The 104,902-nt window shown below is 31.6% G+C and carries 121 protein-coding genes and 1 riboswitch (1 of these 122 only partly in view); of the genes, 115 read left to right on the forward strand and 6 right to left on the reverse strand.

Annotation, left to right across the window (positions count from 1 at the left end):
• The 39 genes from ftsA to RSA29_RS10180 form a co-directional block, all read left to right on the forward strand.
• Positions 1-1,033, forward strand: partial view of a cell division protein FtsA gene (gene ftsA, locus RSA29_RS09990; protein ID WP_346943059.1) — the 3' portion only. 227 nt of this gene lie to the left of the window's left edge; only the last 1,033 of its 1,260 coding nucleotides appear in the window; the start codon falls outside the window, past its left edge; it ends in the stop codon at positions 1,031-1,033.
• Complete coding sequence (ftsZ, locus tag RSA29_RS09995; RefSeq protein ID WP_346931759.1) at positions 1,030-2,148, forward strand: cell division protein FtsZ; 1,119 nt, start codon at positions 1,030-1,032, stop codon at positions 2,146-2,148. Before ftsA ends, ftsZ begins: the two co-directional genes overlap by 4 nt.
• 317 nt (positions 2,149-2,465) lie before the next feature.
• Entirely contained in the window at positions 2,466-3,269 is an 804-nt protein-coding gene (gene spoIIGA, locus RSA29_RS10000) for a sigma-E processing peptidase SpoIIGA (RefSeq protein ID WP_346943058.1), read from the forward strand.
• An 11-nt stretch (positions 3,270-3,280) separates the two neighbouring features.
• Positions 3,281-4,021 (forward strand): RNA polymerase sporulation sigma factor SigE, encoded by a 741-nt coding sequence (sigE, locus tag RSA29_RS10005; RefSeq protein ID WP_346943057.1) that lies wholly within the window; start codon positions 3,281-3,283, stop codon positions 4,019-4,021.
• Between the two features lie 73 nt (positions 4,022-4,094).
• Positions 4,095-4,868 (forward strand): RNA polymerase sporulation sigma factor SigG, encoded by a 774-nt coding sequence (gene sigG / locus RSA29_RS10010; protein ID WP_346931762.1) that lies wholly within the window; start codon positions 4,095-4,097, stop codon positions 4,866-4,868.
• 233 nt (positions 4,869-5,101) lie between these two features.
• A complete protein-coding gene (locus tag RSA29_RS10015) occupies positions 5,102-5,359 on the forward strand; it encodes a YlmC/YmxH family sporulation protein (protein ID WP_346931763.1) in 258 nt (85 codons plus the stop codon).
• Between the two features lie 151 nt (positions 5,360-5,510).
• Positions 5,511-5,981 carry a transcriptional regulator NrdR gene (nrdR, locus tag RSA29_RS10020; RefSeq protein WP_346931764.1) on the forward strand — a complete coding sequence of 157 codons (471 nt, stop codon included), beginning with the start codon at positions 5,511-5,513 and terminating at the stop codon, positions 5,979-5,981.
• The gene (pgeF, locus tag RSA29_RS10025) at positions 5,968-6,705 is read left to right on the forward strand and encodes a peptidoglycan editing factor PgeF (RefSeq protein ID WP_346943056.1); all 738 of its coding nucleotides are present in this window, start codon (positions 5,968-5,970) and stop codon (positions 6,703-6,705) included. The genes nrdR and pgeF overlap by 14 nt, the downstream gene beginning before the upstream one ends.
• A 2-nt stretch (positions 6,706-6,707) precedes the next feature.
• The gene (locus RSA29_RS10030; protein ID WP_346931927.1) at positions 6,708-7,415 is read left to right on the forward strand and encodes a response regulator transcription factor; all 708 of its coding nucleotides are present in this window, start codon (positions 6,708-6,710) and stop codon (positions 7,413-7,415) included.
• Positions 7,405-9,138, forward strand: coding sequence for an ATP-binding protein (locus RSA29_RS10035; protein WP_346931766.1), 1,734 nt, complete (start codon positions 7,405-7,407; stop codon positions 9,136-9,138). The genes RSA29_RS10030 and RSA29_RS10035 overlap by 11 nt, the downstream gene beginning before the upstream one ends.
• A 254-nt stretch (positions 9,139-9,392) precedes the next feature.
• Positions 9,393-10,235 (forward strand): phosphate ABC transporter substrate-binding protein, encoded by an 843-nt coding sequence (locus RSA29_RS10040; protein ID WP_346943055.1) that lies wholly within the window; start codon positions 9,393-9,395, stop codon positions 10,233-10,235.
• A gap of 85 nt (positions 10,236-10,320) precedes the next feature.
• On the forward strand, positions 10,321-11,238 hold the full coding sequence (pstC, locus tag RSA29_RS10045; RefSeq protein WP_346943054.1) for a phosphate ABC transporter permease subunit PstC: 918 nt from the start codon (positions 10,321-10,323) through the stop codon (positions 11,236-11,238).
• 1 nt (position 11,239) lies between these two features.
• On the forward strand, positions 11,240-12,061 hold the full coding sequence (pstA, locus tag RSA29_RS10050) for a phosphate ABC transporter permease PstA (RefSeq protein ID WP_346943053.1): 822 nt from the start codon (positions 11,240-11,242) through the stop codon (positions 12,059-12,061).
• Positions 12,062-12,142: 81 nt separating this feature from the next.
• Positions 12,143-12,892 (forward strand): phosphate ABC transporter ATP-binding protein PstB, encoded by a 750-nt coding sequence (gene pstB / locus RSA29_RS10055; protein ID WP_346943052.1) that lies wholly within the window; start codon positions 12,143-12,145, stop codon positions 12,890-12,892.
• 63 nt (positions 12,893-12,955) lie between these two features.
• Positions 12,956-13,609 (forward strand): phosphate signaling complex protein PhoU, encoded by a 654-nt coding sequence (gene phoU, locus RSA29_RS10060; protein WP_346943051.1) that lies wholly within the window; start codon positions 12,956-12,958, stop codon positions 13,607-13,609.
• Between the two features lie 427 nt (positions 13,610-14,036).
• The gene (locus RSA29_RS10065) at positions 14,037-15,371 is read left to right on the forward strand and encodes a DUF512 domain-containing protein (RefSeq protein WP_346931772.1); all 1,335 of its coding nucleotides are present in this window, start codon (positions 14,037-14,039) and stop codon (positions 15,369-15,371) included.
• Between the two features lies 1 nt (position 15,372).
• Entirely contained in the window at positions 15,373-16,692 is a 1,320-nt protein-coding gene (gene der, locus RSA29_RS10070) for a ribosome biogenesis GTPase Der (protein WP_346931773.1), read from the forward strand.
• A gap of 85 nt (positions 16,693-16,777) precedes the next feature.
• The gene (locus tag RSA29_RS10075; protein WP_346943050.1) at positions 16,778-17,779 is read left to right on the forward strand and encodes an NAD(P)H-dependent glycerol-3-phosphate dehydrogenase; all 1,002 of its coding nucleotides are present in this window, start codon (positions 16,778-16,780) and stop codon (positions 17,777-17,779) included.
• A gap of 146 nt (positions 17,780-17,925) precedes the next feature.
• Positions 17,926-18,861 carry a M15 family metallopeptidase gene (locus RSA29_RS10080; protein WP_346943049.1) on the forward strand — a complete coding sequence of 312 codons (936 nt, stop codon included), beginning with the start codon at positions 17,926-17,928 and terminating at the stop codon, positions 18,859-18,861.
• 82 nt (positions 18,862-18,943) lie between these two features.
• Entirely contained in the window at positions 18,944-20,422 is a 1,479-nt protein-coding gene (gene spoIVA / locus RSA29_RS10085; RefSeq protein WP_346931776.1) for a stage IV sporulation protein A, read from the forward strand.
• 139 nt (positions 20,423-20,561) lie between these two features.
• Positions 20,562-21,545, forward strand: coding sequence for an asparaginase (locus RSA29_RS10090; protein ID WP_346943048.1), 984 nt, complete (start codon positions 20,562-20,564; stop codon positions 21,543-21,545).
• Between the two features lie 86 nt (positions 21,546-21,631).
• A riboswitch (purine riboswitch) is annotated at positions 21,632-21,731 on the forward strand.
• 81 nt (positions 21,732-21,812) lie between these two features.
• Positions 21,813-23,165, forward strand: a complete 1,353-nt coding sequence (locus tag RSA29_RS10095; RefSeq protein WP_346943047.1) for an NCS2 family permease — start codon at positions 21,813-21,815, stop codon at positions 23,163-23,165.
• Between the two features lie 242 nt (positions 23,166-23,407).
• Complete coding sequence (locus tag RSA29_RS10100; RefSeq protein ID WP_346943046.1) at positions 23,408-24,286, forward strand: YicC/YloC family endoribonuclease; 879 nt, start codon at positions 23,408-23,410, stop codon at positions 24,284-24,286.
• Positions 24,287-24,301: 15 nt separating this feature from the next.
• Positions 24,302-24,574 (forward strand): DUF370 domain-containing protein, encoded by a 273-nt coding sequence (locus RSA29_RS10105; RefSeq protein WP_346931780.1) that lies wholly within the window; start codon positions 24,302-24,304, stop codon positions 24,572-24,574.
• Positions 24,567-25,175, forward strand: a complete 609-nt coding sequence (gene gmk / locus RSA29_RS10110; protein WP_346931781.1) for a guanylate kinase — start codon at positions 24,567-24,569, stop codon at positions 25,173-25,175. The genes RSA29_RS10105 and gmk overlap by 8 nt, the downstream gene beginning before the upstream one ends.
• A gap of 4 nt (positions 25,176-25,179) precedes the next feature.
• A complete protein-coding gene (rpoZ, locus tag RSA29_RS10115) occupies positions 25,180-25,452 on the forward strand; it encodes a DNA-directed RNA polymerase subunit omega (RefSeq protein ID WP_346931782.1) in 273 nt (90 codons plus the stop codon).
• A gap of 1 nt (position 25,453) precedes the next feature.
• Positions 25,454-26,641 (forward strand): bifunctional phosphopantothenoylcysteine decarboxylase/phosphopantothenate--cysteine ligase CoaBC, encoded by a 1,188-nt coding sequence (coaBC, locus tag RSA29_RS10120; protein WP_346943045.1) that lies wholly within the window; start codon positions 25,454-25,456, stop codon positions 26,639-26,641.
• Positions 26,642-26,744: 103 nt separating this feature from the next.
• A complete protein-coding gene (gene priA / locus RSA29_RS10125; protein ID WP_346943044.1) occupies positions 26,745-28,940 on the forward strand; it encodes a primosomal protein N' in 2,196 nt (731 codons plus the stop codon).
• Between the two features lie 12 nt (positions 28,941-28,952).
• A complete protein-coding gene (def, locus tag RSA29_RS10130) occupies positions 28,953-29,393 on the forward strand; it encodes a peptide deformylase (protein WP_346943043.1) in 441 nt (146 codons plus the stop codon).
• Between the two features lie 13 nt (positions 29,394-29,406).
• Complete coding sequence (gene fmt / locus RSA29_RS10135; protein ID WP_346943042.1) at positions 29,407-30,348, forward strand: methionyl-tRNA formyltransferase; 942 nt, start codon at positions 29,407-29,409, stop codon at positions 30,346-30,348.
• 34 nt (positions 30,349-30,382) lie between these two features.
• Positions 30,383-31,078, forward strand: a complete 696-nt coding sequence (locus RSA29_RS10140) for a zinc metallopeptidase (protein WP_346943041.1) — start codon at positions 30,383-30,385, stop codon at positions 31,076-31,078.
• Positions 31,079-31,252: 174 nt separating this feature from the next.
• Entirely contained in the window at positions 31,253-32,584 is a 1,332-nt protein-coding gene (rsmB, locus tag RSA29_RS10145) for a 16S rRNA (cytosine(967)-C(5))-methyltransferase RsmB (RefSeq protein WP_346943040.1), read from the forward strand.
• Between the two features lie 8 nt (positions 32,585-32,592).
• Complete coding sequence (gene rlmN, locus RSA29_RS10150) at positions 32,593-33,627, forward strand: 23S rRNA (adenine(2503)-C(2))-methyltransferase RlmN (RefSeq protein WP_346943039.1); 1,035 nt, start codon at positions 32,593-32,595, stop codon at positions 33,625-33,627.
• A gap of 6 nt (positions 33,628-33,633) precedes the next feature.
• Complete coding sequence (locus RSA29_RS10155; protein ID WP_346943038.1) at positions 33,634-34,371, forward strand: Stp1/IreP family PP2C-type Ser/Thr phosphatase; 738 nt, start codon at positions 33,634-33,636, stop codon at positions 34,369-34,371.
• The gene (gene pknB / locus RSA29_RS10160; RefSeq protein ID WP_346943037.1) at positions 34,361-36,304 is read left to right on the forward strand and encodes a Stk1 family PASTA domain-containing Ser/Thr kinase; all 1,944 of its coding nucleotides are present in this window, start codon (positions 34,361-34,363) and stop codon (positions 36,302-36,304) included. Before RSA29_RS10155 ends, pknB begins: the two co-directional genes overlap by 11 nt.
• A gap of 78 nt (positions 36,305-36,382) precedes the next feature.
• Entirely contained in the window at positions 36,383-37,249 is an 867-nt protein-coding gene (gene rsgA, locus RSA29_RS10165; protein ID WP_346943036.1) for a ribosome small subunit-dependent GTPase A, read from the forward strand.
• On the forward strand, positions 37,246-37,896 hold the full coding sequence (rpe, locus tag RSA29_RS10170) for a ribulose-phosphate 3-epimerase (RefSeq protein WP_346943035.1): 651 nt from the start codon (positions 37,246-37,248) through the stop codon (positions 37,894-37,896). The genes rsgA and rpe overlap by 4 nt, the downstream gene beginning before the upstream one ends.
• Position 37,897: 1 nt before the next feature.
• Complete coding sequence (locus RSA29_RS10175) at positions 37,898-38,527, forward strand: thiamine diphosphokinase (RefSeq protein WP_346943034.1); 630 nt, start codon at positions 37,898-37,900, stop codon at positions 38,525-38,527.
• 201 nt (positions 38,528-38,728) lie between these two features.
• On the forward strand, positions 38,729-38,884 hold the full coding sequence (locus RSA29_RS10180; protein ID WP_346931795.1) for a hypothetical protein: 156 nt from the start codon (positions 38,729-38,731) through the stop codon (positions 38,882-38,884).
• A 155-nt stretch (positions 38,885-39,039) separates the two neighbouring features.
• On the opposite strand, the gene rpmB is transcribed toward RSA29_RS10180, so the two are convergent.
• A complete protein-coding gene (gene rpmB / locus RSA29_RS10185) occupies positions 39,040-39,231 on the reverse strand; it encodes a 50S ribosomal protein L28 (protein ID WP_346931796.1) in 192 nt (63 codons plus the stop codon).
• A 224-nt stretch (positions 39,232-39,455) separates the two neighbouring features.
• Here rpmB and RSA29_RS10190 point away from each other — a divergent pair, with 224 nt between their 5' ends.
• From RSA29_RS10190 to RSA29_RS10215, 6 genes are read left to right on the forward strand one after another with little or no spacing between them, the layout of a single operon-like run.
• Entirely contained in the window at positions 39,456-39,806 is a 351-nt protein-coding gene (locus RSA29_RS10190) for an Asp23/Gls24 family envelope stress response protein (RefSeq protein WP_346931797.1), read from the forward strand.
• A gap of 52 nt (positions 39,807-39,858) precedes the next feature.
• Positions 39,859-41,466: a DAK2 domain-containing protein gene (locus RSA29_RS10195; protein WP_346943141.1), complete on the forward strand. Its 1,608-nt coding sequence runs from the start codon at positions 39,859-39,861 to the stop codon at positions 41,464-41,466.
• Between the two features lie 46 nt (positions 41,467-41,512).
• A complete protein-coding gene (recG, locus tag RSA29_RS10200; RefSeq protein WP_346943033.1) occupies positions 41,513-43,546 on the forward strand; it encodes an ATP-dependent DNA helicase RecG in 2,034 nt (677 codons plus the stop codon).
• A 19-nt stretch (positions 43,547-43,565) separates the two neighbouring features.
• Positions 43,566-44,120: a 16S rRNA (guanine(966)-N(2))-methyltransferase RsmD gene (rsmD, locus tag RSA29_RS10205; protein WP_346943032.1), complete on the forward strand. Its 555-nt coding sequence runs from the start codon at positions 43,566-43,568 to the stop codon at positions 44,118-44,120.
• 3 nt (positions 44,121-44,123) lie between these two features.
• Entirely contained in the window at positions 44,124-44,621 is a 498-nt protein-coding gene (gene coaD, locus RSA29_RS10210; RefSeq protein WP_346943031.1) for a pantetheine-phosphate adenylyltransferase, read from the forward strand.
• Complete coding sequence (locus RSA29_RS10215) at positions 44,618-45,169, forward strand: HrpE/YscL family type III secretion apparatus protein (RefSeq protein WP_346943030.1); 552 nt, start codon at positions 44,618-44,620, stop codon at positions 45,167-45,169. The genes coaD and RSA29_RS10215 overlap by 4 nt, the downstream gene beginning before the upstream one ends.
• Here RSA29_RS10215 and ylbJ read toward each other — a convergent pair.
• Positions 45,155-46,348: a sporulation integral membrane protein YlbJ gene (ylbJ, locus tag RSA29_RS10220; RefSeq protein ID WP_346931802.1), complete on the reverse strand. Its 1,194-nt coding sequence runs from the start codon at positions 46,346-46,348 to the stop codon at positions 45,155-45,157. The two genes, RSA29_RS10215 and ylbJ, sit on opposite strands and share 15 nt — an antisense overlap.
• A 126-nt stretch (positions 46,349-46,474) precedes the next feature.
• Complete coding sequence (locus RSA29_RS10225; RefSeq protein ID WP_346943029.1) at positions 46,475-47,695, reverse strand: nucleotidyltransferase; 1,221 nt, start codon at positions 47,693-47,695, stop codon at positions 46,475-46,477.
• A 184-nt stretch (positions 47,696-47,879) separates the two neighbouring features.
• Here RSA29_RS10225 and pta point away from each other — a divergent pair, with 184 nt between their 5' ends.
• The 19 genes from pta (at position 47,880) to RSA29_RS10320 (ending at position 65,206) form a co-directional block, all read left to right on the forward strand.
• A complete protein-coding gene (gene pta, locus RSA29_RS10230) occupies positions 47,880-48,881 on the forward strand; it encodes a phosphate acetyltransferase (RefSeq protein ID WP_346943028.1) in 1,002 nt (333 codons plus the stop codon).
• An 88-nt stretch (positions 48,882-48,969) separates the two neighbouring features.
• On the forward strand, positions 48,970-50,166 hold the full coding sequence (locus RSA29_RS10235; protein ID WP_346943027.1) for an acetate kinase: 1,197 nt from the start codon (positions 48,970-48,972) through the stop codon (positions 50,164-50,166).
• 246 nt (positions 50,167-50,412) lie between these two features.
• Entirely contained in the window at positions 50,413-50,916 is a 504-nt protein-coding gene (locus RSA29_RS10240) for a DUF177 domain-containing protein (RefSeq protein WP_346943026.1), read from the forward strand.
• Between the two features lie 2 nt (positions 50,917-50,918).
• The gene (gene rpmF, locus RSA29_RS10245; protein ID WP_346931807.1) at positions 50,919-51,101 is read left to right on the forward strand and encodes a 50S ribosomal protein L32; all 183 of its coding nucleotides are present in this window, start codon (positions 50,919-50,921) and stop codon (positions 51,099-51,101) included.
• 240 nt (positions 51,102-51,341) lie between these two features.
• Positions 51,342-52,334, forward strand: a complete 993-nt coding sequence (gene plsX / locus RSA29_RS10250; protein WP_346931808.1) for a phosphate acyltransferase PlsX — start codon at positions 51,342-51,344, stop codon at positions 52,332-52,334.
• Between the two features lie 138 nt (positions 52,335-52,472).
• The gene (gene acpP, locus RSA29_RS10255) at positions 52,473-52,703 is read left to right on the forward strand and encodes an acyl carrier protein (protein ID WP_346931809.1); all 231 of its coding nucleotides are present in this window, start codon (positions 52,473-52,475) and stop codon (positions 52,701-52,703) included.
• A 181-nt stretch (positions 52,704-52,884) separates the two neighbouring features.
• Positions 52,885-53,583 carry a ribonuclease III gene (gene rnc / locus RSA29_RS10260; protein WP_346931810.1) on the forward strand — a complete coding sequence of 233 codons (699 nt, stop codon included), beginning with the start codon at positions 52,885-52,887 and terminating at the stop codon, positions 53,581-53,583.
• Positions 53,576-54,664, forward strand: a complete 1,089-nt coding sequence (locus tag RSA29_RS10265; protein ID WP_346943025.1) for a radical SAM protein — start codon at positions 53,576-53,578, stop codon at positions 54,662-54,664. The genes rnc and RSA29_RS10265 overlap by 8 nt, the downstream gene beginning before the upstream one ends.
• A 151-nt stretch (positions 54,665-54,815) precedes the next feature.
• A complete protein-coding gene (gene smc / locus RSA29_RS10270; protein ID WP_346943024.1) occupies positions 54,816-58,373 on the forward strand; it encodes a chromosome segregation protein SMC in 3,558 nt (1,185 codons plus the stop codon).
• A 12-nt stretch (positions 58,374-58,385) separates the two neighbouring features.
• On the forward strand, positions 58,386-59,297 hold the full coding sequence (ftsY, locus tag RSA29_RS10275; RefSeq protein WP_346931813.1) for a signal recognition particle-docking protein FtsY: 912 nt from the start codon (positions 58,386-58,388) through the stop codon (positions 59,295-59,297).
• An 85-nt stretch (positions 59,298-59,382) separates the two neighbouring features.
• A complete protein-coding gene (locus RSA29_RS10280) occupies positions 59,383-59,730 on the forward strand; it encodes a putative DNA-binding protein (RefSeq protein WP_346943023.1) in 348 nt (115 codons plus the stop codon).
• Positions 59,731-59,741: 11 nt separating this feature from the next.
• Positions 59,742-61,103: a signal recognition particle protein gene (gene ffh, locus RSA29_RS10285; RefSeq protein WP_346931815.1), complete on the forward strand. Its 1,362-nt coding sequence runs from the start codon at positions 59,742-59,744 to the stop codon at positions 61,101-61,103.
• Positions 61,104-61,141: 38 nt separating this feature from the next.
• The gene (gene rpsP, locus RSA29_RS10290; protein ID WP_346931816.1) at positions 61,142-61,384 is read left to right on the forward strand and encodes a 30S ribosomal protein S16; all 243 of its coding nucleotides are present in this window, start codon (positions 61,142-61,144) and stop codon (positions 61,382-61,384) included.
• Positions 61,385-61,413: 29 nt separating this feature from the next.
• Entirely contained in the window at positions 61,414-61,641 is a 228-nt protein-coding gene (locus tag RSA29_RS10295; protein ID WP_346931817.1) for a KH domain-containing protein, read from the forward strand.
• A gap of 102 nt (positions 61,642-61,743) precedes the next feature.
• Positions 61,744-62,241, forward strand: a complete 498-nt coding sequence (gene rimM, locus RSA29_RS10300; protein WP_346931818.1) for a ribosome maturation factor RimM — start codon at positions 61,744-61,746, stop codon at positions 62,239-62,241.
• Positions 62,241-62,966: a tRNA (guanosine(37)-N1)-methyltransferase TrmD gene (trmD, locus tag RSA29_RS10305; protein WP_346931819.1), complete on the forward strand. Its 726-nt coding sequence runs from the start codon at positions 62,241-62,243 to the stop codon at positions 62,964-62,966. The genes rimM and trmD overlap by 1 nt, the downstream gene beginning before the upstream one ends.
• A 111-nt stretch (positions 62,967-63,077) precedes the next feature.
• Entirely contained in the window at positions 63,078-63,422 is a 345-nt protein-coding gene (gene rplS, locus RSA29_RS10310; RefSeq protein WP_346943022.1) for a 50S ribosomal protein L19, read from the forward strand.
• Positions 63,423-63,525: 103 nt separating this feature from the next.
• Positions 63,526-64,392 carry a ribosome biogenesis GTPase YlqF gene (ylqF, locus tag RSA29_RS10315; RefSeq protein ID WP_346943021.1) on the forward strand — a complete coding sequence of 289 codons (867 nt, stop codon included), beginning with the start codon at positions 63,526-63,528 and terminating at the stop codon, positions 64,390-64,392.
• A gap of 64 nt (positions 64,393-64,456) precedes the next feature.
• On the forward strand, positions 64,457-65,206 hold the full coding sequence (locus RSA29_RS10320) for a ribonuclease HII (protein ID WP_346943140.1): 750 nt from the start codon (positions 64,457-64,459) through the stop codon (positions 65,204-65,206).
• A gap of 90 nt (positions 65,207-65,296) precedes the next feature.
• Here the strand turns inward: RSA29_RS10320 and RSA29_RS10325 are convergent, their stop codons facing one another.
• Positions 65,297-65,659: a YraN family protein gene (locus RSA29_RS10325; RefSeq protein ID WP_346943020.1), complete on the reverse strand. Its 363-nt coding sequence runs from the start codon at positions 65,657-65,659 to the stop codon at positions 65,297-65,299.
• 319 nt (positions 65,660-65,978) lie between these two features.
• On the opposite strand from RSA29_RS10325, the gene RSA29_RS10330 reads away from it, so the two are divergent.
• On the forward strand, positions 65,979-67,022 hold the full coding sequence (locus RSA29_RS10330) for a YifB family Mg chelatase-like AAA ATPase (RefSeq protein ID WP_346943019.1): 1,044 nt from the start codon (positions 65,979-65,981) through the stop codon (positions 67,020-67,022).
• On the opposite strand, the gene RSA29_RS10335 is transcribed toward RSA29_RS10330, so the two are convergent.
• Both RSA29_RS10335 and RSA29_RS10340 read right to left on the reverse strand, forming a co-directional pair.
• On the reverse strand, positions 66,933-68,555 hold the full coding sequence (locus tag RSA29_RS10335; RefSeq protein ID WP_346943018.1) for a recombinase family protein: 1,623 nt from the start codon (positions 68,553-68,555) through the stop codon (positions 66,933-66,935). The genes RSA29_RS10330 and RSA29_RS10335 overlap by 90 nt on opposite strands.
• A gap of 9 nt (positions 68,556-68,564) precedes the next feature.
• Positions 68,565-68,930 (reverse strand): helix-turn-helix transcriptional regulator, encoded by a 366-nt coding sequence (locus tag RSA29_RS10340; protein ID WP_346943017.1) that lies wholly within the window; start codon positions 68,928-68,930, stop codon positions 68,565-68,567.
• A 285-nt stretch (positions 68,931-69,215) separates the two neighbouring features.
• On the opposite strand from RSA29_RS10340, the gene RSA29_RS10345 reads away from it, so the two are divergent.
• The 50 genes from RSA29_RS10345 to RSA29_RS10590 form a co-directional block, all read left to right on the forward strand.
• The gene (locus RSA29_RS10345) at positions 69,216-69,431 is read left to right on the forward strand and encodes a helix-turn-helix transcriptional regulator (RefSeq protein WP_346943016.1); all 216 of its coding nucleotides are present in this window, start codon (positions 69,216-69,218) and stop codon (positions 69,429-69,431) included.
• Positions 69,418-69,546 carry a hypothetical protein gene (locus RSA29_RS10350; protein WP_346943015.1) on the forward strand — a complete coding sequence of 43 codons (129 nt, stop codon included), beginning with the start codon at positions 69,418-69,420 and terminating at the stop codon, positions 69,544-69,546. The genes RSA29_RS10345 and RSA29_RS10350 overlap by 14 nt, the downstream gene beginning before the upstream one ends.
• Before the next feature lie 78 nt (positions 69,547-69,624).
• Positions 69,625-69,825: a hypothetical protein gene (locus tag RSA29_RS10355; protein ID WP_346944410.1), complete on the forward strand. Its 201-nt coding sequence runs from the start codon at positions 69,625-69,627 to the stop codon at positions 69,823-69,825.
• A 2-nt stretch (positions 69,826-69,827) separates the two neighbouring features.
• Positions 69,828-70,394, forward strand: coding sequence for a sigma-70 family RNA polymerase sigma factor (locus tag RSA29_RS10360; RefSeq protein ID WP_346943013.1), 567 nt, complete (start codon positions 69,828-69,830; stop codon positions 70,392-70,394).
• Between the two features lie 10 nt (positions 70,395-70,404).
• The gene (locus tag RSA29_RS10365; RefSeq protein WP_346944378.1) at positions 70,405-70,758 is read left to right on the forward strand and encodes a hypothetical protein; all 354 of its coding nucleotides are present in this window, start codon (positions 70,405-70,407) and stop codon (positions 70,756-70,758) included.
• The gene (locus RSA29_RS10370) at positions 70,759-71,004 is read left to right on the forward strand and encodes a hypothetical protein (protein ID WP_346942816.1); all 246 of its coding nucleotides are present in this window, start codon (positions 70,759-70,761) and stop codon (positions 71,002-71,004) included.
• A 2-nt stretch (positions 71,005-71,006) separates the two neighbouring features.
• Positions 71,007-71,168, forward strand: coding sequence for a hypothetical protein (locus tag RSA29_RS10375; RefSeq protein ID WP_346942817.1), 162 nt, complete (start codon positions 71,007-71,009; stop codon positions 71,166-71,168).
• Positions 71,159-71,578, forward strand: coding sequence for a hypothetical protein (locus RSA29_RS10380; protein ID WP_346942818.1), 420 nt, complete (start codon positions 71,159-71,161; stop codon positions 71,576-71,578). Before RSA29_RS10375 ends, RSA29_RS10380 begins: the two co-directional genes overlap by 10 nt.
• On the forward strand, positions 71,578-72,723 hold the full coding sequence (locus RSA29_RS10385) for a DUF2800 domain-containing protein (protein WP_346943012.1): 1,146 nt from the start codon (positions 71,578-71,580) through the stop codon (positions 72,721-72,723). Before RSA29_RS10380 ends, RSA29_RS10385 begins: the two co-directional genes overlap by 1 nt.
• Positions 72,724-72,762: 39 nt before the next feature.
• Positions 72,763-73,320, forward strand: a complete 558-nt coding sequence (locus RSA29_RS10390; RefSeq protein WP_346943011.1) for a DUF2815 family protein — start codon at positions 72,763-72,765, stop codon at positions 73,318-73,320.
• A gap of 4 nt (positions 73,321-73,324) precedes the next feature.
• Entirely contained in the window at positions 73,325-75,274 is a 1,950-nt protein-coding gene (locus tag RSA29_RS10395; RefSeq protein WP_346944411.1) for a DNA polymerase, read from the forward strand.
• A 17-nt stretch (positions 75,275-75,291) separates the two neighbouring features.
• Complete coding sequence (locus RSA29_RS10400; RefSeq protein ID WP_346943009.1) at positions 75,292-75,561, forward strand: hypothetical protein; 270 nt, start codon at positions 75,292-75,294, stop codon at positions 75,559-75,561.
• Between the two features lie 3 nt (positions 75,562-75,564).
• Positions 75,565-75,753 carry a hypothetical protein gene (locus RSA29_RS10405; protein WP_346943008.1) on the forward strand — a complete coding sequence of 63 codons (189 nt, stop codon included), beginning with the start codon at positions 75,565-75,567 and terminating at the stop codon, positions 75,751-75,753.
• Positions 75,754-75,759: 6 nt separating this feature from the next.
• Positions 75,760-76,122, forward strand: coding sequence for a hypothetical protein (locus RSA29_RS10410; protein WP_346943007.1), 363 nt, complete (start codon positions 75,760-75,762; stop codon positions 76,120-76,122).
• Positions 76,123-76,200: 78 nt separating this feature from the next.
• Positions 76,201-76,449, forward strand: coding sequence for a hypothetical protein (locus RSA29_RS10415; RefSeq protein ID WP_346944412.1), 249 nt, complete (start codon positions 76,201-76,203; stop codon positions 76,447-76,449).
• 41 nt (positions 76,450-76,490) lie between these two features.
• Entirely contained in the window at positions 76,491-76,679 is a 189-nt protein-coding gene (locus tag RSA29_RS10420) for a hypothetical protein (RefSeq protein WP_346943005.1), read from the forward strand.
• A gap of 45 nt (positions 76,680-76,724) precedes the next feature.
• Entirely contained in the window at positions 76,725-79,163 is a 2,439-nt protein-coding gene (locus RSA29_RS10425) for a virulence-associated E family protein (protein WP_346944413.1), read from the forward strand.
• A gap of 264 nt (positions 79,164-79,427) precedes the next feature.
• Positions 79,428-79,706, forward strand: coding sequence for a VRR-NUC domain-containing protein (locus RSA29_RS10430; RefSeq protein ID WP_346943003.1), 279 nt, complete (start codon positions 79,428-79,430; stop codon positions 79,704-79,706).
• A complete protein-coding gene (locus tag RSA29_RS10435; protein WP_346944414.1) occupies positions 79,703-81,079 on the forward strand; it encodes a DEAD/DEAH box helicase in 1,377 nt (458 codons plus the stop codon). The genes RSA29_RS10430 and RSA29_RS10435 overlap by 4 nt, the downstream gene beginning before the upstream one ends.
• The gene (locus RSA29_RS10440) at positions 81,079-81,591 is read left to right on the forward strand and encodes a hypothetical protein (RefSeq protein ID WP_346944373.1); all 513 of its coding nucleotides are present in this window, start codon (positions 81,079-81,081) and stop codon (positions 81,589-81,591) included. The genes RSA29_RS10435 and RSA29_RS10440 overlap by 1 nt, the downstream gene beginning before the upstream one ends.
• A 174-nt stretch (positions 81,592-81,765) precedes the next feature.
• A complete protein-coding gene (locus tag RSA29_RS10445; RefSeq protein ID WP_346944372.1) occupies positions 81,766-82,335 on the forward strand; it encodes a hypothetical protein in 570 nt (189 codons plus the stop codon).
• A 98-nt stretch (positions 82,336-82,433) separates the two neighbouring features.
• On the forward strand, positions 82,434-82,991 hold the full coding sequence (locus tag RSA29_RS10450; RefSeq protein ID WP_346944371.1) for a terminase small subunit: 558 nt from the start codon (positions 82,434-82,436) through the stop codon (positions 82,989-82,991).
• Positions 82,969-84,243, forward strand: a complete 1,275-nt coding sequence (locus RSA29_RS10455; RefSeq protein WP_346944370.1) for a PBSX family phage terminase large subunit — start codon at positions 82,969-82,971, stop codon at positions 84,241-84,243. The genes RSA29_RS10450 and RSA29_RS10455 overlap by 23 nt, the downstream gene beginning before the upstream one ends.
• A gap of 10 nt (positions 84,244-84,253) precedes the next feature.
• On the forward strand, positions 84,254-85,681 hold the full coding sequence (locus RSA29_RS10460; protein WP_346944415.1) for a phage portal protein: 1,428 nt from the start codon (positions 84,254-84,256) through the stop codon (positions 85,679-85,681).
• Positions 85,662-87,275, forward strand: coding sequence for a minor capsid protein (locus tag RSA29_RS10465; protein ID WP_346944416.1), 1,614 nt, complete (start codon positions 85,662-85,664; stop codon positions 87,273-87,275). Before RSA29_RS10460 ends, RSA29_RS10465 begins: the two co-directional genes overlap by 20 nt.
• Entirely contained in the window at positions 87,268-87,432 is a 165-nt protein-coding gene (locus RSA29_RS10470; RefSeq protein WP_346944417.1) for a hypothetical protein, read from the forward strand. The genes RSA29_RS10465 and RSA29_RS10470 overlap by 8 nt, the downstream gene beginning before the upstream one ends.
• 88 nt (positions 87,433-87,520) lie before the next feature.
• Entirely contained in the window at positions 87,521-88,207 is a 687-nt protein-coding gene (locus RSA29_RS10475; protein ID WP_346944418.1) for a hypothetical protein, read from the forward strand.
• Between the two features lie 70 nt (positions 88,208-88,277).
• On the forward strand, positions 88,278-88,451 hold the full coding sequence (locus tag RSA29_RS10480; protein WP_346944419.1) for a hypothetical protein: 174 nt from the start codon (positions 88,278-88,280) through the stop codon (positions 88,449-88,451).
• Positions 88,452-88,565: 114 nt separating this feature from the next.
• Entirely contained in the window at positions 88,566-89,213 is a 648-nt protein-coding gene (locus RSA29_RS10485) for a DUF4355 domain-containing protein (protein ID WP_346944420.1), read from the forward strand.
• A gap of 21 nt (positions 89,214-89,234) precedes the next feature.
• Positions 89,235-90,149 (forward strand): hypothetical protein, encoded by a 915-nt coding sequence (locus tag RSA29_RS10490; RefSeq protein ID WP_346944421.1) that lies wholly within the window; start codon positions 89,235-89,237, stop codon positions 90,147-90,149.
• 11 nt (positions 90,150-90,160) lie between these two features.
• Entirely contained in the window at positions 90,161-90,376 is a 216-nt protein-coding gene (locus RSA29_RS10495) for a Rho termination factor N-terminal domain-containing protein (RefSeq protein WP_346944422.1), read from the forward strand.
• 24 nt (positions 90,377-90,400) lie between these two features.
• A complete protein-coding gene (locus RSA29_RS10500; RefSeq protein WP_346944423.1) occupies positions 90,401-90,709 on the forward strand; it encodes a phage head-tail connector protein in 309 nt (102 codons plus the stop codon).
• Positions 90,699-91,016 (forward strand): hypothetical protein, encoded by a 318-nt coding sequence (locus tag RSA29_RS10505; protein ID WP_346944361.1) that lies wholly within the window; start codon positions 90,699-90,701, stop codon positions 91,014-91,016. The genes RSA29_RS10500 and RSA29_RS10505 overlap by 11 nt, the downstream gene beginning before the upstream one ends.
• On the forward strand, positions 91,013-91,495 hold the full coding sequence (locus RSA29_RS10510) for an HK97-gp10 family putative phage morphogenesis protein (protein ID WP_346944360.1): 483 nt from the start codon (positions 91,013-91,015) through the stop codon (positions 91,493-91,495). Before RSA29_RS10505 ends, RSA29_RS10510 begins: the two co-directional genes overlap by 4 nt.
• Positions 91,492-91,848, forward strand: coding sequence for a hypothetical protein (locus tag RSA29_RS10515; protein WP_346944359.1), 357 nt, complete (start codon positions 91,492-91,494; stop codon positions 91,846-91,848). The genes RSA29_RS10510 and RSA29_RS10515 overlap by 4 nt, the downstream gene beginning before the upstream one ends.
• Before the next feature lie 26 nt (positions 91,849-91,874).
• Positions 91,875-92,291, forward strand: coding sequence for a phage tail tube protein (locus RSA29_RS10520; protein WP_346944358.1), 417 nt, complete (start codon positions 91,875-91,877; stop codon positions 92,289-92,291).
• Between the two features lie 61 nt (positions 92,292-92,352).
• Entirely contained in the window at positions 92,353-92,751 is a 399-nt protein-coding gene (locus RSA29_RS10525) for a DUF6096 family protein (protein WP_346944357.1), read from the forward strand.
• 77 nt (positions 92,752-92,828) lie between these two features.
• Positions 92,829-93,188, forward strand: coding sequence for a hypothetical protein (locus RSA29_RS10530; protein ID WP_346944356.1), 360 nt, complete (start codon positions 92,829-92,831; stop codon positions 93,186-93,188).
• On the forward strand, positions 93,185-97,087 hold the full coding sequence (locus RSA29_RS10535) for a hypothetical protein (RefSeq protein ID WP_346944424.1): 3,903 nt from the start codon (positions 93,185-93,187) through the stop codon (positions 97,085-97,087). The genes RSA29_RS10530 and RSA29_RS10535 overlap by 4 nt, the downstream gene beginning before the upstream one ends.
• A 14-nt stretch (positions 97,088-97,101) precedes the next feature.
• Complete coding sequence (locus RSA29_RS10540; protein ID WP_332661527.1) at positions 97,102-97,452, forward strand: DUF6711 family protein; 351 nt, start codon at positions 97,102-97,104, stop codon at positions 97,450-97,452.
• A gap of 9 nt (positions 97,453-97,461) precedes the next feature.
• Positions 97,462-99,033: a hypothetical protein gene (locus tag RSA29_RS10545; RefSeq protein WP_346944425.1), complete on the forward strand. Its 1,572-nt coding sequence runs from the start codon at positions 97,462-97,464 to the stop codon at positions 99,031-99,033.
• A complete protein-coding gene (locus RSA29_RS10550) occupies positions 99,023-99,421 on the forward strand; it encodes a hypothetical protein (protein ID WP_332661525.1) in 399 nt (132 codons plus the stop codon). The genes RSA29_RS10545 and RSA29_RS10550 overlap by 11 nt, the downstream gene beginning before the upstream one ends.
• A 15-nt stretch (positions 99,422-99,436) precedes the next feature.
• Positions 99,437-99,703 (forward strand): hypothetical protein, encoded by a 267-nt coding sequence (locus RSA29_RS10555; protein ID WP_332661524.1) that lies wholly within the window; start codon positions 99,437-99,439, stop codon positions 99,701-99,703.
• Complete coding sequence (locus RSA29_RS10560; protein WP_332661523.1) at positions 99,704-100,789, forward strand: hypothetical protein; 1,086 nt, start codon at positions 99,704-99,706, stop codon at positions 100,787-100,789.
• A gap of 21 nt (positions 100,790-100,810) precedes the next feature.
• Positions 100,811-101,071: a hypothetical protein gene (locus RSA29_RS10565; RefSeq protein WP_332661522.1), complete on the forward strand. Its 261-nt coding sequence runs from the start codon at positions 100,811-100,813 to the stop codon at positions 101,069-101,071.
• A gap of 4 nt (positions 101,072-101,075) precedes the next feature.
• Entirely contained in the window at positions 101,076-101,225 is a 150-nt protein-coding gene (locus RSA29_RS10570; RefSeq protein WP_332661521.1) for a hypothetical protein, read from the forward strand.
• 323 nt (positions 101,226-101,548) lie between these two features.
• Entirely contained in the window at positions 101,549-101,833 is a 285-nt protein-coding gene (locus RSA29_RS10575) for a hypothetical protein (RefSeq protein ID WP_346944426.1), read from the forward strand.
• Positions 101,834-101,838: 5 nt separating this feature from the next.
• Positions 101,839-102,150, forward strand: a complete 312-nt coding sequence (locus tag RSA29_RS10580; protein WP_332661519.1) for a hypothetical protein — start codon at positions 101,839-101,841, stop codon at positions 102,148-102,150.
• A gap of 48 nt (positions 102,151-102,198) precedes the next feature.
• Entirely contained in the window at positions 102,199-102,852 is a 654-nt protein-coding gene (locus RSA29_RS10585) for an N-acetylmuramoyl-L-alanine amidase (RefSeq protein ID WP_346944427.1), read from the forward strand.
• Positions 102,853-103,125: 273 nt separating this feature from the next.
• Positions 103,126-104,902: ATP-binding protein (locus RSA29_RS10590; protein WP_346944428.1), on the forward strand; the 1,777-nt coding region annotated here is incomplete at its 3' end.

Here is a 104,902-nt window from a genome sequence, read left to right on the forward strand (position 1 = left end):
ATCTGTACCAATTTCATTATGTGAAGTTGTGAAAACTAAGGGCGTTATATCATTTCCTACAATTAAAGAAATTACTAAAGAAGATATAGTAAATGTATGTGAAGTTGCAAAATTTGGCGTTAGTAAAAATCAAGAAATCGTCCAAGTTGATATTGAAGAGTACATAGTGGATGGAATGAAAAATATAAGTAATCCATTTGGAATGAAAAGTATGATTCTTGAGTCAGAGGGCAATGCATTTATATTAGAAAGTAAATATGTTAATGAATATAAAAAATGTTTAGAAGAAACTGGAATGAAGGTAAAGGGATGGGTTGTTAATTCTATAGGAATAGCTAAAGATGTTGTAAAAGAAGATGAACTTGATAAGGGCGTAGCTATAATAGATATAGGGAATTCTAATACGGAAGTTACAGTATTCAAAAACAATAAGTTTTTAGACTTTTTTTCAGTGCCTTTAGGTGGAGGAAATATTACTAATGATATTTCAATTTGTCTAAAATTATCACGAAAAGATAGTGAAAGATTAAAATTCAAGTGCAACAGTCTGCTAAAAGAAAATTCCATGGAGAATCATAGAATTAAGGTTAACACTAACGAAAATAATATTGTAGATGTTAATTCTGAAGTGGTGATTGATATAATTTATGAGAGGATAAAGGAACTTCTTGAAATAATTAGTAGCAATATAGAAAAAAAACATCTAAATAATGAAATTGAGAGTTTTGTAATTGTCGGTGGTGGAATATCGTTGTTTAGGGATATTACAGTAGTGTCATCTGAATTGTTAGGGAAGCCAACGAGAGTTGGAGTTCCAAACTATGTTGGGGCAGCGAATCCGATATATTCAACAGCAACAGGCATTATAAGGGATGTTTTAAAACAACAACAGAATTTTAATAGTGATGAAAGCTTATATGACAACATTAATGTAGAAGCAAATGGGAAAAAAATTGTTAAAAATACAAATAAGTTTATAGCAAAAATAAAAGGAATTCTTAAGGGTTTTTCTAATGAGGAGGTAATAAAGTGATTGATTTCGATGTACAAAATGAAGACCTATGCAAAATTAAAGTTGTAGGATGCGGTGGCGGTGGAAACAACGCTGTAAATAGAATGATTGAAGAGGGGCTAAAGAATGTTGAATTTATAGGTATTAATACAGATAAGCAAGCATTAGTTCTATCTAAGGCAGAATTTAAAATTCAATTAGGGGACAAGTTAACAAGAGGGCTAGGTGCAGGTGCAAATCCGGAAATAGGTAGAAAAGCAGCTGAAGAAAGTAAGGAAGAAATAATAGAGGCTTTAAAAGGGTCAGATATGGTGTTTATCACTTGTGGAATGGGTGGCGGAACTGGTACTGGTGCAGCTCCCGTTGTAGCAGAAATTGCAAAATCTATGGGAATTCTTACTGTAGGAGTTGTAACAAAACCATTCCCTTTTGAAGGTAGAAAAAGAATGATACATGCTGAAACGGGAATTAAGTCGTTAAAGGAATCAGTGGATACATTAGTAACAATTCCTAATGAAAGATTATTATCGGTAGTAGATAAAAAAACTACACTTGTGGAGTCATTTAGAAAAGCAGATGACGTTTTAAGACAAGGGGTACAAGGTATATCTGACCTTATAACGATACCAGGATTAATAAACCTTGACTTTGCTGATATTAGTACGATTATGGTAAATAAGGGGCTTGCTCATATGGGAGTAGGGATTGGTACAGGGGACAACAGAGCTCAAGAAGCAGCTAGACAGGCAATTGCTAGTCCACTTCTAGAAACTTCAATTATAGGTGCAACTGGAGTGCTTTTAAATGTTACTGGAGGATCTGATTTATCATTATTGGAAATCAATGAAGCTGCTCAAATAGTTCAAGAAGAAGCGGACCCAGATGCAAACATTATATTTGGAGCTGTAATTGATGAAAGCTTAAAGGATGAAATAAGAATAACAGTTATAGCAACTGGTTTTGAGAGTGAAAAAAATCAACTAGACAGTAATATAGGAGGATTTGATACCATTAAGAAACCAGGACAAGTTGCAAAATCGGAAGTAGCGGCAACTCAAATGACAGAATCAGCAAGTGGTAAAGATAATAGTGAGGATTTCACAGTTCCTACATGGCTTAGGAAAAATATGAGATAATTAGAATGTATAAATAAATTTAGGAGAGTATACCATTTTAAAGTGGGTACTCTTCTTTTTTTCTTTAGAATTATGATAGAAGTTTTATAATTCGTCAATAAACCCTTAGAAATTACGTGTTAGGAGAATTGCTGAAAGTAAAATAATTTTTCTAAAGTATGGGTGGTAGTAGGCTAGATGGTATTGTGTGAAGAATTTATAGGAGAAAACAATCGCAAAATGACATAAAATTCTAGTAATAATATAAAATTTAGTAATATGATTTTACAAATTTTACTGTTAGTAATCTATATAATAATTTTAAGGGGGTAAGGCAAATGATAGTATACTTAGATATACTTTTAGTGGAAAACTTTTTTGTAAATTTATTTTTACTTACATTAACTATGCAGACCATAAAAAAGAAAGTTACAGCGAAGAAACTAATATTAGGTGCATCAATTGGAAGTATATATGTTATATCAATCATCTGGCCACAGTTGCATGTGTTTACAGCAACTCCTTTTAAAATATTAGTTGCATTAATAATGGTAGGAATTACTTTTGATAAAAAAGATATTATGACAATATTAAAAGGAACAGGAATTTTTATTTTATACTCTGTAGTTCTTGCAGGAATGACTTTCTATTTAGCTATTCAAGAAAATTCAACACTATCTCCAAATGCCATGATATATAATTTTTCATGTAAAGGACTTGTATTATCGCTGATGATTATATATTTAGTATCACACCGGTTAGTTATTTACGTGAAAGAGAGGAAAGTGCTTGTAAGTTATGTATATAATACTGAGATTTATATAGCGGATGAGAAAATTTTAGTTAAAGCTTTTCTTGACACTGGCAATGAACTTACAGAACCAGCAACAAATTTGCCAGTTATGATAGTGGAAAATGAATTTTTTTCTGGGTTAAATTTAGAGAACTATATAATATATAATATTCCTTATTCAGGGGTTGGTGGATGTGGTGGCAAACTTATTGGGATAAAACCGGATAGTGTAAAGATAGATATTCAGGGGAATATGAAAGAAGAAAGTTTGATATTAGCATTTTGCGATATAAAACTTAGCAAAAATAATGATTACAATGGGCTTTTACCAAGGGGAATTATAGAATAGGGGGCGTTTTTATGGGCAAAGTATTAAAAATATTTTCAAATGTAAAGGATAGGTTTCAGGGGCTATTAAGCAAGATATTAAGTCGATTTAGCGTATTTTCAAAATCTATTTATTACATAGGGGGGAATGATGCTTTACCACCACCACTTACAAAGGAAGAGGAAGAAGCTTTAGTTGGTGATTTAGAAATGGGTAATGAAAGTATAAGATCTATTCTTATTGAAAGAAATCTAAGATTAGTTGTTTATATTGCAAGGAAGTTTGAAAATACGGGGGTAAATGTTGAGGATTTAATTTCAGTAGGAACTATAGGGTTAATAAAAGCTGTAAATACATTTGCGCCTGAAAGAAAAATAAAATTAGCTACCTATTCATCAAGGTGTATAGAAAATGAAATTCTTATGTATCTTAGAAGAAATAACAAAATAAAAACAGAAATATCATTTTATGAGCCATTGAATATAGATTGGGATGGGAATGAACTTTTATTATCAGACATATTAGGGACAGATAGCAATGTGGTATATAATTATATTGAGGAAGAGGTAGATAGACAACTTTTGGGGATAGCTATGAGCAAACTGAATAGTCGGGAAAAAGAAATTATTGAGTTTAGGTTCGGATTAAATGGGATTCAAGAGAAGACCCAGAAGGAAGTGGCTGATATGCTTGGTATATCGCAATCTTACATTTCAAGGTTAGAAAAGAGAATAATAAAAAGACTTAAAAAAGAAATTAATAAAATGTTGTAAGGTTGTCTTTAGTATAAAAAAAATACTTCAGGAGATAATTTTAATGTGATTATTCTGAAGGGGATGAGACCTTATGATGATTAATAAAGTGGAAATTTGTGGAGTTAATACTTCAAAACTACCTGTATTAAAAGAAAAACAAATGAGAGAGCTGCTAATCAAAATCAAGCAGGGCGATAAAAACTGCAGAGAGGACTTTATAAGAGGTAACCTGAGATTAGTATTAAGTGTAATTCAAAGATTCAACAACAGAGGGGAAAATGTAGATGACTTATTTCAAGTAGGCTGCATAGGACTTATGAAGGCTATAGATAATTTCGATTTAAGTCAAAATGTAAGGTTTTCCACTTACGCAGTGCCGATGATAATTGGAGAAATTAGGCGGTACCTTCGGGATAACAACTCTATTAGAGTGAGTAGATCATTAAGAGATATTGCATATAAAGCATTGCAAGTTAGAGACAGATTGGTTAATAAAGATAATAAGGAGCCAACGATATCTCAGATTGCAAAAGAATTAGAAATGCCTAAGGAAGAGGTTGTGTTTGCATTAGATGCCATACAAGATCCTATTTCACTATTTGAACCCATATATCATGATGGCGGAGATGCTATATTTGTAATGGATCAAATTAGTGATAGTAAAAACTTAGATGAAGGCTGGCTTGAAAATATTTCTATAAAAGAGGGGATGAAAAAGCTTACAGATAGAGAAAAATTAATTTTGAATTTAAGATTTTTTCAAGGGAGAACTCAAATGGAAGTAGCAGATGAGATTGGAATATCTCAGGCTCAGGTTTCGAGACTAGAAAAAACAGCATTAAAACATATGAGAAAACACGTATAAGATAAATGATCTTAGATAGAACAATTAGTTTTTTCAAAGGTATATGTTGTATTACTTTTATAATAATTAATATAGCATATTAATATCAGTTATAAGCTAGTTCAATTTGAGTTTCATATGGAAAAAATTTCATAGTTATTATGCTGAAAAAAGAGCCAAAGGCTCTTTTTTTTGTTCTATATTAATATGAGGTGAATATAGATTAATTGATATTAAATTAAGGGGGTAATTGTATGGAAACATCTATGTTTGCAGTAAATAGTTTGAAAACAATGGAGATTATAGATATTAATACAGGTACAAAATTAGGATATATAAAAGATTTTAAAGTTAACTGTGAGGTGTATAAGTTGGAGTCGATAATTATACCGACCCAGAAAGCTGGGTGGTTTTCTAAAAATGAGGATATAGAATTGCCTTGGGAAAGAATTAAAAAAGTTGGAATAGATGTAATATTAGTTGATGGAGAAGGTATTGTGGAAAATAGTTGATAAAAGAATTTATTATATACAAATGATAAGTACTTTGTGTATAATCAGAGTATGAAAAGGTATTGTAAGTATTAAATTTACAAAATAAAAATTAATAGTATGAATAAAATATATAGTATAAACTTAAAAAACTTAAAAGGATGTGAGGGTGATGAAGTGTCCTTATTGTAGTAGTGAAGAGAGTAAGGTCGTAGACTCAAGATCAACAGAAGATGAAGTTGCAATAAGGCGAAGACGGGAATGCTTTGGATGTAACAAAAGATATACTACTTATGAAAAAATAGAAGATATTCAAGTTTTTGTTATAAAAAGAGATTTAACGCGAGAAGTTTTTAACAGGGATAAGATTATAAATGGAGTAATTAGAGCTTGTGAAAAACGTCCGATATCAAGATTTAACATTGAAAATTTGGTGAACACTATAGAGAAAAAAATCAATAATAATATGACTAGTGAAATTAGTTCAGAATCGATAGGAGAATTAATATTAGAAAATCTTAAAGATATAGACGAGGTTGCATATATAAGATTTGCATCAGTATATAGAAAGTTTGATGATATTAATAGTTTTATAGAAGAGATAAAAAGATTAAGTGGTGATAAGTGCGATGAAACTATATAATATTCATGGATATGAATTTTTAATGTATTCATTAAAAAATAATATATCGGTTGGATTTTCTACGGGAAAAAATAATATTAGTTTTAATAAAAATATAGAAGAAGGTAAAAAAAATTTGCAAAACCTCAAAGAAATATTTGACATTAATGAGGTTGTTTACCTAAATCAAGTCCATGGAACATTAGTTCAAGAATATAGAAAAGATGCAAATATAATAAATGTAGATGGGGATGGGTTGATAACTGCTGAGCAAGATACAATTATAGGTGTTTTTACGGCGGATTGTGTACCTATAATTTTAGTAGACGAAGAGAAAAATGTTATATCAGCTATTCATAGTGGATGGAAGGGTACCTTAAATAATATAATTAAAAATGGAGTTAGAGCCATGGAAAATAATTATAGTTGCAATTTAAATAGTATCAAAGCTTTTATAGGACCACATAATAAAAGTTGTTGCTATGAGGTGAGTCAGGAACTTATCGATATATTTAAAAGTAGTGAATTATTTAAAGGGGAAGTAATTAACTATGAAAGAAATTTAGATTTGCAAAAATGTGTAGAGATTGAATTAATCGATTCTGGAATAAAGAAAGAAAATATAATATCTTTAAATTTATGCACATATTGTAGTCAAGCTATAAAACTATATTCTTATAGAAAGAAAGAAGAGTCTCATGGGAGATTATTTTCCTTTGTGTTTGCCCATGAGTTGGAGGTGTAATAATTATGGAAAAGACAGTGTTAGTGGTTGATGATGAGATACATATTCAGGAACTTATTAAGTTCAATTTGGAGAAAAATGGATTCAGTGTTTTAACAGCTGATAATGGAGATGATGCCTTGGAAATTGTAGAAAATGAGAAGGTGGATTTAATATTTTTAGATCTTATGCTGCCAGGTAAAGATGGACTGGAGGTGTGTAAATCAATTCGCAGAAATCCATCTATAGATAGTATACCGATAATAATGATTACAGCTAAAGGAGAGGAACTAGATAAAGTGCTAGGGTTGGAACTTGGAGCTGATGATTATATAACTAAACCATTTTCTATAAGAGAGTTAGTGGCAAGAGCAAAGGCGATTTTAAGAAGAATGGGGATTAAACAAGAGGATAATAGTTTTAAATTCGGAGATATAAGTATTGACTTCCAAAAACATGAGGTTTATCGGAAACGTGAAAAAATAGAACTAACGTTAAAGGAGTTTGAACTTCTTGAAATACTTATAAAAAATAAAGGACGAGTGATGACTAGGGACTTTTTATTAGAGAAAATATGGGGATATGAATATGTTGGGGAAACTAGAACTGTAGATGTTCATGTTAGGCACTTAAGACAGAAGATAGAAGAAAATGATAAGAGTCCAATATACATACAAACTATTAGAGGCATTGGATATAAATTTAATTATGGAGAAGGGTATGAGAGATAGACTAAATGGAACTATGAAAAGAAGACTAATGCTAAGTGTATTGGGAGTATTGGTTTTTATGTTAATATTTACTATATCGTTGTTTTATGCAATATCTACTCATGAAAGAGAATCTAATGCAAAAAAAGAATTAAGCACATATAGTCATTTGCTTAGTCAATATATGAAAGATGTAGATTATGGAAATGCAAAATCAGTAATAGATAAATATAGTGATTTAGGTATTAGAATATCTGTTATAGCTGAAGATGGAGAGGTTATATTTGACTCTGTTATGAATGAAGATTTATTGCCGAATCACATCAATAGAGAAGAGATAATAGGGGCAACCGAAAATGGTGAGTACTGTGTTACAAGATATAGCTCAACAGAAAAAAAAACTGTTATTTACTATGCGGTGGCTATGGATAATGGATTAATAATTAGGACTTCAAGAGATGTGCAAAATATAAATAAATTAGAGGATACATACCTAGTGTGGTATAGTATTGCAATAGTAATGATTATGACAATATCTTTTTGGATATCAAACAAGCTATCATATGTTATAGTTAAACCTATTCGTGATTTAGATTCTATAACGTCGATGATTGCAAATGGGGAATTAAGTAGACGTGTTAAGGTGACTACAAATGATGAACTAGGGCAGTTGGCATCAAATTTTAACCACATGGCATCTGAACTTGAAGGAAGCCTGAATGAGCTTAGTGAGAAGCAAAATAAACTTTCGGCTATACTACAGAGTATGGAAAGTGGAGTAATTGCAATAGATAACAATCGGAATATTATTACTATTAATAATTATGCTAAAAAGATATTTAATATTAAACATGATGTAGTAGGCAAGCCGGTTAAGCATATATGTAATGATATCGATTTTCAAGATATGTTTTCAATGAGAGATAGAGATATACAAGAGTTTATACTAAGATTTCCGGTGAGAAAAATACTACGAGTTAAAACTACGGATATTATAGTTAATAATCATCAACATATTGGTGCAGTTGCAGTAATTCAAGATATTACAGAGTTTAAAAAATTAGAAAATATGCGAACTGAATTTGTAGCGAATGTATCTCATGAACTTAAAACACCATTAACATCAATTAGAGGATTCGCTGAAACATTAAAGGATGTAGACGATGAAGAGACTAAGAATAAATTTTTAAATATTATAAATGAAGAAGCAGAAAGACTTACAAGACTTATATCGGATATTTTGCTTTTGTCCCAAATTGAACATAAGCAGGAGTTTAAACGAGAAGTATTTGATGTAAATAAAGTTATTGAAGATGTGTTTTATCTTATGAAAAATACAAGTGATAAGAAACAAATTAATATTGAGATTGTAGGGGATAATATACCTAACATATTAGGTGATAAAGATAAATTCAAACAAATGATTATTAATCTTGTTGATAATGCTATAAAATACAGTGATAATTTTGACGCTGTAATAATAACTAAGAAAGCAAATGATAGAGATTTCTCTATAATAATTGAGGATACAGGAATGGGTATAGATGAAAGTTTTATACCAAGACTATTTGAACGGTTTTATAGAGTTGATAAAGCTAGATCTAGAGCTAAAGGCGGAACGGGACTAGGGCTTGCAATAGTAAAACATATTCTTATTGGATTTAATGGTAGCATAAATGTAGAGAGCACTTTAGGTGTTGGAACTAAATTTATTATAAATGTACCATATAATGCCGATAAGTAAACAGAGAATAAAAACATATTTTAATGAAAGACTATAAGCTATAGGCAGCTTATAGTCTTTTATAATTTCTATAATTAAAGCAATGATATATATTTTATATATCATATATAACACCGAGGGATATAAATTACTTATGTTAAATTTCATTAACATAAGTAAATTATTCTTAATATGGTCATAATAGTAGCTTAACTGACAATGTGTAAAATAAGATTTGTAAGGAAAATTAAAAGAGAATATGGAGGGGACTTAATATGAAAAAGAAATCAATAAAAATGATAATTTTAGCATTAGTTGCAACGATGACTACAGGATTACTTGTAGGCTGTGGTGGTAAAGATAATGAGGGAAGTGATACTGGAAAGGATGTTACAATTAAAATTTCAGGATCAACATCAATCGGACCATTAATGGAAAAGGAAGCAGAAGCATATAAAGGTAAAAACTCAAATGTTAATATAGAAGTACAACAAATTGGTTCTTCAGCAGGAATTAAGAATGCAATAGAAGGTGTTAGTGAAATAGGTATGGCATCACGTGAACTTAAAGAACAAGAAAAAGCAGAAGTAATTGAAACGGTGATAGCATATGATGGAATAGCAATTGTAATTCACCCAGCAAATGCAGTAACCAACTTAACCATGGAACAAGTTAAGGGAATATATACAGGCAAAATTAAAAATTGGAAAGAAGTTGGAGGAAAGGATTCTCCAGTAGTTGTTGTGTCAAGAGATGAAAGCTCAGGTACTAGAGATGCATTTCAAGAACTAGTTGGATTTAAATCAGAAGAATTAGAGAAGACTGCAACAATATCAGATGGAAATGGAAATGTAAAAACTACAGTTGCAACGAATGAAAATGCAGTAGGATATATTTCTTTTGAGCAGGTAGATAGTTCTATAAAAGCTTTAAATGTTGAAAATGTAGAAGCGACTCCAGCTAATGTTATAAATAAAACATATAAAATATCAAGACCATTCTTAGTAGTGTACAAAGAAAAGGGAATAACAGAAGCGGGGAAAAAATTCATAGATTATATATTGAGTGATGAAGGGCAAGGGCTTGTTGAGAAGTCAGGTGGAATAAAAGTTAAATAGGTATGTAGTACCTTGTAATAGAGTATACATTTGAGGAATATGAAGTTCTCAAATGTATACTGGAATTAAGTTGGAGGTTAATTATATGGTAAATAAGTCAAATAAGACTGGGAATATAAATGGTAAAAAACCAATAATGGGAACTAAGTATTTTTTAGATGTTTTGTCTAAAAACATATTTAAAGGTTGTGCATTAGTAGCCGTTATAAGCTTGATAATAATAATAGGTTTTGTATTTTATAAAGGATTAACACCTTTTGTATCTAAGGGATATTCTTTTAGGGAATTTATATTTGGAACAGAGTGGGTACCAAGTGCTAATAAATTTGGTATTTTACCTATGATAATAGCATCTATTTATGGAACGCTAGGATCCCTTGTGGTAGGGGTTCCGATTGGTATATTAACAGCTGTGTTTATTGTAGAAATAGCACCTAAGCCAATATCCAAAATAATGTCTCAAGGAGTAGAGCTTCTAGCGGGGATTCCATCAGTATTATTTGGTATATTTGCGCTTGGAATAATTGTACCTACTATTCAACATAAACTTAATTTACCTAAAGGACAAGGATTACTTGCAATTATAATAGTGCTATCTGTAATGATGTTACCTACAATAATTTCAGTGGCTGAAACGGCAATAAAGTCAGTGCCAAAGCATTATAAAGAAGCATCACTTGCTCTTGGAGCATCTCAGATTGAAACTATATTTAAAGTGACTCTGCCAGCTGCTAAGTCTGGAATTTTAACAGCGGTTGTATTGGGAATGGGAAGAGCAATAGGTGAAACTATGGCGGTTATATTAGTAGCTGGAAATAGCCCAATTATACCAATGAGTATAACAGATGGAGTTAGACCACTTACTACTAATATTGCATTAGAAATGGGATATGCATTTGGAACACATCAAGAAATGTTATTTGCAACAGGGGTAGTTTTATTCTCATTCATATTGTTATTAAATCTTGTATTATCAAAAATATCGGAAAAGGCAGGTAATTAAAATGAGAAAATTAAAGGATAATATCTTTAAAATAATTCTATGGTTATCTGCATTATTGACAATGACTGTTATTTTAACTATTATTGGATATATATTCAAACAAGGATTTGGACTTATAGACTTAGAATTTATATTTGGAAACTATTCACCTACAACTGGTGGAGGAATATTACCAATGATAGTTACAACTATATTAACTGTATTAGTTTCCCTCGCAATATCCATACCAATAGGAATTGGAGGCGCAATTTATTTGCAAGAGTATGCAAAACAAGGTAGGGTTGTAAAGTTAATCAGATTTGCTACTGAGAGCCTTGCAGGGATACCATCCATTATATATGGACTATTTGGAACTGTATTCTTTGTATCTACATTAAAAATGCAGTTTTCAATACTTTCAGGATCATTAACCCTCGCAATTATTGTTTTGCCGGTAATTATAAGAACAACGGAAGAGGCATTAAAAACTGTGCCACCTAGTTATAAAGAGGGAGCTATAGCATTAGGATCAACTAAATTTGAAGTGCTACATAAAATTATAGTTCCAAGTGCAATGCCAGGAATATTATCAGGTGTAATTCTATCAATTGGAAGAATCATAGGAGAATCTGCGGCAATGCTTTTAACAGCAGGGACTGTAGCTGCTATGCCTAAAGGTATAATGTCTAGTGGTAGAACACTTACCGTTCATGCATATTTAGTAGCTAAAGAAACAGGTAATATACAGTTAGCATCAGCAATAGGTGTTGTGTTGATTTTTGTAATCTTAATGTTGAGCTTGTTAGCAAAAGGAATTACAAGAACTATAAATAAAGAAAGATAAATGACGCTCTAAATTCATGATTTAGTTGGTGGAATATAACCAGTATAAATATATAGTGAAGAGTAAGTAGGAGGAAAATGTATGTCAATAATTTCAACGAAAGACCTTAATTTATATTATGGAACTAGTCGTGCATTGAAAAATATAAATATAGATATAGATAAAAATAGTGTAACAGCACTAATTGGTCCATCGGGGTGTGGTAAATCTACATTTCTTAGAACTTTAAATAGAATGAATGATCTAATTGATGGAGTTAGAATTGAAGGTGACGTTATATTTGAGGATAAAAATGTTTATAAGGACTTAAATGAGATAGAATTAAGAAAAAGGGTGGGGATGGTATTTCAAAAACCAAATCCGTTTCCGATGTCGATTTATGATAATATAGCTTATGGTCCAAGAATACATGGGATTAAGGATAAAAAAAGATTAGATGAAATTGTGGAGAAATCTCTTAAAGGTGCAGCGCTTTGGGATGAAGTTAAGGATAGGCTTAAAAAAAGTGCCATGGGGCTCTCGGGTGGACAACAACAAAGGTTGTGTATTGCTAGAACTATAGCTGTTGAGCCAGAGGTCATCTTAATGGATGAGCCGACTTCAGCATTAGATCCGATTTCAACATTAAAGGTTGAAGAATTAATGGATGTTCTTAAAGAGAAATATACTATAGTTATAGTAACTCATAATATGCAACAAGCAGGGCGGATTTCAGATAAGACAGCATTCTTTTTGAATGGGGAAATTGTAGAATATGGCAAGACAGAAGAGATGTTTCATAAACCAAAGGATAAGAGAACAGAAGATTATATAACAGGTAGATTTGGATAGAAATATTAGAGGATTTATAGTATTATATTATAAACTTAGTATTAAAATAGTGGGGTGAAGTATATGACTAGGAATGGTTTTGATTTCAAATTAGAACAATTACATCAAGAACTTATAAAAATGGGGAATTCGGTAGAAAAACAAATAAAGGATAGTGTAGAAGCTTTAAGAAATAAAGATAAAGACTTAGCTGAATTTGTAATAGAAAATGATGATGTGATAGATAAATATGAAGTAGAAATAGAGGATAAATGTATTAAGCTTATGGCTACAGAGCAACCATTAGCAGTTGATTTAAGAAAAATATTTATAACAACAAAAATTATAACTGATTTAGAACGAATGGGAGATCATGCAGTTGATATAGCTAAAATTGCAGTTAAGTTGATCGATGAAGAGTATATTAAAGAATTAGTAGATATACCTAAAATGGCAGAATTAGTGCAGATTATGATCAGAGAAGCTTTAAATGTCTATGTAACTGGGAATGTAGATAGAGCATATGAAGTATGTAAGATGGATGATGAAGTTGATGATTTATTTAAAGTTATACTTAATGAACTATTAGTTATAATGAGAGAAAATTCTAATGTAATAAATCAAGCTAGTCAGTTCTTATTTGTATCAAAGTTTCTAGAAAGAATGGCGGATCATACTACCAATATATGTGAATGGACAGTGTATTTAGAAACAGGAGAAAAACTAAATTTAAATTAGAAAAATATTACTAACTAAAACTTTAGTTGACTGCACAATATTAAGTGGTCAACTTTTTCTAGTTTTAGGGGAAAAACTTCGATTATTATCTTTCTGAAGAATAAATATGAAGATGATTTAGATAAAAAGGATGTAATATTCAGTGGAAGAAAAATATCATATGGAGATAAGTTAATGTTTATGCTATAATCAATCCTTGATTAATGTATATATTTTATCTAAAGATATTTCATTAGAAAACATATTGACAGTTGAAGAAATATTAAAATGTAACATTGACTAGAGAATATAATTAAGATAATATTACATAATAGTGGGTATAATCATACTAAGTGAAAGTAATTTATTGATTGAGATTAAAAAATTATTAAATAGAGTTTTAACTGATAGTGAAAATACTTGTAAAGCTAATAAAGGAGATAAAAGTATGAAAAATGAAATAAGTAAAATTATTCCAGGATCTATAGCTGAAGAGGTAGAAATTCAAGTTGGAGATAGGTTACTTAGTATAAATGAAAATGAAGTTAAAGATATAATTGATTATAAATATTTGATAACAGATGAGGAGTTAGTGTTGGAGATAGAAAAAACTAACGGAGAAATCTGGGAAATTGAAATAGAAAAAGATTATGACGAGGATTTAGGGATAGTATTTAGAGAAGGTATATTAGATAAACCTATGAGTTGTCATAATGATTGTATTTTTTGTTTTATAGATCAACTTCCAAAAGGTATGAGAGAAACTCTTTACTTTAAGGATGATGATTCTAGATTGTCATTTCTTCAAGGTAATTTCTTGACCTTAACAAATATGAAGGAAGAGGATATTGAGAGAATAATAAAGTATAAAATAAGTCCAATTAATGTGTCTGTACATACAACAAATCCAGAATTAAGAGTTAGAATGCTTAATAATAGGTTTGCAGGTGGAATATATGATATACTAAAGAGGTTGGCTGATGCAGGAATAAGAATCAACACTCAAATAGTTTGTTGTCCAGGAATTAATGATGAGAAAGAATTAACTAGTACAGTAGAAGATTTATATAAGTTGTATCCAAATGTTAATAGTGTTGCAGTAGTGCCTTTAGGAGTTACAAAACATAGACAGGGACTAAGAGAACTTAAACTATTTACAAAGGAAACATCCTTAGAACAAATTAAGTTAATTCAAAAGCTTCAAGAAAAATATTATAATGAGGTAGGTACATCTTTTGTAAAATTATCTGATGAATTTTACATTGTATCTGGTGAGCCACTACCAGGTGGTGATCATTATGAAGGATTTGGTCAAATTGAAGATGGAATTGGAATGGTAACATTATTACACCAAACCATTGATGAAACAATTAAGAACCTAAAAACAAGTGGAAGTGGATCCTTTACAATGATAACAGGTGCACTAGTTTACCCTGAAATAGAAGAAATAAAAAGAAAAATACAAAGTGTAAACAAAGATGTAAATATTTTTGTGGAAAAGATATTAAATAAATTTTTTGGAGAAACTATTACGGTAACAGGGCTTTTAACTGGTACTGATATAATAAATACATTAAAGGATAGAGAAGTTGGAGAGTATGTGATATTACCTGATAATTTGATTAGAAAAGGATATGAGCTTTCAGATTCAGATGAATTGATATTATTAGATGATTATACTATAGAAGATTTAGCCAAAATACTAAATAGAAAAGTTATTGTTTGTGATTTTACAGGAGATGATTTAATCTCTATAATCAATGAACACTTAAGGGAGGATTAATATGGGAAAACCAGTAGTTGCAATTGTCGGAAGACCTAATGTAGGTAAATCTACACTTTTTAATAAGCTAGCAGGAAAGAGAATTGCCATAGTAGAAGATACACCAGGAGTTACAAGAGATAGAATTTATGCGGAGGCAGAGTGGCTTAGACATAATTTCACAATAATTGATACAGGTGGAATTGAGCCTGCAAATGAAGATATCATAATGGTTCAGATGAGAAGACAAGCAAACATTGCAATTGAAACAGCAGATGTTATTGTATTTATAGTTGATGGAAAAGCAGGATTGCATCCGGCAGACCACGAAGTAGCTCAAATGTTAAGAAAATCTGGAAAGCAGATAGTGTTAGTTGTAAACAAAATAGATAGAAGAGAACTTGAGGATAATTCTTATGAGTTTTATAATCTCGGAATAGGAACTCCGGTAACTATTTCTGCGACTCAAGGATTAGGTCTTGGAGATATGCTTGATGAAGTTGTATCTCACTTTGATGCAATTGCAAGTAATGAAGAAGATGAAGAGTACATAAAAATTGCAATGGTTGGAAAACCAAACGTAGGAAAATCATCTCTAATAAATAAACTTCTAGGGGAGACAAGGAATATAGTTAGTGATATTCCAGGTACAACAAGAGATGCTATAGATAGTAAGTTGGAAACAGCAGAAGGAAAATTCGTCTTAATAGATACAGCAGGACTGAGAAGAAAAAGTAAGATTAAAGAAGAGATTGAAAGATATAGTGTTATAAGAACATTGACAGCAATTGAAAGATCGGATGTAACAATACTGGTTCTTGATGCTACAGAAGAATTAAGTGATCAAGACGAAAAGATAATTGGATATGCACATGAACTTAACAAAGCTATAATAATTGTTGTGAACAAGTGGGATCTTATTGAAAAAGATGATAAGACTATGAAGGAATATAAAGATAGAATAGGAATGGGATTATCATTTATGCCATATGCTTCATATATATTTATCTCAGCATTAACAGGTCAAAGGGTAAATAAAGTTCTTACAATGGCTAAGGAATGCTACAATAACTACACTAAGAGGATTTCTACAGGAATACTAAACGATGTAGTTAGTAAAGCAGTTCTTATGAATGAACCACCAATAGTTGCGCTTAAAAGAATGAAAATATATTATGTGACACAGGTAGATATAAAACCGCCTACATTTATTTTCTTCGTAAATGATCCAAATCTCCTACATTTCTCTTACAAGAGATATCTTGAAAATAGATTAAGAGAAAGTTTTGAGTTTAAAGGAACAGGAATAAAAACAATATTTAGACAAAGAAAAGAAGATTAATAATTGTACTTTTAGGTGAGAATAAATAATATATTTATTCTCACCTTGTTAATAGGCTGAAATAAAAATGGGAAGAAGGGGTAATATGAGTAAGATTTCATTTGTTGGAGGCGGAAGTTTTGGAACTGCGCTAGCAGTGCTTCTCGCTAAAAAGGGGTTTGAATGTTCTATTTGGTCCCATAGAGAGAGTACTGTTAATGAGATTAATAATAAAAGAGAGAATGTAAAATATCTTAAAGGAATAACTATACCAAGCAATGTTACTGCTTATAGTAATTTAGACGAAGCGTTAGTAGGTAGTGAAGTGGTAGTTCTTGCGGTACCTTCAAAGGCTATAAGAGAGTTATCCCAAAAAGTAGCACCACTTCTTACAGGGGATGAAATAATCGTGACTGTTGCTAAGGGAATTGAAAAGCATACACTAAAGAGAATGTCTGAGATTATAGAAGATGAGATTAAGAATCATCCAATAGTAATTTTATCAGGACCTAGTCATGCTGAAGAGGTAGCAAGAGATATACCGACAACGGTAACGGCTGCATCTAAGGATGTGGAAGCAGCTAAATCCATACAAGATATTTTTAGTAATAATACATTTAGAGTATACACTAATAGTGATTTAATAGGTGTAGAGATTGGCGGTGCTTTTAAAAATATAATTGCATTAGCGGCAGGTATTTCAGATGGAATAGGATATGGAGACAATACCAAGGCTGCACTTATGACTCGTGGTATGAGTGAAATAATAAAAGTAGGTACTAAACTTTCAGGAAGAGCAGAAACATTCTATGGACTTACAGGCATGGGAGATTTAATAGTTACGTGTACTAGTATGCATAGTCGGAATAGAAGAGCAGGTATTTTGATTGGTAATGGTAAAAATGTAGCTGAAGCAGTAGAAGAGATAGGTATGGTGGTAGAGGGAATAGAAGCTGTTAAAGCTTTCTATGAATTAAAGCTGAAAATTGATGTAGATATGCCAATAACCACAGCGTTATATCAAGTATTGTTCGAAGGTAAAAGCCCTAATGCTGCCGTAGGTGAGCTTATGGGAAGGAAATACAGAGAAGAGGGTCATGAAGCATAAAAAAATATTCTAAAATGTCATTCTTAAAATATTTTGTTTTGAGGATGGCTTTATTTTTGATATAATATTAATGAAAAATAAACATTGGAACTTATGTAAATAGGATATGGATTCGATGTTGGACTATATAGGAGGATAGAATCTTAATGTTAAAAGGTAGAGAGAAAAATAATAGATATTTAAATAGAAAAACTCAATTTTATAAGACGAAAGATAAATTCTATAGAAATAGATTAAGTTTTAATAAAGGTGTAGTATTAATTATAGGATTACTATTTTTATTAGGAATAATGGGTGGATTTATGTTAAATGGAGATATAAATCCTTTGAAGTCTTTAGGGGCATTTAACTACAGTGGCGATAATGATGAAAGTGACAGTGAAATAAAAGACATTCATACTGAGGAAGGAAACAATACAAGTGAATTAGAAGAAGTGCCACAATTAGACGTATCTAAGCTAACAAGCAGTGAAATAGAAGATGCGATACAAATTGTTAATGCTGATAGAACTGGCTTGTTTAAGTTGGCTAATAAAAAAAACTTGTTGGATAAAGAATATATGCCTCTAAATATGGCGATTCCTAATATAAATTTAGTTGCGGAAAAAGGAAATGAAAGAAACTTAGTTAGAGCGGATATTGTAGATGATTTAGAACAAATGTTTCAAGATGCAAAAAAAGATGGGATAGATTTGTTTTTAAGTAATGGGTTTAGAGGGTTTGATGAGCAAGAATATCTTCATTCTGCAGATACTATAGAGAATGGAAATGAGCCAAGTGATTATGTGGCAAAACCTGGAGCGAGTGAACATCAATTAGGGCTTGCTGTAGATATAACTAGTAGAAACATGAAATTTGAACTTGATGAATCCTTTGAAAATACAAAAGAAGGTCAGTGGGTTTTGAAAAATGCCTATAAGTATGGATTTATTTTAAGATACATAAAAACAAAAGAAGATATAACGGGGTATAGCTATGAACCTTGGCATTATCGATATATAGGAGATAGAACAATTAGTAAGTTATGTCATGATAATAATTTAACTTTAGAAGAAATTATAGATTATGTTAATAATAACTAAAATTTTTAAATTGGATAGGTAATAATATGGAGTTAGTATCAATATATATATAGTGTTAATAAGTAGTTGCGGGAGGGTAGCCTTGGAAAATTTTGATATATATAAAGATATAGCAGAAAGAACTCAGGGGGATATATATGTAGGGGTAGTAGGGCCGGTAAGGACAGGGAAATCTACTTTTATTAAAAAGTTTATGGAACTTATGGTTATACCTAACATAGAGAATTCTCATAAAAAGGAAAGAGCGAAAGATGAACTTCCACAAAGTGGATCAGGAAAATCTATTCATACAACGGAACCAAAATTTGTTCCTAATGAAGCTGCGGAAATTCAGTTTGAAGATGGAATAAAATTTAAGGTTAGAATGGTTGACTGTGTGGGGTATATAGTGAAAAATGCACTTGGATATACTGAAGCAGAAGTGCCTAAAATGGTTTCTACACCATGGCATGATTATGAGATACCATTTGAACAGGCAGCGGAAATAGGAACTAAGAAAGTTATCACAGATCACTCTACAATAGGAGTTGTAGTAACTACGGATGGTAGTATTACTGGATTAAATAGAGGTGATTATGTAGAGGCTGAAGAAAGAGTTATAAATGAATTAAAGAGTATAAATAAACCATTTATAATGATTCTTAATACGGTAAATCCTAATTCAGATGAAGCCATGGAACTGAAAAAAGAGCTTGAGGAAAAATATGATGTACCAGTAAAAGTTATGGATGTAATGAATATTAGTGAAAAAGAAATTGCTCAAATATTTGATACAATACTTAAGGAATTTCCGGTAAAAGAAATAAATATAGATATGCCACAATGGATGGAAAGTTTGAATTCATCTCATTGGCTAAAAGTCAATATAATGACTATTTTAAAGGCTATGTGTAAAGATATCTATAAAATTAGAGATATGAAAAAATGTTTAGATGGATTTAAAGGGTTAGAGTTCCTTTCAGACATAAAAATTAAAGAAATGAATATGGGTGAAGGAACATCATGTGTGGATATAAATCCTAAGCACGAGTTATTTTATAAAATTCTTGGTGAAATTTGTAATACGGACATAAAGAATGAGAATGACTTGCTAAGTATTATGGAGAGCTTTTACAAGGCAAAAATTGAATATGATAAAATAGCTGATGCATTAAAAGAGGTTAATGAAACCGGATATGGACTTGTGGCTCCTCAACTTACAGAGATGAAATTGGAAGAACCTGAAATTGTTAAAAAAGGAAATCAATATGGTGTAAAACTAAAGGCTTCAGCACCATCATTGCATTTAATTAAAGCGGATATTCAGACAGAGGTTCAACCGATTATGGGTAGTGAAAAGCAAAGTGAAGAATTCTACAAATCAATTATTGAGCAATTTGAGAATGATCCATCTCAAATTTGGCAAAGTAATATGTTTGGTAAATCTTTAGAGGAATTAGTTAAAGAGGGACTTCAGAACAAGCTTTATAAAATGCCGGAGGATGTTCAAATTAAGTTGCAAAAGGCATTGCAGAAAATAGTTAATGAAGAAAATGGTGGGCTTATTTGTATAATTATCTAATATGAATAGGGAATCTATAGTAAAGATACAAAAATATAGTTTTGAGGTTATTATAATTTCAAAACTATATTTTTTTTATTACTATCGTCAGAGTTTATTGTATAATTAGATATATTAAGTTTTAGGAGGTACATAAGATATGAGTAAAGTTATTGTTATTTTTAATGGTGGAACAATTTCTATGAAGGTTGATGAAAAGATAAAAGCCGCAGTGCCTAATTTGACGGGAGAAGAAATAATGTCCATGGTAACAGGTATAGAAGCATATGCGGAGGTTGAATCATATACTTTTTCAAGTTTGCCAAGTCCTCATATAACACCAGATATAATGTTTGAACTTTCAAACTATGTTAAAAGTTTTTTGGATAGAGCAGATGTAGATGGTGTGGTTGTTACTCATGGTACGGATTCTCTGGAAGAGACAGCATATTTTCTTCAATTGACGATTAATAATGAAAAACCAGTAGTTGTGACAGGATCAATGAGGAATAGTTCGGAATTAGGCTATGATGGACCAGCTAATCTAGCGGCATCAATTTGCACGGCCACATCTAAAGCTGCAAGGAATAGAGGGGTAATGGTATGTTTAAATAATGAGCTTAATTGTGCAAGTGAAGTTACTAAGTCTCATTCTATGCATCTAAATACATTCCAAAGCCCAGAGTTTGGGCCAGTGGGAATTGTGGATAGCAACGAGGTTAGATTCTATAGAGAGAGTATAGCTAAAGAGTATATAGATACTGACAAAATAGATAATGGTGTTTATTTGATTAAGTCATGTGCAGGCATGGATGGGACTCTTATAGATTTTTGTGTAGAAAAGGGAGTAAAGGGAATCGTTGTAGAAGCTATGGGAAGAGGGAATATTCCACCACTAATGGCAAAATCGGTGCAAAGGGCTATTAGTAAAGGGGTAGTTATAGTTATAGTATCTAGATGTTATAAAGGTAGGGTTCTTGACAGTTATGGATATGAAGGTGGCGGAAAACAATTAAGGAATATGGGGGTTATATTCGGGGATAGTATGCCGGGTCAAAAGGCTAGAATAAAACTTATGTTAGCTCTAGGAAAAACTCAAGATTTAGAGGAAGTAAGAAGCATATTCGAAAATGGACATTACTAAAACACGAACAATTTGAAAATAAAAAGCTAAAATATACGTAAAAATCTTGACATATAAGTAGGGAGTTGATATTATATTCTTGTAAGAAGAATATAATCACTAATTTTCATATATATCTAATAAAATGGATTAGATGTTTCTACCGGATGCCGATAAAATCCGACTATGAGAATTCCTATGTTAAATATATATAACCACTGGGATTCTCAAACCAGTGGTTATTATTTTTTGCACTTATTTCTAATACTTATTGAGGGGGACAAACTTATGGAAAAATTCTTCAGGTTGAAGGAAAATGGTACAAATGTGAAAAAAGAGGTTGTTGGAGGATTAATAACTTTTTTAACTATGGCATATATAATTGCAGTTAATGCAAATATGTTAGGAGATCCTGGTGTTGGTATGAATCCAGGAGCGGTAGTTACAGCTACTTGTTTAGCAGCTGGTGTTACCACAATTTTAATGGGATTATATGCAAATCTACCGCTTGGGCTAGCTTCGGGAATGGGGCTTAATGCATTCTTTGCTTATACGGTGGTAATGGACATGGGGATTTCATGGCAAGTGGCACTTACAGCAGTATTTGTAGAAGGTATAATATTTATTATACTATCGCTAACAAAAGTAAGGGAGGCTATTGTTAACTGCATCCCAACTAATTTAAAATATGCGGTTACAGCGGGGATTGGATTATTCATAGCATTTATAGGGTTTAACAATGCTGGAATTGTAGTTGGAAGTGCAGCTACGAAGGTAACCATGGGTAATTTGATGAGTCCAACAGTAATGATTGCAACTTTAGGAATTATAATAATTGTAGTTTTATCGAAGAAGAATGTAAAAGGTGCAATTCTATGGGGTATGGGTGCAAGTGCAGTTGCAGCTTGGGCTTATGCAGCGGTATCACCAGAGGCGGCTGCGTCTTTAGGTATAAATTTACCACAAAAGATTTTCAAATTTGAATCTATAGCGCCTGTTGCAGGTGAATTAGATTTTTCAGTATTTTCTGATGCTGCATCAATAAAAGATTTCATTTCAGTAGTTTTTGTGTTTTTATTCATAGATTTCTTTGATACCGCAGGAACTCTAGTTGGAGTAGCGTCAAAGATTGGAATGATTGATAAAGATGGGAAAGTTAAAAATGCTGGGAAAGCGCTATTAGTTGATGCAATAGGAACAACTTTCGGAGCGCTTATAGGAACATCTACAGTAACTACTTATGTTGAGAGTTCAGCAGGGGTTGCAGCAGGTGCTAGAACAGGTCTTTCAGCAGTAGTTACAGGAATATTATTTTTACTTGCTATGTTCTTGTCTCCTCTATTTATAGCGATACCAGGTTGCGCAACTGCACCGGCTCTAATCATAGTAGGATTCTTTATGATTGATGTAGTTAGAAAAATTGATTTTGATGATTTTACTGAAGGAGTTCCAGCCTTTTTAACTATAGCTTTAATGCCAATGACTTATAGTATAGGTGATGGATTAATGCTAGGTATGTTATCCTATGCTGCATTAAATTTATTAAGCAATATTACAACTAAGAAGGAAGATAGAAAGAATGTTTCAAGTGTAATATATATACTTGCATTAGTTTTTTTAGTAAAAATTATTTTTGGATAGATAGTATAAAGTTTAATTTTAATTAGATGAAAAAAATGTGTAATAATAACAAAAGTCTGCGAGGTTAACTTCCGCAGACTTTTAATTTTGGCTATTATTTGTAATTAACATAGGTTTTCGGCGTTTTTCTAAGAAATATTTCGATTTTCTTTGAATTTCTTGTGTTTATGGGTTGAAATAAGTGATAAACTTTATGTATAATAAGTAAAGAATTTATCAAAGTCTAGAAGGGTGAGTTGTATATGGTAAAAAGCATGACTGGATTTGGTAGAGGTACATCGGGTGGAGAAATATCAAATTTTACAGTAGAAATAAAAACTGTTAATCATAGATACTTTGAACTTAATGTTAGAATGCCTAGAGCTTTAATTTCTCTTGAAGATAACATGAGAAAATATGTAAATGAAAGAATAAAGAGAGGCAAGGTTGATATCTATGTTACCCAGAGTCAGTTGGCTAGGGAAGATATGGAAGTAGTGGTAAATGAAACTTTGGCAAACAGTTATATGAAAGCACTACAAAATATTAAGGATAGATACAATTTGAAGGATGATATTTCCTCTACAACGTTAGCAAGATTTCCAGAGGTCCTTACACTAAGACAAAAGGAAGAGGATTTAAGCATAGTATGGAGGATGTTATTTCCGGCAGTTGAAGATGCAGTGAACAATCTTTTTGATATGAGACAGCAAGAGGGAGAAAAACTTTCGATTGATATTAGGGAAAGATGTGAATGTATTTCTAGAAATGTTGATATAATAAATAGTAGAGTGCCAGAGATTTCGGAAGAGTATAGAAAAAAACTTCTGAAGAAAGTAGAGGATATAATTACAGATAGAAATATAGATGAAAATCGTATTGCTATGGAAGTTGTTCTTCAAGCTGATAAAAATTGTATTGATGAAGAAATAGTTAGACTTAAGAGCCATGTAGATCAAGTTCTTAATGCGTTTAACTTAGATGAACCGGTAGGAAGAAAATTAGACTTTATTATTCAAGAGATGAATAGAGAGGCTAATACAATTGCTTCAAAGGTTGGTGACTTGAAGTTAACAAATATTTCTCTTAACATAAAAAGTGAAATAGAAAAAATAAGAGAGCAGGTTCAGAACATAGAATAAGCTAGGAGGTACAGCATGGGTATAAAACTTATTAATATTGGATTTGGAAATATCGTTTCAGCAAATAGATTAGTGGCTATTGTTAGTCCAGAATCAGCTCCAATAAAAAGAATAATTCAAGAAGCTAGAGATAGAGGTATGTTAATTGATGCTACATATGGAAGAAGAACAAGAGCAGTTATAATCACTGATAGTGATCATGTAATATTATCTGCAGTGCAACCAGAAACCGTAGCACATAGACTTGCGTCAAAAGAAGATGAGAACATTGAAGAGGTTGATGAATAAAATGAATAGTAAAGGACAACTATTAGTTGTGTCTGGACCATCTGGAGCGGGAAAAGGAACGGTATGTAAGGAATTAATTGAAAAGAACTCAATATGGATTTCAACATCATGTACAACGCGAAAGCCTCGGAATGGAGAAATTGAAGGTATAAATTATTTTTTTACAAATAGAGAAGATTTTTTAAAAAGAATTGATAATGATGAATTTTTAGAGTATGCTGAGGTGTACGGTAATTTTTACGGCACACCAAAGTCAGAAGTTTTAAGAATGTTAGATGAAGGTAAAGATGTAATACTTGAAATAGATATACAGGGAGCGCTGAAAATAAAGTCAGCCTATCCAGAGGGTGTTTTTATTTTCATTATGCCACCATCTATGGAGGAACTGAGGAATAGGATTACGAATAGAGGAAGTGAGACTCCAGAGTCATTAAAGACTAGGATGGAATCTGCTTATGATGAAATAAGTTTTGCATCTAAATATGACTATGCTGTTGTAAATGATGAGGTGGAGTACGCCGTAGAAAAAATTCAAAGTATAATAATTGCAGAAAAGTGTAGAGTATTTAAAATTAAAAATGAACTATTAGGGAGGTTCTAGTAATATGAATGATTCAATGATAAATCCATCTATTATAAAGTTATTAGAGACAGTAGATAACAGATATTCACTAGTTGTAGCAACTTCAAGGAGAGCAAGACAATTAATTGAGGGAGCCGAGCCACTAATACGTGTTGGTGAAGCAAAGGCTTTAACAATTGCTATACAGGAAGTTGATGAAAGAATTATAACTGTACAGGAAAGCGTAACAAATGAAGATTGTTTATTAAACGAAGAAGTTGAAGATATACAAGAGGTGGAAGAAGGATTAAACTAATATGAGTGAGAAGAATGTTGTAATAGGAGTAACAGGTGGAATTGCGGTCTATAAAGCTTTAGATGTAGTAAGTAGATTAAAAAAGGAAAATGTAAATGTTCATGTTATTATGACTAAATCAGCCTGTGAATTTGTTACTCCTTTAAGTTTTCAATCTTTGAGTCAGAACATGGTTATAAAGAATATGTTTGATGAACCAAAAGCTTTTGAAATTCAACACATATCTTTGGCTAAAAAAGCTGACTTATTAGTTGTGGTTCCGGCTACTGCAAATATTATTGGTAAGGTAGCGAATGGGATAGCAGATGATATGCTATCAACCACAATAATGGCAACAAAGTCAAAGGTTATTTTTGCACCTGCGATGAATACTAATATGTACAATAATCCTATGGTTAAAGAGAATATTAAAAAGTTACAAAGTTATGGATATGAATTTATTAATCCAAGCAGTGGTAGACTTGCTTGTGGTGACATTGGTGATGGAAAGCTTGCTGACACTGAAGATATCGTAGAGGTAATCATGTCACAATTACATGAACCAAAGGATTTAATAGGCAAAAATGTACTTGTAACGGCGGGTCCAACAAGAGCGAATCTAGATCCAGTAAGATTTATAACAAATAAATCTACAGGTAAGATGGGATATGCTATTGCAAAGGAAGCCAGAGATAGAGGCGCTAATGTAGTGCTAGTTAGTGGACCAACTAATATAAAACCACCTAGTGGAATAAAAGTAGTTAATGTTGAAACTAACGAAGAGATGCTAAATGCTGTAATGGATGAATTTGCAACTAGTGATATTGTAGTTAAATCTGCAGCAGTGGCAGATTATAAACCTAAAACCTATTCTAATCAAAAAATAAAAAAGGGCCCTGGAAATTTAAATCTAGAACTAACTAGAGATAATGATATACTTAAGACTTTGGGAACTTTAAAAAAACATCAAATCTTAGTTGGATTTGCAGCTGAGAGTACTAATGTAATAGAAAATGCTCATAAAAAATTACAAGGTAAAAATCTTGATTATATTGTGGCTAATGATATTACTGAAAGTAATGCAGGATTTGGGGCAGATACTAATAGGGTTACAATAATTAAAAGAGACGGAAAAGAAATATCTCTTGATAATATGAGTAAAAGATTAGTTGGCTATGAGCTTTTTAATATGATTTTAGGATATAAATAATAAAAAAAGCGACAGTGTCGCTTTTTTTATTATTTTTTAATTGATTTAATGGTGTATAGTAAAGCTTATAATAGTTGATTAATCATTGAAAGGTGAGAAACTTATGGATATGTATCTTGGAATTATTGTGAATAATGAAGCTGTAAAAGTAGATAGGGTATTTACATACAAGGTGCCTGATAAATTATGCGATAAGGTAAAAAAAGGCAGGATGGTAACGGTACCCTTTGGAAATGGGAATAAGAAAATATATGGATTTATAGTAGATATATTTTATGACATAGATGATAATACTAAATTAAAGGATATTTTAGATATAGATGATAAAGTTGAATTTCTTACAGATGAAAATATAAAACTTATCAAAATTATGAGGGAAAAGTATTTATGCACATATTTAGAGTGTATAAAAGTTATGATTCCAAGTGGAATTACTAAGGGGGCAACATTTAAAACTAAGAATGTTTTAATTATAGGAGAACCTTTGTCGGGAAAATATGATAAAGAAAATTATAAGAATGTTGTAGAGACTATAAAGATACATAGTGGTATTTACAATAAATCAGAACTCGTAAATGAGTTTAATATATCTTTGTCTACCATAAACACATTAATTAAACATGGGTTTTTAGCAGTAGAAAAATCTATAGTTAATAGATATAATGAAATAAGATATAAATCATATGAGGAAAAGGTACTGAATCAATTTCAGCAAAAGTGTGTAGATAAAATACTGATACATAGTATGAATAATAAATTTCTTATACATGGAATCACTGGTAGTGGGAAGACTGAAATATACATGAATTTAGTGAAAGATATGATGAAAAATAATAAAGGGTCTATTATACTAATTCCAGAAATAGCACTTACTCCTCAAATGGTAGAAAGATTCAAAGGGAGATTTGGGCGTGATGTAGCAATATTCCATAGTAGGCTCTCCAGTGGTGAAAGATTTGATGAATGGATGAGAGTTAAGATGGGTAATGTAAAAGTTGCTATTGGGGCAAGGTCTGCAATATTTTTACCATTTGAAAATCTAGGGCTTATTGTCATAGATGAAGAGCACGAAACCAGCTATAAATCAGATAGTGATCCTAAGTATAATGCTAGAGAGATTGCTTGTCTCAAGGCTGACATTGAAGGATGTAAAGTAGTATTAGGGTCAGCTACACCTTCAATTGAGACTTATTATAAGGCTATGCAAGGAGAGTATGATATCATAACTCTGGATAGAAGGGCTGATGGAGCAAAACTTCCAACTATAGAAGTTGTAGATATGAGAGAAGAGCTAAAACAAGGGAATAAATCCATGTTTAGTAGAAGACTACATGAAGAGATGTGTGGCACACTTGCAAAAAAAGAACAGGCAATAATGTTTTTAAATAGAAGAGGATTTTCAACCTTTGTTTCATGTAGAGAATGTGGATATGTCTTTAAGTGCAGTAATTGTGATATATCTTTGACATATCATAAGAATAACACTTTGACATGTCATTATTGTGGAATGCAGCAGGAGGCTGTGAGTACTTGTCCTAAATGCAAAAGTAAATATGTAAAGTATTTTGGGGTAGGAACAGAACAGTTAGAACATAGTGTAAGAAAAACTTTTTCTGATAGTAAACCACTAAGGATGGATTTTGATACAACAAGGGGAAAATATGCCTATGAACAAATCTATAATGATTTTGCAGCAAAAAGGTATAATGTTTTAATTGGAACACAAATGATTGCAAAGGGATTAGATTTTAAAGATGTAACCTTAGTTGGAATCATAGCTGCAGACTTATCTTTAAACCTTCCAGATTATAGAGCCGGTGAAAAAACTTTTCAGCTTGTTACTCAAGTAGCAGGAAGAGCAGGCAGAGGAAGTAAAGAAGGGAAAGTAATACTACAAACTTATACACCGGAAAATTATAGTATTATTTATGCTGCTGAAAACAACTATGTAGGTTTTTATGAAGAGGAAATTGCTATAAGAAAACTTAGAGATTATCCACCCTTTGCAAAGATATTATGTATTAATGTTAGTAGCGAAAATGAGGAAAATTTGATAAAAGGAATACAAACTTTAGCTGATAAATTAAGAACAAAGATTTTTGGAAACGATAAAGTTGAATTGTTGGGACCTTGTCCTTGTGGTGTTTCTAAAATAAAGAATTTATGCAGATGGCAAATAATAATTAAAGGTGACTTCGATGATGTATTTGCAATGGAAGTCAAAAATATAATTTATGATTATTTAAATTATAAAAATATAAGAATAGGGATTGATATAAATCCAAATAGTTTATTATAAAGGAGAATAATAATGGCAATAAGAAATATAAGAACAAATGAAGATCCATTACTAAGAAAAAAAAGTAAAGTTGTAATTAATATTGATGATAGAACACAGGTTTTAATAGATGATATGCTAGATACTATGTATAAGGCAAATGGCGTTGGACTTGCAGCACCTCAAGTTGGTATTTTAAAAAGGATAGCAGTGGTTGATATTGGCGGTGGTCCAATAATAATGGTTAATCCTGAAGTTATTAAAGCAACAGGAGAAATTAATGATAAAGAGGGATGTTTAAGTTTGCCGGGAAAAGATGGAAATGTTATAAGGCCTAAATATGTAAAAGTTAAGGCTCAAGATAGAAAAGGTCAGTTTATAGAAATAGAAGGCGAGGGATTACTTGCAAGGGCCCTATGTCATGAGATAGATCACTTAGATGGAATATTATATATAGATAAAATAGTGAAGTAAGGAGGAGATTAGAATGAATATAGTATTTATGGGAACACCAGATTTTGCAGTACCTTCATTAGAAGCTATAATTGAAAAATATGGAGTTAAAGCAGTATTAACACAGCCAGATAGACCTAAAGGTAGAGGAAAGTCCGTAACTATGTCACCAGTTAAGCAGATGGCAATTAAACATGATATAGAAGTATATCAACCAGAGAAATTAAGAAATGAAAGAGAGTTAATAGAGGAATTAAAATCTATGAATTTAGATTTTATAATAGTAGTGGCTTTTGGACAGATTTTATCTAAAGAGGTTTTAGATATACCTAAGTATGGATGTATCAATCTTCATGGGTCGTTATTACCTAAGTATAGGGGTGCAGCACCAATACATTATGCAATAATGAAAGGTGAAAAAGAAAGTGGAAATACAACAATGTTAATGGATGTTGGTCTTGACACAGGAGATATGCTTTTAAAAAGTAAGTTTGATATAACAGAAAATATGAATACTGGTGAACTTCATGATATATTAATGAATAATGGTTCAGAACTGTTGATTAAAACTATAGATGGAGTTTACAATGGAGATATAACACCTGTAAAGCAAGGTGATAGCGAAAGCTGCTATGCTAGTATGTTAAACAAAGATATGGCAAGAATTCAGTGGGATGATAGTGCTACAAATATCCACAACTTTGTTAGAGGGTTAAATCCGTTTCCAACAGCATACACTTACTACAATGAAGTTACAATGAAGGTTATTGAGACAAGAGTTACAATAGAGAAATCTTCAAAAGAACCGGGTACTATAGTGAGTGTTGATAAAGATGGAATTAAAGTATCCACAAAGGATAATAATATTATGATAACTAAGGTGCAATTTCCAAACAAAAAGCCTCTTAGAGTTGAAGAATATATAAGAGGGAATTCAATAGATGAAAATGTGATACTTAAAAGAGAGTATCAATAAATAATTCAAAGAATGAATTAAGGGAGGAATTTATATGGGATTTTATAGAATGTATTACGATCCAACAATGATTATCCTTATACCGGCATTAATAATTTCAATTTGGGCACAGGCAAAAATAAAAAGTAGTTATGCAAAGTACTCTAAAATATATAGTAGGAATAGATATACCGGTGGTCAAGTGGCAAGAATAATATTAGATGGATATGGACTTTTTGATATACCAGTATTAGTTACCGGTGGGCATCTGACTGATCATTACGACCCAAGTAATAGGGTTGTTAAACTATCTAGTGATGTATATAACAGTACATCACTAGCATCGATAGGAGTAGCTGCTCATGAAATAGGCCATGCTATTCAACATAAGGAAGGGTACACTCCAATTAAGATAAGAAGTGCACTAGTTCCAGTTGCAAATATTGGATCGAAGGCATCTTGGGTGTTGTTTTTTATTGGTATAGTATTCGCAATAACTCCGTTGGTGAATTTAGGGATTATATTTTTTTCAGCAGCAGTACTATTTCAGCTAGTTACATTACCAGTTGAATTTAATGCATCAAGTAGAGCTATAGATATATTAAAGGCTAAAAACATACTATATGAAGATGAAATAAGTGGAGCTAAAAATGTGTTGACAGCAGCAGCATTAACTTATGTGGCAGCAGCAGTTACAGCTATTGCACAGCTTTTAAGACTTTTGGCTATTAGAGACAGAAATGATGGGTAAATAGTAATGTGCAATTTGTAATGTTATTAATAATTATGGTATAGAGAGTTAAGGGGCAGGCCTTTAGCTTACATTGAATTGAAAACTAAAGAAAAATTATGATTAAATAAGTAAAAATAAATTATCTCAGTTTTTAATAGAATAAAACGAGATGGATAAGATAGGATGATATAAATGACAAGTGCTAGAGAAGTAGCTATAAATACAGTGATTCAGGTGTTTGAAAATAAAGCTTATTCAAACATCGCATTAAACAAAAATCTTAATGAATGTAATTTAATAGATAAAGATAAGGCATTAACTACAGAACTTGTATATGGAACAATTAAATATAAATATACTATTGATAAAATTTTGAAGACTTTCTTAGAAAAAAAATTTGATAACACAGATAAATATATATTAAATCTTTTAAGAGTATGTATATATCAACTTAGATATTTAGATAAAATTCCTGAATTTGCAGCGGTAAATGAAGGGGTAAATTTAGCTAAAGAAAATGTATCCGTAGGAGCATCCAAACTAGTTAATGGAGTTTTAAGAAATTATTTGAGAAATAAAGAAAAAAATTATTATGACGAAAAAAATGTTAACGAAAAATTAGCGTTTATATATTCTTATCCCCAGTGGATGGTGAAATTATTTATTGCTCAATATGGTGAAGTTCAGGGAGAAAATATTTTAGAAGGGTTAAATAAAAGGCCGTCAGTTACAGTTAGAGTTAATACTACTAAGGGAGACTTTGAAGAGGTTTCAAAATTGCTTGAAGACAATGGCTATAATATAGAGGAAGGGGTAATATGTCCTGAAGCTATAAGAATTATTAGAGGTAAGAGCATAGAAGATAATCCTATGTTTAAGCAAGGGCTTATTACAGTGCAAGATGAAAGTGCCATGCTTGTAGCTCCTAGCATGGATTTAGAAGAAGGTATGACTATTCTTGACCTTTGTAGTGCGCCGGGGGGCAAAACAACTCATATTGCAGAAATAATGAATAATACAGGTAAGGTTATAGGCTTTGATATATATGACCATAAATTAGAACTTATTGAGAGTAATAGTGAGAGATTAGGATTAAATAATATAAAGTTAGAATTATTGGATGCAACTAAGGAGAATAAAGAACTAATAGAAGCTGGGGACAGAGTGTTAATTGATGTACCGTGTTCTGGACTTGGAATCATAAGGAAGAAGCCAGAAATAAAATATACTAAAAGAGAAAAAGAATTGAAATCTTTAATTTCTGTTCAAAGAGATATAATGAAGAATGCAGCTATGTATGTTAAGCGAGGCGGAATCATAGTATATGCAACTTGTACTATAAATAAAGATGAGAATGAAGGAAATGTGAAGTGGTTTCTCAAGAACTTTAAGAATTTTAATGTTGAACCTTTGAATTTTGGTAGGGTGGATAATGTTATTTATGATAATAATGGATGTGTAACAGTTTTACCAAATGAGAATATGGATGGATTTTTTATAGCTAAAATTCGTAGAAATAAATAGGAGAAAAAATGAAAAATATATTAGATTTAGACTTAGAACAGTTAAAGATGTGGATGAAACAGAGTGGAGATAAGGAATTTAGAGCAAAGCAGGTATTTTCATGGATTTATAAAGAGGTTTGGAATTTTAATGACATGAAAAACATACCAAGGTCAACAATAGAAAAATTAGAAAAAAATTTTTATATTGGCATACCTAAGATTGTTGAAACATATAGTTCTAAAAATAGTGATACAAGAAAGCACTTATTTCTTTTGGAAGATGGAAATGTAGTTGAGGGAGTAGTGATGCAATATAGCCATGGAAACTCTATTTGTATATCAACACAAGTGGGATGTAATATGGGATGTAAATTTTGTGCATCAACAATAGGGGGTGCAGTTAGAAGTTTAACTAGTGGAGAAATGTTAGGTCAAATAATGGCATCTCAGGCACAGCTTAAAGAAAGAATTTCAAATATTGTATTAATGGGTAGTGGAGAACCTTTAGATAATTATGAAAATGTGATAAAATTTATCAAGGATGTAAATTCAGAAGACGGTCTTAATATAGGTCAAAGACACATAACGCTTTCAACCTGTGGTATTGTACCTAAAATTATTAGCCTTGCAGATTTAAATTTGCAAATAACTTTAGCCATATCACTACATGCACCAACTGATGAGTTACGAATCAAGACTATGCCTATAGCAAAGGTGTACTCAATAGAAGAACTTATTAGAAGTTGTAATTATTATATAAATAAGACTGGGAGAAGAATCACATTTGAATACGCATTAGTAAAAGGTGTTAATGATTCAAAAGAGGATGGGGAAAAATTGGCTAAGTTAATTAGAGGTATGCTATGTCATGTGAATTTAATACCTATTAATGAGATAAGTGAAAATGACCTTAAGAAATCCAACTTAGATGAAGTTAAAGCATTTAAGGATATCTTAATAAAATATGGAATTGAGACTACTGTAAGGAAAGAAATGGGACTTGATATAAATGCAGCTTGTGGACAATTAAGAAAAAGTTATATTAAAAAAGAGGGGTTGTAATTTTATATGGGGAGATTAGTGGGAATAGCAACGGATGTGGGTAACAAGCGAACATTCAATGAAGATGCTGTGGGGTACTATGAAAATGATGACTTTGGAATCTATATAGTGGCTGATGGTATGGGGGGACATAATGCAGGAGAGATTGCAAGTAATCTTGCTAAGGATATTATAATTGACTATGTAATTCAACATAAAGATGAAGAGTCGCAAGAAGACATACTGAATGATGCTATATTGAATGCTAATAGAAAAATATATAGAGAAGGCCTTATAAATGAAGAATGTAATGGAATGGGAACAACTATAACTGGAGCTTTTATAAAGGGGAATAGACTTGTGATTATGAATGTAGGGGATAGTAGAACTTACATTCTAAGGAACAGAGAACTTATAAAAGTGACTAAGGACCATTCTTTGGTTCAAGAACTTTTAGATAATGGAACAATAACTAAGGAAGAAGCTAAAGAGCATCCAAATAGAAATGTCATAACGAGAGCAGTGGGAACTAATCCTGTTGTAAAAGTTGATTATTATGTTTTAGACATACGAGATGTTTCTAAGGTGCTTATTTGCAGTGATGGGCTTACAAATGAGGTAAATGAAGAAGAAATACTTGAAGTTTTACGGGGAAATAGTAATGAGCAGTGTCTACAGCTAATAAATATGAGTAAAGAAAATGGTGGAAGAGATAATATTTCTGTCATCATTCTGAAAGGAAGTGGGAATATAGATGTTGGGTAGGATATTAGGAAATAGATATCAATTGGTAGAAAAGATAGGCGAAGGTGGGATGGCTGTAGTTTATAGAGCAAAGTGTAAAATTTTAAATAGGTTTGTAGCGATTAAAATACTTAAGCCTGAATATTCTAATAATGTTGACTTTATGGATAAGTTTAAAAGAGAGGCACTGGCTACAGCTAGTTTTTCGCATAATAATATAGTTGGAATATATGATGTAGGGAGCGAAGATAATATTAACTATATTGTTATGGAGTTAGTTAAAGGAAAAACTCTGAAAGAGTATATAAGGGAAAATGCGCCACTTGGTGCTGAGGAGACTATAAAAATTTCTGTGCAGATTGCTAAAGCTTTAGAATGTGCACATAAGAATGGAATTATTCATAGAGATATAAAACCACATAATATTCTAATTACTGATGATAAAGTTGTAAAGGTAACTGATTTTGGGATTGCAAAGGCTACTTCTTCAGATACAATTACTCATACTAATAAGATTATTGGGTCTGCACATTATTTTTCTCCAGAGCAAGCAAAGGGTAAAATTGTAGACAATAGAACAGATATATATTCCTTTGGAATAGTTATGTATGAAATGGTGACTGGAAAAGTTCCATTTGATGGGGATAGTGCAGTGGCGATAGCACTTAATCACATTCAAGATCCAATTATTCCACCTAAAAATGTAATTTCTACAATTCCAGATAATATTAATAATTTAATATTGAAGGCTACTCAAAAGGAAGTTATAAAGAGATATAATGATATTACGGAAATGTTAATCGATTTAATAAGAATAGAAAAAAATAATCTATATAGGGTTTCACCTATAAATACTGATAATGAATTTACAACAGTGTTAGATGCAACTCAAATACAGAATACAATGAATGAAAGAAACCATATTAAAAATTATGCAGATGAAGAAGATGCAGATGAAGAAGATGAAGAAGATGAAGAAGATGAGAGTAATAAGACAAGAACTAGTACGTGGAAAAAAATACTGATGATTGGTGGAGCAATATTATTAGTAATTTTGTTGGGGATAGCGGCAGGTAATCTTGTATATAGTAAAAATGATGGAAAACCGGGAAAAGAAGAACTGAAAGTTCCTAAAATTACTGGGCTTACTGTAGAAGAGGCAAAAGAAGCTGTAGAAAAATTGGAATTGATATTTGTAGTACTTGGTGAAGAGAAAAGTGATAAACCGGCAGGTACTGTTATTGCAGTATTCCCAACAGAAGAAACTGTAGTTAAGAGTAAAAGTGAAGTACGTGTAAGAGTCAGCTCTGGGCCAGAGGAATTAGTAGTTCCTGATGTGGTGAAGCTTGGGAGTCAAGTTGCACAAAATTATATAGTTAACTTAGGGCTTAAAGTTGGAACTATTAGTGATGAGAATTCAGAGGAAGTACAAGAAGGCGCAGTAATAAAAACAAATCCTGTGAGTGGTACAAAAGTTAAAAAGGGTGATGTTGTTGATATCGTAGTTAGTAAGGGATCTAAATTAAAGTATACTAAGGTTCCAGATTTAAGCAATATGACTGTAAAAGAAGCAGAGCAAGTATTGGAGGTTTCAAAACTTAAGTTAGGGACTACGAATGCGGTAATAACGGCTGACAAATCAAAAAATGGAAAAATATTTAACCAGAGCATTAATATTGGAACAAGAGTTCAAGAGAATGAATCTATAAATGTAAATTACTATGAATATAAAGATCCAGATGAAGGTAAAGTGACGGTTCCAAATTTTATAGGGAAGACCGTTAAAGAGGCGCTTGATGAAGCTAAAGCAGTTGGAATAAGTCTAAATATGGCTGGAGATAATGAAGGTAAGGTCATAAGTCAAGGAACCACTGCTGGAACAAAAGTAGAAAAAGGAACAGTAGTTAACGTGGAAGTGCAAGCAGTAAAACCAGTAGAACCAGAAAAACCATAAATACAATATCAAGTTAAATAAACTAATCCTTAGGTTCCTATTATCTAAGGATTAGTTAAAATTATTTAGGAGGAATTTATGCGAGGCATTATAGTTAAGGGAATTGGCGGATTATACTATGTAGATGTAGATGAAAAGGTTATTCAGTGTAAGGCAAGAGGGAAATTTAGACACAGAGGGCTTATACCGATGATTGGTGATGAGGTTATCATTCAGGAAGAAGAAAATGGAGATGGAGTTATAACTGATATACTTGATAGAAGAAATGAATTATTAAGACCCGCAGTTTCAAATGTAACACAAGCATTTGTAGTAGTTAGTAGTAAAAATCCAGATTTAAACCTTGGATTACTATATAAATTTTTACTTCTTTGTGAATATAACAAAGTTATACCTATAGTATGCTTTAATAAAATGGATTTAGAAAGTGAAAATAGTGAAAAAATTGGTAAAATGCTTAAAACTTCAGGATATGAAGTCTTATACATGGAAGGTAAGCATGGTATTGGAATAGAGGGATTGAAGGAGAAAATAACTGATAATATTACGGTGTTCTGTGGACCATCAGGAGTTGGTAAATCAACAATACTAAACAAAATGATTGGTAGAGAGGCCATGAAGACTGGTGAGATTAGTGATAGATTAAAAAGAGGAAAACATACAACAAGACATAGTGAACTTATTAGAGTTGAAAAAGGTTTTTTAGTAGATACACCAGGATTTTCATCATTGGAGTTAGATTTTATAGACAAATATGAATTACAGCATCTTTTTCCGGAATTCGAAAAATACAATAATCAATGTAAATTTAATAATTGTGCTCATTATAAGGAACCGGGTTGTATTGTAAAGGAAAAGGTTGAGTCGGGGGAAATAAATAAAGGTAGATATGAATTTTACATAAAAACAATAGAAGAAATTATAAGTAGGGGGAATAGAAAATGATTAAATTATCACCATCAATACTGTCAGCAGATTTTTCAAAGCTAGGGGATCATATACTTGAAATAGAGAAATATGGTGCAGATTGGATTCATATAGATGTTATGGATGGAAATTTTGTGCCAAATATATCCTTTGGTGTACCAATAATTAAATCTATAAGAGGTCTTACTTCATTAGTTTTTGATGTGCATCTAATGATTGAGGAACCATCAAGGTATGTAAAGGATTTTGTAGATGCTGGTGCAGATATTATAACAATTCATTATGAAGCTGATAGACATATTGATAGAACTATTAAGTATATTAAGAGTCTAGGTGTGAAAGCGGGTATAGCTCTAAATCCAGGAACACCTGTATCTTTAATTGAAGACTTAATTCCAGATTTAGATATGGTTCTTATTATGTCTGTAAATCCTGGCTTTGGTGGTCAAAAATACATAGGGTACTGTGGTGAAAAAATAGCAAAGGTTAAGGAGCTTAAAGATAAATACAACAAAGAATTATACATTCAGGTAGATGGTGGAATAGATGAAAATAATATTCATAAAGTTATAGAATGTGGAGCAAATTCTGTAGTAGCTGGTTCGGCGGTATTTAAAAATAATGAAATAGAAAAAAATATAAAATCATTGAAAAAATGGTTTTAATATGAGGGCTATTATAGTTGGTGGTGGAGAAGCGCCAAGTAAGCCACTTATAGAGAAATATATGGATCAGACATCAATAATTATTGCGGCAGATGGTGGAGCTAACATTTTATATTCTTATGATATAACTCCAACATATCTTATTGGTGACTTTGATTCTATTGAAGATGTGGTTTATAAAAAATTAAGTTATACTACTAATACTACAAGGTTCCCAAGGGAAAAGGACTATACGGACAGTCATATAGCATTTAATAGAGCGGTGGAACTTGGGGCTGATGAAATAGTATTCTTAGGATGTACGGGAAAACGCATTGATCACTTTATGGCTAATATTTCTATACTTTATGAAGGGTTAAAAAAATCTATATCTTGCTATATCGTGGATGAAATCAATGAAATATTTTTAATCGATAAGTCTACAGTTATAGAAGGTATATTAGGGCAGGTGTTTTCACTATTTAGTTACGGTGAGGATACTTTAAATTTGAAGATTGAAGGAGCAAAATATCCACTGGAAGGATATAATTTGTCTACTGTAGATAATTTAACCGTTTCAAATGAATTTATAGGTAAAAAGGTTAAGTTGGAGTTTACTAAAGGCTGTCTTTTAGTAATAAAGATAACTTAAGGTATTTCAAAGATATAATCATATAAACAAAAGTTTGAAGGGATTGCTAGTTGCAGTCCTTTTTCCTTTAATATATATGTGGTAATAATCTTAAATCTTAAATTTTTAATCTTTAATTTATAATTTTAAATTGATAACATGCACCAATTTTCATAGGCTGCATATAATGGTAACAAAAGCCTCACGGGGGGGATTTAGAATATGAGAGTTAGGACAACGCGGAAGGTAGGACTTGTTGTTAGTTCAATAGGAGTAGGAATAGTGTTATCAATGCTAATTCCATTTTGGGGATGGATGATAGTTGTAGGATGTTCTATTATAGCGCTAGGATGGTATATCATGGATAGGTTTTGTTAATTATTGATTAAAGGGGGATGAATTGTGACAATAAAAGTAATCAAGTTACCTAGATTCTTGTCAAGGATAGTTAAAGTATTTATGAAGAAAAAACATATGTAATAATTTAAGACATAAAAAAAATGCAACTTTTATAGTTGCATTTTTTGTGCTATCTAAACGGCACGTTGTACCTTACCAGAACGTAAGCATCTAGTACAAGCATGTACTGTCTTAGGTGACCCGTTAACGATAGCTTTAACTTTTTTCAAGTTTGGAGCCCATTTTCTTTTAGATTGACGGTGAGAGTGAGAGAATTGTACTCCTGAAACTACACCTTTATCACATATTTCACATCTTCTTGACATATATTACACCTCCTCGAAATTCCAACATACTGCTATGAATCAAACATAAGTTATTTTAACACAATTACTATGATTGTTGCAAGTATTAAGAAAAATAAACACATACCACTATTATTATACATACAATCCTTATAAAATTCAAGAATATATATTATTATATTAGTTGAATTAAATCGTAAGTTAATATAAAATATTTATAAGGTATAATTAAGGAGGAATTGATTATGAAAGCTAATATAACAACTGAGATAGGAAATGTATATTATTCTGAAGATGTAATAGCTAATATAGCAGGAGTATCAACAATGGAATGTTATGGAGTTGTTGGCATGGCTTTAAAAAATGCTAAGGATGGACTATGGGAATTATTAAAAGCTGAGAACTTAGCCAAGGGTGTTAAAATAATTCAAAAAGAAAACTCTGTTGCTATTGAATTATATATAATTGTAGAATATGGAACTAAAATTGCTGTAATAGCTAATAATATAATACAAACAGTTAGATATAACTTAGAAAACCTTACAGGGGTTAAAGTTTCACAGGTTACTGTTAATATTCAAGGAATTAGAGTTTAAGGGGGAACACGAAGTGGCGTATACAACAATTAATGGACGTAATTTTTCAAATATGATAAGAAGTGCTTCAAATGCACTAGAAAAACAAAAGGAATATGTAAACTCAATGAATGTGTTTCCAGTTCCAGATGGAGATACAGGAACTAATATGTCGTTAACATTCAAAGCAGCAGCTAAAGAGATTGAAGGACTTGAGGATAAATCCATTGGAGAAGTTTCTAAGAGGTTAGCTAAAGGTGCTTTAATGGGGGCTAGAGGGAATTCGGGAGTTATACTTTCGCAGATTCTTAGAGGTATGGCAAAAGCTCTTGAAAATAAAGAAGAAGCAAATATAGATAATATAAAGAATTCTTTTGTGGAAGGTGCTAATTTTGCCTACAAAGCAGTAATGAGACCTACAGAGGGAACAATCCTTACAATTATAAGGGCCGCTGGAGAAGGTGCTATGTGTAGTGAGGCTGAAGAAATGATTGACTTGCTTGTAGAAGTTTGTGAAGAAAGTAAGCGAGTGCTTGACAAAACACCAGATATGCTGCCACAATTAAAGCAAGCTAAAGTAGTGGATGCTGGTGGAATGGGACTTCTAATAATATTAAGAGGGATGGTAGAGGCATTAAAATCAGAAGCAGATATATCTCTTATTAAGGATGGAGAAGCTGTTGAAGAAGAAAATCAATATGATTCACCAGATTTTAATATTAATCCAGAAGATATTAAGTTTGGATACTGCACTGAGTTTATAATATTAAACGAGGTTAAAGATCCAGATGCATTTAAAATGTTCTTAGAAGGTCATGGCGATTCTTTAGTGCTTGTAGGCTTAGATGATATAACTAAGATTCATGTTCATACAAATGACCCAGGTGCAGTCTTATCTAAGGCTGTGACATATGGACCACTATCTAAGATTAAAATTGATAACATGAGAGAGCAGCATAGATCTCTAATGGAAATAGATAATAAAGAAGAAATGGTAACTGAGGATACTAAAGAAGATGCAAAACCTTATGGCTTTGTAACCGTTGCTAGAGGTAATGGGATAGCTTCAATATTTAAGGATCTTGGAGTTGATGAGGTTATTGAAGGCGGGCAAACAATGAATCCAAGTACTGAGGATATTGTTAATAGCATCAATAACATAAATGCAGAGGTTGTGTTTGTACTTCCAAACAATAAAAATATAATAATGGCAGCAAATCAAGCCGTAGATTTAGTTGATGATAAAAAAGTTGTGGTAGTACCAACAAAGACAGTTCCTCAAGGGATTACTGCCATAACAATGTTTAATCAAGACGGTTCTTCAGAAGAAAATGAAGAACTTATGAATGAATCTATTGAAAATGTTACATCAGGATCAGTAACATTCGCGGTAAAAGATACAGAAGATAATGGAAGAGCTATTAAAGAGGGAAATATTTTAGGTTTATTAGAAGGTAAAATTAACGAAATAGGTACAGATGTTTATGAGGTTTGTAAAACTTTGATTGGGAATATGGTAAATAAGGATAGTGAGCTTATTACTATTTTCTATGGTGAGGACTGTGAAGAAGAGAAGGTTAATCAGTTAGTAGCGGATTTAGAAGACGCATATCCAGACATGGATGTTCAATGTTTCAGTGGAGAACAGCCATTATACTATTTCATAACATCAGTAGAATAAAAGCCTTAGGGCTTTTTTTCTATATTTGAAAATTTGGAGTGATGAAGTGAATATTTATAGTAGTGTTACGATAATAAAGGGTGTTGGACCTAAAATGGCTGATAAGTTAAATAAGTGTGGTATATATAATATATTAGACTTATTATTATATTTCCCTAGGGACTATGAAAGTATTTTTATAGTTGATGATTTACAGGACCTAGATTCCAAAGGGAAAATAATATTGGAAGTAGGTGTTGACCGAATTTTACCTGATATTAGAACTAAAACAGGGAAGGTACTTACAACCATAAGATTTATTCATAAGGGAGTTTTAGTTAAGGGGTTATGGTTTAATCAACCATATATAAAAAGTGGGTTTAGAGTTGGCTGCAGATATGTTATAAATGGAACTGTAGAAAAACAAGGCAGGGAGTTTATAATAAAAAATGCAGTTATAATGAGAAATACAACTACTGAAAGTACGGATATTATGGCAAGATATCCATTGAGGGATGATATTTCAAATACATTTTTAAATAAGATAATAACAGAGGCTTTAAATCATGTTAAGATTCAAGAAAATTTACCAGTGTGGTTGATAGATGCTCACGGGTTCATGGCCTTGGATGATGCAGTAAGAAATATACATAATCCTAAAAGTATAAAATTATTAGAAGAAGCTAGGAAGAGACTTAAATTTCAAGAACTCTTTACATATTCTTTGAAGTTACTGGCACTTAAAAATAGAAATATGAATAATAGAGGTATATCCTTTGGGATAGCTAAAGAATTAGTTGAATTTAAAGAAAAACTACCATTTAAGTTAACTGATGCTCAAACTAGAACTGTAAGAGAAATATTGCGAGATGAAAAATCACAAGTACCTATGAATAGATTAGTACAGGGAGATGTAGGTAGTGGCAAAACTATAGTTGCTCTTATTGCGCTCTTTAATGTAGTGATGAATGGGTATCAAGGCGCACTGATGGCTCCTACAGAGATTCTAGCAAAGCAACATTACTATGAAGCAGAAAAGCTATATAAGGAGTTTAATATAAGGGTAGAGCTCTTAACAGGGAGTACCACAGAAAAAAATAAAAACATCCTAAAGGAAAAGCTTTCAAGTGGTGAAATTGATTTAATAATAGGAACACATGCACTTATAGAAGATAATGTGAAATTTAATAATCTGGGGTTAATAGTAACAGATGAGCAACATAGGTTTGGAGTTGGACAAAGAAGTAAGTTTGGAAATAAGAGTGAAAATATCGATGTATTGGTTATGAGTGCAACACCTATTCCTAGGACTTTGTGTCTATATCTTTATGGTGATCTAGATGTATCAATAATTGATACGTTACCACCAGGAAGGAAGCCTATTGATACATTTTACTTGGCAAATCAAGAAAAGGGCAGAGTGTACAATTTTGCTTTAGACGAAATTAGTAAGGGAAGGCAGATATATGTAGTTTGTCCTCTTGTGGAAGAAAATGAAGAGATGAAATTGAGTGCTGTTACAAGTTTATATGAAGAACTTAAAAAAACTTACTTTAAAAGTGTGGAAATCGCCATTCTTCATGGTAAAATGAGTAATAAAGACAAAAATCTAATTATGAACGAATTCAAGCAGGGTAGTATTAAAGTGCTAATATCAACTACGGTTATTGAAGTTGGGGTAAATGTACCTAATGCAACTATGATGATTATAGAGAATGCAGAGAGATTTGGGTTATCACAACTACATCAGTTAAGAGGTAGAGTAGGAAGAGGGGAACATAAATCATACTGCGTCCTTGTAGCTAATATAAAAAGTGAAACTACAAAAAAAAGAATGGAAATTATGAAGAATAGTAGTGATGGTTTTTATATTGCAGAGCAAGACCTGAAACTACGAGGTAGTGGAGAAATGTTTGGTGTAAGGCAATCGGGAGAAAATGGATTAATTTTAAGTGATTTAGGAGAAGACTTTCAATTGTTTAAAATTGCAAATGATGAAGCTAAAAGTTTTTTTGATAAGAGAGATGAAGAAAATCAAAGAATACTTGGAGAAATAATGATGAATCTGGAGAAAAGCACAAAGTATATTTGCTTTAACTAGGTAACAAAGGAGATTTGAAATGAGAATAATTTCAGGAAAAGCTAGAGGTAAAAAAATAATATCACCAGAAGGTATGGGAACAAGACCAACTTTAGATAGGGTTAAAGAATCAATTTTTAACATAATACAGAACAGGGTTAGAGGTAGCGTTGTTCTAGATCAATTTGCAGGAACAGGAAGTCTAGGATTAGAAGCAGCAAGTAGAGGCGCTAAGGAGTGCCATCTCATTGATATGGGGGATATTACGTACAAACATTTAAAGCAAAATATCATGGATCTAAAGTTTCAGGATAATTGTATAGCTCACAAAGGCAATTGCTATAAATATTTAGAAGAGTTTGGGAATACGGGAAAAGTTTTTGATCTTATATTTATAGACCCACCCTATGCTAAGGATATGATACCACCATCATTAGAACTTATTAAAAAATATAAACTATTGCAAATGGATGGTTTAATTGTAACGAAAATAGATTCAGGTGAAGAAATTTACCCGGGATATGAAGATATTGAACTAGTAGACCAAAGAAAATATGGAAATACAACAGTGTGTTTTTATGAGTTTAAGGAGTAAAAGATGATTAAGGCAGTTTATCCAGGAAGTTTTGATCCCATTACAAATGGACATTTAGATATAATAAAAAGATGTTCATTTGTTTTTGATGAAGTAATAGTAGCTGTATTAGTTAATCCAAACAAGCAAGGTTGGTTTAATCCTGAAGAACGGGTTGAACAAATTGAAAGGGTAATTAAGCCACTGAAAAATGTGAAAGTCAAAAGATTTACAGGACTTTTAGTAGATTTTATGGAAGAGGAAAATATTGAGGTGATTGTAAAAGGCTTAAGATCCATGTCTGATTTTGACTATGAATTTCAAATGGCATTAATGAATAAAAAGTTAAATAAAAAGAAAGAAACTATGTTTATGATGACTAATTCAAAATATTCATACCTTAGTTCTACGGCTATAAAGCAAGTAGCACTATTTAATGGGCACCTAGAAGGTTTAATACCAAGTGAATTAGAAGATGAAATAAGAGAGAAGGCCAAAGAATTTAGGGGGGGAAATAAGTGAAAGTATTAGAGTTATTAGATTACTTACAACAAACAATAGAGATGTCACCAAAAAATTTAGTGGGGAAGGTGTCAGTGAACAAAAAAGAAATCGTAAAGACTTTGAATGAAATGAGAAGACTTATACCTGATGAGTTGGAAGAAGCTAAAAATATAATAAAACGCAAAGAATCTATTTTAGGGGAAGCCAAGAGGGAAGAAGAAGCGATTATAGCGAATAGCAGAAAAAGAGCCCAGGATGAATATGATAATTGTGATATATTGCTAGAAGCGAGACGAGAAGCACAAGAAATATTAGATAATGCGAAGAGTGAGGCCAAGAAAGTTAAGTCAGAAGCGATGAAACAAGCAAAAGAGTTAAAGTTTGGTGTTATGAACTATGCAGATAATACATTAAGCAATTTGCAAAAGGATATAGATATTATAGGTGAAGAATCCCTTAAATCTATGCAAGATGAAATGGAAGAAATGCTTATAAAAATGTATAAACAAATTTCTACCACTACATCTAAGGTAAGGGAAAATATAAAGGATTTAGGAGAAATTTAATAATATTTTCTTGAATTTTTTTAGTATAACAGGCAAAGTGAAAAGTAACATTGGTATTACCAATAGAGCAGTTTTAGATGGTAATATACTATGGTTGTTTAAGAATGTTTCTTGAGTTATCTTTGCTAAGGGTAGACTTAATAATAAAAAGGTTATAGAGGCACAGATGATACCTTGAAGGAATTTAGTTGTTATATACTTTCTCATTGAGACTTTATATTTATATACAAAGGAGTACACCTGAGAAGTTATAGATAATCCGCTGAACCCTATTAGAAAGCTACATAAAGTAACTTTAGTATTTAAGCTAAGGGTGCTTATAGATAAGATACTGCAGCCGTTAGTGATTTCTAAAAAGCCAAGAAATAACCCATCTATAAGGTCATATGGAACTAGTCCTGATATACATAAGGTTGTAAGAGCAGTGTTGTACAAAGCACTGCTTTTTATTATATTTATTAATACAGAAAATATAACGACGAAGCTACCGATTGAAAGACAGGTTTTAGTTGCATCCTCAAGTGCATTTTTAAGGGCCACACCAAAATTAGGTGAGTTAGGTTTAATAGAGGTAACAGCTAAAGAAGCATTTAATGTGTCATATTTTTTTGAGTTTGACCGGCCAGGTAGTATTAGTCCCATGATAATACAGGATAGTAAATTTGAAAGGATAAGAATATATCCTAAAAAAGTACTATGAAGCATTGAAGTACCAACAGTACCTATTATAAATAGTGGACTTCCGTTGGTTGCTATATTTATAAGTCTTTGAAATGTTGTTTTATTGATTATTTTCAATTCATATAGTTCAGAAGCGTATCTAGCACCTAATGGATAACCACAGAATATGCTAGCGAGAAGAACTACACTACATTCCTTAGGAAGACCTAAAGGAGCACAAATGATTTTGCCAATAAATTTTGAGTAAATTTCTATGCCACCAAAGGCAAAAATTAAATTTATAATAACTAAAAATGGGAAAAGAGATGGAAATACAGAATTGAAAAACAACTTTGCTCCGCCTATGGTGAAAGAAATACAGTTTTGCGGATTAAGTATAATATAGAAAATTAATAAGGATAAGATAGCTGTAAATAACAGATTTTTTGAAGAATTACGAAATAAAAAATATATTAATATTACAATTAGGCCTAATACAATTAATAATAAAAGTTTCATTAAAACATTCCTTCTTAAGTGATATATTTAAATATATTTTCATCTTTAGGAAGATATGATAATAAAGAGAGGTTTAAATAAAATCTTCGAGGCTATGTTATAGTGTAAAATAGCCTCGAAGAATAATTAAAATATTATAGGACTTGTAAGGTAATCTTCATTGGGCCTAATGGATGGGTTGAGGATACTATAGCCCTTGGTACACTGCAAATCAAGTTTTAAAAATGGGTTCAAATCTTTAGGTATTTTAGAGTAGATGGGAATGTTAGAGTTGGTTTTCATTGATTTAAGGGCGGAAGAGCCATGCTTAGTAAATCCTAATATGCGACAATAAGGACTAGGTGAGTTTCGCATAGATAATGTATCATATTCCTGAAATCCTAAAAAATATTGGCATAGAATTCTACTAATTCTAGTGTATGTATAACGCTTGCTCTTTATCATTGATATACATTCTTCATAACTAGATGAGTTCTCAAGACTTTTAAGTATTTTATTATGAAGTCCTTCTGAAGCATCGGGTATAAGTTCAAAATTATTTTTAACACTGGTCAAGGCTTTATGTTTTATATATGGATACATCATATTGTCAAATGGAAAAGTATAATTATCATTTTTCAAAGTTGTAAACTCATCATATACAGTTTTTGGAATGTGATTTTTAAGGCTTGAAATAGAAGCTTCAGATTTTAGAGTTTTTCTTATTGAGGTAGCGCTAGAGAAAATATTATTAAGGATTGTGCTATTATAAGAACCACCCTCCCGTTTTAAAGTGTAAGGAGTTATATTGCTATTAAGTTTTTTTAGACTTTTAATATATTCAATACCAAGGATGTTGTTTGCTGAATTTAGTTGCTCAGTTAAGTATTCTTCGCTGTGTGGAGTTTTATCAGTTAAATACTGAATTAAAGCCATTGAACGTGCTTTAGGAAAAAGGTTACCCTTATCAAGTTCTGATTTTAAAATGTTTTGAAATGAAATTGGTTCATCTACAAGGAGGGTAGATATTTTATTAAGTAGATCAATATCTCCAATTTCACTTCCAAAGCATAAAGAATCAACAATGCCTAAACTATTAAGTAGGCTTACAGCTCCAAAGGAGAAAAATTCAGCAGAAGATAAACTATATACCGCTGGTAGTTCTAAAACAATATCAACTCCATTATTTAAGGCCATTTTAGTTTTAGTCCATTTATCGACTATAGAAGGGATACCTCGTTGATTAAAGTTACCACTCATAACACCGATAATTAAATCACTATTAGTAAGTTCTTTTGTTTTATTTATATGAAATAGATGTCCGTTGTGAAATGGATTATACTCTACTATAATGCCAGATATTTTCATTTAATTACCTCCACATATTAATGTAATTGATTTTATACTGAATAATATACATAGTATAGTGTATTATAGCCATTATTATATACTAAATAAAAAAAATTCACTATAAAGGTTGAAAAATATACACAAAAAGGGGTATATTAGTAAGGGATATTTAGGATTTTTTTACTGAAAGGAGTAAGATTAAATGAGTTTTACAGAGAAAATATGGGCATTATCACAGAGAAATGTGAAAACAATAGTACTTCCAGAAGGGGAAGAGGAAAGAAATTTAAAGGCTTCAGAAATTATTCATAGCAATAAAATTGCAAATGTTATATTAGTTGGAAATGAAGCTAAGGTAAGAGAAAACGCTAAAAGTTTTGGAGTGAATTTAGAAGGAATTAAAGTAATAGATCCAGAAACTTCATCAAAAACTCAGGAATATGCAAATGCATTCTATGAATTAAGAAAAAATAAAGGGGTTACAGAGGAAAAAGCATTAAAAACAGTTAAAGACCCTGTTTATTTTGGAACTATGATGGTTAAAATGGAAGATGCAGATGGTTTAGTTTCAGGAGCGGTACATAGCACTGGAGATTTATTACGTCCAGGTCTTCAAATAATAAAAACATCACCAGGAATAAAAGTTGTGTCAAGTTTCTTTGTTATGGAAGTACCAAGTTCACCATATGGCGATAATGGTACATTATTGTTTGGAGATTGTGCAGTTAACCCAAATCCTACGGCTGAGGAACTTTCATCTATAGCTATAAGTACAGCAGAAAATGCAAAGGTATTATGTGGAATTGACCCTAAAGTCGCAATGTTATCATTTTCAACTGCAGGCAGCGCTAAACATGAAAATGTAGATAAAGTTGTTGAGGCTACAAAAATTGCAAAAGCGGCAAGACCAGACCTTGCAATAGATGGAGAATTACAGCTTGATGCTGCAATAGTAGAGAGCGTTGCTAGACTTAAAGCTCCAACAAGCGATGTAGCAGGAAATGCAAATGTTCTAATATTCCCAGATTTACAAGCTGGAAACATTGGGTATAAGCTAGTTCAGAGATTTGCAGGAGCAAAAGCTATAGGTCCTGTATGTCAAGGATTTGCAAAACCAATAAATGACCTTTCAAGAGGATGTAGTGTAGAAGATATAGTTAATGTTGTAGCAATTACAGCAGTACAAGCACAAAATATCAAATAAATACCATTAAACAGGTTATTGATTTAATTATCAATATAGGGTAATCTAATAGAATAATATATTACAATACCGTCAGGAGGAAATGAGAATGAAAATATTAGTAATAAACTGTGGAAGTTCTTCATTAAAGTACCAATTAATCAATATGGAAACTGAAGAAAGTCTAGCACAAGGATTAGTAGAAAGAATTGGAATTGAGGGGTCAATATTAACTCAAAAGGCTCCAGGAAAAGATAAATATATAATAGAGCAGCCAATGGCAGATCATAAAGATGCAATTAAATTAGTTTTAGGTGCATTAGTTGATGGAACACATGGTGTTATAGCATCTATGGATGAGATATCATCAGTAGGACACAGAGTTGTTCACGGTGGAGAAAAATATTCAGAGTCAGTAGTAATAAATGATGAAGTTATGGCTAGTTTGGAAGAATGTGTAAAACTTGCACCACTTCATAACCCAGCAAACATAATCGGAATTAACGCTTGTAAGAGTTTAATGCCAAATACTCCAATGGTTGCAGTATTTGATACAGCTTTCCACCAAACTATGCCTAAAACAGCATATATGTATCCACTACCATATGAGTTATATGAAAAACATGGTATAAGAAAATATGGTTTCCACGGTACATCACACAAATTTGTGTCAGCTGAATGTGCTAAAATGTTAGGGAAAGATATTAAAGACGTTAAAATCATAACTTGTCACCTTGGGAATGGAGCTAGTTTAGCTGCAATAAAAGATGGACATTGTGTAGATACAAGTATGGGATTCACTCCACTTGAAGGAATAGCTATGGGAACAAGATGTGGAAATATTGATCCTGCTATAGCTACATTCTTAATTAATGAGTGTAACATGACAGCTAAAGAAGTTGACAATCTAATGAACAAAGAATCAGGAGTTCTTGGATTATCAGGAGTAAGTAGTGATTTCAGAGATATAGAAGATGCAGCTGGAGAAGGAAATGAAAGAGCTATACTTGCTTTAGACGTATATAATTACAGAGTAAGAGAGATGATAGGTGCTTATGCAGCGGCTATGGGCGGCGTAGATGCAGTAGTATTTACAGCTGGTCTTGGAGAAAATGCTATAGGAACTAGAGTAGACATATGCAAAGGCTTAGAGTTCTTAGGAATCGAAATCGATGAAGTTAAGAATAATGTAAGAGGAAAGTCTACAGAAATAAGTAAAGATGGAGCTAAAGTAAAAGTATTTGTTATACCTACTAATGAAGAATTAGTAATAGCAAGAGATACTAAAGAACTTACTTCAAAATAATTATAAATATATATAAAATCTAATGATTTCAACGCTTCTACATAAGGAAAAAATATACATGTATAAATTGCCTTGACTTTTAGCTGTATAATTTATATAATAACTTGTGTTTGAATGATACATTTAATTAACTTAAGGAGGGGCGTTGGAGCTTTGCTCAAGCTATGCAATTTGCATTATATATAACTAGTTTAATTATTGGTTATATGAGGGAAAACATAGATTGAATGTTTTTTTAGAGCCGTTATGATGATTATAGATATAAATGAATTAAATGACAAAAGCTATGAAAAAAAAGATATCAATATACAACTTGAAAGAGATAACTTTTTCGATGGTGGTGAGATAGTTGCGTACTCCGAACCTATTAAGTTTGACGGTTTTTTACGTCGTAAAAGAGGGGTACTAGAACTTATTGGCGATGTAGATACTGAGGTATTGTTAAACTGTTCTAGATGTATGAAGGTTTTTCCTTATAAGATTAATATTCATATTGAGGAAGAATTATCAAACACTGAAGATTGTGAGATTATCTCAATCCAAGCTGATAATATAGATATGTATGAAATTATTGAAAACAGTATTATGCTTGAATTGCCTGTAAAAAGGTTGTGTAAGGATAATTGCAAAGGCTTATGCCAGACATGTGGTAAAGATTTAAATCTTGGACAATGTTCTTGTGCTGATTTATATGTGGACCCTAGACTAGAAAAGCTAACAAAAATGTTTTCTGACTATAAGGAGGTGTAATAATGGGAAATCCAGCTAGAAAATTTTCAAAAGGCAGAAGAGATAGAAGAAGAGCTTCAACTTTTAAACTTGGTTTACCAGGAATAGTTGAATGCCCTCAGTGCCATGATATGAAACTTGCTCATAGAGTATGTAAGAACTGTGGTTACTACAAAAATAGAGAAGTTATTTCAACTGAAGAGTAAAAAAGAAAGTCATTAGACTTTCTTTTGTTTTTTTATGTGGAATTTTATTTAAAAAGAATATATAATAAACTTAAATATTTTATTCATAGACTAATCATTAACATCTAATAGTAATCTATGGTAGATGTATTGAGGCTAAGTTGTCTCTGGATAATTAGTTCTGTTTTCGAGGGGTAAATGCTCCTGTGAAAGATAAGAACTCTGTTATATTAAATATAGATGATAGTGAGAGGGTTTAATATGAAAGTTGTAGTAGATGGAATGGGCGGAGATAATTCACCAGCAGCTATAGTTGAAGGGTGTGTTTTAGCACAGAAGGAATATGATATAGATATAATAATAACTGGAAAAGAAGAACTTATAAGAGTAGAGTTACAAAAATATGAATATGATAAGGAAAAGATAACTATTTTAGATGCCAGAGAAGTCATTTCAACTAATGAAACTCCTGTTAAGGCATTGAAAACTAAAAAGGATTCTTCGCTTGTAAGAGCTTTAGAATTGGTAAAAGCAAATGAGGCAGATGCGATTGTGTCGGCAGGAAGTACAGGTGCGTTTTTAGCTGGATGTACACTAATTGTGAAAAGAATTAAGGGGATAAATAGACCGGCATTAGCTCCAGTGATGCCTGGGAAAAATGGTCCTTTTATGATAATAGATGTAGGGGCAAATGCAGATTGTAAACCACATTATTTAACTCAATTTGCGCAAATGGGTAAAGTTTATTTTGAGAATGTGTTAGGTGTTAATAACCCCACTGTAGGGCTTATTAATATAGGGGCAGAAGAAGAAAAAGGAAATGAACTTACGAAAGAGGCCCATAAACTTTTAAAAGAAGAGGATATTAATTTTGTTGGGAATGTAGAGCCGAGAGAGATACCAAAAGGTGAAGTTAATATTCTTGTTTGTGACGGGTTTGTTGGAAACACAGTTTTAAAAATGTACGAAGGTGTTGCTAGTACTATTTTAAATGAATTGAAAGAAGAGATAATGAGTTCTACAAGAACTAAAATAGGTGGACTTTTATTAAAACCAGTTTTTAGCAGGTTTAAAAAGCACTACGATTACAAAGAATATGGTGGAGCTGCATTTTTGGGAGTTAACGGTATATGTATAAAGGCTCATGGTAGCTCGGATGGGAAGGCTATTAAGAATGCAATTAGACTTTCAAAAACATATTATGATACTAAAGTTTTAGAAAAAGTTAAAATTGCTTTTCAAGATGAAAAATAAAGTTCATGAATTCATGAATAAAAGTATACAAAGTTAGTATATTATATTATAGTATTTATAAATAAATAGTTGATTATTATCTAATATGATATTATATTAATAATGATATTATATTCAAATTTTAGGAGGTAAGTAAAAATGTTTGAAAAGGTAAAAGCAAAAATAGCGGAGCAACTAAGCATAGATGAAGATGAGATAACAATGGAAGCAGGCTTTGTTGATGATTTAGGTGCAGATTCATTAGATATTGTAGAACTTATTATGGCTCTTGAAGAGGAATTTGATATAGAAATTCCAGATGAAGATGCAGAAAAAATAACTACAGTAGGCGATGTGGTTGACTATATTAAAACAAGAGTAGAGGATTAATGATCGGGTTCCGTAGTAATGCGGAACCTTATTTTTAGGTTTATTCTTGAATCTATTTGTATAGGATATACCTATATTTGACAGCATCATAAGTGGTTCCTGAATATGAAAATATAAGGGGTATCAAAGTGATGGTCATCGTGTAAATTGAAGAATAAACCTCTGAGAGAGAGGGATAAGGATGAAAATATTAAACAACACAATAGAATTAAAAGAGAGACTAGGGATTGAATTTAAGAAGTTATCGTTATTACAGACAGCAATAACACATAGTTCTTATGCTAATGAAAGAAATGCTACGTTTAACGAAAGATTAGAGTTTTTGGGAGATACGGTTCTTGAACTTATAATATCAGAGTATCTATTTATAAATCATACAGCTGAGACTGAGGGATATTTAACTAAAATAAGATCATTTATTGTATGTGAAAATTCATTGTTTGAAATAGCTAAATCATGGAATCTAGGCAAATATCTTTACATGAGCAAGGGTGAAGAGCTAACGGGTGGGCGAGCTAGAGTATCCATTTTAGCAGATGCGGTAGAGGCTATAATTGCTGCTATATATTTAGATCAAGGAATTGAAGCTGTAAAAATATTTGTATTAAGAAACTTTAATGCGACAATTGAGAAAGCGGTTGAAAATCAGATAATTTTAGATTATAAAACTAAACTTCAGGAAATACTCCAAAAGAATGGAGATGTAAATATTTCTTATGATCTAATTAAGTTTGAAGGTCCGCCACATAGAAGAGAATTTTTTGTGGAAGTTGTGATCAATGGAAAGTCGGAAGGTAGCGGTACAGGGTACAATAAGAAAGAAGCACAGCAGATGGCTGCTAAGAAGGTGTTGATAAGTAGAGGTGATATAAGTGAGTAATAAGCATTATATAATACCTATATTTGTACCACATATAGGATGTCCTCATACCTGTGTGTTTTGTAATCAAGATAGCATTACAGGAGATGCAGGGATTCAAGGAAGTACAGGGAATGTTGATGCAGTGTTTGTGAAGGAAACTATAGATGAGTACCTTGAAACTATTAATAATAGTGAAGCAATAATTGAAGTATCATTCTTTGGGGGTACATTCACAGGAATTAATATGTGTAAGCAAAGAGAACTATTGGGGGTTGCTCGGGAGTATAAAAATGCTGGAAAGATTAAATTTATTAGACTATCTACTAGGCCAGACTATATAAATGATGAAATATTAATACATCTTAAAAACTTTGGAGTAGATATCATTGAATTAGGAGTACAATCATTAGATGAAGAGGTGTTATATAAATCTGGAAGAGGACACACTGCTAAGCATGTAGAGGAGGCTTCAAGGCTTATAAATGAATATGGCTTCACATTAGGTCATCAGATAATGTTGGGACTGCCAGGTGACACTAAGGAGAGGGATATAGCTACTACAAAGAAAAGTATAGAGATGAAACCTTCTATATGTAGGATTTATCCATCGCTAGTAATAAAAGATACACCAATGGAGAAACTTTTGCTGGAAGGCAAATATAAACCTTATAGCTTAAAAGAATCAGTAGATATAAGTAAAGTTGTTTATGGTATGCTAGAAAGTAGTGGTATAAATGTTATAAGAATAGGTCTGCAGCCTACAGAAGAAATTAATGATGGTGGAGACATTGTAGATGGACCATTTCACCCGGCTTATAGAGAGTTAGTTGAAGGTAGTATATATTGTGATATTATTTATGAATATATAAAGGACAAGAACGAAGTACCTTCGAATATTTATATTAATCCAAAAGATATATCAAAGCTATATGCTAACAAAAAAGAATATTTTAATGAATTATTAAGAAGGATACAAGTTGAAAAATTAGTGGTTCTTCAAAGTTATGATTTAGAAAAAGGGACTCTAGGGTTTTATAATAATGGAAAATTAGATATAATAAATCAAAAGGATTATTTGAAAAGCGTTTATAATAGGTAATGCAAAATATGATTAACTAAGGAGTGATTTTATGAGAATGAATAAACAAAAAAGAGAAAAGTATACTAGAATTATCATGATGGGTGTGTGTTTAATGCTAGTTTTAATGTTTATTTTACCAATTGTTTTAGGGTATTAGGGGAGTGAATAAATGTTCTTAAAATCTATTGAAATAAGGGGATTTAAATCCTTTGCAGATAAGACAGATTTAACCTTTAAACAAGGGGTAACGGTGGTAGTTGGACCAAATGGTAGTGGGAAAAGTAATATTTCAGATGCAGTAAGATGGGTTTTGGGGGAACAGAGCATTAAAAACCTTAGAGGGGATAAAATGGAAGATGTTATCTTTGCAGGTACCCAATATCGAAAGGCTGTAGGGCTTGCTCAAGTAGCATTGACACTCGACAACAGTGATTCAGAATTAGATATAGCCTACTCGCAAGTAACTGTTGCTAGAAGGCTGTATAGATCCGGAGATAGTGAATATTTGATTAATAATACAGTGTGCAGATTAAAAGATGTACAAGCTTTGTTTATGGACACTGGTATTGGTAAAGAGGGATATTCAATTATAGGACAGGGGAAAATTGATGCTATCTTAAGCGCTAAATCTGAAGATAGAAGAAAGTTGTTAGAAGAAGCTGCTGGTATTGTGAAATATAAAAATAGAAAAGAAGAGGCTGAGAAGAGGCTTGAAAATACAGAGCAAAACCTTATTAGGATAAATGATATTATTTCAACCTATGAAGAACGATTGCCAGACTTGGAGTCAGATTGTGAAAAGGCTAAGGTGTTTTTAAAAGCATCTGAAGAAATAAAAGTAAAAGAAGTTAATATAATAATAGACTTTTTGGAAAAAACAAAGTTTAATATAGATAAAATTAATAATAGCAATGAAGGAATTAAAACATTTAGACAAAACCTTGAAAATGAAAAACAAGGTTTTAAATTTACTTTGGAAGAAAATAATAAAGAGCTAGAATCCTTTAATGAGATTGTAGAAGAAAAAAGAAAAAATTATTATGAAAATCAAAGTAAGCAGCAACATGTACTTGGAGAAGTGAAGCGATTTGAAGAAAAAATAGGCTATTTAGATGAAACTATAAATAGATTGAAGAAAGAAGTTTTAATAAAAACAGAAGCCATAAAAAAAGAAGAAGAAAATATATATAAGAGGATAAAAACAATTTCTTTAATGAAAACTGAAGAAGAAGAAATGAACAAAAAGATTGTCATTAAGGATGAGGAAGTATCCCAAATACTTAAAAGTGTTTTAGATTATAATATTAAGTTGAAGGAATTAGAGGAATTAAAATTTAAAAATCATAGTCAGATAAATTCAAAAACCAGTGAAATGAGTATTTTAAATAACAATATTGAGTTGAGTGATGAAAGTATAGAAAATTTAATTTTAGATGTTCAAACTTATAATAATTCAATAATTATAAATGGCAAAACAAAAGATGGTCTGTTAGAAGAAGAGAAAACTACCATAAAAAATATATTAACCTATGAAGAGGCTGTTAAAAGTAATAGGAAAAAATTCACTAAGAATAAACATGATGCTGAAGTTTTAGAAAGAAACCTAAAGGATATAGTAAGAATTCAAGGAAATAAGGAAGCTAGACTAAATGCTTTAGTAACTTTAGAAAAGTCCTATGAGGGGTACAATAAATCAGTAAAGTTACTTATGCAATATATATCTGATAGTAAGATTTATAAAATAAATTCAGATTGTTATGTGTTAGGAGATATAATTAAGGTTCCGGTGACTGTTGAAAAAGCAATAGAAATTGCTATGGGAGCCAGTATATCTAACATTGTAACTAAAGATGAAACTATCGCTAAGAATTTAATTAATTATTTAAAAACCAGTAAAATAGGAAGGGCAACCTTCATGCCTATTAATATTGTTAAGGGTAAGAATGTAGCTGTTGATAAATCTATAATAGAATCTAAGGGGTATATAGGTATAGCAAGTGAACTTATACAGTTCGATGGTAAATTTAAAGGTATTGTAGATCAGGTGCTTGGCAAAACTCTTATATGTGGAACTATGGACGATGGATTACACATATCCAAAATTAGTGGACATAAATATAGAATTGTTACCTTGGATGGTGAGGTTTTTAATCCAGGGGGATCATTAACTGGTGGTAGTTATTCTAAAAATGCTAATGTAATTGGGCGAAAAAGAGAAATACAGGAATTGACTGAAACTATTGAAAAAAGCCACCTAATTGTTGAAGAGAAAAACAAGGAAATAAATGATTTGAATCAGGTTATCAAGAGGTTAGATGATGAGGGATTGAATCTTAGAGATGAAATACATTCTCAAAATATTAACATAACAAAAATACGGGGAGAAATTTCAAAGGTTATAGAGGAAGAAGAGAGAAATAAAAAAGAAGTAGAAAGAGCCAGTGAATCATTAGCGAAAGAAAATGATAAGATCAAAATATTTAAATCGAAACTTATTAATATAAACACCGAAATTGAAAAGCTAAATGAAAATGTATTAATGGTTCTAAATGAGTTTGAGGAATTTAGTTCAAAGACTAAGGATAAAAATATTTATGTGGATAAGTTAAAAGAAGAATTAACTACTATAAGAATAAGCAAGGCTAAGATTATGGAGATGATCAGTAGCAATAGTACAGAGCTTGAAAGAGTTAAACGGGGTATAGTATTTGAAAAGAAAGTAATTAGTGATAACTTAGAGGCTATTGAAAAATCTATATTAGAAAAACAAGAATATGAATTGAAGATAAACAACAGTAGTGATGATGTTAAATCTATAATAGTATTGATTAACGAGTTAGAGGAGTACTTTAAGAAATCAGAAGTTGAAAGAATAAGAATAAAAGGTAAAATCCCAGTTATAACTTCAAAAATTGAGGATATTAATCTGCAATTGGATAAACTAGAAAAGGAAATCCATAGAAATGAAATATCTTTGGCTAAAATTGAATCTGAAGAAGAGAGTTTATTGAAGAAACTTAATGAAGAATATAATCTTACATTTGCAGAAGGATTAACTTTTAAAATTGAGGGATATGATATAAACATACTTAAAAATGAAGTGATAATTTTAAGAAAACAGATAAGTGATTTAGGATTAGTTAATCTAGGTGCTATAGAAGAATTTAAAGAGGTTAACGAAAAGTACATGTTTATGAATGAACAAAGAGAAGATTTAGTTCAATCAAAAGAAGAAATTGTTATATTTATAGGGGAAATAACAGATAAGATGAAAAGTGTATTTATGAGCAATTTTAAGCAACTTAGAATTTATTTTAATGAAACTTTTAAAGAGTTATTTAAAGGTGGAAGTGCAGATTTAACACTTCAAGGTGATGATGAATTAACCTGTAAAATAGAAATAGATGTAGAGCCACCAGGAAAGAAATTACAAAACATAAATCTTCTTTCGGGTGGAGAGAAGGTGCTATCTGCCATAGCATTATTATTTGCTATTTTAAAGATGAAGCCTACACCATTCTGTATATTAGATGAGATTGAAGCAGCCCTAGATGATGCCAATGTACTTAGGTATGGGGAATTTTTAAAGATGTTTTCTAAGCACATACAATTCATAGTAATAACTCATAGGAAGGGAACTATGGAAACTAGTGACATGATTTATGGAGTTACGATGGAAGAAAAAGGGGTATCTAAGGTAGTGTCATTAGAATTTACAAAATCATAAGGAGGGGTATAAATGTTTGGAGGATTTTTTGATAAGTTAAAACAGGGACTTGCAAAAACTAGAAATACTATAAATGATGCAGTGACACAGGTTTTAAAGCTTGCGGTTACAATAGACGATGATTTATATGAGGAATTAGAAGAAATTCTTATAACTAGCGATATTGGAGTGGAAACTTCAGTGGAAATTATTGAGAAATTAAAGAAAAAAGTTATATCGGAAAGAATTAATGACCCACAAGAAATATATCCAGCAATGAAGGTTATAATAATGGATATGCTTGGGGACTATGAGAGTTCAATAGTTCCGGAGAGTGTACCAGAGGTAAGGCTTATAATTGGAGTTAATGGGGTTGGTAAAACTACGTCTATTGGAAAGATGGCAGCAAGGATTAAAAGCAAAAATTACAAGGTGTTGCTTGCCGCTGGAGATACATTTAGGGCAGCGGCAATTGATCAATTAGAAATATGGAGTAAAAGAGCTAATGTAGATTTAATTAAACATCAAGAGGGATCGGATCCAGCGGCGGTTGTTTTTGATGCAGTTCAAGCAGCAAAGGCTAGAAAGACAGACGTGTTAATTTGTGATACGGCAGGAAGGCTTCATAATAAAAAAAATCTTATGGATGAACTTGGTAAGATAAATAGAATAATCGATAGAGAATATAGTGAGGCTAGAAAAGAGACATTATTAGTTCTAGATGCAACTACTGGCCAGAATGCAGTTATTCAAGCAAAGCAATTTATGGAGGTATGCCCTATTGACGGAATAATTCTGACGAAATTGGATGGTACGGCTAAGGGTGGAATAGTAATATCTATAAAGCATAGCTTAAATATACCAGTTAGATATATTGGAGTAGGTGAAGGGATAGATGATTTACAGGAATTTAATTCAAAAGAATTTGTTGAAGCATTATTTTAATAAAATGTTATTAAGGTGTTAAGTAAAAATACTTGACACCTAGCAATTAATTTGTTAATATAGTTTTTGTGAGTTAGGTGATTATATGGAAAAAAGAGTTGAAATATCGGTTTTATTAGATTATTACAATTTATTGCTTACTGATAAACAAAGAGATATTATGGATTTATATTATAATAAAGACTTATCTCTATCAGAGATATCTGAGATTAATAACACAAGTAGGCAAGCAATTCATGACTTAATTAAAAGATGCAACCACCTTTTAGAAGAGTATGAGAAAAAACTTAACTTAATGGAAAAAACCTTAACTATAGAAAACTCTAAGACAAAAATTATTAACAAATTACAACAATTACAAAGTATTGTTTCAGAAAAGAACGAGAAAGAAACAATAGAGTATATAATTGAAGATATAATAGAGAATGTATAGGAGGTTTTCATATGGCTTTTGAAGGACTATCTTCTAAATTGCAAGAAACCATTAAAAAGCTTAAAGGTAAAGGCAAACTTTCAGAGAAAGATATCAAAGAAGCTATGAGAGAGGTAAAACTTGCTCTTTTAGAAGCTGACGTAAATTATAAGGTTGTTAAGGATTTTGTGAAATCAGTTAGTGAAAAATGCCTTGGGGATGAAGTTATGGAAAGTTTAACCCCAGGACAACAAGTTGTTAAAATAGTTAATGATGAATTAACTTCACTGATGGGTACCACGGAGAAGAAACTTGACTTCGTAAATAACGGAATAACTATGATAATGCTAGTTGGACTGCAAGGGGCAGGTAAAACTACCATGGCAGGAAAACTTGCGCTTAATCTGAGAAAAAGCAATAAAAAACCACTTTTAGTAGCTTGTGATGTATATAGGCCAGCGGCTATAAAACAGTTGCAGGTAGTTGGAAAATCTATAGATGTTCCAGTATTTACAATGGGAGATAAGAGCAATCCAGTTGATATTGCAAAGGCTTCAGTTGAACATGCTAAAAGTATTGGTTCAAATGTGGTTATAGTGGATACAGCAGGTAGATTACACATAGATGAAACACTAATGGGTGAGCTTGAAGATATTAAAACTTCAATAAATCCATCAGAGATATTGTTGGTTGTAGATGCGATGACGGGTCAAGATGCAGTTAATGTAGCAGAGACCTTTAATAAAACATTAGATATTACAGGTGTTATAATTACTAAGTTAGACGGTGATACTAGGGGTGGAGCAGCTTTATCCATTAAAGCGATAACTGATAAGCCTATTAAATATGCTGGTATTGGTGAGAAAATGACTGACTTGGAAGTTTTTCATCCTGAAAGAATGGCATCAAGAATACTTGGTATGGGAGATGTACTTTCACTAATAGAAAAAGCACAATCAGCTATAGATGAAAAAAAAGCTACAGAGCTTGGTAACAGAATGATGAATCAAGAATTTAATCTTGAGGATTTTTTAGAAACTATGAACCAAATGAAAAACTTAGGACCTATGGGTAAGCTTGTAGAAATGATTCCTGGATTTAACTCTAAGGAGTTAAAGGGTGTAGATTTTTCACAAGGTGAGAAAACTATGGGGAAAATGGAAGCAATAATTAAATCCATGACTGCTAAAGAGAGAAAAAATCCGAATTTAGTTTCAAATTCTCCTTCTAGGAAGAAGCGGATAGCTGACGGTTCAGGAAGTACTATTCAAGCAGTAAACAAGGTTTTAAAAGATTTTGAAGCGATGAAAAAAATGATGAAGCAGATGAAAGGCATGGGTGGAAAAATGGGTAAACTTGGTAAGAAGGGTTTATTCGGAAAATTACCATTCTAGCTTTGATATATTTAATCCTTTGAAGGAGGTGAAATACAATGGCAGTTAAAATCAGATTAAGAAGAATGGGTGCTAAGAAAGCTCCTTTCTACAGAATAGTTGTTGCTGATTCAAGATCTCCAAGAGATGGAAGATTTGTTGAAGAAATTGGATACTACAACCCAACTACAGAGCCAATAACTGTAAAGATCGATGAAGAGAAGGCAGTTAAATGGATACAAAATGGAGCTCAACCAACAGAAACAGTTAAAAGACTTTTCACTAATGCAGGAATAAAATAGGAAAGTTTAATTGATTGGAGGCGCAATCCATGAAAGAATTACTTGTAATCATTGCAAAATCATTAGTTGACAGCCCAGAGGCTGTCACAGTAAATGAAATTGTTGGAGAGCAATCTATAATTTTAGAATTAAAAGTTGCTCAAGAAGATATGGGGAAAGTAATTGGAAAACAGGGAAGAATAGCTAAGTCTATTAGAACTGTTGTTAAAGCAGCAGCGATTAAAGAAAATAAAAGAGTTGTTGTTGAGATAATATAAGAGTTAGGTAATCCTAACTCTTATTTTCATACAAAAAATAACTAGTAAGTGTTATATAAATAAATTTGTGGTTAATAATAATTAGATAAAAGGAGAAATAGTATGAAGGAATTAATGAGTGTTGGTCAAATAACTAAACCTCACGGAGTTAGAGGCGAAGTTAAGGTAAGTTCATTAACGGATAGTTTAGAGAGATTTAAAACCTTAGACAAAGTGTACATAGATGGAGTGGAAATAAAAATTACATCTGTTAAACTTCAAAAGGACAGAGCAATTTTGAAAATAGAAGGAATAGATTCAATAGAGCAAGCAGAAGAGTATAGAAATAAATATTTGGAAGTTAAAAGAGAAAATGCTATAAAATTACCGAAAGATAGTTATTATATTGCAGATCTTATGGATTGTTATGTATATGATACTGATGGAGAAGCTTTGGGTAAGGTGTACGAAGTAATTGAAACTGGTAGCAATGATGTGTATTGGGTTAAAGAAGAAGGTAAGAAAGATGTATTAATACCAGCTTTAAAAGATATTGTAGAAGAAGTTGATATAGAAAATAATAAAATAGTAATAAAACCTGTGAAGGTATGGTCTGAGTAATGAATATAGACATTTTAACATTGTTTCCAGAAATGTTTAATATATTTAATCATAGTATTATAGGGAATGCTATTGAGAAGGGTATATTGTCAATAAAGGCAACAAATATAAGAGATTTTTCAACTAATAAACATAAAAAAGTGGATGATTACCCTTATGGCGGTGGCGCTGGAATGGTTATGACTCCGGAGCCAATAGTAAATGCTATAAAGCATATAAAGGAAACTAATTCAGGGAAAGTTATTTTCTTAGGACCTAGAGGAAAAACAATTAATCAGCAGATGTGTAAGGAGTTATCTAAGGAAAAAGAATTGGTATTTATATGTGGTCATTATGAAGGTATTGATGAGAGAGTATATAAGTATATTGATATGGAAATATCATTAGGAGATTTTGTGCTAACAGGTGGGGAAATGGCTTGTATACCGGTAGTAGATAGTATTTCAAGAATGATTCCTGGTGTATTATCCTGTGACGAAAGCTTTGAAGAAGAGTCATTTTATGATGGGCTTTTGGAATATCCTCATTATACCAGGCCGTTTTCATTTGAAGGTGATGAGGTACCACAGGTTTTGATTTCAGGTCATCATGAAAATGTTAGGAAATGGAGAAGAGTGAAATCTTTGGTGATTACAAAAGAGCGAAGAAAAGATATGTATAAAACCATAGAACTAACAAAGGAAGATAAAAAGTTATTAGAGAACTATTATAAAAGAGATAAATAATATTGCACAATTTGATTATGTGTGGTAGAATGAGATTCGTGCTAGTACAGGCGGTCCTCTGTCACTCATTGTGGTTAAGAACGTCGTAATAAAATTTAGGAGGGAATGCACATGTTAGATATAATAAGAGAAATAGAAGCTGAACAGTTAAGAACTGATTTAACTCCTTTCAATGTAGGGGATACAGTTAAGGTTCATATCAAAATCAAAGAAGGCGCTAAAGAGAGAGTTCAAATTTTCGAAGGAACAGTTCTTAAGAGACAAAATGGTGGATCTAGAGAAACTTTCACTGTAAGAAGATTTGCATCAGGCGTTGGAGTTGAAAAAACTTTCCCAATCAATACACCTGTTATAGAAAAAATAGAGGTAGTAAGAAAAGGAAAAGTTAGAAGAGCTAAATTATTCTACTTAAGAGACAGAGTAGGTAAAGCTGCTAAAGTTAAAGAGAGAATGTAAGAAAATGGGGCTGTTTAAGTCCCTTTTTTTGTTATAAAGAACATATTTAAATATATAAAGTATATTAGGATTTTATATGTAAATTAAAAGGAGTGAGAAATAAATGAGTATAAACTGGTTTCCAGGACATATGGCTAAAACTCGTAGAGAAATAAAAGAAAATTTAAAACTAGTAGATGCAGTAATAGAGATTAGAGATGCGAGAATAGCATATTCAAGCTCAAATCCGGATATTGTTGATATCTGTAGTGAAAAGCCAAGAATAATATTGTTCAATAAAAGTGATCTTAGTGATAGTAATGTAACTAAAAGATGGGTAAAAGAATTATCTAATGAAAGTACGAGAGTTCTATCAGTTAACTGTCTTACAGGAGTTGGTCTTAATAAAATAAAACCAACATTAGATGAATTGCTAAAAGTAAAGCATGATAGAATGAAAAGTAAGGGGCTTGTAAATATTATTACCAGAGTAATGGTAGTTGGAATACCTAACGTAGGAAAATCTACATTCATAAATAGAATGGCTAAGAATAATATAGCTAAAACTGGAGATAGACCTGGAGTTACTAAGAGTAAACAATGGATTAAGACAAAAATGGGAATAGAATTAATGGATACTCCAGGAGTTTTATGGCCTAAATTTGAGGATGAAGAAGTTGGACTTAACTTAGCATTTACAGGAGCTATAAAAGATGAAATCATGGATATTGAAGAGCTTGCATTAAAGCTTATAGAACGTCTTCAAATTAGTAATGGAAATAGGTTAAAGGAAAGATACAAACTTAATGAGTTAGATGAAAACCCTCTTGTGAATATGGATAATATTGCAAAGAAGAGGGGGGCTATAATCGCTGGTGGGAACATAGACTATAATAGGATAGCAGTGATGTTGTTAGATGAATTTAGGGGTGGAAAATTAGGGCCTATATCATTAGAGGCACCTAATACCAAAAAGGAGAATGAAGAGTAAAGTGTTTTTAGAAGAAATAAAGACTATGAGATTCAATGACATAAAGTCTTCAGTAAGGGGATTTATGTCATTGAATGAGGTAGCTTATAATGAAGATGAGTATGAGCAGATACAAAAGATTTTAAGTTATGATGAAAGAAAAAATGTTAGAGCTTTGGGGGAGACTGTCGGTAGAAAGGTTGAACACTATAGAAATGAAGTAGTGAGAGTACAAAAATTTTACGATTTTGATAAAAGCTATGGATATGAAGTTGTAGCTGGTGTTGATGAAGTTGGAAGAGGACCATTAGCTGGGCCTATAGTAGCTGCTGCGGTAGTTCTTGACAATGATTCTAATGATTTAATCTTGCATATAAATGATTCTAAAAAGATAGGGAAAGAGTTGAGAAAAGAACTTAGTGAGATAATAAAAGAAAAAGCAGTTAGTTATTCAATAGCCATAAAAAACAATAAAGAAATAGATGAAAAAGGTATTGGATTTTGCAACAATGAAATATTTAAAGAAGCTATAAAGGGATTAAGTATAGTTCCGGATTTGGTTTTATCAGATGGGTATAGAATTAAAGAGTTTAATCTTAGAAATGAAGCTGTAATTAAAGGGGATACGAAGAGTGCTGCAATTGCATGTGCTTCAATAATAGCAAAAGTATATAGAGATAATATTATGGAGGAGTACGGAAATCTTTATAGTAATTATCACTTTGATAAGAATGTAGGATACGGAACAAAAGAACATATGGATGCAATTGTTGAATATGGAAGTTGTGAAATACATAGAGAAAGCTTTTTGAAGAATATTAATGGAACTAGGTAAAATATTTTTATTTTTATAATGTAAAATGTATATGCCTGTAAGTATCAGTAAACTTTATAGTTTATGAATTACAGGCATTTTTAGCGTGCATTAAAAAGCATTTTTAATTAAATTAATTCTATGGGAAGAATCATTAGCATTTATAATTATTTCAATGGCATCAAATCTGAAAAAAGATTTATGTATATTATTTATTGATATATAATATTGGGCAGCTCTATAGAGCTTTTTTATTTTTTTGCTCGTTATACTTTCTAAGGGGTATCCGTAACGAGTAGCATATCTAGTCTTAACCTCTATAAAACATATATAATTGCTATCCTTTGCAATTAAATCGATTTCTCCTAATTTGCATGAAAAATTTTGTTCTATTGATATATATCCTAAGGTTTCTAGGTAAGTCTTGGCTAGGGTTTCGCCATAATTACCGATGGATTTATTTAAAGATTTCATAATTTTCACCTTTCTAAAGTATTATTATATCAATGGAAGGATTGACAATATGTAATTATTTTAAACAACAATTACAGTCATATCAAAATAAATAATAAGTCAAAGCTGAGATGAATATTTTCGGGTAAAGGAGAGAAATGTTTCTGCAGTATAGCTGAAAAAAGTAGAGGATGCTGAATTATTTATTTTTGAAATCTACAACTAAAGAATTTCGAAAAAGTTGATTATAGTAGAATGAATGGTCAATACTTAATCTATCAACATGAAGTATGGTTGTGCTATAAATTAGGTAAAGTTTTAAATATATAGAGGTGAAATTATGTCAATTCAAATAAAGAGTGCAGCTTTTTTAGGTGTTGAAGGTGTGCTGATAAATGTGGAAGTAGATATTTCTTACGGGCTTCCTAATTTTAACATTGTAGGTTTAGGGGATACTGCGGTAAAGGAATCAAAGGATAGGGTTCGGGCTGCCATAATTAATTCAAAATTAGAGTTTCCTATAAGTAGGATAACTGTAAATCTAGCTCCAGCGCATATAAGAAAAGAAGGTTCACATTATGATTTGCCAATTGCAGTAGGAATACTTACTGCAACAAATCAAATATTAATGTCTGATGTGAATGATTTTATTTTTGTAGGAGAACTTTCTTTAAATGGAGCTATAAATAAGATTAATGGTGCATTACCAATAGTAATTGAAGGAGTCAAACAAGGTATAAAAAATTTTGTAGTCCCATTTGGAAATAAAGATGAATGTTCGTGTATTGAAGGTGCAAATATTTATCCAATGGGTAATTTAAAAGAAGTTATTCATTTCTTTACATATAAAGATATGAAACCTTATATTTTAGATAGGGATATCAATGAAAGTGTGAGTACTACTTTAGATTTTTGTGATGTTATAGGGCAACAGGCAGCTAAAAGAGCTTTGGAAGTTGCGGTTGCGGGAAATCATAATGCTTTGATGTACGGAACGCCGGGGTCTGGTAAGACTATGTTAGCTGAGCGTATTGTTTCTGTAATGCCACCCCTGAATTATGAAGAATCTTTAGAGGTTACTAAAATATATAGTGTAAGTGGTGAGTTAAAAGATTTGGGGCTAATTGGTTCTAGACCATTTAGGAATCCCCATCATACAATTACTAATACTGCATTGGTAGGAGGTGGTCGAAATCCATCTGCTGGTGAAATATCGTTAGCACACAATGGCGTATTATTTTTAGATGAAATATTAGAGTTTGATAAAAAATCTTTACAGGTACTAAGACAACCACTAGAAGATAGAAAAATTAAATTGTCGAGAGTTAGTGGTACAGTTATATATCCCGCTAACTTTATGCTTGTAGCAGCATTGAATCCATGAGGGTTCAAATGCCAAGTCGGATAAATTCCATTCGATTCTATATTCACTGGATTTCGTCCCATTATCAATAATAGGAATTATATCTATGCATTTAACAAGTAATCTTATAACTTCGGTTTTTTCACTATTATTTAATGTGTCTACTCTATTTTTATAGAATTCTAGGTTGTTTTTGAATTTATTAATTACATTGTGTTTATCATTAAAAATTGACATCTTGTTTTTTACAGCTTTGATGATGTCATCATGTTTAGTTAAGTCTTTTTTTATATCAGCCAATTGCTCCTCTAATTCGGCATCAGTTATTATATTTTTCCTAAATAATTTCAGTATGTTTGATTTTTCATTATTTAATTCTATAATTTGTTTATTTAGAAATTCCAACTCCATATTTAGTTCAGATTCTTCATTTGTTTTATCATCATCTAATACATAGCCATCAAAATCAACCAATATTTCTCTGCATATATTCCAAACAAATTTTTCAAGTGTATCAGCGACAACGTTCAAATTATGGCAATTTGTATTGTAAAGTTTTTTATTTAAAGATTTTTTACCACTGCAACTATAAACAGATGGTGAATTCCTATAAAATACTCCATAATAAGTTCTTTTACATTCACCGCACTTAATTAATGTTCTTAAAAGGAAATCTCTATTAGGACTATTCCGTTTAGAATTTTTCGAATTTAAAAGTCTTAGTTCTTTCGCAGATTCAAAAACCTCAATAGGGACTATAGCGGGTACACTTCTTACAATAAGCTCTGTACGTCTAGTAGACCTCTTACCATATTCATGCCTCCCCATATAAGTAGTATTTGCAAGAATACGTTGTATTGTACTTACAGACCAAAGACTTTGCTTTTCATTTTTATTTCTTTTCCCAGTACCTCGAGCAGCATAATTAGTAGGGATTCCTGTGCTATTTAAATAGATAGTTATATCTAGACTATTTTTCTTATCTTCAACATACATATCGAATATTTTCCTTACGATTACAGCCTCATCTTCATTAATCTCTAGATATTTATCTTTATTAACAAAATATCCAAACGGAACAATGCCACCCAACCATCGACCTTGTTTAGCTGCCCTTGAAGCACCCAAAAACATTCTATCAAGGATATTATTCCGTTCTAATTCAGCCATATTTAAATAAGTTATAAACTGAAATCGTCCAGTTGGTGTATTGAGATCAAAAGGCTCAGTAAGACTTATTATTTCAATATTATAAGTTCTTAACACTTCAACGGCGCTTAATCCGCTTAAAGTATCTCTTCCAAATCTATCGATTTTATAAACCAATATAGCATCAAATTCACCTTCACTAGCTTTATCAATTAATAACTTACCAGTAGGTCGTTTTTCAAATTCTACAGTGCCGCTTACACCATCATCTAAATATTCACAAGCTAATTCTAAGTCTTCCTTCATTTCTATGTAAGTTTTCAATATATCAACTTGATTCTCTATAGTTTCTCTTTCTTTCTGATCGTCAGAAGATACTCTACAATATATAGCAACTCTTTTCATAATTAAAACCTACTTTCGATTATTAATAATTGTGTTAATAGCCATCTTAACTGCAAACTCAAATTGATGTTTTTCATCCATAGTCATAATTTTGCCATCTATAAGTAATTCATCATCTTGCATTATAAAATCTATAGCCTCAGATAGTTCTGATATTTCATATGAACCTTCATCTATACTCAATAAATCATTTGTTGTAACGCCTAAAGCTTTTGCTATCTTTTCTAATGTTTCACTCCTTAAACTTTGTCTATTACCAGTTTCTATCTGCGATATTGTAGATTGGCCAACTTTAGCGAGTTGGCTAAGTTTATTTACTGTTAATCCTTTATTTTCTCTAATTTCTTTGATGTTTTTTCCAAGTATTGATTTCACTTTTAATAACCTCTTTCTTTTTAATTATAATTTTAATCTTTGACTATTGTAATTATAATGCTTCACAAAACGAAAGTAAATAGAAATGTTTCGACAACGAAACAATAAACGCTATTAAAAGTGAAAATGATGTAGTAATTTGAATTAATTTAGAGCAAGAATGAGCAATTGAAAGCTATTTGTTTCGCAACCGAAAAAATGGATGAATTTGAAGGTTGTGTATATTTCGGATTCGGAATACAATTAACTCATAAGTTTCGAAAGCGGAACAAAGGTGGTGATTAAATGACATTGAAAGAGTATCTAAAAGAAAAACAATTAACAAATAGCGAAGTTTGTAAAGCTGCAAGCATTGGGGAAGCAACTTTAAGTCAATTTCTGAATGGGAAGAGAAAAATAACACTAGAGACTGCATGTAGAATCTCTGATGCATTAAATATTTCGCTAGATAAATTTAGGGAATTAACTGAGGGGGGGGGTGTAGAAATTGAAAACTTATAGTGTAACTATAATGAATGGTAAGAAAAAGATTGTAATAACAAATGTAGTTAATGGGAATGACAAAAGGAAAGAGGCAGCAGATATAGTTTGTTGTAATAAAAGGGTTACAGCATAGATAATTAATGTTCAGTCTTAATATATTCAAACGGCTCCAGTGTGAGGGTAAACATATTCAAGGTGGTGGAATTCAAAAATGTCATTCAAGTTTTTAAGAGATTTGAAAGCAAGTATAACAGAACAAGAGTTTAAAGAAGTGCTAACAATTGCTACGCAAGACATTATGTTCAATAATGTTGGGTTTAATAGGTTAACTAAAGAACAAGATTTAATTAGTGTCTGTGAGAAAAGTTTGATTTTAATACGAGGTAGACAAGCATGTGGAAAGGGGATGTAAGAATGATGAAACCTATCAAGATTAAAGGGGTAATACATGAAATGGATTTTGAGCAGTGCTACTGCCAATTCGCACCGCTCAGAAATAAAATAGCATATGAATATAGACATATGCCAATGGAACGTGAGGACTTAATGCAAGAAATAGACCTCAGTTTCTTTAAAGCTTATCAAGCTTATGATAACACAGAGTTTGAATTTATGACAATAGTTTATCAGATTATTAAAAATGACTTATGGAAAAAAATTAGAGGATATCATGCAGTCAAGAGACAGTCTAATGTAAATAATGTCTATTTTAATGCATTATCTCAGTCGGCAGATAAGTCAAATGAATTACTAGATTTAATAGTGAAAGAGGATAACTTTGAGGAAGATTTAAACTGTAAATTGAGTTTCGAGAGAGCACTTAGTAAGGTAAGAAGAAAGGATAAAGTTAAAGCTATAAATCTCTTAAGTATTGGGTATAAACAGCTTGAAGTTGCTGAAATAATAGGGTGTAGTCAAACTCAGATATCAAGATTCAAAATGGAATTTAGAGAGATGTTATTGGATGAAATCTGTTGTTAAGGGGGATATAATGCCTATGGTTATAAATGCTACTAGCTTTAAAAAAGAATCTTACACCATTTTCGGTATTAGGGACTTAGAAGATTTAGTTATTAATACAATGGGTGAGGATGTATGGAATGCAATTATGTATTTCACGGAAGAGAAGATTGAATTAAATCAAGAGGAGAACAAATATACAGAAGATGATATAAGGTCCTATGATGTAGACCTAACTTCATTAAGAAGCGGTGTAAGTTATGAAGTACAAGAACTAAGTAGACTAGTTAGCTATGTTAATGATTCCACTAGATTAAATAGAGCAATTATTATTGAAAAGATATGTGGTGTTAAAAGACGGCTAACAGAAAATGAGGGATATTGAATGAATAAGAAAGTGGCATTAGTTAAGTTTAAAGGCTATCAAGATCATATGGAATATTCATACTTAACAGATATAGACAATTTAGTTGACGGGGATGTTCTAGTAGTTCCAACTAATAATTCATACAGTATAGGATACTTTGCCAGGTACAGTGATAATAAGCAGCATGTTAGAAATGCAACTAAATGGATAGTTCAGAAAGTTGATATTGAAGCATACGAAATTAAGATGTTTCTAGGTGAGTAGCTATGAATAAATTAAGCAAATCTGAATTCATGAGTAAAGCAATTAATGACTTATACGAGTTTAAAAGACTAGAGAAGGAAAAGGCAATGGGTGCTGAGATTCATGAAATACAGAATTTTCATAAAATAAATCAATATAAGAGGAGGAAGAAAAGATGGAAATAACAGCAAAGTTTAATAATGGTGAGGAAATGATGGCATTTGCTAAAATGCTATTAGGAAATAATACAAAAGAAGAGGTGGAATTCACTGCAAAAATGTCTAAATCTGTAGAGGTTATAAATGAAGAGGTTAAAGAAGTAAAAGAAGAAACACCTAAAGTTGAAGCAGAAGTAATTGGTGTAAACCAAGAACAAGGTGAAACTAAAGATGCTGAAATTGTAGTTGATGATAAACAAGAGGACAAGCCAGTAGTGACTAAGGAAATGGTAAGGGCTATATTCACTAAGCTGATTAAAGAAGGTAAGCAGGCTAAAGCTAAAGAGCTTACAAGTAAGTACGGAGCTGCTAAGCTAGGGGAAGTAAAAGAAGAAGACTATGCAGCAATATTAAAGGATGCGGGGGAACTATTATAATGGCAGCGCATGCAATATTAAGTGCTTCTGGTGCTAGTAGATGGATGGCCTGCCCACCTTCTGCTAGATTAGAACAGAACTACACTAACCAATCTAGTGAGTTTGCTAGGGAGGGTACGTTGGCACATGAACTTGGAGAATTAGGATTAAGAAAAGAACTGGGGGTAATATCAACAAGAAAATACAATATTGAAGTTAAGAAGATACAAGCTCATGAACTTTATACTGCTGATATGCCTGACTATGTAGAGGTATATGTAGATACTTGTATTGAAAAGGTAGCAGAGGCTAAAGCAAAGACTCCTGATGCGGTATTTAGCATAGAACAAAAACTTAACTTTAGTGAATGGGTACCAGAAGGGTTCGGTACAGGTGACTTTGTAATAATTGCGGATGGGGTTATGGAAATATGTGATCTAAAGTATGGTAAAGGAGTTCCAGTAAGTGCAATAGATAATAAGCAAATGCGATTATATGCACTGGGAGCAATACATGAATTTGGATTCTTATATGATATAGAAAAAGTAAGAATGACGATTATACAACCTAGACTTGATAGTATTTCAACAGATGAAGTTGATGCAGATGATTTGCTTAAATGGGCAGAGGAAGAATTAAAGCCAATAGCAGAGTTAGCATTCAAGGGTGAAGGTGAGTTTCGTGCAGATAATCATTGTGGATTTTGTAGGGCTAAAGCAGTTTGTAAGGCTAGAGCTGATAAAAATATGGAACTAGCGCAGTATGACTTCCAAGATCCAAAGACTTTAGATAATAATGATGTAGCTTTTATATTAGGAAGAGTTGATGAACTTGTAAAGTGGGCAACAGATATTAAAGAGTTTGCATTAGAGCAAGCACTACAGGGTGAAGAGTTTGATGGTTGGAAGATAGTAGAGGGTAGAAGTAATAGAAAATGGGTTGATGAAGATAAGATAGGTAAAATTCTTATAGAAGAAGGCTTCCTTGAAAAGATTATCTACACTAAAAAACTTGCTGGAATAACTAATATGGAAAGTGCTATAGGTAAGAAGGAAGTTACTAGATTACTAGGTGAACTAATTATAAAGCCACCAGGTAAACCTACATTAGCTCAAGAATCAGATAAAAGACCAGTTTTTAATCCAGCGAAAGCTGATTTTCAATAAATCTTAAATAAATATATAAAAAGAAAGAAGGAATTAATAATGGTAAATATTAAAGCAAAAAGAACAGGAACAAAAGTAACTACAGGAAAGGTGAGATTTTCATATGCTCACTTGTTTGAACCAAAGGCAATGGAAGGTCAAGAACCTAAGTACAGTGTATCTGTAATAATACCTAAGACAGATACAGAAACTCTTAAAGCAATTAAAGAGGCGGTAGACCAGGTTAAAAAAGAAGGTGCTGCTAAGTGGGGCGGTAAAGTTCCACCTAACTTAAAAACTCCGTTACGAGATGGAGATGCAGAAAGACCAGATGATGAATCATATACTAATTGTTATTTCTTAAATGCTAATAGCAAAAACAAGCCTGGTGTAGTTGACCAATATGTTCAACCAGTGCTAGATGCTACAGAGGTATACAGTGGTTGTTATGGTAGATTAACTCTTAACTTCTACCCTTATAGTTCAAATGGTAACAAAGGAATAGCTTGTGGACTCGGAAATGTACAGAAGTTAGAGGATGGAGAACCACTTGGAGGATTTACTAGAGCAGAAGATGATTTTGACAGTGTAGCTGCAGAAGATGACTTCTTAGGTTAATAGAATGAAGACGTTAGCTATAGACGTTGAAACATATAGCAGTATAGATATTAAAACTTCGGGGGCTTACAGATATTGTGAAGCCCCTGATTTTGAAGTAATGCTATTTGCTTATGCTTTTGATGATGAAGAAGTACAAATTATAGATTTTAGGGCTGAAGAAGATTTACCTGATGAAGTAATAAAAGCTTTAGAAAATCCTAATGTAATTAAGACAGCATTTAATGCAAACTTTGAAAGAAATGCCATTAGCAATGATTTTGCATTAATAGAGTGCCCACCAGAACAATGGCAATGTACCATGATAAAAGCATTAACAATTGGGTTACCTGGAAGCCTTGATATGGTAGGTAAAGTATTAAAGCTTGAAAGTGATAAGCAGAAGATGAAAGAAGGTAAGGCATTAATACAGTATTTCTGTAAACCTACTAAAACCAATGGTGGTCGAACACGTAACCTTCCAGAACATGATCCGGAGAAATGGGAAATATTCAAAGAGTATTGTAAACAGGACGTAGAAGTTGAAAGAACTATAAGAAATAAGTTAAGTAAATATATAACTACAGAGAATGAACAGAGATTATGGGAACTAGACCAAAGGATAAATGATAGAGGTGTTGGTACTGATTTATTGCTAATTAATAAAGCCATAGAGTGCGATTTAGTATTCGCTGAAAGGCTACAAAATGAAGCAAGAGAATTAACAGGGTTAAGTAATCCTAATAGTCCGACTCAGCTTAAAAAGTGGCTAGGTGAGCGTGTGGGTTATGAGATTACAAGTCTTACAAAAGATACTATACCAGAACTCATATTTAACTCTAATGGAAATCAAGAAGTAATTAGAGTTTTAGAACTAAGACAACTTATGGCCAAGACATCAATTAAGAAATATGAAGCTATGTTAAAAGGCAGATGTAAAGATAGTAGAGTAAGAGGATTATTACAGTTTTATGGGGCTAATAGAACTGGTAGATGGGCTGGAAGATTGGTGCAGGTGCAGAACCTTCCACAGAACCATTTACCGGATTTAGATGATGCTAGAAACTGTGTAAGAGAAGGTAGATTCGATGATATAGAGTTTCTATATGATAGTATTCCAGATACATTGTCACAACTTATTAGAACAGCATTTATACCTAGAGATGGGAATAGGTTCATGGTAGCTGACTTCTCCGCGATAGAAGCAAGAGTAATTGCCTGGTATGCATCAGAGCAATGGAGACTTGATGTATTTGCAACCCATGGAAAGATATATGAAGCTTCAGCAAGTCAAATGTTTAAGGTACCTATAGAAGATGTAAAAAAAGGTAGCGATTTAAGACAGAAAGGTAAGATCGCGGAACTTGCTCTTGGGTATGGTGGAAGTGTTGGAGCTATAGCTAGTATGGATAAAGCTAAAAGTATTCCAGAGGAAGAACTTCCGGGACTAGTTAAGAGTTGGAGAAATGCGAATCCGAAGATAACAAAATTTTGGTGGGATTGTGATAAGGCAGCTAAAAAAGCTATTGAAGAAAGAACTACAGTATGTATGCAGTTTGGGCTTAAGTTTATATATAATCCGGGAATATTATTTATACAATTACCTTCAGGTAGAAGATTATCGTATATAAGGCCAAAAATAGAGATTGGGAAATTTGATAAACCAATTATTACTTATGAAGGTATGGAACAGACTTCTAAGCAATGGACTACATTAGAAACTTACGGACCTAAACTTGTAGAAAATATTGTACAGGCTACGGCAAGAGATTGTTTAGGAGAAGCAATGTTTAATGTTGAAAAAGTAGGTTATGACACAGTTATGCATGTGCATGATGAACTTATCATGGATGTACCTAAAGATTTTGGTAGTTTAGATGAGGTTAGTGAGATATTCGCTAAACCTATTTCATGGGCACCAGGGCTTCCACTTAAAGCTGATGGCTATGAGTGTAACTATTATATGAAAGATTAAATATGGAGGTGTTATTTGTGGCTTGTAATTGCATTGCCGAAATAAAAGAGCGTTTAAAAGATAAATTAAGAAAAGATGATGAATATCAAGGCAAGGATATTAGTCTTAATATTAACAATTTAGCTTGGTTATTTAAAGGGGGTCAAAGAATGTATTCAGTGGTTGAAATATCTTACCCTTGGGTAACTAAAACTGGCAAAGATAGGGTAAATAAATCTAGTGTTAATATAGTATATTCATATTGTCCTTTCTGTGGGAATAAAATTGAACCAGCAAGGGAGGCGTAGTAAATGTTTAAAAAGAAATTGAAGAACTTATTCTTTGGATTTCATGGAACAGCAATACATTGTCCTTACTGTAAAGGTATGAATGTTAAATTTGGAAAATCTATGATTAAAGGAAATATAGAAAAGTATAAGGTTAGTTGTAGAGATTGTGGATCAAATGGACATATTAAAGAAGTTTGGAGTAAGGAGTAAATTGGTATGCAAGGTAAAAGAGATGTACTAAGTTATATGAACTCACACGGTAGAAAGCAATACACAAAATATCAGTTAAGTTCAATTAGTAATTCAATTAGATTAGAGACTTTAGATAGAGCAGAAGAAGGCCTAGAAATAAAGACCAGAAGTAAAAAAGGTAGAGAAATATTAAATCAAAGAATCGCGGATATTGCTAATAAAAAGTTAGCTAAAGATAAGGTTACTGCATATGATGTTTGGGTATTTAAAAAGTGTAATGCTGAAGAATATCAAGATAGGACCGGTAAGTGCGCTTGGGGTTTTAAGGACGTTCGTAGAAAACTAGGATTTGATGAAAATACAGGTTTAGAACTGGAAGGTGATTAAATGCTAATGTTTATTATAGCTTTTAATCTTGGATTTCTATTTTGTGCATGGTGGGTTGGAGGAAGAGGTGATACTTAAATGATAGAACTTAAAAATATAGATTTAAGCAGCGTAACAAATGAAGAACAATCAGATAAGGTTATTGAAGAACTTAATGAACTTATGACAGCTATAAAAACGGGTACTGATGATGAAGTTGTAGAAGAAACTTTAGATACATTTCAGTCACTTTTAGGGTTAATACTCAAAAGAAGAAATATTACAGCTTATGAGGTTATGGAGAGTTATCCAAAGCATCTAAAGAAAATTAAAAACAGACCAAGATAATTTTAAAAAGTGTAGAAATTGTAAAGGAATGAGAATTTAAAATGAGAGAAGAAAATATAAGTATTGAATATGAAACAATAGGAGTTATGGAGCAAAGAAATTTAATTGAAATGAGTAGAAATCTAGGTAGAGCAATGACTAGGGAAGAATATAATTCTGTAATGTTTGCTTATAAGAATGTTATAGATAGGCTTGTTATCGAAGCAGAAAAGCAAGGTATAGAAATATAGACTAGTGCATAATTCAATGAAATTGACAAGAAAAGGAGGGAAGTCATGGATGCAAAAACAGATGATAGTGTAAAAGTGAATATTAAGTATGATGGATCCATAGCAATTGCTACTGGGAAAAGTAAAAAAGAAACTCACTGGAAGAATAAAACCATGCTTTGGTCGGAATTAATAGACAAGCTTACAAATACGACTAGGACTCCAGAAACATATACAGAGTATAAGAAGATGCCTAAAACTGATAGGGATAGAATTAAGGATGTTGGAGGATTTGTTGGTGGAAGTCTTAAAAGTGGTAGACGTAAAGCAGAGAACGTAGCAAATAGAACTTTACTTACATTAGACTTAGATTATGTAATAGGAGATGTGTGGTCCAGTATAGAGCTTTTATATGACTTCTCAATTGCTATGTATTCCACACATACACACGCACATGATAACCAAAGATTAAGATTAGTAATACCGTTAAGTAGACCAGTGCTTCCGGATGAATATCAAGCAATATCTCGAATGATAGCAAATGATTTAGGAATAGATCAATTCGATGATACTACTTATGAACCTAGTAGATTAATGTATTGGCCATCAACTAGTAATGATGGAGATTATATATTCAAGGTTCAGGATTTAGCCTGGTTAAACCCAGAAGATGTTCTTAGTAGATACTTAGATTGGACAGATGTTAGTTACTGGCCAGAGAGTAGTAGAGCAAGGGCTAAGGTAACAAGTGCTATTAAAAAGCAAGAGGACCCACTAGAAAAGAAGGGTATTATAGGAGCCTTTTGTAGGACTTATAGTATCACAGAAGCAATAGCAGAGTTTTTAAATGATGTATATGTACCTGGTGCAGATGAAACTAGGTACACATATGCAGAAGGAAGTACAACAGGCGGGGTTGTAGTATATGATGATAAATTTACATTCTCACATCATGGTACTGATCCTACGAGTGGAGTTTTATGTAATGCATTTGATTTAGTTAGGATTAACAAATTTGGTGAACTTGATGATAACGCAAAAGAAGATACTCCAATAAATAGATTACCTTCTTTTACTAAAATGAGTGAGTTTGCTGCAAGTGATAAAAAAATTATGGTTACTTTAGGTAAAGAACGTATGGAGAAGGCACAAGAGGACTTTGATGCAATAGAAGTTTATGATAAAGATAATACTGAATGGCTATCCAAACTAAAATATACAGAGCAGGGAAAGCTTAAAAGTACAATAACTAACTTTGCATTAATAATAGAGAATGAACCATTACTTAAAAAGAAAATTGCATACAACCAATTTGCAAACAGAGCTATGGTTACAGATAAGTTACCTTGGAGGTTGGATAGTAAAGAGAGTGATTGGAATGATACAGATGATTCTGGAATAAGGGATTTTATAGAGAATTATTATGGTATAAGTTCCACCGCAAAATGCGCAGATGCATTAGCTTTAGTATTTGAAAAGAATTCATATCATCCTATTAAAGATTATCTTAATGGACTTTTATGGGATGGTGTAAATAGAGTAGACACATTACTTATAGATTATCTAGGAGCCGAGGATAATAATTATACTAGAACTGTAATAAGGAAAGTAATGGCTGCAGCAGTAGCAAGAGTTTTTATACCAGGAGTTAAATTTGACAATATGCTTGTGCTTAGTGGACTTCAGGGAATTGGTAAAAGTACTCTTATTAAAAAATTGGGTAAAAATTGGTACTCAGATTCATTGACAACTGTTAATGGGAAGGAAGCATTTGAACAGCTTCAGGGTGTGTGGGTTCTAGAAATGGGTGAAATGATGGCCACAAAGAAAGCTGACATTGAAGCAGTAAAACACTTCCTATCTAAGACAGAAGATATTTATAGAGTTGCATACGGAAGAAGGACAAGTAGATTTCCTCGTCAGTGTGTAATAATAGGTACTACCAATGATAGAGAATTTCTAAGAGATAAGACAGGAAATAGAAGATTTTGGCCTGTAGATGTAGGGGTACAGAAGAATCAAAAAAGTGTATTTGATTTAACTACCAATGATATAGACCAAATATGGGCTGAGTCTGTAGAGCTATTCAAGAATGGTGAGAGATTATACTTATCTGGTGAGGAAGAGAAAGAAGCACAGAAGCAGCAAGAGGATCATAGTGAAGAAAGTGCAAAAGCTGGGTTAATTCAAGAATACTTAGATAAGCCTATTACAGATAATTGGTATAACTTAAGTATTATAGATAAGAGAAATTATATTCAAGGTGGGGACTTTGGGGATGAATCAGAGGGTGATTTAAGAAGAGATAAAACTTGTGTAATGGAGATATGGGTAGAACTTTTTAATGGTGATCCTAAGCAACTAACACCTATGATGGCTAGAGAGATTAATGATATTTTAAGTGGACTCAAAGGATGGGAAAAAGCTAAAAGTTCATTGAGGTTCGGAAAAACTTATGGTAAACAAAGGGCTTATATAAGGGTGGACTTAGTGGGTACAAAATGAAATTGACATAATTATGTAGTGGGTACAGTGGGTACAATATTTTTAACCTTGTTCCGTATGTTGTACCCACTTTAAAGTTAGTAAAATCAAGAGGTTAAAGGTTAGTGGGTACGGTGGGTACAAAATATATTATAAAAGTATTATTTATATGATTAGGCATATACACATACTTACATATATATACATATACCCCTAATACGTATATATATATATATATGGAAAATTTGTGCCCACTGTTCCACTTTAAAAATAGTAGGTGATAAAGTGCAAGAAAGTAAAATAGAAAGATATCTTAAAAGACAAATTGAATTGTTAGGTGGTAAAGCTTTAAAGTTCATTAGTCCTGGAGTGTCAGGAGTGCCAGATAGGATTATACTATTACCGCAAGGAAAAATGATATTTGTAGAACTTAAAGCACCAGGTAAAAAGTTAAGAGCATTACAAGAATATAGAGTTAAAGAATTAAGAGCTTTAGGATTCAGAGTTGAGATTATAGATACAATAGAAAAAGTAGATATGCTTATAAAAGAGGTGATTCTATGAAATTTAAACCTCACCCTTATCAAGAATATGCAATTAACCATGTTATAGATTTTGAAGCTTCAGGATTATTCCTAGATATGGGTATGGGTAAAACAGTGTCAACACTTACAGCAATTGATAATCTAATATTTCTTAGTGAAGTTTTAAAGGTTTTAGTAATAGCACCTCTAAGGGTAGCAGAAGATACATGGAGCACTGAAGTTGATAAATGGGATCACTTAAAACACTTAAGAATATCTAAGGTTTTAGGAACTCCAAAGCAAAGGTCAAAAGCCATTGAAGAAGATGCTGATATTTATGTTACTAACAGAGAAAATGTAGAATGGTTGGTTAAACAATATTGGAGTAGCTGGAAATGGGATATGTGTGTTATAGATGAGTTGAGTTCTTTTAAAAGTTCTAAGTCAATTAGATTTAGGGAACTTAAAAAAGTAAGGCCATATTTTAAAAGAATAGTAGGACTTACTGGTACACCAGCACCTAATAGCTTAATAGATCTATGGCCACAAATATACCTATTAGATGGTGGGAAAAGATTAGGTAAAACAATTACTAGCTATAGACAACAGTATTTTACACCAGGGCAAATGAATGGGCATATAGTTTATAATTATAGACTTAAAGATGGTGCAGAAGATAAAATTCATAATAAGATAAATGATATTTGTATATCTATGATGGCCAAGGATTATCTAGATATACCTGAAAGAATAGATAATATAATAAATGTAAATCTATCTCAAGTTACCAAGAAGAGATATAAGCAATTTGAAAAGGAATTAATTATAGAACTTGATGAAAATGATATTACTGCAGCTAATGCAGCAGTGCTTACAGGTAAGCTTTTGCAAATGGCCAATGGTGCAATTTATTCAGAGACTAAAGAAGTTATAGAAGTACATGATGAAAAACTTAAAGCATTGTTAGAAATCATTGAAGCAGCCAATGGAAAACCTGTATTAATATTTTATAGTTTTAAACATGATTATGATAGAATAGTAAAATTCTTAGAATCAAAGAATTATAAACCTAGGAAACTAAATGGTAGTGATGATATTAAGTCTTGGAATGAAGGCAAGACTAATATATTACTTCTACATCCAGCAAGTGCAGGACATGGTTTAAACCTTCAGTATGGTGGTAATGTAATAGTGTGGTTTGGATTAACTTGGAGCTTAGAGTTATACCAACAGGCTAATGCAAGACTACACAGACAAGGTCAAAAGGAAACAGTTATCATACACCATCTTATAAGTAAAGGTACTGTTGATGAAGATGTTATGAAATCATTAGGTAATAAAGAAATAAATCAAAATGTATTACTGGAAGCAGTTAAAGCCAGATTAAAAGAAGTTAAAAATGAGGTGATATAGTGAAAGAGAGATATAACGTAGATGAAGCAATAAAAAAAGCTACTAAAGAGGCTATAAGGGAATATGATAAGGAGAAGAAGCAGGAGCAGAAAAGGAATGTATTTCATAACACTAAGTTATTGTTAAAACATTATAATGATTTAAAAACGCATGTAAATAATGCCATAGATGATGTTAACAGCCTTGAATGTGACTTAGGAGAATTTGGAGACATTACAGATAGAGATGAATTATACATTTCTAGTATTAGAAGAAGTAAGAGTAAAACCTTAATAATGATAGCACATATAGAAATGGCTATGGAGCAGTTGAGAAAGAAACAATATAGATTATGTTCTAGTGAAAAATACAAAGCGTTAGAAAAATACTATTTCTATGAAAAAACTTATGAACAAATAGCGGAAGAACTTAACTGTGGTGTAATTACAGTTAGAAGGTGGGTTAATGAAATGATTAATGAACTAAGTATATTATTATTTGGAATAGATGGGTTAAAATTGGATATGATATAAAAATGATAGAAAGATGATATTTTAATAATAATTTAAACGTGAGATAATGATATTATGGAAAAATTAGATTCCCCCCTAAACCCCAATATAAAAAGGCACTTGTAGAGATATAGGTGTCTTTTTTTAGAAGGATTTTTTATATTTATATAGAAATGTAAAATAAGAGGTGATGAGATGAAGAAGCGTACATATAAGCATGAAAATAAGCACATACATAAGTATAAACGTCGTATATGTGAACAGTTTAATATTTCAAAAGAAAAGGTAATTATTACAGATTATGAAAGTTTAATTTATGAGTTAGAGAAAAATTATAAAAGGTTAATATCTTCAAAAAATAGGCTATTAGTTGAAATGGCAAAGGTAGATGATGAAATTATACATAGTAAACCATTTAACATTGAAGGTATATTTATACCGGGGTTTACATTGATAATTACAATAATGTTAGCGTTTGCAAATGATTTTAGGATACCATTTGAAGTAGCATATGATATACTACTTAAGATTGCTTCGGGGTTAATGGTAGTTTCAATCTTTATTAAATTAGTAGCGCAGGAAAAGTTAATGTATTCCAATGGCTACAGTAATATGTGTTTAAGGGTATTAAAGAAGATTGAAAATGAGATTGAAAATGAGATTGAAGTGAAAAATATTTTAATGCAAGCGCCTGGACATGAGGTTAAGCTTGATGAGATACATAAAGAATTGAAGGATATTAAAAAATTTATAGGAATAAAATAGTAAAAGAACTCTAAAAATGGAGTTCTTTTTATGTTATACACAACATATTGTGTATAATGTGGACAAGTAACACTATATATAGAAAGCGAGGTGGCATTATGGCCAAGTTAACATCAAAACAGAAAATATTTTGTGATGAGTATTTAATCGACTTAAATGCCACACAAGCAGCAATTAGAGCAGGGTATAAAACAAAATATCCTGATAAAATAGGTTCTGAATTACTAGGTAAAACTAGAGTTAAAGAGTATATTCAAAAGCGAATGAAAGATAGAGAACAAAGAACCGAAATAACACAAGATTTTGTTCTAAATGAACTTTATGCAATAGCAGCAGCTAAAGGTCCAGATTACATGAAAATTGTAGAAAAGCCAGTGTTAGTGAACGGAATACCAGTAGTAGATAATGATGGCAATTCTAGAATGTATAAAGACGTTGAACTAGAATTAACTAATAATCTTACAGAGAATAGCAAGAAAGCAATAGCGGGTATAAAGTATGGTACTAATGGCATAGAGGTAAAATTAAATGATAAGGTTAAAGCCTTAGAGCTACTTGGTAAGCATTTAGGAATGTTTAAGGATAAAGTTGAACACAGTGGAGCTATAGCTAACGAAATTAACATAACAATAGATGGTGAAGACTATGGGGATTAATATAAGTATTGATTCAAAAGTATTTAATTCAATATACATTAAGCATCAATTAAAGAATAATAATAGGTATCAGATTTACTTTGGAGGAAGCTCCAGTGGTAAGTCTTTTTCTTTGGCCCAAAGAACTGTATTAGATGTATTAAGCGGTAATAGAAATTATCTTATTGTTAGGAATGTGCAAAGTACTATCAAGAGGTCATGCCTTAATGAAATAACAAAAGCAATAAGTAATCTTAGGATGAGTGAGTACTTTGAAGTTAATAAAACAGATATGATAATAACTTGTAAGCTAAATAAAAAGCAAATATTATTTTGTGGACTTGATGATGTTGAAAAGATTAAGTCAATAACTCCCATAGATGGCGTAATAACTGATATATGGGTTGAAGAAGCCACAGAAACAGATTATAAAGCAGTGAAACAACTAGATAAGAGACTTAGGGGAAGAAGTAAAGTAACAAAGAGATTAACTCTAAGCTTCAATCCTATATTAAAGGATCATTGGCTATACTCTTCTTATTTTGATATATGGGAAGATGATAAGAAGTATGTAGAGAAGAATAATGTAAGTATACTTAAAACTACATATAAGGATAATAAGTTTCTAACTAAAGATGATATAGCAGCATTAGAGAATGAAACTGACAAGTATTACTATGAAGTTTATACATTAGGTAACTGGGGTGTGCTTGGAGCGGTTATATTTAGAAATTGGAAAGTGCAAGACTTCACTGATATTGAAGGTGCATTTGATAAATATAGGCATGGTGTCGATTGGGGATTTGCTGATGATCCATTTGCGTATATAAAATCACATTTAGATAAAACACGTAAAAAGCTTTATATTTGTGATGAAATTGAAGCAGTAGGATTACTTAATGATGAATCAGCACCTAAGGTAAAAGAAAAAGCTGGTGAGAGTAGAGTTACATGTGATAGTGCTGAACCTAAGTCCATAGCTGAATATAAAAAACTAAGAGTAAATGCAAAGGCAGCTAAAAAGGGACCAGGTAGTATCGAGTATGGTATTAAGTTCCTACAAGGATTAGAAATAATAATACATCCTAGGTGTCAAAACTTTAAGACAGAGATTAGTAAATATAAATATAAAGAAGATAAGAATGGGAATGTTTTACCTATACCAGTGGATAAGGACAATCACTTGATTGATGCACTTAGGTATAGTTTAGAAGATGATATGACAAATTCTAAAATTGGGGTAGGTAGTAAATCAAAACTTGGAATAAGGTAGGAGGGTTAGAATGGCAATTTATAAAGATAGAGAACTGCTTAATGAAGATGGGAGTATACCAATAGAACTGTTAATTAAATGTATTGATAATCATAAAGCTATGATTGAAAGGTATGAGCATCTAAATAATTATTACGATGGCGAACATAAGATATTAAATAGAAGATTTGATAACCCTAATATACCTAACAATAAATTAGTATGCAATCATGCAGAATATATAACTGATATAGCTGTTGGATATGTATTTGGAGCTCCAGTATCTTATGCGGGTGTGGGTTCAGATGAACTCAATGGGATATTTACTGAAATAGATGAAGATAGTCACAATAATGAACTTGCTATAGACATATCTATCATGGGTGTAGGATATGAATTACTATACATGAATGATGATGAATTACCCTATTCAGAGTTAGCGGTATCTAGTCCTTTAAATACTTTTTTAGTATCAGATACTACAGTAAAACATAAGCCAATGTTTGCAGTAACATATATTGAGAAGTTAGATATTAATGATACAAGTAAAGGCTATGATGTGAATGTATATACTGATAATGAGGTTATACATTATTTTTTTAGTGATTTAGGAACTAAAACTCCAGAAGAAAAAGACAGAGATGTACATTATTTTGGAGATGTACCTATAGTTGAATATCAAAATAATAAAAAACTTAGAGGAGATTTTGAAGGTGTAATAAGTTTAATAGATGCTTATAACAAGCTTCAATCGGATAGAGTAAACGATAAAGAGCAGTTAGTTGATGCATTCTTAGTAATTGTTGGACAATCGCTAGGGGATACTAAGGATGAAGTAAATGAAACAGTTAAATACCTTAGGGAAAATAAAATAATAGAGCTTGATGAAAATGGGGATGCCAAGTGGTTAGTTAAACAATTAGACGAAGAGCAAACAGAAGTATTAAAAAGAGCTATTAAAGAAGATATACATGAATTTAGTAAAGTACCTTGCCTTACAGATGAAAATTTTGTAGGTAATTCTTCAGGAATAGCTATGAAGTATAAGCTTCTAGGGTTTGAAGGGCTCGGAAAGACCAAGGAGAGATACTTCAAGAAGGGTTTAAGACAACGGTTAAGGTTAATGTCTAATATATCAAATATAAAAGCTAAGGTCGTTAATTCGGGTGATATAGATATTACTATGAAGAGAACTCTTCCAGTGGATGAGGAATTAATGGCAAAGATAGCACAAGAAACAGATGGATTTATATCATGGGAAACTAGAGTTAAAAGGTTTGATGGTGAAATAGATATTGAAGAGGAAAAGAAAAGACTAGATAAAGAAAAAGAAAAGAATCTTGAGGATCAGCAGAAAGCATTTGGGTCATATGACTTTAAGTTTGGACAACAAAACAATAGCAAATATAATAAATCTACTGAAGAAGATGGTGAGGTAGATGAAGAGGAAGAAGAGTAATTCCTATTGGAGTGATAGAGCTAATGAGAGAATGGAGTCTTATCATAAGAATAGTGATAAAACTGTTTATAGGATAAATAATGCTCATGATAAAGCTATAGAAGATATTAATAGTGATATTAAAAAGATATTCTTTAAGTTTCAATTTGATAGTGGGTTAAGTATAAAAGAAACTAAGGAAATACTTAATAGTAAAATACCTAAAAAGGAACTTGAAAGCATTAGAAGTAAAATTAATGGTATTGAGGATGTAGAGTTAAAAAGAACTTTGATGGCTCAAATAAATGCTAATGCGTATAAAGCACGGATTACAAGATTAGAGGCACTTAAAGAAAGCATTAGGATAAATACTGCAAAGGTAGCTACTGTGCAGTTAAAACAAGGGGAATTGAGCTATATTAATAATATTAATGATGCTTACTATAAGAACATCTACGACATACAGAAAGGTACAGGACTTGGATTTGACTTTTCACCTATGCCTATAGATAGAATAGAAGAAGTACTGAAGAATAATTGGAGCGGAAAAAACTATTCAGAAAGAGTATGGGGTAATACAGAGGTATTAGCCAAAAAGCTAGAGGAAGCTATAACATCAGGACTAATGAATGGTAAGAGCTCCAAAAGAATGGCTTTAGAATTAGCTGAATTAAGTCAATATGGCAAGATGGCCAGTGAAAGGCTTATAAGAACAGAAACAACTTATATTACTAATGATGCAGAATTAGAAAGTTATAAGGAATGTGACATTGAGAAATATGTATTTGTAGCTACACTAGATTTAAGAACTTCAACAAACTGTAGGGAAATGGATGGAGAGTGTGTTGATGTAAGCAAAGGTGTCGCAGGTGAAAACTTACCACCATTACATCCATGGTGCAGAAGTACAACTATAGCCTATATGGGTGATGAATGGTATAACAACTTAAAAAGAAGAGCAAGAGATCCAGAGACCGGTAAATCTTACACAGTACCAGGTAATATGAAATATGATGAATGGTATAAGCAGAATGTAGTAGGTAAGTATGGAGAGCAGCAAGCTGAAACATTCCAGAATATGATTAAGAATAAAGCTTCTGATAGAATTCAATATAAAAAATATAAAGAAATACTTGGGAAAGATGTCCCTAAGTCGTTTACAGATTTTAGAGAATTGAAGTATAATAATATTGAAGAGTGGAAACTTACTAAATATAATTATAAACTTAAGAATGGGGTAAAAAACAATCCTAAAAACATACTCGAAAATACTGATAAATTTAGTGTAGATGAGAGAAAATATACGAACTATTTATTCGGTGGTTCTAATGATCAAGGACTATCTAAAGGAAAAGCTTTTGAAAGCAGACTAGGATATACTATAGATAATTTTAAAGAATTAGATATATTAATAAAAGATAATATAGATAAATACCCAGCTATATTAAAAGGTGATACACTTCATGGTAAAAAATATGAAGTAAATATGGTTCTAAGAGGATTAAAAAATAAACAAGCAAAGGTTAAGGTTGGGATTATGGCAGATGATAATGGAACCAGATTAACTACTGTATTTATTGATAAATTAAAGGAGAGTGATTTAAAGTATGATTAATATTAAAGAATGTGATATTGTAAAATTAAAGGATGGTAGAACAGGAACGGTGTTAGGCATATGGTCAGACGAAAAAGCTTATGAAATTGAAATAAACCCACCAGAAGTAGATACTATTGAAAAAGAAGACATATTAGAAATAATATATAGGCCCTAAGGCACTTACTTAGATAAAGAGTAGGTGCTTTTATTATTCCTATTTTTGTTATATTATTATACTCATAAGGGATATAGGGGGTAAAATTATGATTATAGATAAGAAACAGTATAAAGAGCTTATAAAAGTTGATGGTGGTTCATTGGGACATGATTGTAATATTTCAGTTAATATTAAAGAAGCACCAGATTTAAAAAAAGAAATATCTGCTGTTCTTAAGATATATCCAAAGAGATTATATTTTGATATACCACTTGGTGATAAGATGTGCTTCTTAATTGAAGATTTAAAGGATGTAAGATTTGAAGATGGAATTATAGAAATATACATGAAAAATGAGGAAATAATAAAAATAAAAATAGCAAAAGAAAAGGAAATTATTAAAGTTTACAATGCCTTAGGAAAACATCTAGAGTTAGGATTAGAAAATTTAAACGGGGAAGTCAGTCAAGTGAAAATAGAAAATGAATATAAAAGAGAAGAAAAAAGAATAGAAAGAGCCATAAAAGAAGAGGAAAAAGAAAGAAAAAGAAAAGGTTATGAAAGAATAATGGATTCAAACCAAGATGGTGGTACTAAAGATGATAGTGTAGTTCGATGCCCTAAATGTGGAAGCATATCAATTACAGCTAATAAAAAAGGATTTAGTTTAGCAAAAGGTGCATTAGGTGTAGCAACTGTGGGAGCATATGGAGTTTTAGCAGCAGGCCATGGAAAGAATAAAGTTCTGGTAACTTGTTTAAAATGTGGTCATCAATGGAAACCGGGTAAATAAAATATAAAAGTTATTAAGCGCTTACTTATGTAGGTGCTTTTATTATACTTAAAATTAAGGAGAGGATGAGATGGCGGGTTATAAGGTTAAAAATCAAATAAGTATATCTATAGAAATAGTGCTTATTATAGCGTTGATTATGAATATTTCAGTTAACATAATGAGGACTATAGAGAATAGAATAATGTTAAATGAAACAAAGGTTCTTTTAGAAGAAGTTAAAGAGCTTAAATTTTATGATTAATTAAGTCTTAGGAAACTAAGGCTTTTTATTATGCCCTTAGCAAGGCTTTAAAAGGCTAGAATAAAATATTTGAACGATATGGGGCAATAGCAATGTATCGGGCGGGAGGTAATTATGAATACGAAACTATTAATAAACTTAGGACTATGTAGGTATCGACCTATGTTAGCACCAGATACTGGAACTAATGGGGGAACTGCTACAACTGGAGAAACTGGAACCAACAATACTAATACAGAGGGCGATACTGAAGGTAAGGAAGGACAAGAAGGTGGGGATAAGAGCTTTGATGATGTATTAAAGGATAAGAGGTATCAATCCGAATTTGATAAAAGATTATCCAAAGCTCAAGAAACAGCAAAGGCAAAATGGGAAGCTGAGTATAATAGTAAGCTAGAAACGGCGAAGACAGAAGCCGAGAAGTTGGCAAAGATGAATGCTGATGAAAAGGCAAAGTATGCAGAAGAAAAGAGAGTAGAAGAACTTACTAAGAGGGAAAAAGATATTACTACTAGAGAACTAAAAGCACAGGCTTATGAAACTCTAGCAGAAAAAGGTATGCCTAAAGAGCTAGTGGATATTCTTAATTATGAAAATGCTGATATGTGCAATAAAAGCATTGAAGCAGTGGAGAAGGCGTTCCAAGGAGCAGTAGAGAAAGCTGTAAATGATAAGTTAAGAGGTGGAAATCCTCCTAAGGGTGGACAAAGTAATAATTCATTGCAAGAACAAATAGCTAAAGCAATGAGAGGTCAAATTTAAAAAGAAAGAGGATGATAAACAATGGCAAATACAATTCAATTCGCAACTTTAATTCAAAGTGAATTAGATAAAATGGCAGTTCAAGAAGCATGTACAGGATGGATGGATGCTAATGCAGGGCAAGTTAAATATGCTGGAGGTAATGAAGTAAAAATACCTACTTTATCAATGGAAGGACTTGCAGATTATAAAAGAGCAAATAATGAAGGGTTTGTAGGTGGAAAGATAGATTACAAATATAATACCTACACTATGACACAAGATAGAGGTAGAGCATTTGGAATAGATAAGAATGATGTTGATGAAACTGGGTTTGTTTTAACTGCATCAACAATTATGGGAGAATTTCAAAGAGAGCATGTAATACCAGAGATAGATGCTTATCGTATTTCTAAGGTTGCCACTACTGCTATTACTGCTGGAACAATGGTAAAGGACGGATATACCGCTACTAATGCAACTATAATAACTGAGATTAAAACTGGTATTAAGAATATAAGAAAGCAAGGATATAATGGATCATTGGTTATTATGATTTCTTATGATGCACAAATGGAGATAGAGTTAGCAATGACAGGAAAGTTATCAGCTCAAACATTTGCAGCAGGTGGATTTAATACTACAGTAAATTCAATTGATGGAGTACCAATGATTCCGGTCCCAGATAATAGAATGTATAGTGCTATAGAAATATATGATGGAGAAACAACTGGACAAACCGTAGGTGGATATGTAAAAGGATCTACTGCAAAAGATATTAACTTTGTAATCTGTCCTTTAACCACTCCAATTGCAGTATCCAAACAAGATGATTTAAGAATATTTGATCCATCTGTAAATCAAAGATTTAGTGGTTGGTCTATGGATTATAGAAGATATCATGAACTATGGATTAAGAAAAATCAAGAAAAATCAATCTACCTTAATACTAAATAGGAGGCAAAATTATGGAATATAGATTAAAGAAGGATAATATTGAAAAAGTAGTGGTTGATGAAGATTATAAGAAAAGATTAGTTAAAGATGGGTGGGAAGATATAGCTACTGAATTAAGCATACTAAATATTGAACAATTAAAAGAGTTAGCAATTGAAAAAGGAATTGAGATACCTTCAAAAGCTAAAAAAGATGAGATTATTACAATGATAGAGGATGCTAAATAGTATCCTTTTTTAGGTGGTGTTAATGTGACTCAGTTAGAAAAGTTAAAAATAAGGCTGCCAGATTGTGAGGATACTTTACTAAATCAATTCCTTGAAGATGCAGAAGGGGAAATATTAGATTATACCAATAGAGATACACTTATAGCTAAAGCAGAAGGCATACAAAGAGAATTAGCTATTATTTACTATAATCGTATGGGTAGTGAGGGAGAATCATCTAGAAGTGAAGGTGGGGTATCTGTAAGTTATTCTACAGAGATACCAGAAAATATTAAGAATAGACTTAATACTTTTAGAAGATTAAAGGCGGTAGGTATAGCTAATGAGAATTAAGAATAAGAAACTTTATTATATTAAAAAGAAAGTAATCATAAGGGATAATGAGGGTGGTAAGTATCCAGGATATTCAACGTCTATAGAAATAAAGGCTAATATATCTCCAGCAAGTGGAAAGTTGCAGGCTGAAATATATGGAGAAAGACTTAATTATATTTTAAATATGCTTTACGATGGACAGATGGAATTAATAGAGGGTGATGGAGTTTGTGTTTATGTATCTAAAGATAGTGAACCGGACTATAAAATTATATCTATTAAAAGATACTCACATAGGGTAATAGAGCTGGAGAAGATAGTATGAATAGCGGAAATATAAAAGGTATGGATAAGCTACTAAAGAAACTAGATAGCTTGAATATTAATAGTAAGCAAGAGCTTAAGAAATCTATGGAAAAAAATATAAAGATGGTTCAAGGGGAAGCAAAATTATTATGTCCAGTAGATAATGGTGATTTGAGAAATAGCATTACAACTGATGTGAAAGAAGTAAATAGTGGCATAGTTGCAACAGTAACAACTAATTATGAAATAGCGCCATATGTTGAGTTTGGGACTGGTAAAAAAGGAGAAACTACCTCAGTAACAGATAAATATCCTGGACAATTAAGCTATAAGCAAGATAAATGGAAGGTTAATATTCCAGATGTAGGAGTTAGGTGGATTGAAGGGCAACCAGCTCAACCTTACTTGTATCCAGCATTAAAGAATAATGAAGAACTTGTGAAAAAGAATATAGCAAGTGACTTAGAAAAGAAAATAAGGGAGGTGGCAGGTAGATGATTAATGTTAAGGACCAAGTATATGCAGCAATTAAAGATATATCTTCTAATGTAAGTGATAGCTATCCAGCAGATTGGGCAACATTCCCCGCTATTCAATATACAGAAGAGGATAATAAAGTCGCTGAATGGGTAGATGGGGAAGAATCAAAGTCATATCTAAGATATAGAGTTGATATATGGCATAACAAAAGCACTTCATTTACGACATTAGAAGTGGATAAGAAATTATCAAAGTTAGGACTACAACGTACATTTTGTCAAGATGTTTCAGACACTAGTGGATTAAAACATAAAGTTATGAGGTATGAAGGTGTTATAGATACTGAGACTGAGTTTGTATATAAAGAATAATTTTAAATTAGAAAGGATGATGTTAAATGTTAGCAAATGGAATTACATTAAGTTATAAATCCACAGGGAGTACTTTTATAAAGCTAGTGGGGTTAAAAGAAGTGCCTGAGATGGGTAATGATCCAGAGAAGGTAGAAAATACAACGTTAGAGGATACAACTAAACAATATGAGTTCGGTATTGGAGATTATGGAGATTTGGCTTATAAGTTTAAGTATAAGAATGATAGTGCTACTAGCCCATATAGAATTCTAAGAAAGTTTGCAGATGATAAGACTGTAGTAGACTTCGAACAAGCTTATCCAGATGGAACAAAGTTTGTATTTAGAGCACAATGTAGTGTGAAACTTGGTGGTGGCGGAGTTAATGGGGCTATTGATTTTACACTATCACTAGCTTTACAATCAGACATTGCAGTAACAGATCCAACCGCGCAAGCTTAATCCATAGGACGTACTTAAGTGTATGTCCTTTATTAATTTAAATAGATAAGGAGAGATTTATATGATGTATAAAGTTTTAACAGTAGGAGAAAAAGAGTATAAATTAAAGCTAACAACTAGTTCAACTATTTTGATAGAAGAAAAGTTAGGTGGCAATATACTTGATGAAATACTAGGTATGGGGAATGCTACTTCAAACTCTGTTGATGGCAAAGGTAAAGTCAATATGAAAAAAATAAGTAAAATGCCGATACCTTCTTTGAAATACCAGGTATCAATACTATGGGGGGCACTTCAAAAATACCATCATGGAATGACTTTTGACAAGACCTGTGATTTAGTGGATGAGTATATTGAGAGTGGTAAAACACAACTTAATTTATTTGAAGAAGTGATGGATTTACTTAATAAAAGTGGAATATTAGGTACTCCAGAAGAGAAAGGAGAAAATTTAAAGTAGGGGAAGATAGCGAAAATGCTACTTCCCCATTTTTAAATAAAGCACCAGAAACATATACAGAATTTATTGAAGAATATTTGCTTGATGATGCGTTAGATTGCGGAATAAGCGTAAGTGATTTTTATGATATGACAATTAAAGAAATAACCAAAGTAAGAGATTCTTTTCTGAGAAAAAGGGAAATAAGAAGAAAAGATACAGCAGATATGGTTTATAGACTCTCTACATTAATTACTAATGGTACAGCATGCATAATAAGTAAGGATAATCAACCGATTCAATTCTTAGATATATTTGCTGATATATTTGAGGAAGAAAGTAAGGATAATGAAGAAAACAAAATAAATGCACAGATAGAAATAAATAAGCAGCATATGAAAGAGTTTGCACAAAGAATAAATTCACAGAAGTACCAGATTGGGGGTGAGAATAAGTGACACTAGAAGAATTGCAAGTAGTTATTAGTGCTAATACTAAACAGTTTAATAATCAAGTAGCACAAGTGCAAACTAAAGTGGATAGTATGGCAAGTAGGGTTAATACTAGTGTAGATGGCATGAGTGGTACATTTGACAAACTCGGTAAAATGTTGGCTGGTGTTTTTGCAATTGCAACGATAGCTAAATTTACTAAGTCATGTTTGGATTTAGGATCAAATCTTACAGAAGTACAAAATGTTGTTGATGTTACTTTTGGATCTATGAGTGCTAAGGTAGATGAATTTGCTAAAAATGCTATTAATACCGCAGGACTATCTGAAACTATGGCTAAAAAGTATATGGGTAACTTTGGAGCTATGTCTAAGTCTATGGGGTTTGCAGTGGGTCAAGCTGAAGAGATGTCAGAAACACTTACTAATTTATCAGGAGATGTAGCATCATTTTATAACATTAAACAGGATGAAGCTTATACAAAATTAAAAAGTGTATTTACTGGTGAGACAGAAGCACTTAAAGAGTTAGGTGTTGTAATGACACAAGAGAATCTTGATGCATATGCTTTAGCCAATGGTTTTGGTAAAACTACAGAGGCTATGAATCAGCAGGAGAAGGTATCTTTAAGACTTGCATATGTAACACAAACACTAAGTGCCGCTAATGGAGACTTTGCTAGGACCAGCGGTGGATGGGCTAACCAAGTAAGATTATTGAGCCTACAATTTCAATCGCTTAAAGCTAGCATAGGTCAAGGATTAATAGCAGTATTGACTCCAGTAATTAATGTTATCAATACTATTATGGGGAAGTTAGTAGCAATGGCCAATACATTTAATTCGGTACTTAGTTCATTAGGATTTAGTATAAGTGGTAGTGGTTCTGATGGGGGAGGCGGAATGGCTTTTGCGGGAGTTGGTGGAGAAATAGAGGATGCTGCTGGAGCCATGAATAACCTAGGGGGTGCAACTGATGGTGTTGGTGAAAAAGCTGATAAGGCAAAGAAAAAGCTTGGAGCTTTAGTAGGCTTTGATGAAATAAACACCTTAAAATCTAGTGATGATGACTCAGCAGGAGGAGGAGCAGGTTCAGGCGGAGTTGGGGGAATTGGTACAATAAGTAGTCCAGTTATAGATACAAGTCAAACAGAAAAATCTCTTATTGAATTAAATAATAAAGTTCAAGGAATATTATCTGAATTATTAAGTCCGCTTAAAACAGCATGGGATAATTATGGAGAATGGTTTCTTTCAAAATGGGATTATTTCAAAAATTCATTTGGGTATAGTTGTGACTCTTTAAAAGTTTTTCTATTATCTGTATGGGATAATGGTGGTAAGGCCTTTGTACAACGCTTAGGAGAAGTAGGAATTGCAATTGGCGGGGTAGCTCTTCAAATAGGTGGAGATATACTTGTAGCATTAGGCAACTTTTGGAATTATCTTAATCCAGATAATAATCCATATACAAGAAAGTTTATAGATTCCATGAATAGCTTAGCGATATCAGCAAGGGACTTTATTGTAAGTGCTGGCAATTGGTTCGGTAAGTTCTTAGATTTAGGAGGACAGGCATTTATTAATGTTATAGGTGACATAGTTATGTTGGTTGGAACTATATTAGCAGAGATAATAAGGGATGCAATTAAGTTTGTTACAGATTTCATGAATAGTTGGGCAGGTAGCGTAATTATAGGAGCAGTAGCAGTAACTTTAAATATTGTAGCTGGAGCAATTAAAGCTGTAGCTATAGTTATAGAAAAATGTCATAAGGTTTTAGAAGTTTTTTTGGTATTATGGGGCGCATGGAAATTTAAACAATTGATAGAAGGCGTTATGCTTGGTACAAATACTTTGGGTAAATTCGTAGAAAAAATAATGTTACTAAGTAGAAATATAATTATTAATATAGCTGATTTTGGTATATGGGCTAAAACTTTATTAACTAATTGTATAGGATCAATAAAGAGTCTAGGTAGTACAATAGCAACTAATGCTATTGCTCAAATAATTACACTTAGTAGTAAAATAAGAACAAGTACAAACGAATTTATAGCATGGGGGAAAAATATAATATTACATCCTATTAAATCAATGGGAGCATTAAAAGATTCAATTGTTAAAAGCGCTTTAGCATTAAAAGAACAAACTGTAGAACTAATTAAAAGTACTACAAAGTGGGCTATAGATACAGCCAGTAAAATTGGGGGTACAATAGCAACAAAAGCTCATACTTTAGCTACAGGTGGTGCAACAGTAGCACAAATGGCTTTAAATCTAGCTATGGATGCATGTCCAATCATTTTACTAATAAGTGGGATAGTCGCCTTAGTAGTAGCAGTAAAGAATATAGGAGATAAATTTGGGTGGTGGACTAGCATATCCAATGCTTTAGGATCAGTTTTAGGGTGGATAGGTGATAAGGTTGGCTGGCTATGGGACAAAATCAAGGGATTCTTTGGGTGGAATGATAATGCTGCATGTGAGGAGACTATTGAAGGTATAGGAGATGCATCAGCAGCGGCAGGATTACAAGCAGAGAATGCAGCGCAAACTACAGATACTGCATTTGGAACTGCTACATCTAATGTAAACATTTATCTTGATAGTATTCATTTTAACGCTACAAGACTAGCTGAGGAAGTAGATTTAGCAACACAATCATCTACAGAAAAGTTTGGAATGTTATCTCAATCAGCACAAGAATATATGAATGCCATAGCAACACATAATACTGAGAAATTAGCTGAAATGAGCGTAAATCAGTCCATGTATAATGAAGAGGTCAAAATTATGTATGCTGATTTAACAGAGGCTGAGAAGAATGAATTTATGAAGCAGTATGGTATTATACAAGGTATTAACGATGATATGCTTAACTACGAGGGCTTAAAGTATGATGAAAGAGTTGCTAGGCATAGTGCTTATTTATCTACAATAGAAAAAGATGATAGTATATCTTATCAAGAGAAAAAATCAAAAATTGATAAGGCTAATGCTGATTTTAAAGCATCTATTGATGACGAAGTTAAGAAATATGAAGAGAGTATTGGGGCTAAACAAAGATCTCTTGATGAATTATTAAGAACTCATGGGAATACTACTAACCAAGGTAGGGTTTATGAGCAGGAGTTAAGGGATGCAATAGATGATGATAGATCACATATAGAGAATATAACTAAGACATCTTATGATAACCAAGTTACTACAGTAGAAGGTGCTACAGATGCAATGGCGAGAGCTAATAAGGAAAGTACTGATGCACAAGGACAAGCGTATAAAGATGTTGCGAGTACATCTAATGAAGCTCTAAAGGAAGTTAATAAAAATCTAAATGAAACTAGAAAGAATATAGAAGACTTTATAAATAATACAAGTAATATGACAGATAAATTTAAGAAAAGTTTTAAAGGTGTATCTGAGGATATAACTGATGAAATAGATAAAATTTATAAAAAGGCAAAGAATACTATAGAAAATATTGAAAGGCTATTTAATAATTTCGATGCGACATTAAAAGTTAAACTTCCTCATTTTTATATGACTGGTGAATTTAATGCAGAAACCAAGGAAGTACCTAAGGTTGGAGTTAATTACTTTGCAAAAGGTGGAGTTGTGGACAGAGCAACTTTAGGTGTATTTGGGGAAGCTGGTAAAGAGGCTATCGTACCACTTGAAAATAATACAGAGTGGATGGATAAAATGCAAAGCATAATAGCTAATGGGTTTTTATCAGCAATGCAATTTACAAGTCAATTAACCAGTGGTAATAGTAGTAATAATTCTAAAAGTGGAGATATTATTCTTCAGATAGATGGCACGACATTAGCTAGAATTATTAATCCATATGCAGCTAAGGAAAAACAAAGACTAGGTAATAACATGATAATTAAAACTATATAAAAGGGGTGGTTAGAATGGAGCTTATAAAAATAAATGGGGTGGAAATTCCCACTCCTTCTACTTATCAAATTGGAATACAGGATATTTCTAATGCTGAAAGAAATGCAAATGGAACTATGATAATAGAGCGTATTGCTACTAAGAGAAAAATAGAGTTAAGTTGGAACTTATTAGATAGAACGAAGGCAAGTATATTATTAAATGCTGTGAGTCAAATATTTTTCGAGGTGCAATATGTAGATCCAGAAGATAATGGAATCAAAACTGGTACTTTTTATTGTGGCGATAGAACAATACCTATGATTACATTTGTAAAAGGTGTACCTAAATATAAGGGAATTACATTTAATATTATTGAAAGGTAGGTGTTACTAATGAAAAGTGTAAGTGATAAATTTAGGGATGCTATAGTAGCGCCTAGTAGAATGTGCAAGTTACGTGTAACCTTCGATATATCTGATACTACAGCAAATGGTGATATAAAAAATGTGATTACATCTACCGAGTTTAATTTAAGTGATAAGCAACAAATGTTTAATAAGGAAAGAGAAAGCTCCTATAAGTTAGCTACCTGGGAAAAGAGTAGGTGGAAACTTGATGGGAGCTTTGTTATTCCTTCTCAGGTCCCTGCCACAAATGGAGAAATGGGGTGGTGGAGTAATAGCTTGTGTGGAGAAGGTAGTATGTTTACTACTCCAGAGAATATAGAAATTATCTTTAATAATACTCATTCTAGTATGGGACTTACAATAACATTTGATACCTTGTGTGGTGAATATGCTGTAGATTTTGATATAGTGGCTTATGGTACAGATAACAACATTATAAGTACTATAAATATAACTAATAATACACAAGTTAGATTTGTAATAGAAACCCCTTTATATCTTTACAAAAAGATATTAATTAAGATTAAAAAATGGTGTAAGTCATACAGAAGGGCAAAGGTATTAGGAATAGATTTTGGAGTAGTGCGTGTTTATGATGACAACAATTTAATTAATGCTAATTTGATTCAGGAATTAGATTTAACAAGCTCTAATATAATTCCAGATGAATTTAAGTTTGTGGTATACAACAATAATAGAGAGTTTAATATCTTAAATCCACAAGGGTTTTATAGGTTTTTGCAACAAAGGCAGCAAGTTCTGTGCGAGATAGGTACTGAACTTAATGGTTCTTTTGAATATTGTAAAATGGGGACTTACTGGCTAAAAGAATGGCAGAGTGACGAAGGGGCTATGACAGCTACATTTACAGCAAGAAATATTATAGATTCCTTGGATGGTGAGGAATATGAAAACTTAATATCAAGTACTACTAATTTAAAGGCTGTAGCCATAGCAATTTTATCTAAGGCAGGAATAATTGATTATGAATTAGATGTTGCACTGGAGAGCATAAGTACTACTGGTCTTATTAAGAAAGTAAGTTGCAGGACTGCACTACAGATGGTTGCAATAGCAGCAAAATGTAATGTTTATGTTGTAGATAATAAGTTATATGTTAAGTTGATAAACATTAATTTAGGGGTATCTAGTGGAATTATAGACATGGATAATATGTTTAAAGAACCTCAAATTTCATTAGAACCTTTAATAAAAAATGTTGAGGTTAAATACTATAGTGATTTAGAAAATAGTGTAGATGTTATTTGTAATAATTCAAGTGTGGAAATCGGAGATACTTTAAAGATAGATAATACTTTAATATCTAACTCTACTGTAGCTACAAGTGTAGGAAGTTGGATAATAGGCATAAAGAATTTAAGAGCACTCTACATTGCAAACTGGAGACAAAATCCTTCCATGGATGCATTAGATATTGTGGATATAGAGAACAGTTATGAGACTAAAAAAGCTGTAATTACTAAACAAGAATATGAGTACCAAGGCTATTTAAAAGGCAAGTCTACATTGATTGGAGGGATTAATATTGTTGACTAAAATATGGACAAGTGAAGGAATATATAACCCAGAAGATCTCAACAGAGTAGAATCTAATATTATTGAAACATTGGATGAATTAAAATATCTTTGTAAAACTGCAGGTATAGGCAAAACTAAAGTAGATAGAACTTATGCAGATGTAGAATTTGCTGATAGTTTAAATAGAATTGAGAGTAATATAGAGAGTTTGAAAAATCAGTTTCATGAGGTACCTGGATGGATTCCTACTAAAAATACATGGAGGCCATTAGAACCATTTAGTTTTATTGATGCAAATAGATTAGAAATAAATATTAAACTTTTATATGAACTAATAAGAAATGCAAAGGCAAGTATACAGTTTTGTGGGGTTATAGATTGCGGTGATGATACAAGGTTATTTTAGAAAGGAGCGAATTAAATGGCTTATACAAAAACAGTATGGAAAGATAGAATAGTTGAAAAGCCTAGAACTTATGATGTAACTAATAATCTAGATGGAAGTATAACACTTACACCAAAATCAGGGCTTATTACAGAAGAAGGAACTCCAATAAGTGCTAGTAATATGAATAACATAGAAGATGGCATTACTAAGGCGAGTGTTATTGAAGACACAGTTACTAAAGAAAAATATAGATGGGGAATCGAAAATGGTTCAGTATTTTTAGAAAAGGTGGTGGAATAAATGGATAGAATATATTTAGGTGCAATAATTGATATAAATAAAGAACAATACTTACCTATAATGACAACTCAAACTAAAGTGATAAACTTTTTACAATCACCGTTTAGATATTTTAATCAATTAATAGAACTCAAGAATAATACAATTATTATGTGTTTTTCAGATACAAGTTTTACTGGTCAGATAAAAATACTAAAAGGTAATACTTTAGAAACTGTAAATACTAAGATTATTACTAATAAACTGGCAGCACCCTATATATGTGGAACTGTAAGTATTAATGAACAATTTTTTTATACAATAACAGTTATTAATACTAATTATTATTTAACAAAAATTAATCTTATAACTATGGAAGAAAGTAATTCATTATTAAATATTGGGATTACATCAAGTACTGAGTTAAATACTATAAGTAGTATGTTTATTGATAATACTTATATATATATTGTTAATCAAAGGGGTATAATATTAAAATTAAATATCGAATCTAATACTATAACAGCAGCCTCTTCTGCTTTTGCTTTTCTAAATTATATATATAGACAAGATAGTATTGCATTTGATAATAATTATTTATATATTCCTTATAATAGTACAGAAGGGGCTATTATTGAAAAAATAGATAAAAATACCTTATTACGAGTAGCATCATCTTCAAAATTATTTACAAATGTGAATGCAGCTATATCTCAAATAGTATATAATAATGGATTTTTGTATATAAAATCAAATTCTACTAGTGAATATACAATATTAAAATTAAATCCACAAACTATGTCTATAGTTGTATCTAATAAACAAAATTATGTAGATTGTATATATCTAACTATCGATGGTAGAATATTTGCAACTAAATATAATAGTTCAGACTGTGGGTTTTATGAATTAGATAAAAATACATTATCTATATTATATACATCAGTATCTAGTACTTCACATGGATATAGTACTGGAGTATATCATAATGTATCTAGTGGTAGAACATTAATTATGGCAAAAACATCAATAATAACACAATTTCCACAATTTGAAAGAGTATATACAATAGAAAGTTATAAAAAAATAAGTGAGAATATTATTTAAAAATAAAAAGGAGCGATATAAGTGATATATTTATTTGAAAATCAAAATAACGATACTAGCATAGTATTTGATGAAGAAACCTTGACAGAAAAAGATAAAGTCAAAGGTATTGCAATAGAATCATTACCATTAAAAGAGAATAGAGAAGGCAAGATTGCAATTCTTAAATGTAGAAAATCTACAAATGAAGTTTGGTATGAATATATAGATATAGTACCAAGTACAATGGAAACTAGAATGGTGAACATAGAAATAGCCATAGCTAATATGATGGGGGTGTAGATGTATGCCAAGTTGGAAAAAGAGTATATTTGTAAATGCAATAAGGTCTAGGATGATACAAGAAAATAGGACAAGTGAGGATATTATATTAGAGTATACAAAACTTACTGAAAGTGAAAAAAACGAAATATTGGTAGAAGTTAATAAACTTTAGACAGATAAAGCGAACTAAATAGAAATTTAAGACTAGATTAATCTAGTCTTTTTTTGTTAAATAGGCTTGTCCTACTATGTAAAGGTAATATTTTCAAAGTATAAAGCATTCAAAAATGGAGAAAATAAATCTGATATATAAGACCATCAATCTTATATATAGTATGTGAGTTATTTTAATATATTATGCAAAGTTATTTTAATATTTTATAAGTTTTTTTATTTAATTAATTCTTTTAGTATTGTGTCACTTTTCAAAAAAAATATACTCATGTATTTTATTGATTTATTTTTATGTTTAAAAATAAAAAGGATGGTGTGAAAATGGAAACTGTGAGCATTGGAGTAATATGTACAGTTATTGGAGCTGTAATAGGTATTAGCACATTCAAAAGAAATCAAAGCAAAGATATTAAGCAAGAAGGTCGAGATGATGCTGTGGTATCTACTAAGCTGGATTATATAAGTAGAGGTGTGGACGATATAAGGCTAGATATTAAAGCGCAGGATAGAAAAATTGAGGATATTAACGGAAGATTAATTAGAGTTGAAGAGAGTACTAAATCAGCACATAAGCGTATTGATAGCGTAGAAGATAAGGAGGAATAGTATATATGGAATTTAGTAATTATCTTAATGTAGATACAATAGTAACCTTTGCTGTAGCTATATTATTAATAGAACTGTGGGTTAATTTCACAAAGGAATTACCTATCATAAAAAAAATACCAACTAAAGTTTATACTTGGATGATAGCAGTATTACATCTATGTATAATAAACACTAGTTTGATATTATTTCCACTAAACTTAATTGGAGTTTATACGCTGATATGTAATGCACTAATAATTGCAGTTGTTCTGTGCGGTGGATATGATGTTGTGACTGGAAAGATAACTATAAATCAAATTAGTAAGCAAGAGTAAGGGAAACTTTGCTCTTTTATTATATTAAAATTTAAGGAGGAATTGATTATGGCAAAGATAGTGGTAGATGAAGGACATTACAATTGTGAAAGTGGAGCAGTAGGATTTGGAACACAAGAGTGTGATATTACACATTCAATGGCCAATAGATTAAAGATAGATTTGGAAAGACAAGGTCACCAGGTATTAATAACAAATGGATCACTATCAAAGAGGGTTCAAGATGCTAATAATTTCAAGGCAGATATATTTATCAGCCTACACTGCAACGCATTTAATAGTAAGGCTTACGGTATAGAAACGTATTGTTACAAATTAGCATATAGGAAGTTAGCGGATGTTATACATGGCGAACTATTAAAAAATACTAATTTATATAGGAACAATAGAGGAGTAAAAGAAGGAAACTTCCAAGTTATAAGAGAAACCAATATGGATGCTTGTTTAATAGAACTAGCTTTCATTGATAATAAAGAAGATAATCTGTTACTTAGAACTTATCAAGATGAATATTCAGTAGCTATAACCAAAGGCGTACAAAGTTATTTTGGACTAGATTATGTAGAAGCCAAGCCTATTAATATATATGAAATGAAAGTTAATGGTGAGTATTACGGGCAAACTACCCATGAAGATATAGCTGCAGCAGTAGAAAAGGAATTAAAAAATGGAGTTAAGGAAATAGTACTTATTAAGAAATAGATTTAAAGGCTAGTATGGATAAATTGATATGCTCCCTTTATTTTTTATGCTATAATTTCAAGAAGATCCAAATCAAATAATTATTATATGAATATAACAATTATGAATTGTGATGGTGTATAGACAAAGTTATTGAATTTATTGTAAAATTAAATAAAACCACTATAACGGCTAAATCAACAGTGGTTTCAAATGATAAATTGTATTTCTTTAATATACCTCTATTATACTTGGTTTATTTTTGAAGTGCAAGAATAAGTGGGGGGTATAAATATGAAGCATACGGCTCAATTAACGAATAGGAGTATTGATAAGTTAATATCTAACAAAGATTATAAAGATGGAATAAGTGAATATATATGGAATGGATTTGATGCGGGGGCAACTAAAATAGATATATCATTCACTTATAATGAACTAGATACAGTTGATTCAGTTATAATTAAGGATAATGGTAAAGGAATTAACTTTGAGGAATTGGAAAACACATTTAAATGTGTTTTAGATTCTAAAAAAACAACTATAAAAAAGTGTAGTAATGTTCATGGGTCAAAAGGTAAAGGTAGATTTTCGTTTATATCTTTTGGAAATCAAGCTGTTTGGGAAACTATTTGTAATAATGGGGACACTAATGAAAGGTTTAAAATTGAAATATTTAGATCAACTTCAACTGAATTTGATGTAAGTGATAAAGAGTTAACAGATAATAATACTGGTACTGAAGTAACTATTTATGGTATAAATTCTATAAATACAGAAGATGTTAAATCAAATAAGTTTACAAAATATTTCAATGATAAATTTGCATGGTTTTTATATCTTAATAAAGATAATAATTATGAAATAACTATAAATGGGAATAAATTGGATTATATGGAATTTATAGATGAATCATTAAGTAAAGATGTAACATTTGAGATAGAGGGAGCCTCATTTAGAGTAAACTTTATTAAATGGGTAGGTAAAATAAAGCAAAAATATTATTCGTATTTTATTAATGAAAATTATATGCAAATTTATAAGAAACCGACATCATTTAATAATAAAACTCTAGAATTTCCACATAGTATATATGTACGGTCGAATTATTTCAATGATTTTTATCCTATTGATGATATTAAAAATATAGATGCTAATCAGATTAGTGCTTTCAATGATAAAAATCAAAAGGATAAAACATTTAAAATTCTAGAAAAATACTTAAGGGAATTGGTAATATCCCAAATTAAACATTTCACTAAGAGTCAAGCTCCTTTAATAGTTGACGAACTTGAAAAGGAAGGCGCTTTTCCTAAATTTAAAGATAGCAGATATGATTTAATGAGAAAAGATGACTTAAAGGAAGTTTTAACAGAGATATGCGCAGTTCAACCTAAAATATTTGTTGGTTCCATTGAAAATAAAAAATCTATTGTAGGTTTTCTTAATTTGTTGCTAGATACTGATGAAAGGGAGGGTATTATAAATATTATGGATAGTATAACAAGTTTAACTCCAGAGGAAAGATTGGAATTAAATGATGTACTAAAGAAAACTACTTTATCAAAAATTCTTAGAACAGTATCATCTATTCAAAATAGGCTTAAAGTAATAGAAGCACTTAAGAAATTAATTTATGATGAAACTATGTTTACCAATGAGAGAGATCATATACAGAAAATAATAGAAAATAATTATTGGATATTTGGTGAACAATATCATTTAGTATCTGCAGACGTAAATTTCGAGAAATCATTAGAAAAATATACTTATTTATTAGATGGATATGAAAGTACGGAGAATTATACAATAAATAATCCTGAAAAAAAGAGACGTCCAGATATTTTTATGTATAGATCCAGAAGTACTTACTCTGAAAATTCAACTGAACTTGAAGAAAATATAATTGTAGAGTTAAAAGCACCAAGAGTAGTTCTTACCAAAAAAATATATAGGCAAATAGAAGATTATATGTTGCTCATTTCTAAGGAGCCACAATTTAACAGCAGATTAAGAAAATGGAAATTTATAATGGTTAGTTCAGAAGTTAATGATGATATTGAGGCTATGT

This window comes from Clostridium sp. (genome assembly GCF_036660475.1).
In the GTDB taxonomy this organism is placed as follows: Bacteria; Bacillota; Clostridia; order Clostridiales; family Clostridiaceae; genus Clostridium_J.

What these genes read in the sequence shown, in the direction of transcription:
- spoIIGA (WP_346943058.1), top strand. Translation starts at nt 2,466, where the DNA reads ATGATAGTATACTTAGATATACTTTTAGTGGAAAACTTTTTTGTAAAT.
- sigE (WP_346943057.1), top strand. Translation starts at nt 3,281, where the DNA reads ATGGGCAAAGTATTAAAAATATTTTCAAATGTAAAGGATAGGTTTCAG.
- sigG (WP_346931762.1), top strand. Translation starts at nt 4,095, where the DNA reads ATGATGATTAATAAAGTGGAAATTTGTGGAGTTAATACTTCAAAACTA.
- RSA29_RS10015 (WP_346931763.1), top strand. Translation starts at nt 5,102, where the DNA reads ATGGAAACATCTATGTTTGCAGTAAATAGTTTGAAAACAATGGAGATT.
- nrdR (WP_346931764.1), top strand. Translation starts at nt 5,511, where the DNA reads ATGAAGTGTCCTTATTGTAGTAGTGAAGAGAGTAAGGTCGTAGACTCA.
- pgeF (WP_346943056.1), top strand. Translation starts at nt 5,968, where the DNA reads ATGAAACTATATAATATTCATGGATATGAATTTTTAATGTATTCATTA.
- RSA29_RS10035 (WP_346931766.1), top strand. Translation starts at nt 7,405, where the DNA reads ATGAGAGATAGACTAAATGGAACTATGAAAAGAAGACTAATGCTAAGT.
- RSA29_RS10040 (WP_346943055.1), top strand. Translation starts at nt 9,393, where the DNA reads ATGAAAAAGAAATCAATAAAAATGATAATTTTAGCATTAGTTGCAACG.
- pstC (WP_346943054.1), top strand. Translation starts at nt 10,321, where the DNA reads ATGGTAAATAAGTCAAATAAGACTGGGAATATAAATGGTAAAAAACCA.
- pstA (WP_346943053.1), top strand. Translation starts at nt 11,240, where the DNA reads ATGAGAAAATTAAAGGATAATATCTTTAAAATAATTCTATGGTTATCT.
- pstB (WP_346943052.1), top strand. Translation starts at nt 12,143, where the DNA reads ATGTCAATAATTTCAACGAAAGACCTTAATTTATATTATGGAACTAGT.
- phoU (WP_346943051.1), top strand. Translation starts at nt 12,956, where the DNA reads ATGACTAGGAATGGTTTTGATTTCAAATTAGAACAATTACATCAAGAA.
- RSA29_RS10065 (WP_346931772.1), top strand. Translation starts at nt 14,037, where the DNA reads ATGAAAAATGAAATAAGTAAAATTATTCCAGGATCTATAGCTGAAGAG.
- der (WP_346931773.1), top strand. Translation starts at nt 15,373, where the DNA reads ATGGGAAAACCAGTAGTTGCAATTGTCGGAAGACCTAATGTAGGTAAA.
- RSA29_RS10075 (WP_346943050.1), top strand. Translation starts at nt 16,778, where the DNA reads ATGAGTAAGATTTCATTTGTTGGAGGCGGAAGTTTTGGAACTGCGCTA.
- RSA29_RS10080 (WP_346943049.1), top strand. Translation starts at nt 17,926, where the DNA reads ATGTTAAAAGGTAGAGAGAAAAATAATAGATATTTAAATAGAAAAACT.
- RSA29_RS10090 (WP_346943048.1), top strand. Translation starts at nt 20,562, where the DNA reads ATGAGTAAAGTTATTGTTATTTTTAATGGTGGAACAATTTCTATGAAG.
- RSA29_RS10095 (WP_346943047.1), top strand. Translation starts at nt 21,813, where the DNA reads ATGGAAAAATTCTTCAGGTTGAAGGAAAATGGTACAAATGTGAAAAAA.
- RSA29_RS10100 (WP_346943046.1), top strand. Translation starts at nt 23,408, where the DNA reads ATGGTAAAAAGCATGACTGGATTTGGTAGAGGTACATCGGGTGGAGAA.
- RSA29_RS10105 (WP_346931780.1), top strand. Translation starts at nt 24,302, where the DNA reads ATGGGTATAAAACTTATTAATATTGGATTTGGAAATATCGTTTCAGCA.
- gmk (WP_346931781.1), top strand. Translation starts at nt 24,567, where the DNA reads ATGAATAAAATGAATAGTAAAGGACAACTATTAGTTGTGTCTGGACCA.
- rpoZ (WP_346931782.1), top strand. Translation starts at nt 25,180, where the DNA reads ATGAATGATTCAATGATAAATCCATCTATTATAAAGTTATTAGAGACA.
- coaBC (WP_346943045.1), top strand. Translation starts at nt 25,454, where the DNA reads ATGAGTGAGAAGAATGTTGTAATAGGAGTAACAGGTGGAATTGCGGTC.
- priA (WP_346943044.1), top strand. Translation starts at nt 26,745, where the DNA reads ATGGATATGTATCTTGGAATTATTGTGAATAATGAAGCTGTAAAAGTA.
- def (WP_346943043.1), top strand. Translation starts at nt 28,953, where the DNA reads ATGGCAATAAGAAATATAAGAACAAATGAAGATCCATTACTAAGAAAA.
- fmt (WP_346943042.1), top strand. Translation starts at nt 29,407, where the DNA reads ATGAATATAGTATTTATGGGAACACCAGATTTTGCAGTACCTTCATTA.
- RSA29_RS10140 (WP_346943041.1), top strand. Translation starts at nt 30,383, where the DNA reads ATGGGATTTTATAGAATGTATTACGATCCAACAATGATTATCCTTATA.
- rsmB (WP_346943040.1), top strand. Translation starts at nt 31,253, where the DNA reads ATGACAAGTGCTAGAGAAGTAGCTATAAATACAGTGATTCAGGTGTTT.
- rlmN (WP_346943039.1), top strand. Translation starts at nt 32,593, where the DNA reads ATGAAAAATATATTAGATTTAGACTTAGAACAGTTAAAGATGTGGATG.
- RSA29_RS10155 (WP_346943038.1), top strand. Translation starts at nt 33,634, where the DNA reads ATGGGGAGATTAGTGGGAATAGCAACGGATGTGGGTAACAAGCGAACA.
- pknB (WP_346943037.1), top strand. Translation starts at nt 34,361, where the DNA reads ATGTTGGGTAGGATATTAGGAAATAGATATCAATTGGTAGAAAAGATA.
- rsgA (WP_346943036.1), top strand. Translation starts at nt 36,383, where the DNA reads ATGCGAGGCATTATAGTTAAGGGAATTGGCGGATTATACTATGTAGAT.
- rpe (WP_346943035.1), top strand. Translation starts at nt 37,246, where the DNA reads ATGATTAAATTATCACCATCAATACTGTCAGCAGATTTTTCAAAGCTA.
- RSA29_RS10175 (WP_346943034.1), top strand. Translation starts at nt 37,898, where the DNA reads ATGAGGGCTATTATAGTTGGTGGTGGAGAAGCGCCAAGTAAGCCACTT.
- RSA29_RS10180 (WP_346931795.1), top strand. Translation starts at nt 38,729, where the DNA reads ATGAGAGTTAGGACAACGCGGAAGGTAGGACTTGTTGTTAGTTCAATA.
- rpmB (WP_346931796.1), bottom strand. Translation starts at nt 39,231, where the DNA reads ATGTCAAGAAGATGTGAAATATGTGATAAAGGTGTAGTTTCAGGAGTA.
- RSA29_RS10190 (WP_346931797.1), top strand. Translation starts at nt 39,456, where the DNA reads ATGAAAGCTAATATAACAACTGAGATAGGAAATGTATATTATTCTGAA.
- RSA29_RS10195 (WP_346943141.1), top strand. Translation starts at nt 39,859, where the DNA reads ATGATAAGAAGTGCTTCAAATGCACTAGAAAAACAAAAGGAATATGTA.
- rsmD (WP_346943032.1), top strand. Translation starts at nt 43,566, where the DNA reads ATGAGAATAATTTCAGGAAAAGCTAGAGGTAAAAAAATAATATCACCA.
- coaD (WP_346943031.1), top strand. Translation starts at nt 44,124, where the DNA reads ATGATTAAGGCAGTTTATCCAGGAAGTTTTGATCCCATTACAAATGGA.
- ylbJ (WP_346931802.1), bottom strand. Translation starts at nt 46,348, where the DNA reads ATGAAACTTTTATTATTAATTGTATTAGGCCTAATTGTAATATTAATA.
- RSA29_RS10225 (WP_346943029.1), bottom strand. Translation starts at nt 47,695, where the DNA reads ATGAAAATATCTGGCATTATAGTAGAGTATAATCCATTTCACAACGGA.
- pta (WP_346943028.1), top strand. Translation starts at nt 47,880, where the DNA reads ATGAGTTTTACAGAGAAAATATGGGCATTATCACAGAGAAATGTGAAA.
- RSA29_RS10235 (WP_346943027.1), top strand. Translation starts at nt 48,970, where the DNA reads ATGAAAATATTAGTAATAAACTGTGGAAGTTCTTCATTAAAGTACCAA.
- RSA29_RS10240 (WP_346943026.1), top strand. Translation starts at nt 50,413, where the DNA reads ATGATGATTATAGATATAAATGAATTAAATGACAAAAGCTATGAAAAA.
- rpmF (WP_346931807.1), top strand. Translation starts at nt 50,919, where the DNA reads ATGGGAAATCCAGCTAGAAAATTTTCAAAAGGCAGAAGAGATAGAAGA.
- plsX (WP_346931808.1), top strand. Translation starts at nt 51,342, where the DNA reads ATGAAAGTTGTAGTAGATGGAATGGGCGGAGATAATTCACCAGCAGCT.
- acpP (WP_346931809.1), top strand. Translation starts at nt 52,473, where the DNA reads ATGTTTGAAAAGGTAAAAGCAAAAATAGCGGAGCAACTAAGCATAGAT.
- rnc (WP_346931810.1), top strand. Translation starts at nt 52,885, where the DNA reads ATGAAAATATTAAACAACACAATAGAATTAAAAGAGAGACTAGGGATT.
- smc (WP_346943024.1), top strand. Translation starts at nt 54,816, where the DNA reads ATGTTCTTAAAATCTATTGAAATAAGGGGATTTAAATCCTTTGCAGAT.
- ftsY (WP_346931813.1), top strand. Translation starts at nt 58,386, where the DNA reads ATGTTTGGAGGATTTTTTGATAAGTTAAAACAGGGACTTGCAAAAACT.
- RSA29_RS10280 (WP_346943023.1), top strand. Translation starts at nt 59,383, where the DNA reads ATGGAAAAAAGAGTTGAAATATCGGTTTTATTAGATTATTACAATTTA.
- ffh (WP_346931815.1), top strand. Translation starts at nt 59,742, where the DNA reads ATGGCTTTTGAAGGACTATCTTCTAAATTGCAAGAAACCATTAAAAAG.
- rpsP (WP_346931816.1), top strand. Translation starts at nt 61,142, where the DNA reads ATGGCAGTTAAAATCAGATTAAGAAGAATGGGTGCTAAGAAAGCTCCT.
- RSA29_RS10295 (WP_346931817.1), top strand. Translation starts at nt 61,414, where the DNA reads ATGAAAGAATTACTTGTAATCATTGCAAAATCATTAGTTGACAGCCCA.
- rimM (WP_346931818.1), top strand. Translation starts at nt 61,744, where the DNA reads ATGAAGGAATTAATGAGTGTTGGTCAAATAACTAAACCTCACGGAGTT.
- trmD (WP_346931819.1), top strand. Translation starts at nt 62,241, where the DNA reads ATGAATATAGACATTTTAACATTGTTTCCAGAAATGTTTAATATATTT.
- rplS (WP_346943022.1), top strand. Translation starts at nt 63,078, where the DNA reads ATGTTAGATATAATAAGAGAAATAGAAGCTGAACAGTTAAGAACTGAT.
- ylqF (WP_346943021.1), top strand. Translation starts at nt 63,526, where the DNA reads ATGAGTATAAACTGGTTTCCAGGACATATGGCTAAAACTCGTAGAGAA.
- RSA29_RS10320 (WP_346943140.1), top strand. Translation starts at nt 64,457, where the DNA reads ATGTCATTGAATGAGGTAGCTTATAATGAAGATGAGTATGAGCAGATA.
- RSA29_RS10325 (WP_346943020.1), bottom strand. Translation starts at nt 65,659, where the DNA reads ATGAAATCTTTAAATAAATCCATCGGTAATTATGGCGAAACCCTAGCC.
- RSA29_RS10330 (WP_346943019.1), top strand. Translation starts at nt 65,979, where the DNA reads ATGTCAATTCAAATAAAGAGTGCAGCTTTTTTAGGTGTTGAAGGTGTG.
- RSA29_RS10335 (WP_346943018.1), bottom strand. Translation starts at nt 68,555, where the DNA reads ATGAAAAGAGTTGCTATATATTGTAGAGTATCTTCTGACGATCAGAAA.
- RSA29_RS10345 (WP_346943016.1), top strand. Translation starts at nt 69,216, where the DNA reads ATGACATTGAAAGAGTATCTAAAAGAAAAACAATTAACAAATAGCGAA.
- RSA29_RS10355 (WP_346944410.1), top strand. Translation starts at nt 69,625, where the DNA reads ATGTCATTCAAGTTTTTAAGAGATTTGAAAGCAAGTATAACAGAACAA.
- RSA29_RS10360 (WP_346943013.1), top strand. Translation starts at nt 69,828, where the DNA reads ATGATGAAACCTATCAAGATTAAAGGGGTAATACATGAAATGGATTTT.
- RSA29_RS10365 (WP_346944378.1), top strand. Translation starts at nt 70,405, where the DNA reads ATGCCTATGGTTATAAATGCTACTAGCTTTAAAAAAGAATCTTACACC.
- RSA29_RS10370 (WP_346942816.1), top strand. Translation starts at nt 70,759, where the DNA reads ATGAATAAGAAAGTGGCATTAGTTAAGTTTAAAGGCTATCAAGATCAT.
- RSA29_RS10375 (WP_346942817.1), top strand. Translation starts at nt 71,007, where the DNA reads ATGAATAAATTAAGCAAATCTGAATTCATGAGTAAAGCAATTAATGAC.
- RSA29_RS10380 (WP_346942818.1), top strand. Translation starts at nt 71,159, where the DNA reads ATGGAAATAACAGCAAAGTTTAATAATGGTGAGGAAATGATGGCATTT.
- RSA29_RS10385 (WP_346943012.1), top strand. Translation starts at nt 71,578, where the DNA reads ATGGCAGCGCATGCAATATTAAGTGCTTCTGGTGCTAGTAGATGGATG.
- RSA29_RS10390 (WP_346943011.1), top strand. Translation starts at nt 72,763, where the DNA reads ATGGTAAATATTAAAGCAAAAAGAACAGGAACAAAAGTAACTACAGGA.
- RSA29_RS10395 (WP_346944411.1), top strand. Translation starts at nt 73,325, where the DNA reads ATGAAGACGTTAGCTATAGACGTTGAAACATATAGCAGTATAGATATT.
- RSA29_RS10405 (WP_346943008.1), top strand. Translation starts at nt 75,565, where the DNA reads ATGTTTAAAAAGAAATTGAAGAACTTATTCTTTGGATTTCATGGAACA.
- RSA29_RS10410 (WP_346943007.1), top strand. Translation starts at nt 75,760, where the DNA reads ATGCAAGGTAAAAGAGATGTACTAAGTTATATGAACTCACACGGTAGA.
- RSA29_RS10415 (WP_346944412.1), top strand. Translation starts at nt 76,201, where the DNA reads ATGATAGAACTTAAAAATATAGATTTAAGCAGCGTAACAAATGAAGAA.
- RSA29_RS10420 (WP_346943005.1), top strand. Translation starts at nt 76,491, where the DNA reads ATGAGAGAAGAAAATATAAGTATTGAATATGAAACAATAGGAGTTATG.
- RSA29_RS10425 (WP_346944413.1), top strand. Translation starts at nt 76,725, where the DNA reads ATGGATGCAAAAACAGATGATAGTGTAAAAGTGAATATTAAGTATGAT.
- RSA29_RS10435 (WP_346944414.1), top strand. Translation starts at nt 79,703, where the DNA reads ATGAAATTTAAACCTCACCCTTATCAAGAATATGCAATTAACCATGTT.
- RSA29_RS10445 (WP_346944372.1), top strand. Translation starts at nt 81,766, where the DNA reads ATGAAGAAGCGTACATATAAGCATGAAAATAAGCACATACATAAGTAT.
- RSA29_RS10450 (WP_346944371.1), top strand. Translation starts at nt 82,434, where the DNA reads ATGGCCAAGTTAACATCAAAACAGAAAATATTTTGTGATGAGTATTTA.
- RSA29_RS10455 (WP_346944370.1), top strand. Translation starts at nt 82,969, where the DNA reads ATGGTGAAGACTATGGGGATTAATATAAGTATTGATTCAAAAGTATTT.
- RSA29_RS10460 (WP_346944415.1), top strand. Translation starts at nt 84,254, where the DNA reads ATGGCAATTTATAAAGATAGAGAACTGCTTAATGAAGATGGGAGTATA.
- RSA29_RS10465 (WP_346944416.1), top strand. Translation starts at nt 85,662, where the DNA reads ATGAAGAGGAAGAAGAGTAATTCCTATTGGAGTGATAGAGCTAATGAG.
- RSA29_RS10470 (WP_346944417.1), top strand. Translation starts at nt 87,268, where the DNA reads ATGATTAATATTAAAGAATGTGATATTGTAAAATTAAAGGATGGTAGA.
- RSA29_RS10475 (WP_346944418.1), top strand. Translation starts at nt 87,521, where the DNA reads ATGATTATAGATAAGAAACAGTATAAAGAGCTTATAAAAGTTGATGGT.
- RSA29_RS10480 (WP_346944419.1), top strand. Translation starts at nt 88,278, where the DNA reads ATGGCGGGTTATAAGGTTAAAAATCAAATAAGTATATCTATAGAAATA.
- RSA29_RS10485 (WP_346944420.1), top strand. Translation starts at nt 88,566, where the DNA reads ATGAATACGAAACTATTAATAAACTTAGGACTATGTAGGTATCGACCT.
- RSA29_RS10490 (WP_346944421.1), top strand. Translation starts at nt 89,235, where the DNA reads ATGGCAAATACAATTCAATTCGCAACTTTAATTCAAAGTGAATTAGAT.
- RSA29_RS10495 (WP_346944422.1), top strand. Translation starts at nt 90,161, where the DNA reads ATGGAATATAGATTAAAGAAGGATAATATTGAAAAAGTAGTGGTTGAT.
- RSA29_RS10505 (WP_346944361.1), top strand. Translation starts at nt 90,699, where the DNA reads ATGAGAATTAAGAATAAGAAACTTTATTATATTAAAAAGAAAGTAATC.
- RSA29_RS10510 (WP_346944360.1), top strand. Translation starts at nt 91,013, where the DNA reads ATGAATAGCGGAAATATAAAAGGTATGGATAAGCTACTAAAGAAACTA.
- RSA29_RS10515 (WP_346944359.1), top strand. Translation starts at nt 91,492, where the DNA reads ATGATTAATGTTAAGGACCAAGTATATGCAGCAATTAAAGATATATCT.
- RSA29_RS10520 (WP_346944358.1), top strand. Translation starts at nt 91,875, where the DNA reads ATGTTAGCAAATGGAATTACATTAAGTTATAAATCCACAGGGAGTACT.
- RSA29_RS10525 (WP_346944357.1), top strand. Translation starts at nt 92,353, where the DNA reads ATGATGTATAAAGTTTTAACAGTAGGAGAAAAAGAGTATAAATTAAAG.
- RSA29_RS10540 (WP_332661527.1), top strand. Translation starts at nt 97,102, where the DNA reads ATGGAGCTTATAAAAATAAATGGGGTGGAAATTCCCACTCCTTCTACT.
- RSA29_RS10545 (WP_346944425.1), top strand. Translation starts at nt 97,462, where the DNA reads ATGAAAAGTGTAAGTGATAAATTTAGGGATGCTATAGTAGCGCCTAGT.
- RSA29_RS10555 (WP_332661524.1), top strand. Translation starts at nt 99,437, where the DNA reads ATGGCTTATACAAAAACAGTATGGAAAGATAGAATAGTTGAAAAGCCT.
- RSA29_RS10560 (WP_332661523.1), top strand. Translation starts at nt 99,704, where the DNA reads ATGGATAGAATATATTTAGGTGCAATAATTGATATAAATAAAGAACAA.
- RSA29_RS10570 (WP_332661521.1), top strand. Translation starts at nt 101,076, where the DNA reads ATGCCAAGTTGGAAAAAGAGTATATTTGTAAATGCAATAAGGTCTAGG.
- RSA29_RS10575 (WP_346944426.1), top strand. Translation starts at nt 101,549, where the DNA reads ATGGAAACTGTGAGCATTGGAGTAATATGTACAGTTATTGGAGCTGTA.
- RSA29_RS10580 (WP_332661519.1), top strand. Translation starts at nt 101,839, where the DNA reads ATGGAATTTAGTAATTATCTTAATGTAGATACAATAGTAACCTTTGCT.
- RSA29_RS10585 (WP_346944427.1), top strand. Translation starts at nt 102,199, where the DNA reads ATGGCAAAGATAGTGGTAGATGAAGGACATTACAATTGTGAAAGTGGA.